Source organism: Massilia sp. ZL223 (genome assembly GCF_018119395.1).
In the GTDB taxonomy this organism is placed as follows: domain Bacteria; phylum Pseudomonadota; class Gammaproteobacteria; order Burkholderiales; family Burkholderiaceae_D; genus Telluria.
The window spans coordinates 1-98,713 of record NZ_JAGPWD010000018.1; the positions used below are offsets into that span (position 1 = coordinate 1).

General features: G+C 65.7%; 80 protein-coding genes and 1 riboswitch. Of the genes, 53 read left to right on the forward strand and 27 right to left on the reverse strand.

Annotation, left to right across the window (positions count from 1 at the left end; genetic code table 11):
• Positions 1 to 369, forward strand: a 369-nt coding sequence (locus KBW95_RS12685) for a response regulator (protein ID WP_211528394.1), incomplete at its 5' end; no start/stop codon positions are given.
• Between the two features lie 6 nt (positions 370 to 375).
• On the opposite strand, the gene KBW95_RS12690 is transcribed toward KBW95_RS12685, so the two are convergent.
• The 4 genes from KBW95_RS12690 to KBW95_RS12705 all read right to left on the reverse strand — a co-directional run bounded on the left by KBW95_RS12690 (position 376) and on the right by KBW95_RS12705 (position 4,684).
• Positions 376 to 1,590 carry a pyridoxal phosphate-dependent aminotransferase gene (locus KBW95_RS12690; RefSeq protein ID WP_211528395.1) on the reverse strand — a complete coding sequence of 405 codons (1,215 nt, stop codon included), beginning with the start codon at positions 1,588 to 1,590 and terminating at the stop codon, positions 376 to 378.
• Between the two features lie 96 nt (positions 1,591 to 1,686).
• A complete protein-coding gene (locus KBW95_RS12695; RefSeq protein ID WP_211528396.1) occupies positions 1,687 to 3,201 on the reverse strand; it encodes a peptide MFS transporter in 1,515 nt (504 codons plus the stop codon).
• 324 nt (positions 3,202 to 3,525) lie between these two features.
• Positions 3,526 to 4,080, reverse strand: coding sequence for a hypothetical protein (locus KBW95_RS12700; RefSeq protein WP_211528397.1), 555 nt, complete (start codon positions 4,078 to 4,080; stop codon positions 3,526 to 3,528).
• Positions 4,081 to 4,195: 115 nt separating this feature from the next.
• Positions 4,196 to 4,684, reverse strand: coding sequence for a hypothetical protein (locus KBW95_RS12705; RefSeq protein WP_211528398.1), 489 nt, complete (start codon positions 4,682 to 4,684; stop codon positions 4,196 to 4,198).
• A 223-nt stretch (positions 4,685 to 4,907) separates the two neighbouring features.
• Between KBW95_RS12705 and KBW95_RS12710 the strand changes: the two genes are divergently transcribed.
• The 3 genes from KBW95_RS12710 to KBW95_RS12720 all read left to right on the forward strand — a co-directional run bounded on the left by KBW95_RS12710 (position 4,908) and on the right by KBW95_RS12720 (position 11,355).
• Positions 4,908 to 7,631, forward strand: coding sequence for an EAL domain-containing protein (locus KBW95_RS12710; RefSeq protein WP_211528399.1), 2,724 nt, complete (start codon positions 4,908 to 4,910; stop codon positions 7,629 to 7,631).
• 178 nt (positions 7,632 to 7,809) lie between these two features.
• Positions 7,810 to 10,209 carry a TIM-barrel domain-containing protein gene (locus KBW95_RS12715; protein WP_211528400.1) on the forward strand — a complete coding sequence of 800 codons (2,400 nt, stop codon included), beginning with the start codon at positions 7,810 to 7,812 and terminating at the stop codon, positions 10,207 to 10,209.
• Between the two features lie 66 nt (positions 10,210 to 10,275).
• A complete protein-coding gene (locus tag KBW95_RS12720; RefSeq protein ID WP_211528401.1) occupies positions 10,276 to 11,355 on the forward strand; it encodes a catalase family protein in 1,080 nt (359 codons plus the stop codon).
• Positions 11,356 to 11,415: 60 nt separating this feature from the next.
• On the opposite strand, the gene KBW95_RS12725 is transcribed toward KBW95_RS12720, so the two are convergent.
• Together KBW95_RS12725 and xth are read right to left on the reverse strand one after the other, a co-directional pair.
• Positions 11,416 to 12,045 carry a LysE family translocator gene (locus tag KBW95_RS12725; RefSeq protein ID WP_211528402.1) on the reverse strand — a complete coding sequence of 210 codons (630 nt, stop codon included), beginning with the start codon at positions 12,043 to 12,045 and terminating at the stop codon, positions 11,416 to 11,418.
• 71 nt (positions 12,046 to 12,116) lie between these two features.
• A complete protein-coding gene (gene xth / locus KBW95_RS12730; RefSeq protein WP_211528403.1) occupies positions 12,117 to 12,902 on the reverse strand; it encodes an exodeoxyribonuclease III in 786 nt (261 codons plus the stop codon).
• A gap of 188 nt (positions 12,903 to 13,090) precedes the next feature.
• Here xth and KBW95_RS12735 point away from each other — a divergent pair, with 188 nt between their 5' ends.
• Genes KBW95_RS12735 through KBW95_RS12750 form a run of 4 tightly spaced genes read left to right on the forward strand, consistent with a single transcriptional unit; the run spans position 13,091 to position 16,070 of the window.
• Entirely contained in the window at positions 13,091 to 13,918 is an 828-nt protein-coding gene (locus tag KBW95_RS12735) for an ABC transporter substrate-binding protein (RefSeq protein WP_211524993.1), read from the forward strand.
• Positions 13,919 to 13,921: 3 nt separating this feature from the next.
• Positions 13,922 to 14,617, forward strand: coding sequence for an amino acid ABC transporter permease (locus KBW95_RS12740; RefSeq protein WP_211524994.1), 696 nt, complete (start codon positions 13,922 to 13,924; stop codon positions 14,615 to 14,617).
• A 19-nt stretch (positions 14,618 to 14,636) separates the two neighbouring features.
• Positions 14,637 to 15,329, forward strand: a complete 693-nt coding sequence (locus KBW95_RS12745) for an amino acid ABC transporter permease (RefSeq protein ID WP_211524995.1) — start codon at positions 14,637 to 14,639, stop codon at positions 15,327 to 15,329.
• 15 nt (positions 15,330 to 15,344) lie between these two features.
• Positions 15,345 to 16,070: an amino acid ABC transporter ATP-binding protein gene (locus KBW95_RS12750; protein WP_211528404.1), complete on the forward strand. Its 726-nt coding sequence runs from the start codon at positions 15,345 to 15,347 to the stop codon at positions 16,068 to 16,070.
• 41 nt (positions 16,071 to 16,111) lie between these two features.
• Here the strand turns inward: KBW95_RS12750 and KBW95_RS12755 are convergent, their stop codons facing one another.
• The gene (locus KBW95_RS12755; protein ID WP_211528405.1) at positions 16,112 to 17,476 is read right to left on the reverse strand and encodes a family 43 glycosylhydrolase; all 1,365 of its coding nucleotides are present in this window, start codon (positions 17,474 to 17,476) and stop codon (positions 16,112 to 16,114) included.
• 341 nt (positions 17,477 to 17,817) lie between these two features.
• A riboswitch (cyclic di-GMP riboswitch) is annotated at positions 17,818 to 17,906 on the forward strand.
• Positions 17,907 to 17,997: 91 nt separating this feature from the next.
• On the opposite strand from KBW95_RS12755, the gene KBW95_RS12760 reads away from it, so the two are divergent.
• Positions 17,998 to 19,788, forward strand: a complete 1,791-nt coding sequence (locus tag KBW95_RS12760) for a S8 family serine peptidase (RefSeq protein WP_211528406.1) — start codon at positions 17,998 to 18,000, stop codon at positions 19,786 to 19,788.
• 68 nt (positions 19,789 to 19,856) lie between these two features.
• On the opposite strand, the gene KBW95_RS12765 is transcribed toward KBW95_RS12760, so the two are convergent.
• The 4 genes from KBW95_RS12765 to map all read right to left on the reverse strand — a co-directional run bounded on the left by KBW95_RS12765 (position 19,857) and on the right by map (position 25,220).
• The gene (locus tag KBW95_RS12765; RefSeq protein WP_211528407.1) at positions 19,857 to 20,948 is read right to left on the reverse strand and encodes a glycoside hydrolase family 43 protein; all 1,092 of its coding nucleotides are present in this window, start codon (positions 20,946 to 20,948) and stop codon (positions 19,857 to 19,859) included.
• Positions 20,949 to 21,024: 76 nt separating this feature from the next.
• Entirely contained in the window at positions 21,025 to 21,771 is a 747-nt protein-coding gene (locus KBW95_RS12770; protein WP_211525000.1) for a pseudouridine synthase, read from the reverse strand.
• A gap of 20 nt (positions 21,772 to 21,791) precedes the next feature.
• On the reverse strand, positions 21,792 to 24,374 hold the full coding sequence (locus tag KBW95_RS12775) for a [protein-PII] uridylyltransferase (protein ID WP_211528408.1): 2,583 nt from the start codon (positions 24,372 to 24,374) through the stop codon (positions 21,792 to 21,794).
• Between the two features lie 9 nt (positions 24,375 to 24,383).
• The gene (map, locus tag KBW95_RS12780) at positions 24,384 to 25,220 is read right to left on the reverse strand and encodes a type I methionyl aminopeptidase (RefSeq protein WP_211525002.1); all 837 of its coding nucleotides are present in this window, start codon (positions 25,218 to 25,220) and stop codon (positions 24,384 to 24,386) included.
• Between the two features lie 307 nt (positions 25,221 to 25,527).
• On the opposite strand from map, the gene rpsB reads away from it, so the two are divergent.
• The 17 genes from rpsB (at position 25,528) to KBW95_RS12865 (ending at position 42,517) form a co-directional block, all read left to right on the forward strand.
• Positions 25,528 to 26,277 carry a 30S ribosomal protein S2 gene (gene rpsB, locus KBW95_RS12785; RefSeq protein WP_211525003.1) on the forward strand — a complete coding sequence of 250 codons (750 nt, stop codon included), beginning with the start codon at positions 25,528 to 25,530 and terminating at the stop codon, positions 26,275 to 26,277.
• Between the two features lie 151 nt (positions 26,278 to 26,428).
• Positions 26,429 to 27,337, forward strand: a complete 909-nt coding sequence (tsf, locus tag KBW95_RS12790; RefSeq protein WP_211525004.1) for a translation elongation factor Ts — start codon at positions 26,429 to 26,431, stop codon at positions 27,335 to 27,337.
• Between the two features lie 315 nt (positions 27,338 to 27,652).
• A complete protein-coding gene (pyrH, locus tag KBW95_RS12795; protein ID WP_211525005.1) occupies positions 27,653 to 28,369 on the forward strand; it encodes a UMP kinase in 717 nt (238 codons plus the stop codon).
• Between the two features lie 40 nt (positions 28,370 to 28,409).
• Positions 28,410 to 28,970, forward strand: coding sequence for a ribosome recycling factor (gene frr / locus KBW95_RS12800; protein ID WP_211525006.1), 561 nt, complete (start codon positions 28,410 to 28,412; stop codon positions 28,968 to 28,970).
• A gap of 125 nt (positions 28,971 to 29,095) precedes the next feature.
• Positions 29,096 to 29,848 (forward strand): polyprenyl diphosphate synthase, encoded by a 753-nt coding sequence (gene uppS, locus KBW95_RS12805; RefSeq protein WP_211525007.1) that lies wholly within the window; start codon positions 29,096 to 29,098, stop codon positions 29,846 to 29,848.
• Complete coding sequence (locus KBW95_RS12810) at positions 29,848 to 30,681, forward strand: phosphatidate cytidylyltransferase (protein WP_211525008.1); 834 nt, start codon at positions 29,848 to 29,850, stop codon at positions 30,679 to 30,681. The genes uppS and KBW95_RS12810 overlap by 1 nt, the downstream gene beginning before the upstream one ends.
• 13 nt (positions 30,682 to 30,694) lie before the next feature.
• On the forward strand, positions 30,695 to 31,867 hold the full coding sequence (ispC, locus tag KBW95_RS12815) for a 1-deoxy-D-xylulose-5-phosphate reductoisomerase (protein ID WP_211528409.1): 1,173 nt from the start codon (positions 30,695 to 30,697) through the stop codon (positions 31,865 to 31,867).
• A 3-nt stretch (positions 31,868 to 31,870) separates the two neighbouring features.
• Positions 31,871 to 33,208, forward strand: a complete 1,338-nt coding sequence (gene rseP, locus KBW95_RS12820; protein WP_211528410.1) for an RIP metalloprotease RseP — start codon at positions 31,871 to 31,873, stop codon at positions 33,206 to 33,208.
• A 143-nt stretch (positions 33,209 to 33,351) separates the two neighbouring features.
• Entirely contained in the window at positions 33,352 to 35,688 is a 2,337-nt protein-coding gene (bamA, locus tag KBW95_RS12825; protein ID WP_211528411.1) for an outer membrane protein assembly factor BamA, read from the forward strand.
• A 46-nt stretch (positions 35,689 to 35,734) separates the two neighbouring features.
• Positions 35,735 to 36,274, forward strand: coding sequence for an OmpH family outer membrane protein (locus KBW95_RS12830; protein WP_229429724.1), 540 nt, complete (start codon positions 35,735 to 35,737; stop codon positions 36,272 to 36,274).
• 53 nt (positions 36,275 to 36,327) lie between these two features.
• Positions 36,328 to 37,377: a UDP-3-O-(3-hydroxymyristoyl)glucosamine N-acyltransferase gene (gene lpxD, locus KBW95_RS12835; RefSeq protein ID WP_211525013.1), complete on the forward strand. Its 1,050-nt coding sequence runs from the start codon at positions 36,328 to 36,330 to the stop codon at positions 37,375 to 37,377.
• On the forward strand, positions 37,374 to 37,844 hold the full coding sequence (gene fabZ / locus KBW95_RS12840; protein ID WP_211525014.1) for a 3-hydroxyacyl-ACP dehydratase FabZ: 471 nt from the start codon (positions 37,374 to 37,376) through the stop codon (positions 37,842 to 37,844). The genes lpxD and fabZ overlap by 4 nt, the downstream gene beginning before the upstream one ends.
• A 1-nt stretch (position 37,845) precedes the next feature.
• The gene (gene lpxA / locus KBW95_RS12845) at positions 37,846 to 38,634 is read left to right on the forward strand and encodes an acyl-ACP--UDP-N-acetylglucosamine O-acyltransferase (RefSeq protein WP_211525015.1); all 789 of its coding nucleotides are present in this window, start codon (positions 37,846 to 37,848) and stop codon (positions 38,632 to 38,634) included.
• Positions 38,618 to 39,775: a lipid-A-disaccharide synthase gene (lpxB, locus tag KBW95_RS12850; RefSeq protein WP_211528412.1), complete on the forward strand. Its 1,158-nt coding sequence runs from the start codon at positions 38,618 to 38,620 to the stop codon at positions 39,773 to 39,775. Before lpxA ends, lpxB begins: the two co-directional genes overlap by 17 nt.
• Positions 39,776 to 39,799: 24 nt before the next feature.
• Entirely contained in the window at positions 39,800 to 40,462 is a 663-nt protein-coding gene (gene rnhB / locus KBW95_RS12855; RefSeq protein WP_211528413.1) for a ribonuclease HII, read from the forward strand.
• Complete coding sequence (locus tag KBW95_RS12860) at positions 40,459 to 41,256, forward strand: RNA methyltransferase (protein ID WP_211528414.1); 798 nt, start codon at positions 40,459 to 40,461, stop codon at positions 41,254 to 41,256. The genes rnhB and KBW95_RS12860 overlap by 4 nt, the downstream gene beginning before the upstream one ends.
• Positions 41,257 to 41,320: 64 nt before the next feature.
• The gene (locus KBW95_RS12865; RefSeq protein WP_211528415.1) at positions 41,321 to 42,517 is read left to right on the forward strand and encodes an EAL domain-containing protein; all 1,197 of its coding nucleotides are present in this window, start codon (positions 41,321 to 41,323) and stop codon (positions 42,515 to 42,517) included.
• A gap of 441 nt (positions 42,518 to 42,958) precedes the next feature.
• Here the strand turns inward: KBW95_RS12865 and KBW95_RS12870 are convergent, their stop codons facing one another.
• The 3 genes from KBW95_RS12870 to KBW95_RS12880 all read right to left on the reverse strand — a co-directional run bounded on the left by KBW95_RS12870 (position 42,959) and on the right by KBW95_RS12880 (position 46,525).
• Positions 42,959 to 44,989 carry a bifunctional diguanylate cyclase/phosphodiesterase gene (locus tag KBW95_RS12870; protein ID WP_211525020.1) on the reverse strand — a complete coding sequence of 677 codons (2,031 nt, stop codon included), beginning with the start codon at positions 44,987 to 44,989 and terminating at the stop codon, positions 42,959 to 42,961.
• An 8-nt stretch (positions 44,990 to 44,997) separates the two neighbouring features.
• Positions 44,998 to 45,537 carry a heme NO-binding domain-containing protein gene (locus KBW95_RS12875; RefSeq protein ID WP_211528416.1) on the reverse strand — a complete coding sequence of 180 codons (540 nt, stop codon included), beginning with the start codon at positions 45,535 to 45,537 and terminating at the stop codon, positions 44,998 to 45,000.
• A 139-nt stretch (positions 45,538 to 45,676) separates the two neighbouring features.
• Positions 45,677 to 46,525 (reverse strand): pyruvate, water dikinase regulatory protein, encoded by an 849-nt coding sequence (locus KBW95_RS12880; RefSeq protein WP_211525022.1) that lies wholly within the window; start codon positions 46,523 to 46,525, stop codon positions 45,677 to 45,679.
• Between the two features lie 198 nt (positions 46,526 to 46,723).
• Here KBW95_RS12880 and ppsA point away from each other — a divergent pair, with 198 nt between their 5' ends.
• The 4 genes from ppsA to KBW95_RS12900 all read left to right on the forward strand — a co-directional run bounded on the left by ppsA (position 46,724) and on the right by KBW95_RS12900 (position 51,564).
• A complete protein-coding gene (ppsA, locus tag KBW95_RS12885) occupies positions 46,724 to 49,168 on the forward strand; it encodes a phosphoenolpyruvate synthase (protein WP_211528417.1) in 2,445 nt (814 codons plus the stop codon).
• 204 nt (positions 49,169 to 49,372) lie between these two features.
• Positions 49,373 to 49,801, forward strand: a complete 429-nt coding sequence (locus KBW95_RS12890; protein WP_211525024.1) for an NfeD family protein — start codon at positions 49,373 to 49,375, stop codon at positions 49,799 to 49,801.
• A gap of 45 nt (positions 49,802 to 49,846) precedes the next feature.
• Positions 49,847 to 50,758: an SPFH domain-containing protein gene (locus tag KBW95_RS12895; RefSeq protein ID WP_373888796.1), complete on the forward strand. Its 912-nt coding sequence runs from the start codon at positions 49,847 to 49,849 to the stop codon at positions 50,756 to 50,758.
• Positions 50,755 to 51,564 carry an SDR family oxidoreductase gene (locus KBW95_RS12900; protein ID WP_211528418.1) on the forward strand — a complete coding sequence of 270 codons (810 nt, stop codon included), beginning with the start codon at positions 50,755 to 50,757 and terminating at the stop codon, positions 51,562 to 51,564. The genes KBW95_RS12895 and KBW95_RS12900 overlap by 4 nt, the downstream gene beginning before the upstream one ends.
• 16 nt (positions 51,565 to 51,580) lie before the next feature.
• Here the strand turns inward: KBW95_RS12900 and KBW95_RS12905 are convergent, their stop codons facing one another.
• Complete coding sequence (locus tag KBW95_RS12905; protein WP_211528419.1) at positions 51,581 to 53,752, reverse strand: TonB-dependent siderophore receptor; 2,172 nt, start codon at positions 53,750 to 53,752, stop codon at positions 51,581 to 51,583.
• A 107-nt stretch (positions 53,753 to 53,859) separates the two neighbouring features.
• Here KBW95_RS12905 and KBW95_RS12910 point away from each other — a divergent pair, with 107 nt between their 5' ends.
• The 4 genes from KBW95_RS12910 (at position 53,860) to KBW95_RS12925 (ending at position 57,913) form a co-directional block, all read left to right on the forward strand.
• Positions 53,860 to 55,026: a PepSY domain-containing protein gene (locus KBW95_RS12910; protein WP_211528420.1), complete on the forward strand. Its 1,167-nt coding sequence runs from the start codon at positions 53,860 to 53,862 to the stop codon at positions 55,024 to 55,026.
• Positions 55,023 to 55,205 carry a hypothetical protein gene (locus tag KBW95_RS12915; protein WP_211528421.1) on the forward strand — a complete coding sequence of 61 codons (183 nt, stop codon included), beginning with the start codon at positions 55,023 to 55,025 and terminating at the stop codon, positions 55,203 to 55,205. The genes KBW95_RS12910 and KBW95_RS12915 overlap by 4 nt, the downstream gene beginning before the upstream one ends.
• Before the next feature lie 112 nt (positions 55,206 to 55,317).
• Positions 55,318 to 56,766: a Ppx/GppA phosphatase family protein gene (locus KBW95_RS12920; RefSeq protein ID WP_211528422.1), complete on the forward strand. Its 1,449-nt coding sequence runs from the start codon at positions 55,318 to 55,320 to the stop codon at positions 56,764 to 56,766.
• A 19-nt stretch (positions 56,767 to 56,785) separates the two neighbouring features.
• On the forward strand, positions 56,786 to 57,913 hold the full coding sequence (locus KBW95_RS12925; protein WP_211528423.1) for a serine hydrolase: 1,128 nt from the start codon (positions 56,786 to 56,788) through the stop codon (positions 57,911 to 57,913).
• A gap of 136 nt (positions 57,914 to 58,049) precedes the next feature.
• On the opposite strand, the gene KBW95_RS12930 is transcribed toward KBW95_RS12925, so the two are convergent.
• Positions 58,050 to 58,517: a histidine phosphatase family protein gene (locus tag KBW95_RS12930; protein ID WP_211528424.1), complete on the reverse strand. Its 468-nt coding sequence runs from the start codon at positions 58,515 to 58,517 to the stop codon at positions 58,050 to 58,052.
• A complete protein-coding gene (gene ppk1 / locus KBW95_RS12935) occupies positions 58,489 to 60,639 on the reverse strand; it encodes a polyphosphate kinase 1 (protein WP_211528425.1) in 2,151 nt (716 codons plus the stop codon). The genes KBW95_RS12930 and ppk1 overlap by 29 nt, the downstream gene beginning before the upstream one ends.
• Positions 60,640 to 60,813: 174 nt before the next feature.
• Here ppk1 and lepB point away from each other — a divergent pair, with 174 nt between their 5' ends.
• Positions 60,814 to 61,500 carry a signal peptidase I gene (gene lepB, locus KBW95_RS12940; protein ID WP_211525034.1) on the forward strand — a complete coding sequence of 229 codons (687 nt, stop codon included), beginning with the start codon at positions 60,814 to 60,816 and terminating at the stop codon, positions 61,498 to 61,500.
• A 79-nt stretch (positions 61,501 to 61,579) separates the two neighbouring features.
• Positions 61,580 to 62,761, forward strand: a complete 1,182-nt coding sequence (locus tag KBW95_RS12945) for a multidrug effflux MFS transporter (RefSeq protein ID WP_211528426.1) — start codon at positions 61,580 to 61,582, stop codon at positions 62,759 to 62,761.
• A 40-nt stretch (positions 62,762 to 62,801) separates the two neighbouring features.
• Here KBW95_RS12945 and smpB read toward each other — a convergent pair whose 3' ends face one another.
• Positions 62,802 to 63,251, reverse strand: a complete 450-nt coding sequence (gene smpB, locus KBW95_RS12950) for an SsrA-binding protein SmpB (RefSeq protein WP_211525036.1) — start codon at positions 63,249 to 63,251, stop codon at positions 62,802 to 62,804.
• A gap of 97 nt (positions 63,252 to 63,348) precedes the next feature.
• Here smpB and KBW95_RS12955 point away from each other — a divergent pair, with 97 nt between their 5' ends.
• Together KBW95_RS12955 and KBW95_RS12960 are read left to right on the forward strand one after the other, a co-directional pair.
• A complete protein-coding gene (locus tag KBW95_RS12955) occupies positions 63,349 to 63,780 on the forward strand; it encodes a type II toxin-antitoxin system RatA family toxin (protein ID WP_211525037.1) in 432 nt (143 codons plus the stop codon).
• A gap of 1 nt (position 63,781) precedes the next feature.
• Positions 63,782 to 64,090, forward strand: coding sequence for an RnfH family protein (locus tag KBW95_RS12960; protein WP_211528447.1), 309 nt, complete (start codon positions 63,782 to 63,784; stop codon positions 64,088 to 64,090).
• On the opposite strand, the gene KBW95_RS12965 is transcribed toward KBW95_RS12960, so the two are convergent.
• Positions 64,087 to 64,605, reverse strand: coding sequence for a DUF4124 domain-containing protein (locus tag KBW95_RS12965; protein WP_211528427.1), 519 nt, complete (start codon positions 64,603 to 64,605; stop codon positions 64,087 to 64,089). The two genes, KBW95_RS12960 and KBW95_RS12965, sit on opposite strands and share 4 nt — an antisense overlap.
• Positions 64,606 to 64,754: 149 nt before the next feature.
• Between KBW95_RS12965 and guaB the strand changes: the two genes are divergently transcribed.
• From guaB to KBW95_RS12980, 3 genes are all read left to right on the forward strand, one after another.
• The gene (gene guaB, locus KBW95_RS12970) at positions 64,755 to 66,215 is read left to right on the forward strand and encodes an IMP dehydrogenase (RefSeq protein ID WP_211525040.1); all 1,461 of its coding nucleotides are present in this window, start codon (positions 64,755 to 64,757) and stop codon (positions 66,213 to 66,215) included.
• Between the two features lie 124 nt (positions 66,216 to 66,339).
• Entirely contained in the window at positions 66,340 to 67,950 is a 1,611-nt protein-coding gene (guaA, locus tag KBW95_RS12975; protein WP_211525041.1) for a glutamine-hydrolyzing GMP synthase, read from the forward strand.
• A gap of 103 nt (positions 67,951 to 68,053) precedes the next feature.
• Complete coding sequence (locus tag KBW95_RS12980) at positions 68,054 to 68,635, forward strand: hypothetical protein (protein ID WP_229429725.1); 582 nt, start codon at positions 68,054 to 68,056, stop codon at positions 68,633 to 68,635.
• On the opposite strand, the gene ftsZ is transcribed toward KBW95_RS12980, so the two are convergent.
• Entirely contained in the window at positions 68,626 to 69,702 is a 1,077-nt protein-coding gene (gene ftsZ / locus KBW95_RS12985; RefSeq protein ID WP_373888793.1) for a cell division protein FtsZ, read from the reverse strand. The two genes, KBW95_RS12980 and ftsZ, sit on opposite strands and share 10 nt — an antisense overlap.
• Before the next feature lie 355 nt (positions 69,703 to 70,057).
• Between ftsZ and KBW95_RS12990 the strand changes: the two genes are divergently transcribed.
• From KBW95_RS12990 to KBW95_RS13000, 3 genes are all read left to right on the forward strand, one after another.
• The gene (locus tag KBW95_RS12990; RefSeq protein ID WP_211528428.1) at positions 70,058 to 71,959 is read left to right on the forward strand and encodes an MFS transporter; all 1,902 of its coding nucleotides are present in this window, start codon (positions 70,058 to 70,060) and stop codon (positions 71,957 to 71,959) included.
• 16 nt (positions 71,960 to 71,975) lie between these two features.
• Complete coding sequence (locus KBW95_RS12995; protein ID WP_373888794.1) at positions 71,976 to 74,588, forward strand: family 20 glycosylhydrolase; 2,613 nt, start codon at positions 71,976 to 71,978, stop codon at positions 74,586 to 74,588.
• A gap of 176 nt (positions 74,589 to 74,764) precedes the next feature.
• On the forward strand, positions 74,765 to 76,969 hold the full coding sequence (locus tag KBW95_RS13000) for an OsmC domain/YcaO domain-containing protein (protein WP_211528429.1): 2,205 nt from the start codon (positions 74,765 to 74,767) through the stop codon (positions 76,967 to 76,969).
• A 201-nt stretch (positions 76,970 to 77,170) separates the two neighbouring features.
• Here the strand turns inward: KBW95_RS13000 and KBW95_RS13005 are convergent, their stop codons facing one another.
• The 7 genes from KBW95_RS13005 to KBW95_RS13035 are packed head-to-tail and all read right to left on the reverse strand — an operon-like array spanning position 77,171 to position 88,747.
• Positions 77,171 to 77,707 carry a DNA/RNA non-specific endonuclease gene (locus KBW95_RS13005; protein WP_211528430.1) on the reverse strand — a complete coding sequence of 179 codons (537 nt, stop codon included), beginning with the start codon at positions 77,705 to 77,707 and terminating at the stop codon, positions 77,171 to 77,173.
• Between the two features lie 20 nt (positions 77,708 to 77,727).
• Positions 77,728 to 79,782 carry a serine/threonine protein kinase gene (locus tag KBW95_RS13010; RefSeq protein WP_373888795.1) on the reverse strand — a complete coding sequence of 685 codons (2,055 nt, stop codon included), beginning with the start codon at positions 79,780 to 79,782 and terminating at the stop codon, positions 77,728 to 77,730.
• 32 nt (positions 79,783 to 79,814) lie between these two features.
• Positions 79,815 to 80,828 (reverse strand): porin, encoded by a 1,014-nt coding sequence (locus tag KBW95_RS13015; RefSeq protein WP_211528432.1) that lies wholly within the window; start codon positions 80,826 to 80,828, stop codon positions 79,815 to 79,817.
• Between the two features lie 41 nt (positions 80,829 to 80,869).
• Entirely contained in the window at positions 80,870 to 81,301 is a 432-nt protein-coding gene (mrtJ, locus tag KBW95_RS13020) for a JDVT-CTERM system glutamic-type intramembrane protease (protein ID WP_211528433.1), read from the reverse strand.
• Positions 81,298 to 85,050 (reverse strand): choice-of-anchor D domain-containing protein, encoded by a 3,753-nt coding sequence (locus KBW95_RS13025; protein ID WP_211528434.1) that lies wholly within the window; start codon positions 85,048 to 85,050, stop codon positions 81,298 to 81,300. The genes mrtJ and KBW95_RS13025 overlap by 4 nt, the downstream gene beginning before the upstream one ends.
• Before the next feature lie 60 nt (positions 85,051 to 85,110).
• On the reverse strand, positions 85,111 to 86,439 hold the full coding sequence (locus tag KBW95_RS13030; RefSeq protein WP_211528435.1) for an OmpA family protein: 1,329 nt from the start codon (positions 86,437 to 86,439) through the stop codon (positions 85,111 to 85,113).
• A 28-nt stretch (positions 86,440 to 86,467) separates the two neighbouring features.
• Complete coding sequence (locus KBW95_RS13035) at positions 86,468 to 88,747, reverse strand: hypothetical protein (RefSeq protein ID WP_211528436.1); 2,280 nt, start codon at positions 88,745 to 88,747, stop codon at positions 86,468 to 86,470.
• Positions 88,748 to 89,629: 882 nt separating this feature from the next.
• Here KBW95_RS13035 and tssA point away from each other — a divergent pair.
• The 9 genes from tssA to KBW95_RS13080 form a co-directional block, all read left to right on the forward strand.
• On the forward strand, positions 89,630 to 90,691 hold the full coding sequence (gene tssA / locus KBW95_RS13040) for a type VI secretion system protein TssA (RefSeq protein WP_211528437.1): 1,062 nt from the start codon (positions 89,630 to 89,632) through the stop codon (positions 90,689 to 90,691).
• A gap of 79 nt (positions 90,692 to 90,770) precedes the next feature.
• The gene (gene tssB, locus KBW95_RS13045) at positions 90,771 to 91,310 is read left to right on the forward strand and encodes a type VI secretion system contractile sheath small subunit (RefSeq protein WP_211528438.1); all 540 of its coding nucleotides are present in this window, start codon (positions 90,771 to 90,773) and stop codon (positions 91,308 to 91,310) included.
• On the forward strand, positions 91,303 to 92,790 hold the full coding sequence (tssC, locus tag KBW95_RS13050) for a type VI secretion system contractile sheath large subunit (RefSeq protein WP_211528439.1): 1,488 nt from the start codon (positions 91,303 to 91,305) through the stop codon (positions 92,788 to 92,790). The genes tssB and tssC overlap by 8 nt, the downstream gene beginning before the upstream one ends.
• 99 nt (positions 92,791 to 92,889) lie before the next feature.
• A complete protein-coding gene (locus KBW95_RS13055; RefSeq protein ID WP_211528440.1) occupies positions 92,890 to 93,378 on the forward strand; it encodes a type VI secretion system tube protein Hcp in 489 nt (162 codons plus the stop codon).
• A 106-nt stretch (positions 93,379 to 93,484) separates the two neighbouring features.
• Complete coding sequence (locus KBW95_RS13060) at positions 93,485 to 94,306, forward strand: type VI secretion system accessory protein TagJ (protein WP_211528441.1); 822 nt, start codon at positions 93,485 to 93,487, stop codon at positions 94,304 to 94,306.
• A complete protein-coding gene (gene tssE / locus KBW95_RS13065; RefSeq protein WP_211528442.1) occupies positions 94,299 to 94,811 on the forward strand; it encodes a type VI secretion system baseplate subunit TssE in 513 nt (170 codons plus the stop codon). Before KBW95_RS13060 ends, tssE begins: the two co-directional genes overlap by 8 nt.
• Positions 94,808 to 96,676, forward strand: coding sequence for a type VI secretion system baseplate subunit TssF (gene tssF / locus KBW95_RS13070; protein WP_211528443.1), 1,869 nt, complete (start codon positions 94,808 to 94,810; stop codon positions 96,674 to 96,676). The genes tssE and tssF overlap by 4 nt, the downstream gene beginning before the upstream one ends.
• Positions 96,661 to 97,677 (forward strand): type VI secretion system baseplate subunit TssG, encoded by a 1,017-nt coding sequence (gene tssG / locus KBW95_RS13075; RefSeq protein ID WP_211528444.1) that lies wholly within the window; start codon positions 96,661 to 96,663, stop codon positions 97,675 to 97,677. Before tssF ends, tssG begins: the two co-directional genes overlap by 16 nt.
• A gap of 12 nt (positions 97,678 to 97,689) precedes the next feature.
• Positions 97,690 to 98,713 (forward strand): AAA family ATPase (locus KBW95_RS13080; protein WP_211528445.1); only part of this gene is annotated, 1,024 nt, incomplete at its 3' end.

The window sequence follows — 98,713 nt, forward strand, 5'->3', positions numbered from 1 at the left end:
CAGGCCGGCGGCCAGCGCATCCTGGTGGTGGAGGACAACGCAGACGCCTGTGAAGTGCTGCGCATGCTGCTCGACATCGAAGGCCACCAGGTCGACGTCGCCGCCGACGGCCATGCCGGCCTGGCGCTGGCGCTGGCGGGTAACTACGACGCCATCGTATGCGATATCGGCTTGCCGGGCATCGACGGCTACGAGCTGATCGCGCGCCTGCGCGAGGGCAGCGCGGGGGCCGCGCCGCTGGCGGTGGCGCTGTCCGGCTACGGGCACGCCAGCGACCGCGAACGGGCCATCGCGGCCGGTTTCGACCGCTACCTGGTCAAGCCGGTGGGGCCGGCGGCGCTGCTGGAGGCGCTCGGCGCCAGGCAGTGATCTTCCTCAGGCGTGGCCGAGCTGGCGCTCGAGGCGCGCCAGCGCTTCCTCGATGCGTTCGTACTTGGTCGCATACGAAAAACGCACATGGCGCGCCGGCGCCGCGAAGCCGAAGTCGTCGCCCGGCACGATGGCCACATGGGCGTCGCGCAGCAGCGCCATGCTGAAGGCGGCACTGTCGGCGCGGTCGCGGTGCGCCACTTCGTGGATGTCCGCATACACGTAGAAGGCGCCGTCCGGCATCACCGGCACCTGGAAGCCCAGCTCGCGCAGGCTCGGCACCAGGAAGTCGCGGCGGCGCTGGAACTCGCGCCGGCGTTCCTCGAAAATGGCCAGCGCCTCCGGGTGGAAGCACGCCAGGGCCGCATGCTGGGCCACGGTAGGCGCGCAGATGAACAGGTTCTGGGCCAGCTTTTCGAAGACCGGCACCAGTTCGTCCGGGACCACCAGCCAGCCCAGGCGCCAGCCCGTCATGTTGAAGTACTTGGAGAAGCTGTTGACGGTGATGACCTGGTCGCTCACGGCCAGCGCGCTGAGCGGCTTGTGGTCGTAGCTCAGGCCCTGGTAGATCTCGTCGACGATGGCGAAGCCGCCGCGTGCCTGCACCGCGGCCAGCATGTCGCGCAGCTGCTGCGGCGTCATCGAGGTCCCGGTCGGGTTCGAGGGCGAGGCCACCAGCACGCCGCGCGTGCGCGCGTTCCAGCGCTCGGCCACGTGCCGGGCGCTGAGCTGGTAGCGGTCTTCGCTCGGGGAGGGCACCAGCACCGGGGTGCCGCCGAAGCTCGAGACGAAGTGGCGGTTGCACGGGTAGCAAGGATCGGGCATCAGCACTTCGTCGCCTTCGGCCACCAGGGCGGCGCAGGCCAGCAGCAGGCCGGCCGAGGCGCCGGCCGTGACGACGATGCGGCGCGGATCGATGTCCAGGCCCTGGACCGCCGCGTAATGGCCGGAGATCGCCTCGCGCAGCTCGCGCAGGCCGAGCGAATCGGTGTACTGGGTAACGCCGCCGCGGATCGCTTCCATGGCGGCGGACGCCACGATGTCGGGCGCGGTGAAGTCGGGCTCGCCCACGCTCATGCTGATGACGTCGGCGCCGCCGCGTTTGAGTTCGCCGGCGGCCTTGACCATTTCCATGACGCGGAAGGGTTCGATGGCGTGGACGCGCTGGGCGACCTGGAGGGCGCGCGCGGCCTGGGAGTCGGGGGAAGTGGTGAATGACATGCTGGTGGATTGCGTGTTGGCGAATCCAGCCATCTTACAAGAATGTGGGCAGGTCCGTTCGCACGGGCCTGCCCACGGGGATGCTTACTGATGAGCTTATTGATGTGAATTATGGGTAGCCGTCAGCCTGCGCATCAGCGGCAGGGCCGCCAGCGCAATGAGTGTACAAGCAATAGCCGCGATGCCCAGCTTGTTGAACAGGCTGGTGTACACCGGCAGGGTCTGGACCGGATCGACCATGTCGCTCGGCACGGCCGCCAGGTTGGCCACCACGCCGCCCAGGTATTGCGAGATGCCCACGCCTACGTAGTAGGCGCCCATCATGAAGCCGCCCATGCGCGCCGGCACGTAGCGCGCGATCATGGCCAGGCCCAGGCCGCTCACCAGCAGTTCGCCCAGCGAATACAGGCCGTAGCCCGCGATCATGATCCAGGACGAGGTCAGGCCGTTGACGGCGAACTGGCCGGCGACGCCATAGGTGAAGAAGCCGGCGGCGACCACGGTGAAGCCGAGCGCGAACTTGGCGGCGATCGACAAGTCCTTGCCGCTCTTGCCGGCGCGGGTGTAGATCCAGGCCAGCACCGGGCTCAGGACCATGATCCAGATCGCGTTCAGCGCCTGGAACTGGGCCGGCGACCAGGTCCACAGGTGCATGCCGAACAGGGTGAACTCCAGGTCGACGTTACGCAGCGCGAACAGCGACAGCGAGGTCGACATCTGCTGGTAGAAGATGAAGAAGAACACCGTTTGCAGGGTGAGTACCAGCGCCGCCACCAGGCCGGCGCGCTCGCTCGGCTGGCTGGAACGGATCAGGTGGAAGAAGATGCCCAGCACCACGAGGCCCGCCACATAGACGAAGGCGCGCGCCAGCGCCTGGTATTCCAGGATCACGGCGGAGGCGCCGACGGCCACCACGGCGCCGGCCAGCACGGCCATCAGCTTGCCCATGTGCAGGGGCTGGGCGTCCGGCGGCGAGCCGATGTGGTTGACGGTATGGCGCAGCACGGTGATGGTCATCAGGCCGATCATCATGCCCACGCTGCACACGCCGAAGGCGACGTGCCAGCCGAGCTGGTTGCCGTAGGTGGCGTTGACGTAGTCCTTGATCCACGGGGTGGCCAGCATCGAGATGGTGGAGCCGACGTTCACCGCCATGTAGTAGATGGTAAAGGCGCTGTCGATCTTGGAATCGTCGCCTTCGTAGATCTTGCGCACCAGGTTGGCGTTATTCGGCTTGAACAGGCCGTTGCCGACCACGATCACGCCCAGCGCGGAGAAGGTGAACCAGGTATTCGTGGTGGGGACGGCCATCAACGCATAGCCCAGGCCGAGGATGGCGCCGCCCAGCAGCACGCTGCGGCGGGTGCCCAGCACCTTGTCGCCGATCCAGCCGCCGATGGCCGGCGCCACGTAGATCAGCGCGGCGGCCGCGCCCCATACCAGGTTGGCGCGGCTGTCCTCGAAGCCGATCCGCTGCACCATGAAATACACGATCAGCGCCTGCATGCCGTAGTAGCCGAAGCGCTCCCACAGCTCGATCAGCGCGAGCGTGAGGAAGGATCGGGTCTGGCTGGGGCCCTGGCCGACCGTTGGCGGAAGATGCCTGTCCATATGTCTCCTGAAGATGTTAGCCCGGGGTAACCCGGCAATAAAGCGGCGATCCTACGCGCCTTGCCGGCAACAATCAATCTTGACAAATGGTGCGCTGCGGCAGCGTGTTGCGAGAATGCGCAACTTCCTGTCCTCCGGACAGCTCAGCAGCAGGAGGTATTGCGGAGCACGGCCATCTCGAATCCCCGGCCGACGTTCGAGATCATGTAGCCGCCCGCACCGGGCTTGGCATAGATGCGCAAGGGGTAGCGTCGTGCGCCCAACTCGATCTCATGGTCGAGCCAGGCGCCGACCTGGCGCCATTATGATGGACCGGCGTCACGGCTACTGCTCGAACACGCAGTGCATATAGCCGTTGACGATCGCCGCCATGCGCTCCGTATTCCCGATCTGCCCGGGGTAGCGCTGCGCGACCTGGGCCTGGCACCGCTCGTCCCGTTCGTGGATGCGGGTCCGGCATTCCTGTGCGCCGAGCCGGTACTTGTTGCGCCCACAGCTTTCTTCGAGGCGGTCCGGCAGGGTGCGCAGCACGGTGGCGTCCACCTCGGACATCTTCAGCACCGCATCGGCGAAGGCCACACCGGCGCCGTCGCCGGACCGGGGCTGCTCGGCCACGGCCACGGCCTCTTCGGGTTCGGCGTTCTGCCTGCGCTGGATGGCGTAGTTCAGCCCCCAGCCCAGCACCACCAGCAGGACGATCTTGAACAGCATGCCCAGGTCCCAGCTGTGCCTGGCGCCCGCTCCAGGTTCGCGCGCAGGCCTTTGCGGTTCGGTGGGAGGGGCGCCGAATTTGGCGTAGCAGATGCCGCAGGCGGGACATTGCCAATCCGGGTTGGCCGCATCGGCGGGCCGTACGTGGCTGCACTTTGGACAAATCACCGGCATTGCCTGGGGCTCCCTGCTGTCAAAACCGCAAGTGTAGCGGCATTTGCCTAGGGGAAATTCCGCGCATTGTCACGCGGGCCCGGCTGGGCAAAGGCCCGGTATGTCGCGACTAGGTCCCGAAAACGCAGTCCTGGTAGGCGTGGACGATCACCGCCATGCGATCGAACCCCCCGGCTTCCCGTGGGTAGGCCTGCGCGACATGCGCGACGCACGCGCCGCCCCGTTCATGCAGGCGGGCACGGCATTCCTGCTGGCTGAACGCGTCCTTGGTGCGCTCGCAGGCTGCTTCGAGGCGGTCCGGCATGCTGCGCAGCAGGTGCGCCTCCTGCTGGGGCATGTGCAGCATCGCGGCGGGCGGGGCGCTGGCCTCCTGGGAAGCGAGGATCTGCCTGTGCTTGATGGCCTGATTCAGGCCCCATGCCAGCGCCGCCAGCACAACGATCTTGAACACCGTGCCCGGCGCCGGGCCGCGCCGCAGGCCAGCCAGCAAATGGCGAGCGGGATGCGATGGAGCGGCGGCACGGCGCTCGAACCCGGCGTAGCGGACGACGCAGGCGGGACATTGGCAATCCGGAATGACCGCGTCGAGTGAGCGCATATGGCTGCATTTCGGATATCTCACGGCCATTGCTGTTGCTCCCTGCTTTCAAAAACAGCGAGTGTAGCCGCATTTGTTATGTGGAAATTTCGTCAATTTGTCACGAGCTGTAACAACATTGTCGAGTTGTTTATGCGAATCGGCTGCCGTGCCCGCCTCTGTGTCTGTAGTCAGCGCGTTATACTGGACTCGCCGCTTTCATGACCCATCCCTGCAGGAATGCATGAACCAGCAACCCGACAAGGCAATGTCGGCCGGCGCCCGGATCGGCAGCGGGGCGCTCGGCCACCTGCGTCCCTTCCTGGCCTTCCTGCGCCAGCGCTTGTCGCTGCTGCTCGTGTGGCCGGCGCTCGCGCTGGCGGCCGCCATTGTCCTGTGGGGCTATGTGTTGTTCGACCTCGAGCATGAACGGATCGACCGCCAGGCCGAGCTGGAGCAGCAGGTCGACGCCTACGCGCGCAGCTACGTCATCCGCACGCGGCGCTCGATCGGCGATACCGACCGGCTGTTGCTGCTGCTGCGCCACCAGTGGGCGAGCTCGGGACACCGGATGGACCTGGCCGGCACCATCGAGACGGGGATATTTTCCAGGCAGTATATTGCCGCGGTCGCCCTGATCGACCGCTTTGGCGGCATCGTCACCAGCACCCATCCGCAGGCGGTCGGCATGTATGTCGGCGACCAGGCCTATTTCGTCGAACAGCAGCGCGCCGCCGGCGACAAGCTGTACCTGAGCGGACCGCTGGACGGGCGGCTGTCGAAGCGCGAAGTCATCGCTTTCTCGCGTCCGCTGCTGGCGCCGGACGGCCAGTTCGAAGGCGTCGTACTGATTTCCGTATCCCCGTCGTTCTTCACCCAGCACTACGCCGAACCGATCCTGCGCGAGTTCGGCATGGTCGGCCTGACGCGGATCGATGGCGCGGTGGTGGCGACCCGCAGTGGCAATGCGGTGCATTCCTTCCGCGCGCCTTTCCTGCGCACGGCCATGCCGGCCGAGGCCGCGGGCGTCCGCCGCGTCGGCGGCCAGGACTGGTTTGCCGACGGGCGCAGCCGCGTGCTGGGCTGGCGGAGCTTTCCCGACCTGGGTCTGGTCGGCATCGTCGGCGTCGACGAATACTCGGCCATGGCGCCCTACCGGGAGCACCGCCAAAGCGCCATCGGCGGCGCATGGTGGAATACCGCATGGATCGTGCTGGTCACGCTGCTGGTCACCAGCTTCTATGTGCACGCCAAGTGGAGGCGCTACCAGATGGAGGCGATCCGCTCCACCTACCGTCTCGCGACCGAGGAGGCGGGAGAAGGATTCTTCATCAACCGCCCGGTGCGCGACGCTCAAGGGGTGGTCCGGGATTTCGAGATCGCCGACTGCAATCATTTTGGGGCCGACATGTTCGGGAAGCGCCCGCAGGAACTGATCGGGCACCGGCTGTCCGAGTTCTACCAGGGCGAGCTGTTCGACGCGGCCTGCGCGCGCCTGTGCCAGGCGCTCGACACCGGCATGTACGACCGCGAGCTCGAGGTGCACGCCGGCCCGGACCAGCTCCTGCGGGCGCGCTGGATCCGCTACAAGGCGGTGCGGGCCGGCGGCGACCTGGCGGTCACGATCCGCGACATCAGCGAGAGCAAGGCCCACCTGACCGAGCTGGAACGGCGCAGCAACGCGGATGAGCTCACCGGCCTGCCGAACCGCTACTGGATCCAGCAGTTCCTGCCCAAGGCGATCGAGCGTGCGCAGGCGGCCGGGCAGGGACTGGCGGTGCTGTTCATCGACCTGGACGGCTTCAAGACCGTCAACGACGCGCTCGGGCACGCGGCAGGCGACGAACTGCTGCGCACCGTCGGCAAGCGCCTCAAGACCGCGGTGCGCCCGCGCGACCACGTGGTGCGCCTGGGCGGCGACGAGTTCGTGGTGGTGCTGGAGCAGACCGGCGGCCCGGCCGACGTGGAGCAGGTGGCCGGCCGGGTGCTGGGCGCCTTCCGCGATGGCTTCCACCTGCAGCGCAGCACCCATGTGCTCAACGCCTCGATCGGGATCAGCCTGTTCCCGGAACATGGCGGCGATGCGGAAACCCTGCTCAAGCATGCGGACATCGCGATGTATTCGGTCAAGACCGAGGGCAAGGGACAGTACCGCTTCTTCCAGTCGCGCTTCTACGAGGCGATCCGCACCCGCCTGGAGACCGAGATGGAGATGCGGCGCGCGCTCGACCAGCACCAGTTCGTGGTGCACTACCAGCCGCGCGTGGACCTGAGCGCGGGGACGGCGTCGAGCATGGAGGCGCTGGTGCGCTGGGAGCGTCCGGGCAAGGAACTGATCGGGCCGGACCGCTTCATCCCCCTGGCGGAAGAGACCGGCCTGATCGTGCGGCTGGGCGAGCAGGTGGTCGACAGCGTGTGCCGCCAGCTGGCCCACTGGGCCCGCAATGGCGCGGTGCTGGTGCCGGTGTCGGTCAACGTCTCGCCGCGCCAGTTCAGCCAGTGCGACATCCTGGCGCTGTTCCGCGATGCGATCGCGCGCCACGGCATCGATCCGGCGCTGCTGGAGATCGAACTCACCGAGTCGTCGATGATGCAGGAGGGGATCGGAGAGTCTGAGGTGTTCGGCGCGCTGCGCGAGCTGGGCATCAAGCTGTGCATCGACGATTTCGGCACCGGCTATTCCTCGCTGTCCCAGCTCCAGCGGCTGCGCTTCGACGTGCTCAAGATCGACCGCGCCTTCGTGCTGCGCATCGAGCATCCGGAGGGCGACACCCTGATCGCGTCGATGATCGCGATGGCGCATGCGCTGGGCATGCGCGTGGTGGCGGAGGGCGTGGAGAACCAGAGGCAGATGCAGCTGCTCCAGACCCTGGGCTGCGACGAAGGCCAGGGCTACTTCTTCTCGCGGCCGGTGCCGCCCGGGGAGACCCAGCCGGTGGGAAGGCGCGCCTTCCAGCCAGCACGATAGGATCGGTGTCCATGTTACCGGATTACAGCTGTATGGACGCTGAGCCTTGCCGCACTAGCCGGTATGCGCGCTCCGATGAAACAAAACTACATCGCGTGCCTGGTTTTGTGTCATGCTCTCACTTGCGGCCGGGTAGCCCGCCGCCTGTTCACGACAACCAGAACAACGACTACAACCCATGACAACGACCACGCTAGCCCGCCTGGCGCTGTGCCTGATGGCCAGCCCGCTTGCCTTCGCCCAGAATGCCGACCGCCACCTGGAAGGCGTCACGCGCAACCAGAACACGCTCGAGATCGCGACCAACGACGGCCGCTACCTGATCCGTCCGTATGCCGCCAACATCGTCGAGACCACCTTCGTGCCGAAGGGCGAACGCGCCGATTCTGCCTCGCATGCGGTCGTGCTGGCCCCGGCGCCCATCGCCGCGACCCTGAAGGACGAGGGCGGCCGCATCACCTACGCCACCGAGGGCATCAGCGTCACCGTGGACAAGCAGCCCTTCCGCATCAGCTATGCCTACAAGGGCAAGCCGCTGGTGGCGGAAAAGCGCGGCTACGCGCGCATGAAGGAAGAAGCGCTGGAATCGATCGAGTTCGCGCTGGACGGCGGCGAAGCCCTGTACGGCGCCGGCGCGCGCGCGGTCGGCATGAACCGCCGCGGCAACCGCTTCCGCCTGTATAACCGCGCCGACTACGGCTACGGCAAGACCTCGCAGCTGCTGAACTACACGATTCCGGTCGCGCTGTCCTCGAAGCTGTATGCGATCCACTTCGACAACCCGCAGACCGGCTGGCTCGATTTCGACAGCCGCCGCGACGGCACCCTGCGCTACGAAGTGGGCGGTGGCCGCAAGACCTACCAGGTGGTCGCGGGCGACAACTGGGACCAGGTGATGGCCGGCTACACCAGCCTGACCGGCCGCCAGCCGCTGCCGCCGCGCTGGGCCTTCGGCAACTTCGCCAGCCGCTTCGGCTACAAGAGCGAAGCCGAAACCCGCGCCGTGGTCGACAGGTTCGCCGCCGAGAAGATTCCGCTCGACGCCGTTGTGCTCGACCTGTACTGGTTCGGCAAGACCGTCAAGGGCACCATGGGCAACCTGGACTGGGACCGCGACACCTTCCCGAACGCCGAGAAGATGATGGCGGACTTCGCGAAGAAGGGCGTCAAGACCATCCTCATTACCGAGCCCTTCATCCTGACCACCTCCAAGCGCTGGCAAGAGGCGGTCGACCGCAAGGTCTTGGCCACGGACGCCGCCGGCAAGCCCTTCGTGTACGACTTCTACTTCGGGAACACCGGCCTGGTCGACCTGTACAAGCCGGAAGGGCGCGAGTGGTTCTGGAATATCTACAAGGGCCTGAAGCAGGGCGGCGCGGGCGGCTGGTGGGGCGACCTGGGTGAACCCGAGGTGCATCCGAGTGCGCTGCTGCACGCGGCCGGCAGCGCCGACCAGGTGCACAACATCTACGGCCATGACTGGGCGCGCCTGATCGCGGAAGGCTACCAGAAGGACTACCCGAACGAGCGCCCTTTCATCCTGATGCGCGCGGGCTACTCGGGCTCGCAGCGCTTCGGCATGATCCCGTGGTCGGGAGACGTCAGCCGCAGCTGGGGCGGCCTGCAGTCGCAGATGGAGATCTCGCTGCAGATGGGCATGCAGGGCCTGGCCTATATGCACTCGGATCTGGGCGGCTTCGCCGGGGCGGTGCTGGACGACGAGCTGTATGTGCGCTGGCTGCAGTACGGCGTGTTCCAGCCGGTGTTCCGTCCGCATGCCCAGGACGCCGTGCCGTCCGAGCCGGTGTTCCGCAGCGAGCGCGCCAAGGTGCTGGCGCGCGAAGCGGTATGGCTGCGCTACGCGATGCTGCCGTATAACTACACCATCGCCTTCGACAACAACCAGACCGGCATGCCGCTGATGCGTCCGCTGATGTTCGTCGAGCCCGATCCGGACAAGCCTGCCGACCGCTCGACCACCTATATGTGGGGCCCGGACTTCCTGGTGGCGCCGGTGGTGGAGCCTGGCGCGACGCGCACCGAAGTCGTGTTCCCGACCTCGAGCAAGCTGTGGTTCGACTTCCATACCGGTTCCGCCCACAATGGCGGCGTGATCGAGGTGGTCAAGCCGGAAGAGGCGCACATCCCCGTGTATGTGCGCGCCGGCGCCTTCATCCCGATGGCCAAGGTGGCGCAGACCACGCGCGACTACGACAGCCGCCGGATCGATCTGCACTACTACCATGACGCCTCGGTTGCCGCCTCCAGCGGCAAACTGTACGACGACGACGGCGAGACTGCGCAGGCCTACGAAAAGGGCCAGTACGAGATCGTGCGCTTCGCCAGCAAGTACGCGAGCGGCAAGCTGGAAGTGGCCTTCGAGACCGAGACCGGCAAGGCCTACCAGGCGGCCGAGCGCGGCTTCGCGCTGAAGGTGCACAACGTGCAGGCCTCGCCGCGCGCGGTGACCGTCGATGGCCGTGCGGCACGCTTCAATTGGAACGCCAAGCACAAGCTGCTGGAAGTGGCCGTCCCGGCGCGCAAGCAGCAGTCGAGCGAGGTCGTCATCACCCTGTAAGACCAGGCGAACGTCGCCACCAGGCGAATTTCGCTAGAGTGGGAAGCTCCTTTGACGGAGCTTCCCATGACCGCTTTCGAACCCCTGCGCTACCAGCCCGGCTACGAGCATATTGCCGTGGACGAGGCTGAAGCCATCCATTCCCTGCAAAACGTCTTCGCCGGCATGGCCCATAAGGTGGCCGAGGCCGAAGGGCATGCGCACCGCGCCGTCCACGCCAAGGGGCACGCGCTGCTGCGCGGCAGGCTCACGGTCATCGGCGATCTGCCGCCGCCCTTTGCGCAAGGTCTGTTCTCCGCAGCCGGCGCCTATGAGGTGCTGCTGCGCTGGTCCTCGCCGCCGGCTGAGCAGCTGCCCGACAGCGTTTCCACGCCGCGCGCGGTGGCGCTCAAGGTCCTGGATGTGCCGGGGGAACGGCTGGATAGCGGAAAGGAGGGCAGCTCGCAGGACTTCCTGATGGTGAACGGCCCGGCCTTCGCGCGCCCCGACCCGCAGGCTTTCCTGCCGGACGTCAAACCGCTGGCCGCCACCACCAACCGCACGCCGGCCGGCAAGTCCGCCATCTCGGCGGTGATGCGCACGGCGGAAGCGGCGGTCGAGGCGCTGGGCGGCAAGAGCGGCAAGATCAAGGGGATGGGCGGAGAGCCCCAGCATCACCCGCTGGGCGAGACCTATTTCACGCAGACGCCTTTCCTGTATGGCGACTACATGGCGAAGTTCTCGCTGGCGCCGGTGTCGCCAGGGCTGCTTGCGCTCGATGGTTCAAGCCTGCCGAACGATGCGGATGCACAGCGCGACGCCATTGCGGCGCACTTCCTGCGCGATGGCGGGGAGTGGGAACTGCGGGTGCAGCTGTGCACGGATCTGGAGAAGATGCCGGTCGAGGATGCGTCGGTGGCGTGGCCGGAGGAGCTGAGTCCTTATGTGGCGGTGGCGCGCTTGCGCGTGGAGCCGCAGGCCAGCTGGGACGAGGCTGCGTCGCCGCGCCAGGAGGATGGGATGGCCTTCGATCCGTGGAACTGCCTGCGCGCGCATCGGCCGCTTGGAGCGATCAATCGGGCGCGCAAGGAGGTGATGGCGACGTCGAGGCAGTTGCGGTCGGAGTTTAATCGGTGCCCGATCCACGAGCCGGCTGCGCGCAGCTAGCTAACGTTCATCCGGCCACCGAGTCCCGGAACGACGGGCTGATGATAGTGGGGAAAGGAATTACCGCGACACGATCAGCCGAAGTCCCAACCCGATAAAGATCGCCCCCGCCACCCGATCCAGCCACATTCCCGCCGTCGGCGTGCGATTCAGCCACTGCCCGATCGCCCCCGAAAAATACCCCAGCATCCCGAACAGCAGTGCCGCCTGCAAGGTGAAGGTCACCCCCAGCGCCGCCGTCTGCCAGTTCGCATCGCCGCGCGAGGCCACCACGAACTGCGGCAGGAAAGACAGGAAGAACAGTACCACCTTCGGATTGATCGAGTTCGCAACCAGCCCTTTCACGAACAGCTTGCCCGGCGTCTCGTCCGCACCTGCACCGGCCGCACCGACCTTCGCGCCCCCTCGGCTGCGAATCGCCTGCCACCCCATCCAGATCAGGTACAAGCCGCCCGCGACCTTGAGCGCCGTGAACGCTGCCGGCGAGGCCGCGATCAGGGCGCTCACGCCAATGACTGCGAGGATCGTGTGATTGAGGCAGCCGAGCGCGCAGCCCAGACCAAAGGCGATGCCGCGCGCGCGGCCCTTGGCGATGCCGAGGCTCAGCACCATCAGATTGTCGGGACCCGGGGACAGGGTGATCAGGACGGCGGCGGCCAGGAAGCCGGCAAATTGTTCAGGCGACAGCATCGGGCAGGGAAAATAACAAAAGGGCAAACAGGATAACGCAGCTTTGCCTTTCCGTGCACTCCCGGCCTTGCTCAGGAGATCGCATCCAGGTCGAGCTCGACCCAGGTCGGCGCGTGGTCGCTGGGCTTCTCGCGCGCCCGCACGAACTTGTCGACCCCGGCCGCCTTGAGGGCCGGCGCGAGCGCGGGGCTGAGCAGCAGGTGGTCGATGCGCAGCCCGGCGTTGCGCCCGAAGGCGTCGCGGAAGTAGTCCCAGAAGGTATAGATCGTTTCGCCCGGATGCAGTTCGCGCAGAGAGTCGGTCCAGCCTTGGGCCACCAGCCGGTGGAAGGCTTCGCGGGTCTCGGGACGGAACAGGGCGTCGGTCAGCCAGCGTTCCGGCTTGTAGACGTCCAGTTCGGTGGGCATGACGTTGTAGTCGCCCGCCAGCACCACCGGCACGCCGGTATCCAGCAGGCCCTGGGCGCGCTGGATCAGGCGCTCGAACCAGGCCAGCTTGTAGTCGAACTTGGGGCCCGGCGCCGGGTTCCCGTTCGGCAGGTACAGGCAACCAACCAGGATGCCTTGGTAGGCGGCCTCCAGGTAGCGGCTCTGCTCGTCCGCCGGATCTCCCGGCAGGCCGCGCTGCACTTCCTGGGCCGGGCCGTCGCGCGTGAGGATGGCCACGCCGTTCCAGCTTTTCTGGCCGATCCAGAGCGCGTGGTAGCCGGCGTCCCGGATTGCCGTCTCTGGAAACTTTTCGTGCACGGCCTTCAGTTCCTGCAGGCAGACAACGTCTGGCTGGCGTTCTTCCAAGTACTGGAGCAGGGCGGATAGGCGGCTGGAGATGCCGTTGACGTTGTAGGTGACGACGAGCATGGTGTCTTCCGGAAGAGTGGTTGAGTTGGATTTTGCCTGTGCCGCGCCGCTTTCGTCGCACGCATTGCCGAGTGAAACACGGCCTTTATAGCGAAACGAGCATTTTCTTATGGTTATTTATTCGTTTTGGCATATATGCGTTTGTCATATACTGCTGGGATCGAATATTTTTAGCTTTGGAGTAACCCATGCTCAGCCGCCGTCATTTTGTCATCAGCGCCACCGCCTTGTCTCTGCTGCTAAGCGGCGCCGCCCAGGCCGACCAGCTGGCGGACATCAAAAAGAAGGGCGAGATCGTCTTCGGCGTGCTCGGCACCGACGAGCCGAACAGCTTCATCGAACCGAAGACCCGCCAGCTGGTGGGCTACGAGATCGACCTGGCCACCGCCGTCGCCAGGAAGCTGGGCGTCAAGCCGGTGTTCAAGCAGATGGCCGTCTCGGCCCGCATCCCCGAACTGCAGCAAGGCCACGTGGACATCCTGGCCGCCACGCTCACCCACAACAAGGAACGCGAATCGCAGGTCGATTTCGCCCTGACCCATTTCGTCACCGGCTCCAAGGTGATGGTGCGCGCCGCCAGCGGCATCAATCAGCTGGGCCAGCTGGCCGGCAAGAAGGTCGTCACCGTGCGCGGCGGCACCCAGGAAACCAATATCCGCAAGGCCGTCCCGACCGCCGACGTGGTCACCTTCGAGAACACCCAGCAAGCCTTCCAGGCACTGCGCCAGGGTAAAGGCGTTGCCTACGTCAACGACGAATCCTCGCTGCTGGCCGACTACGGCAAGCTGGGCCCGGCCGCCAAGGGCTTCTCGATCCTGCCGACCTCGATCGGCAACGAGTCGATCGCGATGGGCCTGCGCAAGGGCGAGAAGAGCCTGAAGGCGGTGGTCGACCAGACCCTGCGCGAGCTGGAAGCCAGCGGCGCGGCCGAACAGCTGTTCAACAAGTGGTACGGTCCGGGCACCCGCGCCAACATCGCCAAGCGCCAGTTCAAGATCGCCACCGACAAGATTTAAATCTTGCAGTTCTTCGATCCATCCATCCTGCAATCCGGCCAGTACCATGACTGGCTGGTGCAGGGCCTGGTCCTGTCGCTCCAGCTGACCGTGATCAGCTTCGCCTTTGCGCTGCCCCTTGGTGCGCTGGTGGCCGTGATGCGCACGTCCTCGTTCGCGCTGGCGCGCGCCGCGGGCGCGGCCATTGTCGAGGGCATCCGCAACGTGCCGCTGCTGGCCCACCTGCTGTTCTGGTACTTCGCCTTTCCCGAGCTGCTGCCGGAAGCCGCGCGCGACTTCCTGTATGCGCACAATCCGGAAGCGGTGTGCGCCGTGATCGCGCTCTCGCTGTACAGCGGCGTGCACATGGCCGAGGACATCCGCAGCGGCATCCGCTCGGTGCCGCCGACCCAGCTGGAGGCGGCGCGTTCGCTCGGCCTGGGCCGGGTGGCCGCGGTGCGCCTGGTCCTGCTGCCGCAGGCGCTGCGCGCTTCGGTGCCGCCGCTGCTGTCGCAGACCGTCAACCTGTGGAAGGACACCAGCGTGGCCACCGTGATCGGCGCCGCCGAGATGATGTACCAGGCTGCGCGCGTGGAAACCGCGAGTTTCCGCAGCGTCGAGGCCTTCACCTTCGCGACCCTGGCCTACCTGAGCGTGTCGCTGCTGATCTCGCTGGCGGCCCACCTCTACCAGCGCCGCTATCCGGTCCGTCCGGCTTGAGCTACATGGAAGCTTCGCGATGCTCGAACTGATCGATACCTACTGGCTGTACTTCCTGGTCGGCCAATACCCCGACGGCCCGCTGGGCGGCCTGGCGCTCACCGTGCTGCTGTCCGGCGCGGCCCTGGTGCTGGCAATGCCGCTCGGCCTGTTGCTGGGCATCGCGCGCGTCAGCCCCTATGGCGCGCTGCGCTGGCCGGTGGCCGCCCTGGTGCAGCTGGTGCGCGGCGTGCCGCTGCTGCTGGTCGTGTTCTGGGTCTACTTCTTCCTGCCTGCCGTCACCGGGGTGAAGACCGGCCAGGCCACCACCATGCTGATGGTGCTGGTGCTCTTCGACGGCATCTACCTGGCCGAGATCGTGGCGGCGGGCATCCGTGCGCTGCCCAAGGGCCAGCTGGAAAGCGCCCGCTCGCTGGGCCTGGGCTATGGCCAGGCGCTGCGCCACGTGGTGCTGCCCCAGACCGTGCGCAACGGCCTGCCGTCCCTGGTGAGCCAGCTGGTGTCGACCATCAAGGCGACCTCGCTCGGCTACATCATCGGCCTGTCGGAAGTGTCCTTCATCGCCACCCAGGTCAACACCCTGGTGTTCACCCAGGCGGTCGAGGTCTACCTGATCCTGGCGCTGACGTATTTCGTACTCTGTTTCGGCCTGTCGCGGCTGGCCTTCCTGCTCGAGCGGCGCCTGCAGCGCCGGCCGTTGCGGGTTTTGTAAAAGGATGTGTGAACGATGATCGTTCTCGATAAAGTCAACAAGTGGTACGGCGACTATCACGCCCTGGTCGACGTGAGCGAAAGGGTCGAGAGGAACGAGGTGGTGGTCGTGTGCGGCCCCTCGGGTTCGGGCAAGTCGACCCTGATCCGCACCCTCAACCGGCTCGAGGAAATCGACGGCGGCCGCATCGAGATCGACGGGCGCGACATCCATGCGCGCGGCCTGGACGTCAACAGCCTGCGCGCAGGGATCGGCTTCGTGTTCCAGCACTTCAACCTGTTCCCGCACCTGACGGTGCTGGAGAACTGCACCCTGGCGCCGGTGCAGCTCAAGCGCGCCACCGCGAAGGAAGCGCGCGAGTACGCCATGCAGCTGCTGGACCAGGTGGGGCTGGCGCACAAGCACGGCGCCTACCCGAACGAATTGTCCGGCGGCCAGCAGCAGCGCGTGGCGATCGCCCGGGCGCTGGCCATGCGTCCGCCGATCATGCTGTTCGACGAGCCGACCAGCGCGCTCGATCCGGAGATGGTGGGCGAGGTGCTGCAGGTGATGCGTTCGCTCGCCAGGCAGGGCATGACCATGGTGTGCGTCACCCACGAGATGGGTTTTGCGCGCGAGGTGTCGGACCGCGTGTGGTTCATGAGCGAGGGGAAGCTCCTCGAGCAGGCCAAGCCGGAGGAGTTCTTCACCAACCCGCGGCATCCGCGCGCGCAGCAGTTCCTGGCTGACGTTCTCCGTTAAACAGCATCGTCGTTCCGGGACTCGGCGTCGGGTCGCAGGCCCTATTTGACCACCAGCGACCACTGCTGGTTACTGCCGTTATTCACTGGCCACTGGATGATCTGCGCGTTCTCCGCCGTGCTCTTGTTCTGCACGTCCAGCACCATCCCGCTTAGCTGGTTCGCCACCGTGAAATACCCGGCCGCCGGGCTGGCGAAGCGCCAGCGCTGGCCTGCGCCCGCCCAGTAGCCCCATTGGGCGATATTCGTTCCCGCCGTCGTCGAATTCCCATAGTTGTCCAGGCTGCGCAGGCTGTTGGCGTTGATGACGCTGTAGTAACCGTCACCCTGGCCAATCAGGTACCACTGCTGGTGCCTGCCGTTGGCGTCGCTGGCCTGCTGCACCAGCGCCCCATCCGCCGTCGAGGCGCCCGCCACGCCCAGGACCTTGCCGCTCAGGCGCGACCTGAAGGCGTACAGGCCATCGCTGATGCCGCCGCAGCCGGCGAAGTTGCTGAAATTACGCGTCAGGGTCGGCCAGCCGTTCGCATAGCTCATGCGTAGAATGTCCAGCTTGGCATTGCCGCCGTCGTTCAGGTCGTAGTAATGGGTCGACACGAAGTGGCAGCCGTCCTGCTTCAGCACGCCCACGTGGCCCGGCCCGCGGTATTTGCCATCGGTGACCGGCAGCACCGTGCGCGTGCCGGAATAGGGTCCGCGGATGTTGGTGGCGCGCTGGACTTCGACGTAATACGTGCTGTCGGCGCCCTTGCAGCAGCTGCCGCGGTTGACGAAGAGGTAATAGTCGTTGCCGTTGCGGGTGATATAGGGCGCCTCGATGTCGCGGTGGCCGCCGCCCCATATCGTGCTGACGCTGCCGGCGAGCTTGCCGGTGGCCTGGTTGATCTCGGCCAGTCCGATCCCGCCGAAGAAGGAACCCCAGGACATGTAGACCTTGCCGTCGTGGTCGCGGAACAGGGCGGGGTCGATGGCGTTGATCTCGCCGCTGCCGCCAAACGACTCGACTACGATGCCGAGGTCGGTCCAGGCGGGATTCTTGAGCGAAGCGCTGCGCGCCACCCCGATGGCCGAGTTCGAGCTGCCGAAGGTCGATACCGAATAGTACAGATAGTAGTAGCCGTTCATCCTGATCAGGTCCGGCGCCCAGAACGAGCCGCTGAAGTTCGGAATCTTGTTCTTGATCCAGGCGGGATAGGTGGTGAACACCGGTCCCGGTCCGCCGCTCCAGGTCACCAGATCCTTCGAGGTCGAATACCAGATGCCGGTACCGGTCGTGAAGTTGAAATAGGTGTCGCCGTCCTTGGTGATCGTCCCCGGGTCGTGGGCGTTCTTGAGCCCAGCCAGCTCGATGCTCGACGCGGAAGCGGCGCAGACCAGCAGGCACAGGGTCGCCAGCAGGTTTTTCATAGAGGTCTCCGTTCTTGTGGTTGTGTATGTACTGCCCAGCCAGGGTAGGCGCGGGCAGGGTGCGCCACCAATGAAATTAATCGCGTGTGCGATGCACTTTTCGGTATCCCGGTCTATGCAATCCGCATGTCAATGAGTTAACCAATAGTAACTGCCGGTCAAGAGCATTTCCATTATTGAACTACCCATGATCGAATCGACAAGCTTGCTGATGAGCTCACCAGCTCTAGAGTGAGGGAGACATCTTTGTCCCAAGGAAAAGCAAAAAATCGCCGATCCGCAACAACATTTGTTTGAAACCGATTGTCACTGGGAAAAAACGTGCTTATACTCGGGTCAGTGTCTGAAAAGGGCAAACTCCGCGAAAGCGGAGGACGCAAAGTCAACGGTCTAATGAGCCTTCGGGCTCGATGACGGCAGGACTGCCAGTGTCGATCCGTGCAACCCGTGAACCCTCCGGTTCACATGCACTTCGCTTGCTAGCAATCCTGGATGTCGCCAACTTACAGGATTAGCTAGTCATGCAATTTACCTCCGCCACCTTCCGCAAGACCTCCATCGCTTTCGCAGCGGGCCTCGTTTCCCTGATCGGCGCGTCGAACGCCCACGCCGCACCGAAGGGTGAATTCGCGCGCGGCCGCATCATCGTCGAAACCCGCGCCGGCGTGTCGGCAGGCGAGCTCGACAAAGCTGTCAAGGCGCACGGCGGCAAGTCGGCTGAAAAGCTGGGCCAGAGCAACCTGCACGTGGTCATGCTGCCGCCGGGCCTGTCGGAAGAAGACGCCGTCGAGAAGTTCTCGCGCCGTCCGGAATTCAAGTTCGCCGAACTCGACTATAAAGCCACGGTCGCCCTGGCGGTCACCGATCCGTACATCGGCAGCGCCTGGCACATCGGCAAGATCGGCGCCACGTCCGCCTGGGACAGCTCCCAGGGCACGGGCGTGACCATTGCGATCCTGGACACCGGTGTCGCCGTCACTCACCCTGACCTGAAGGACCGCATGGTCGCCGGTTACAACGCCGTCAACGGCGGCACCGACGTCACCGACCTGTGCGGCCACGGTACGGCCGCCGCCGGCGCCGCCGCCGCGACCACCAACAACGGCCTGGGCGTTGCCGGTATCGCAGGCGCGGCCCGCATCATGCCGATCCAGATCTCCTACAAGGACAGCACCGGCTGCCACGCCTACGCCAGCACCATCGCCAAGGGCATCACCTGGGCCGCCGACCACGGCGCGCGCGTCGCCAACGTCAGCTTCGTCGGCATCGCCAACAGCTCGTCGGTGCGCAGCGCGTCGAACTACATGAAGAACAAGGGCGGCCTGGTGTTCATCTCGGCGGGTAACAACAACCGCGACGAGGGCGTGGCTCCGGACACCGGCTACATCATCGTGTCGGCGACCGACAACTACGACAACCGCGCAAGCTTCTCGAGCTGGGGCAGCTTCGTTTCGCTGGCGGCGCCGGGCACCGGCATCTGGACCACCACCAGCACCCTGGGCTACACCACCAAGAGCGGCACCTCGTTCTCCAGCCCGATCAGCGCCGGCGTGGCCGGCCTGCTGATGGCTGCCCGTCCGGACCTGAGCAGCGCCCAGATCGAATCGCTGATCTTCAAGACCGCGGTCGACCTCGGCGCCGCCGGCCGCGATCCGATCTTCGGCTACGGCCGTGTGAACGCCGCCGCCGCCATGACCGCCGCTCGCGGCTACGCATCGGCTGTCGACAGCACCGCACCGAGCGCCGCCATCTCGGCGCCGCTGGGCAGCAGCTCGGTGACTGGCCTGGTGCCGGTCAACGTCAGCGCCAGCGACAACGTGGGCGTGGCCCGCGTCGACCTGAAGGTGAACGGCACCGTGGTCGCCAGCGACAACGCGGCTCCGTACAGCTTCAGCTGGAACTCGGCCGGCGTGGCCAACGGCATGGCCAGCCTGGTCGCCGTCGCCTACGACGCCGCCGGCAACGCCGGCAGCTCGGCGCCTGTGTCGGTCAACGTTGCCAACAGCACCACGACCACCACCACGACCACCGACACCACTGCCCCGACCCTGGCCATCAACAACCCGGTCAACGGCGGCAGCGTGAGCGGCTCGGTGACGGTGAGCGTCAGCGCCGCGGACAACGCCGGCGCGGCTGGCATCACCAACAGCATCGCCATCGACGGCGCCGTCAAGGCGACCGGCACCGGCGGTTCGCTGGCCTACAGCTGGAACAGCAAGAAGTCGGGCAAGGGCACCCACAGCATCACCGCCACCTCGCGTGACCGTGCCGGCAACACCACCACCCGCACCATCAGCGTGACCGTGCGCTGATCGTCAAGGCAGCAGCAACAAGCATGGCGCCCTTCGGGGCGCCATTTTTTCTTTGCGTGCAGCTTCGCTTATGGAGCGGCCGGGCGAGTCGCGCCGCCTTGGGGCAGGGGGCGCCGCGCCACACCTTCCTTCGTCATGACGACGGGCCGGATGCTGCCGTCGTCGTTGAAGTACAGGTGTTCGATCGCCATCTCGCGGTGATGGCCGTTGTCGGTGCCGACAGGGCGGCGGTGGTAGGCGATATACCAGTCGTCGGTGCCCGGGATGTTGATCACCGAGTGATGGCCCGCGCCCTTCGCCACCGTGCGGTCCTGAGCCAGGATCGTTCCGGCCCGCTTGAAAGGACCCGTTGGGGACTTTCCCATGGCGTAGGCGACGCGGTAATCCGGTCCGGTCCATCCGCCTTCCGACCACATGAGGTAGTACACGCCCTTGCGCTTGACCATGAACGAGCCTTCCACGTACTCGGGATCGGGCGTGATTTCCTTGAAGGTGACGCCGTCCGGGAAAGGGACGAGGCTCAGCAGGTCGGGAGCGAGCTTGACGACATTGGCGTGCTTCCAGCCGCCGTAATACAGGTAGACCTGGCCATCGTCGTCCTTGAAGACCATCTGGTCAATCGGCTGGGCGCCGTGGTGGATCTTGTCGATCAAGGGACGCCCGAGGGCATCCTTGAACGGCCCCTGGGGCCGGTCGCTGACCGCCACGCCGATGCCGCCGGTCTGTCCGTCGCTCTTGATGTCGTTGGCCCCGAAGAACAGGTAGTACTTGCCGTTGTGCTCGATGCTGGAGGGCGCCCAGACCGCATACGCTGCCCAGCTGACGTTCTCGACATCGAGCACGTGCTCGTGCTTGGTCCAGTTCACCAGGTCCGGGGAGGAAAACGCGTTGATGAAGGTTTGCTTCAGATAGGGTTCCCAGATCAGCTTCGATTGCGCGCGCATCCGCATCTGCTCGGGTGTGAAGGATCTGGACTGGTCCGGCTTGCCGAAATGGTCCGAGTAGGTCGGGTAGACCCAGTAAGTCTTGCCGTAGATGCGGATCTCTGGATCGGCGTACCAGCCCGGAACGATGGGATTGGCTGCATGCACGGCCATGGCCGGAGCGATTGACGCGGCGAGCACCAGCGATCGCGTTATCAGGCGAGACATTCTTTTCATTGGCGAAGCTCCACGAGGTTCGGCTCTGGCCGATATTGACCTGGAAAATGAATTCTGCGCGCTCCCGGCGACAGCCTTAGAACTGCTCGTCCGGCCGCAAGTAGCGCCACTGCCCCTGAGGCAAGTCGCCCAGCTTGACCTTGCCGATCCGCACCCGCTTCAGGCCGATGACCTTCAGCCCGACCATGTCGCACATGCGGCGGATCTGGCGCTTGCGGCCTTCCTTCAGGGTAAAGCTGAGCTGGTCATCGTTCTGCCAGCGCACCTTGGCCGGCAGCAGCGGTTTCCCGTCCATCCACAGGCCATGGTTCAGTTTCTTGAGATCGGCGTCCGGCAGCTTGCCCGGCCTGGTGTACTGCACCCGCACCAGGTATTCCTTCTCGATCGAGGTGTCCTGGCCGATCAGCTGCTTGGCGATGCGGCCGTCCTGGGTCAGCACCAGCAGGCCGACCGAGTCGATGTCCAGGCGTCCGGCCGGCACCAGGCTGCGCAGCTGGGTGGGGTGGAATTGTTCGGTCGACGGATCGTCGGCCCAGCGGTTCTCCGGCTTGATCAGGGTGACCGCCGGCTGGTAGCCGTCTTCGGCCTGGCCGCTGACGTAGCCGACCGGCTTGTTGATCAGGACCGTGACGCGTTTCGATTGCTCGGCCGCGGCCTGGCGCTCGACCGTGATGCGCTGGGTGGGCAGCACCTTGCTTCCCAGTTCGGAAACCACCTTGCCGTCCACCCGCACCCAGCCTTTGGCGATCCATTCATCGGCTTCGCGGCGCGAGCACAGGCCGAGTTCGGACATACGTTTGGAGAGGCGGAGCGGTTCGGTCATCGGTAAAAACAGGGAAAAAGTCAGATTTTAAGGGCGTCCAGCAGGTCGGTCTCGAGCTGGACCTGGACGCGCGGGTTGTTCAGGGCGGCGCCGTCGATCAGGAACACGTCCTCGACACGCTCGCCCAGGGTCATGATCTTGGCCGTGTGCAGGTTGATGCGGTAGCGCTGCAGCACGCTGGCGATCGCGTACAGCAGGCCGACGCGGTCGTTGGCGGCCACCGACAGCACGTGGAACTGGCCGCGTTCGTCGGGGCGCACGTCCACGGTGGGCGTGATCGGGAAGCTGCGCGACATGCGCGACAGGCGGCCGCGCATCGGCGGCGGCAGCGGTTCCTGCGACAGCAGCAGGGCGCACAGCTCGTGTTCGATCAGGCTGATGATGTCGCGGTAGCTGCCTTCGAAGCCTTCGGCCGTGATCAGGAAGCTGTCCAGCGCATAGCCGTGGCGCGTGGTGTGGATCTTGGCGTCCAGGATGCTGAAGTTCTTGCGGTCGAAGTAGCTGCAGATGCGCGCGAACAGGTCGGGGTGGTCCTTCAGGTACACCGCCACCTGCAGGCCTTCGCCGATCGGCGCCAGGCGCGCCCGCACTACGGGCTTTGCGCTGTCGACCTTGTCGTGCAGGGCGCGGGTCTGCCAGGCGATGTCGGACGCGTCGTGGCGCAGGAAGTAGGCGACGTCCAGCTGCTGCCACAAGGGCTCGTGCGCATCCTGGGGCAGGCCGAACAGGCGCAGGGTCGCCAGCGCCTCCTTCTGGCGCGTGCGCAGCTCGCGGTCGGCGGAATGCGGTTCGCCGCCCAGCACGCGCAGGGTCACGCGGTACAGGTCTTCCAGCAGCTTGCCCTTCCAGGCGTTCCACACCTTGGGGCTGGTGCCGCGGATGTCGGCCACCGTCAGCAGGTAGAGCGCAGTCAGGTGGCGCTCGTCGCGTACCTGGACCGCGAAGGACGCGATCACGTCCGGGTCGGACAGGTCCTGCTTCTGGGCGACCGTGGACATGCTCAGGTGCTGCTCGACCAGGAACACCACCAGCTCGGTGTCTTCCTCCGACAACCCGTGTTCGCGGCAGAAGTGGCGGGCGTCATCCATGCCGAGCTTGGAATGGTCGCCGCCGCGGCCCTTGGCGATGTCGTGGAAGAGGGCGGCCACGTACAGCAGCCAGCGGTCGCGGAAGTCGGCGATCAGCTGGCTGCAGAAGGGGTATTCGTGGGCGTGCTCCGGCATGGTGAAGCGGCGCAGGTTGCGCACCACCATCATGATGTGCTGGTCCACCGTGTAGACGTGGAACAGGTCGTGCTGCATCTGGCCGACAATCTTGCGGAAGGCCGGCAGGTAGCGGCCCAGGATGCCGAATTCGTTCATGCGGCGCAGGGCGTGCACCAGGCCCACGGGCGCCTGCAGGATGCGCAGGAACAGGGCCTTGTTGGGCGGATCCGCGCGGAAGCCCGTGTCGATGCGGGTGCGCGCGTGCCAGAGGGCGCGCGTCGTGCGCGCCGTCATGCCCTTGATGTCGGGGCGCTCGGTCATGGCCACGAAGATCTCGAGCACGCTCGAGGGCGTGCGCTCGAAGGTGTCGTCGGCGGCGATGTCGATCAGCCCGCCCACCTCGTTGAAGCGGGCGTTGATCGGCACGGCGGCCACCGGGTGCGGGAACAGCTGGGCCTCGATGTCCTGCAGCAGGATGGTGTTGAGCTGGGTGACCGTCTTGGCCGCCCAGTAGTAGCGCTGCATCAGGTATTCGCTGGCCCGGCGCGCGTTGGGGCCGTCGCCGTTCGAGGACAGGCCGAAGGTCTTGGCGATCGCGGTCTGGACATCGAACACCAGGCGGTCTTCGCGCCGCCTGGTGTGCAGGTGCAGGCGGATGCGGATGTCCTTGAAGGCGCGTTCCTTTTCCATCAGCTGGCGCGCTTCCATGCGCGTGATCAGGCCGCGCGTGGCCAGCTGGCCCCAGGATTCGGCCAGTCCCGCCGCCTTGGCCACCCACAGGATCACCTGCAGGTCGCGCAGCGCGCCCGGGCTCTCCTTGACGTTCGGCTCGAGCGCGAAGGCGGTGAATTCGTACTTGGCGTGGCGCAGGCGCATCTCGGCCGTCTTGGCCTGGAAGAAGGCTTGCGGGTCCATGGTCTCGCGGTAGCGCCGCTGCAGTTCCCCGAACAGCGCTTCGTCGCCGCACACCAGGCGCGCTTCCAGCAGGCTGGTCTGCACCGTGATGTCGGCGGCGGACTCCACCAGGCACTCGTCCACGGTGCGGATGCTGTGGCCGATCTCCAGGCCCAGGTCCCACAGCAGCTGGACCAGGGACTCCAGGCGCGCCTGGGTGATGGCGTCCGGCGGGTCCGCCAGGAGGATCAGCAGGTCGACATCCGAATACGGGAAAAGCTCGCCGCGCCCGTAGCCGCCCACGCCCACCAGGGCGGTATGGGCCGGCAGGCCGGCCGCGCGCCAGGCGTCGGCCAGCACGCCGTCCACGCACTGGCGCAGGTTGCGCAGCAGTTTTTCGGGCTTGCCGTCTTCATGGAAGGCCTGGAACACCTCCTGGCGTTCGGCCTTGAGGCGCTGGCGCAGCGCGCTGCGCGCGGAGTCCAGGAGGGCGGCCTGTCCCATGGGCGATCCTCAGGCGGCGGCCGGGGCGGCGGCCTGCTCCAGCAGCGGCAGCACGATGCCTGGCGGCGGCGGGGTGCCGGCCGACTGGGTCAGGATCTCGAAGCCGGTCTCGGTGACCAGGATGGTGTGCTCCCACTGGGCCGACAGGCTGCGGTCCTTGGTCTTGATGGTCCAGCCGTCCTGCATTTCCTTGATCTCGCGGCGGCCGGCGTTGATCATCGGCTCGATAGTGAAGATCATGCCCGCTTCCAGCTTGTCCAGGGTGCCCGGACGGCCGTAGTGCAGCACCTGCGGCTCTTCGTGGAACACGCGGCCGATGCCGTGGCCGCAGAACTCGCGCACCACGCTGTAGCCGTGCTTTTCGGCGTGCTGCTGGATCACGTGGCCGATGTCGCCCAGGTGGGCGCCCGGCCTGACCTTGGCGATGCCCAGCCACATGCATTCATAGGTCACTTCCGACAGGCGGCGCGCCAGGATCGACGGTTCGCCCACGTAGAACATGCGGCTGTTGTCGCCGTGGAAGCCATCCTTGATGACGGTGACGTCGATGTTCAGCACGTCGCCGTTCTTGAGCACCTTGTCGCCCGGGATGCCGTGGCAGATCACGTCGTTGACCGAGGTGCAGATCGACTTCGGGAACGGGGTATAGCCCGGCGGGGCGTAGTTCAGCGGGGCCGGGGTGGTGCCCTGGACGTTGAGCATGTATTCGTGGGCCAGGCGGTCCAGCTCGCCGGTGCTCACGCCCGGCTTGACGAAGGGGGTGAGGTAGTCCAGCACTTCGGCGCCGAGGCGGCCGGCCAGGCGCATGCCTTCGATCTCTTCCGGGGTCTTGATGGAAATGGACATAAATAGGGGTGTCGTACTCTGAAAACGGTGAAGCCCGGAACGTGTCCAGGCGATATCGTTCCATTATAAAGGATGTCGCCGAGCCCCGTGGCATGGCCTCCAGGGGGCGGCGGACGGGAGGGGAGGCGTGCACGCTTGAAAAATGGGCCGAATCCCGCTAGAATCTCGGGTTGCTCGTGTTCGCATCGAGCAATGTTGTGAAAACAGTCTCGTTTTTACTGAATTTTTATAGAAATCGCGAGTGTGGCCGCCAAAGGGTGCCGATAAGGTGACTGGCCGCATTCAAGACCCAACCCTGGAGAATTACATGTCCGTTACTATGCGCGAAATGCTGGAAGCCGGTGTTCACTTCGGCCACCAGACCCGTTTCTGGAACCCGAAAATGGCTCCGTTCATCTTCGGTCACCGCAACAAGATCCACATCATCAACCTGGAAAAGACCATGGGTATGTACCAGGACGCGATGAAGACGATCAAGCAGATCGCCGCCAACCGCGGCACCATCCTGATGGTGGGCACCAAGCGCCAGGCGCGCGACATCATCGCCGCTGAAGCCCAGCGCGCAGGCGTGCCTTACGTCGACCAGCGCTGGCTGGGCGGCATGCTGACCAACTTCAAGACCATCAAGACCTCGATCAAGCGCCTGAAGGACATGGAAGCCGCGATCGAAGACGGTTCGGTCGAGAAGATGTCGAAGAAAGAAGCGCTGATGTTCTCGCGCGAACTGGTCAAGCTGCAGAAGTCGATCGGCGGCATCAAGGATCTGGGCGGCGTGCCGGACGCGATCTTCGTCGTCGACGTCGGCTACCACAAGGGCACCGTGACCGAAGCCGGCAAGCTGGGCATCCCGGTCATCGGCGTGGTCGACACCAATCACTCGCCGGAAGGCGTTACCCACATCATCCCGGGTAACGACGACTCGTCGAAGGCCATCACCCTGTACGCGCGCGGCGTCGCCGATGCGATCCTGGAAGGCCGCGCCAACGCCACCAACGAAGTCGTTGAGATGGTCAAGGCCGGCGGCGACGACTTCGTCGAAGTTTCCGAGCAGGCATAATTTGACGGCAGGCCGCACGGCCTGCCTGCAGTAGAAAGGGGGAGCCGTACCACGTGCCCCCCTTTTTTTAAGCACAAGATTTAGCAGAAATATATCGTTCGACTGTCCGCCGGACAGCCGGGCACCTGAACCAACATTTAGGAGAATACACATGGCAGCGATTACTGCAGCGATGGTGGGCGAACTGCGCTCCAAGACCGACGCACCGATGATGGAATGCAAGAAAGCACTGACCGAGGCCGATGGCGACATGGGTCGCGCGGAAGAGATCCTGCGCGTCAAGCTGGGCGGCAAGGCGTCGAAGGCGGCTTCGCGCATCACCGCCGAAGGCGTGGTGGCGGCTTACATCGCCGGCAACGTCGGCGCGCTGGTCGAGATCAACAGCGAAACCGACTTCGTCGCCAAGAACGACGACTTCCTGGCCATGGCCAACCTGGCTGCACGCCTGGTCGCCGAAAAGAACCCGCTTGATGTCGACGCCCTGGCGAAGATCGAACACGAAGGCAAGACCTTCGACGACGTGCGTACGGCACTGATCGGTAAAATCGGCGAGAATATGACCGTTCGCCGCTTCCAGCGTTTCGAAACCACCGGCAAGCTGGCTTCCTACCTGCACGGCGCGCGCATCGGCGTGATGGTCGAGTTCGAAGGCGGCGACGAGCAAGTCGGCAAGGACGTGGCGATGCACATCGCTGCCATGAAGCCGGTCGCACTGTCGTCGGAGCAAGTGCCTGCTGAACTGATCGAAAAAGAGCGTTCGGTTGCCCAGCTGAAAGCCCAGGAAGACGCCGACAAGGCCGTCGCCGAAGGCAAGCAGCCGCAGTCGGCCGAGATCGTCGCCAAGCGTATCGACGGTTCGGTGCAGAAGTACCTGAAAGAAGTGTCGCTGCTGAACCAGGCGTTCGTGAAGAACGACAAGCAGTCGATCGAGCAGATGCTGAAGGCCGCCAACACCACCGTGAAGGCGTTCACCATGTACGTCGTGGGCGAAGGCATCGAGAAGAAGGTTGACGACTTCGCAGCTGAAGTTGCAGCACAGATGGCTGCTAGCAAGCAGTAATTGAAAAGCGGGCCGCAAGGCCCGTTTTTTTAAGGGGAAAGGTTTGTTGCGTGGCCGTGGTTGGGTTAGTGGCTGCGCTGGCAAACTTGGGTCCCGGCCTGCGCCGGGACGACGGCGCAGGAGATAACAGTGACCTCAAACAACGTCGTTCCGGCGAAGGCCGGAACCCAAGTTCGCGGCAACCCGGCAGCGCCTCACGCGCAGCGCCCCGTGAGCAGCACCCCATCTGGCAACAAGCGCAGATGAGACCGCAGCCCACGAGGCCGCGCGTCAGAACCGAATTCGTAAGAAACATCACATAGGAGCCGCTTCATCATGACAAAACCAGCCTACCAACGAGTCCTTCTGAAACTGTCTGGCGAAGCGCTGATGGGCGACGATGCGTTCGGCATCAACCGTGCGACCATCGACCGCATGGTGGCCGACGTGGCGGAAGTGGCGAATCTGGGCGTGCAGGTGGCGGTCGTGATCGGCGGCGGCAACATCTTCCGCGGCGTGGCCCCGGGCGCCCAGGGCATGGACCGCGCCACCGCGGACTACATGGGCATGCTCGCCACCGTCATGAACGCCCTGGCCCTGGCCGACGCCATGCGCCATGTCGGCATCACCGCGCGCGTCATGTCCGCGATCAGCATCGAACAGGTGGTCGAGCCCTACGTGCGCCCGAAAGCCCTGCAGTACCTGGAAGAGGGCAAGGTCGTCGTGTTCGCCGCCGGCACCGGCAACCCCTTCTTCACCACCGACACCGCCGCCGCCCTGCGCGGCTCGGAAATCTCGGCCGAGATCGTCCTCAAGGCCACCAAGGTCGACGGCGTCTACAGCGCCGACCCCAAGAAGGATCCGCACGCCACCCGCTACGAGTCGATTTCCTTCGACGAAGCGATCGCCAAGCACCTGCAGGTGATGGACGCCACCGCCTTCGCGCTGTGCCGCGACCAGAAGCTGCCGATCAAGGTGTTTTCCATCGTCAAGCCGGGCGCGCTGAAAGCCGTGATCATGGGCGAAGACGAAGGTACACTGGTACACGTTTAAGTTTTAGTTGAACAATCCGAAAGAAGAACAGGAGAGCAGCATGTCCTTAGCTGACGTCAAAAAGAACGCCCAGGATCGCATGACCAAGTCCATCGAGACCCTGAAGGCCAACCTCGCCAAGGTCCGTACCGGCCGCGCCCACGCCGGCATCCTCGACTCCGTCATGGTCGAATACTACGGCTCGCCGACCCCGCTGTCGCAGGTGGCGAACCTGACCCTGATCGACGCGCGCACCATCGGCGTGACCCCGTTCGAAAAGAAGATGGCCAGCACCATCGAGAAGGCGATCCGCGACTCCGACCTGGGCCTCAATCCCTCGAGCCAGGGCGACACCATCCGCGTGCCGACCCCGCCGCTGACCGAAGAGCGCCGCAAGGAAATGGTCAAGCTGACCAAGACCGAAGGCGAAGACGCCAAGATCGCCGTGCGCAACATCCGCCGCGACGCCAACGAAGCGCTGAAGAAGATGGTCAAGGACAAGACCGCTTCGGAAGACGAAGAGCGCCGCGCATCGGACGAAGTCCAGAAGCTGACCGACAAGTTCGTCGCCGAGATCGACAAACTGCTGGCGGAAAAAGAGAAGGACATCATGACCGTGTAAATACGGCTTGATGGTAGTTCTCGCGGACCGGCCCCGGCAGCTTGCCGCGGCCGGTCCGTGTACCTTATGATTGACCATTTTCCTTGCCGGCGACATGTGTTGCCGGCCGCAGCCCACTGGAAGTCATGATATTCAAAAGTTCGACCACCGCTGTCCCCGAAACGCCTAGTGTGCCGCGCCACATCGCGATCATCATGGACGGCAACGGCCGCTGGGCCACCAAGCGCTTCCTGCCGCGCGTCGCCGGCCACGTCAAGGGCGTGGAAGCCGTGCGCGGCGTCGTCGAGCGCTGCGTCGAACTCGGCGTCGAGTACGTCACCCTGTTCGCCTTCTCGTCCGAGAACTGGCGCCGTCCGGCCGAGGAAGTCTCGCTGCTGATGCGCCTGTTCGTGACCGCCCTCGAGCGCGAAGTCTCGAAGATGCACGCCAACAATATTCGCCTGAAAGTCGTGGGCGACCTGAGCCGTTTCGACCCCAAGCTGCAGGAGATGATCGCCGCCGCCGAGCGCCGCACCGCCAACAACACCCGCCTCACGGTCAGCGTGTGCGCCAACTATGGCGGACGCTGGGATATCATGCAGGCAACGAGCAAGATGGTGCAGGCCAACCCTGGGGTGACCGAATTCACCGAAGACATGCTGGCCCCGCACCTGGCCATGGCCTATGCCCCCGAGCCCGACCTCTTCATCCGCACCGGCGGCGAGGAGCGCATCTCGAATTTCCTGCTCTGGCAGCTCGCGTATTCCGAGCTGTACTTTACCCAGACCTTCTGGCCCGATTTCTCGCCTGAAGCGCTGGACGAGGCGATCGCATCCTTCCAGAAGCGCGAGCGCCGCTTCGGCCAGACCGGCGACCAAGTAGCGAAGAAGACCAACTGATGCTGAAAACCCGGATCCTCACCGCGCTCGTCCTGCTGGCAGTCCTGCTGCCGGTACTGTATTCCAACAATTTCACGGCGTTCGCGGTGGTGGCTTCGCTGTTCTTCGGGGCGGCGATCTGGGAATCCTTCCGCCTGTTCAATCCGGGCTCCGGCCGCGCGCTGCCGATCGCGCTGTTCTGGACCGCAGCTTTCGCCTACGCCTTCTTCCTGGCGCCCTCGACCGGTGCCTCGACCTTCTGGTTCGCCATCGGCGTGCTGCTGTGGGCTCTGCGCTTCGCGCCCTCGCTGAAGCTGGGCCTGCCGCCGCTCGAGAGCACGGCCAACACCATGCTCAGCCTGATCTACGCGATCTCGGTGGTGTCCTGCTTCGCCGCCATCGTCACCATGTTCCAGCACTCGGCGCTCTACCTGCTGTCGGTGATGGCCATCGTCTGGGCCGCCGACGTCTTCGCCTACTTCTCCGGCAAGGCCTTCGGCAAGCGCAAGCTGGCGCCGTCCATCTCGCCCGGCAAGTCCTGGGAAGGGGCGATCGGCGGCTGCATCGCCGTCCTGATCATCGCCGCGCTCACCGTGCTGTTCGGCGGGGAAGCCTTGGCCAATACTTTCGCGGTGCGCGTGCAGGCCGGCCTCGGCTGGCTCGGCATGTTCGCCGTACTCATCCTCATCGTCGCCGCCAGCATCGTCGGCGACCTGTTCGAATCCCAGCTCAAGCGCCGCGCCGGCATGAAGGACAGCAGCAACCTGCTGCCTGGCCACGGCGGCGTACTGGACCGGATCGACGCGCTCGTCCCGGTCCTGCCACTGGCTGCCCTGATCGGCGCCTGGCTCTAGAAGGAAGCAGATCATGCAACGCATTACCATCCTGGGCGCCACCGGCTCGATCGGCGCCTCGACCCTCGACGTGCTCGCCCGCCATCCGGAGCGCTACCGTGTCTACGCCCTCAGCGCGCACAGCCGCGTCGAGGAACTGGCGCAGGCCTGCCGCGTCCACCGCCCGCAGCGCGCCGTGGTCGGCACGCCGGAAGCGGCGGCCCGGCTGTCGGCACTGGTCGCGGACCTCGGCATCGCGGTCGAACACGGCGAACAGGCCCTGTGCGACATCGCTTCCAGCGACGACACCGACACCGTGATGGCCGCCATCGTCGGCGCCGCCGGCCTGGCGCCCACGCTGGCCGCCGCGCGCGCGGGCAAGAAGGTCCTGCTGGCCAACAAGGAAGCCCTGGTCATGTCGGGCCAGCTGTTCATGGACGCGGTCAAGGAGCACAAGGCGACCCTGCTGCCGATCGACAGCGAACACAACGCCATCTTCCAGTCGCTGCCGCAGCACTACGCGCGCGCGCCGGGCGCCGCGGGCGTGGCCAAGATCCTGCTGACCGCCTCGGGCGGCCCCTTCCTGAATCGCGCCGTCGAGACCCTCGGCGGCGTGACCCCGGAAGAGGCCTGCAAGCACCCGAACTGGGTCATGGGCCGCAAGATCTCGGTCGACTCGGCCACCATGATGAACAAGGGCCTGGAAGTGATCGAGGCCCACTGGCTGTTCGGCGCGCCGGCCGACCTGATCGAGGTCGTGATCCATCCGCAGAGCGTGATCCATTCGATGGTCTCCTACGTCGACGGTTCGGTGCTGGCCCAGCTGGGCAATCCGGACATGCGCACGCCGATCGCGCACGCGCTGGCCTTCCCGGAGCGGATCGCATCCGGCGTGGCCCAGCTCGACCTGACCACGATGGCGGCACTGCAGTTCCACAAGCCGGACTTCGAGCGCTTCCCCTGCCTGGCCCTTGCGTTCGACGCCCTGCGTGCGGGCGGCACCGCGCCGGCCCTGCTGAACGCCGCCAACGAAGTGGCGGTGCAAGCCTTCCTCGACCGCGCCATCGGCTTCCGCGACATCGACCGCGTCATCCGCCAGGTGATGGACGAGGTGGAGCACGGCCCGGCGCCCTCGATCGAGGCGGTGCTGGACCAGGACACGCGCGCCCGCGCGGCCGCCGCCGCCATTGCTCGCCTGCGGGGATAAGCCATGAACCTGCTGTGGACGGTGCTGGCCTTCGTGCTGGCCCTCGGCCCGCTCATCATCATCCATGAGCTGGGCCACTACCTGGTCGCGCGCTGGTGCGGCGTCAAGGTGCTGCGCTTCTCGGTCGGCATGGGCAAGGTGGTGTGGTCGCGCCGCTTCGGCCGCGACCAGACCGAATGGGCGGTGTCGGCGCTGCCGCTGGGCGGCTACGTCAAGATGCTCGACAGCCGCGATCCCGAGACCGCGCCCAAGGACGAAACCGAATGGGACCGCGAGTTCACGCGCCAGAGCGTGTGGCGCCGCATCGCCATCGTCGCCGCCGGACCGATCGCCAACTTCCTGCTCGCCATCGGCCTGATGGCGGTGCTGTTCATGTACGGCGTCGAGGAACCCTCGGCGCGCCTGCGCGCGCTGCCGGAGAATTCGGTCGCCTACCAGGCGGGCGTGCGCGGCGGCGATACGGTGGTCGCGGTGAATGGTTCTCAGGTCGGCTCCTGGCCCGACCTGCGCTGGCAGGTGCTGCAGGCCGCCATCGAGAAACGCGAAGCGCGCCTGGAAATGCGCGGCAAGCATGGCGGCGCCTACAGCGCCACCATCCCGAAGGAGGCCGTGGCCAGGCTCGACGTCGAAGGCGACGTGCTGGGCGGCCTGGGCCTGGACCTGTGGCGCCCGCAGCCGCGCGTCGACAAGGTGCTGCCTGGCGGGGCAGGGGAGCGCGCCGGCCTGCTGGCGGGCGACCTGGTCCTGCGCGCCGACGGCAAGGCCATGGACGACGGCATCGCCTTCATCGAAGCGGTGCGCGCCGCGCCCGGCCGCGCGCTGCAGCTGGAAGTCCAGCGCGGGTCCGGCGTTGTGAAGCTCGCGCTCACGCCGGAACGCGGCCCCGACGGCCGCGGCATGATCAAGGTCATGGTGGCCCAGGCGCCCGAGATGGTGACGGTGTCCTCCGGTCCCTTCGAGGCCGTGGCCAAGGGCGCCGAGCGCACCTGGGAGACCAGCGTCATGACCCTCAAGATGATCGGCAAGATGATCACGGGCGAAGCCTCGTGGAAGAACGTGACCGGGCCGATCACCATTGCCGACTATGCGGGACAGACCGCGCGCATCGGCCTGGTGAGCTATTTGCAGTTCATTGCATTTATTAGTATCAGCTTAGGAGTAATGAATTTGTTACCAATTCCAGTTCTGGATGGTGGCCATTTACTGTATTATTCGCTGGAAGTTTTGACCGGGCGTCCCCTTCCAGCGCGAGTCGGCGAGTTCGCACAGCGCGCCGGGGTCGGCCTGCTGCTCATGCTGATGGCGCTCGCCGTCTTCAATGACCTGGTGCGGCTGTTCTAGCGAAGCTCCCATGCACGCTGAATCCACCGGCAAAATAAAGAATGCTGTTACCGCGGTATTCGCAGGGTGGCCGGCCTAGCCGTTCACCCCGCGCTTACTGCGCCAAGGAATATGTATTAATGACTGACCCTTTGATCCAGCCAATGAAATCACAACCAGATCGTTTTGCCCTGCCGTTCATCCGTCGCAGCCTGATCGGCGCAGCCGTGCTGGCCCTGTGCGCCGGTAACGCGCTGGCCGTCAACCCGTTCGTCGTCAAGGACATCCGGGTCGAAGGCATCCAGCGTACGGAAGCGGGCACCGTGTTCAGCTACCTGCCGGTGCGCGTGGGCGAGACCTTCGACGACGGCAAGGCGACCGCGGCGATCAAGGCCCTGTATGCGACCGGCTTCTTCAAGGACATCCGCCTGGAAGAAGAGAACGGCGTGCTGGTGGTGCTGGTCGAGGAACGTCCGGCGATCTCCACCGTCGATTTCACCGGCACCAAGGAATTCGAAAAGGACATGCTGGTCAAGGCGCTGAAGGAAATCGGCGTCGGCGAGACCAAGATCTTCGACAAGGCGTCGGTCGACCGCGCCGAGCAGGAGCTCAAGCGCCAGTACCTGTCGCACGGCCTGTACGGCGTCAAGATCACCACCACCGTCACCCCGATCGAACGCAACCGCGTGACGATCATGTTTAACGTCGACGAGGGCGACGTCGCCAAGATCAAGGGCATCAACATCGTCGGCAACAAGGCCTTCAGCGACAAGGAACTGCGCGAACAGCTGGAGCTGCGCACCTCGGGCTGGTTCACCTGGTACTCCAAGGCCGACCAGTACTCCAAGCAGAAGCTGACCGGCGACCTCGAGACCATCAAGTCCTACTACTTGAACCGCGGCTACCTGGAAGCCAACGTGGAATCGACCCAGGTGTCGATCACCCCGGACAAGAAGGACATCTACCTCACCATCAACATCACCGAAGGCGAGAAGTACACCGTCAAGAGCGTGAAGCTGGAAGGCGAGATGTTTGGCCGCGAGGAAGAGCTCAAGCAGCTGATCCTGCTCCAGCCGGGCAAGACCTATTCGGGCGACCTGCAGGAAGCCACCAACAAGCTGATCGCCGACCGCCTCGGCACCTTCGGCTACGCCTTCGCCAACGTGACGGCCAATCCGGAGATCGACCGCGAGAAGCGCGAAGTGGCCTTCACCTTCTTCGTCGATCCGGGCAAGCGCGCCTATGTGCGCCACATGAACATTTCGGGCAACACCGTGACCCGCGACGAAGTGATCCGCCGCGAGTTCCGCCAGTTTGAAAGCTCGTGGTACGACGCCAACCGCGTCAAGCTCTCGCGCGACCGCGTCGACCGCCTCGGCTACTTCAAGGAAGTGAAGGTCGAGACGCCGGAGTCGCCGGGCACCTCGGACCAGGTGGACGTCAACATCGTGGTCGAAGAAAAGCCGACCGGTAACTTCATGATCGGCGGCGCGTTCTCGCAGGCCGAGAAGTTCACCTTCACGGCCTCGATCTCGCAGGCCAACTTCGCGGGTTCGGGCAACACCGTCGGCCTGGAACTGAACACCAGCAAGTACAACCGCACGATCGCGTTCTCGCAGACCAATCCGTACTTCACCGACGACGGCATCTCGCGCGCCTTCCAGCTCTACCTGCGCACCTCGCGTCCGCCGGCGCTGAACATCGGCTCCTACACCGTGCGCCAGACCGGCGGCAACCTGACCTTCGGCGTGCCGTTCTCGGAATCGGACACCGTCTACTTCGGCGCGGGCCTGGAGCGCACCCAGATCGAGACCGACGGCACCTCGCCGGTCCTGTACCGCACCTTCGTGTCCCAGAACGGCGGCCCGTCGACCGGTATCGGCAAGGCCACCACCAACGCGATCCCGCTGACCGCCGCCTGGGGTCGCGACACCCGCGACAGCGCGGTGACCCCGACCCGCGGCCGCTTCCAGCGCGCCAACCTCGAGATCGACGCCCTGGGCGACGCCAAGTACTACAGGATGGTCTATGAGCATCAGTGGTACCGTCCGCTCACACGATGGATGACCCTGGCCCTGCGCGGCGAGTTCGACTACGGCAAGGGCATCGGCGGCAACAGCTACCCGGTCTTCAAGAACTTCTATGCCGGCGGCATCGGTTCGGTGCGCGGCTACGAGAGCTCGTCGCTGGGCGTGGTCGACCCGAGCTTCTACGACGCGGTCGGCGGCTCCAAGCGCGTGATCGGCAATGCGGAACTGCAGTTCCCGTTCCCGGGCAGCGGCACCGACCGCAGCCTGCGCTGGTTCACTTTCCTCGACGGCGGCCAGGTGTTCCAGGAAGAGGCCAAGATCCGCCCATCGGAATTCCGCTACTCGGCCGGTATCGGCCTGTCCTGGATTTCCCCGGTGGGCCCGCTCAAGTTGAGTTATGCTAAGCCTTTGAACGCCCTGCCGGGCGACCGCCTGGAACGCTTCCAGTTCCAGATGGGCACCGGCTTCTGACCAAGAGGCGCAAGGGCGTACCGAAAACCAGGATTGCGAGAGACTTATGCTGAAAAATCTGATTGCCTCGCTGTCGCGCGGACTCGTGATCGCCGCGCTGTGCGCCGCGCCGCTGGTCCAGGCGCAGGCCCAGGGCCAGGCCTACGGTTCCACCGGCCGCATCGGCTTCGTGTTCACCGAGCGCCTGATGACGGAATCGAAGATGGCCAAGGCCGCCGACGCCAAGCTGGCCGCCGAGTTCTCCAGCCGCCAGAAGACGGTCGAGGAAGCGGCGGAGCGCTTCAATGCGGCGCGCAAAAAGTTCGAGTCCGAGGCCAATAACCTGAGCGAGGGCGAACGCAACCGCCGCACGCGCGACCTGATCAACATGGAAGCCGACTGGAAGCGGATGCACAACCTGTTCCAGGAAGACCTCATGCAGCGCAAGAACGAAGAGCGCGCGGCGATCGCCCAAAAGGCTTACAAGCTGCTGGAGCAGGTCGCGGCCGAGGAAAGGCTGGACGCCGTGCTGGCCGAGGCGGCGTGGGTCAGCCCGCGCATCGACATCACGGACAAGATCCTCAAGCTGCTCGACGCTTCGAAGTGATGCCGGGCTGCGCACCGATTTGAATTTGTTTGACTAAGACAGGAAAGACCGAGATGGGCATTCGACTAGGCGATTTGGTCGAGCGCTTCGGCGGACAACTGGCGGGCGACCCGAACCTCGAGGTTCAAGCGATCGCTCCCCTGGACAGCGCCGGCGCTTCGCACATCAGCTTCCTCAGCAACAGCAAGCTGCGCGCACTGGCCGCGCAGAGCCAGGCGGCGGCCCTGATCCTGTCGCCGCTGGACGACCCGGCCGTGGCCGCGACCTATGAAGGCGCGCGCATCGTCACCACCAACCCCTACGCCTACTTCGCGCGCACCGCGCAGTACTTCGTCTCGCTGAGCGAAGCCGCACCAAGCCCGGGCGTGCATCCGAGCGCCGTGGTGGCTCCGGGCGCCGTGGTCGATCCCACGGCCCATGTCGGCGCCAACGTGACGATCGAGGAGGGCGCTGTGATCGGCGCCCATGCGGTGATCGACGCCGGCTGCTACATCGGGCGCGAAGCCGCGATCGGTGAGGGCACCCACTTCTTCGCCAACGTGACTTTCCATGCGCACTGCCGCATCGGCAAGCGCGGCATCGTGCATTCGGGCGCCGTGATCGGCACGGACGGCTTCGGCTTCGCCGTCGAAGGCGGCGTCTACATCAAGATCCCGCAGACCGGGCGCGTGCTGATCGGCGACGACGTCGACATCGGCGCCAATACCTGCATCGACCGCGGCGCGCTGGCCGACACCATCATCGAAGACGGCGTCAAGCTCGACAACCAGATCCAGATCGGCCACAACTGCCACATCGGCGCGCATACCGCGATGGCGGGCTGCGTGGGCGTGGCCGGCAGCGCGAAGATCGGCAAGCACTGCACCTTCGGCGGCGCCGCCATGGTGCTCGGCCACCTTGAGATCGTGGACAACGTCCATATCTCCTCGGGCAGCATGGTGTCGCGCTCGGTGCTCGAACCTGGCCAGTACACCGGCTTCTACCCGCTGGCCAAGAACGCGGAATGGGAACGCAGCGCCGCCATCGTGCGCAACCTGGGCGCGATGCGCGAGAAAATCCGTTCGCTTGAAAAAACAATCAAAACCCTGACAGAACAAAAATGACGACTGAATCCAAAATCCTCGACATCACCCAGATCAAGGAATACCTGCCGCACCGCTATCCGCTGCTGCTGGTCGACCGTGTCGTGGACTACGAACTGGGCAAGACCATCACCGCCATCAAGAACGTGACCGTCAACGAAGAATTCTTCAACGGCCACTTCCCGCACAAGCCGGTGATGCCGGGCGTGCTGATGGTCGAGGCGCTGGCCCAGACCGCGGCGATCCTGTCCTTCATGACCATGGGCGTGAAGCCGGACGAGAATTCGGTGGTCTACTTCGTCGGCATCGACGGCGTGCGCTTCAAGCGTCCGGTCGAGCCGGGCGACCAGCTCAAGATGGACGTCGAGATCCTGCGCACCTCGCGCGGCATCTGGAAGTACAAGGCGGTGGCCAGCGTCGACGGCAAGGTGGCCGTGGAAGCGGAACTGATGTGCACCATCCGCGCCAACGAATCTGCAGGACAGTAAGATGAGCAAGATCCATCCAAGCGCGATCGTCGATCCCAAGGCCGAGCTGGACAGCTCGGTCGAGGTCGGCCCGTATTCGATCATCGGCCCCAATGTGCGCATCGGCGCAGGCACGGTGGTGGGCCCGCACGTGGTCATCGAAGGCCACACGACGGTCGGCAAGGACAACAAGTTCTTCCAGTTCTGCTCCATCGGCGGCGCGCCGCAGGACAAGAAGTGGAAGGGCGAGCCGACCCGCCTGGAAATCGGCGACGGCAACACCATCCGCGAATTCGTCACCATGAACCTGGGCACCGCCCAGGATGAAGGCGTGACCCGCCTGGGCGACGACAACTGGATCTCGGCCTATGTCCACCTGGCGCACGACTGCCAGGTCGGCAGCCACACGATCTTCTCGAACAACGCCCAGCTGGCCGGCCACGTGCACGTGGGCGACCACGCCATCCTGTCGGGCTATGCGGGCGTGCACCAGTTCTGCAAGATCGGCGCCCACGCTTTCGTCGGCATGTACACCAGCCTGACCCAGGACGTGCCGCCCTTCGTGCTGGTCTCGGGCAATCCGGCCGGCGCGCGCGGCGTCAATATCGAAGGCCTGAAGCGCCGCGGCTTCACCCGCGAGCAGATCGACGGCATCCGCACCTCCTACAAGCTGATTTATCGTTCCAACCTGACCCTGGAAGAAGCCAAGGCCGCGCTGCTCGCCGAAGAATCGGCGGCAACCGGCGCCGCCGGCGACATCCGCGCCATGCGCGAATTCCTCGACACCGCTACCCGTGGCATCGTCCGCTAACTGTTCGCTGGCCCTGGTCGCCGGCGAGGCTTCCGGCGACATGCTGGCGGCGCGCCTGCTGGCCGGCCTGCGTCCGCACCTGCCGAACGCCCGTTTCCAGGGCATCGGCGGGCCGCGCATGATCGAGCAGGGAATGGTGAGCGACGTGCCGATGGAGACCCTGACGGTGCGCGGCCTGTTCGAGGTGATTCCGCGCTATCGCGAACTCAAGCGCATCCAGAACACCCTGCGCGACCGCCTGCTGGCGGAGCCGCCGGCCGCCTTCATCGGCGCCGACTATCCGGGCTTTAACCTCGGCCTGGAAGAGCAGCTGCGCGCGGGCGGCATCCCGACCATCCACTTCATCAGTCCCCAGATCTGGGCCTGGCGCGGCGGGCGGATCAAGAAGATCAAGCGCGCGGTCTCGCACATGCTCCTGATCTTCCCCTTCGAGGAAGCGATCTACCGCCAGGCCGGGGTGCCGGCCACCTACATCGGCCATCCGCTGGCCGAGATGATCCCCTTGAAGCCGGATGTCGCGGCGGCGCGCCGCCAGCTCGGGATCGCCGAGGATGCGCGCGTGGTCACCGTCATGCCGGGCAGCCGCATGGCCGAGCTGAAGTACCTGGCCGAGCCTTTCGTGCGCGCGGCCGGGCTGCTGCACGCGCGCGACCCCAAGCTGGTCTTTGTCGTCCCGATGGCGGGCGAGCGCCAGCGCGCCTATTTCACCGAGATCGTGAACAAGGCCGGGCTGGGCGATGTGCCGCTGCAACTCGTCGACGGCGAGTCGCACGCGGCGATTGCGGCCGGCGATGCGGTGCTGGTAGCATCGGGGACAGCGACCCTGGAAGTGGCGCTGTTCAAGAAGCCGATGGTGATTGCCTACAAGGTCATGCGCGCCTCGTGGGAAATCATGCGGCACATGGGCTACCAGCCCTGGATCGGCCTGCCGAACATCCTGGCGCGCGAATTCGTGGTGCCGGAATACCTGCAGCACGCCGCCACGCCGGAAGCGCTGGCCGACGCCGTCTGGCGCCAGCTCGACGACCCGGCGGGCTGCGAGCGGCTGGCGCGGCGCTTTACCGACATGCACCACAGCCTGCTGCGCAACAGTGCGCAGGAGAGTGCGGAAGCGGTGCTCCGGGTGATCGGCATGCGCTGAGCGCAAGACGCTGAGTAGAAAGCGATGAGTAGAAAGAAAGTCAACCTGTATCCCGGCCTGCCGCCGCGGCTGCGTCCCTTCACCGACGCGGACATCGTCTGCGGCGTGGACGAGGCCGGGCGCGGCCCGCTGGCCGGCCCCGTGTATGCGGCCGCGGTCATTCTCGACCCCAGGCGCCCGATCGACGGCCTGCGCGACTCCAAGAAGCTGACCGAGGCGCGCCGCGACGAGCTCGCGCCCCTGATCAAGGAGCATGCGCTGGCCTGGGCGATCGCCGAGTGCTCGTGCGAAGAGATCGACAGCCTGAACATCCTGCACGCGACCATGCTGGCGATGCGCCGCGCGGTGGAAGCGCTGCGGACCCTGCCGACCATCGCCCTGATCGACGGCAACCGCTGTCCGACAATGGATGTGCGCGCGCACGCGGTGGTGGAAGGCGACGACAAAGTGCACGCCATCTCGGCCGCCTCGATCCTGGCCAAGACCGCGCGCGACGCCGAGCTGGTGCGCCTGCATGCGCTGTATCCGCAGTACGGCTTCGACCAGCACAAGGGCTACTCGACCCCGCTGCACCTGCAGCAGCTGCGCGCCCATGGTCCGTCGCCGGTGCACCGCCGCTCGTTTGCGCCGGTGCGCTCCCTGCTGCAGGCGGATTTCTTCGCCGAGCCCGAAGGCTTTCCTGCATGAAGACGATCACTTCGCGCGACAACGCCTTCTACAAGGACCTCAAGCAGCTCGCCACCAGCTCCCAGGCCCGCCGCAAGGTCGGCCAGAGCCTGCTGGACGGCGTGCACCTGTGCCAGACCTGGCTCGACCTGCGGGGCGCACCCGACCACTGCGTGGTCTCGGAAGCCGCGCTGGGCAACCCGGAAGTGGCCGCTATCGTGGCCCGCTGCGACGACCTGCGCGCGCCGGTGACGGCGCTGCCGGACGCGCTGTTCAAAGCGGTCAGCCAGGTGGAGCACGGCGTGCACCTGGTGTTCGTGGTCGCCACCCCGCGCCCGTCCAAGCCGGCCGGCCTTGTGGACGCCAGCGTGCTGCTGGACGGCGTGCAGGATCCCGGCAATGTCGGCTCGATCCTGCGCAGCGCGGCGGCGAGCGGCATCAAGCAGGTGTACTGCAGCCCCGGCACGGCCTTCTGCTGGTCGCCCAAGGTGCTGCGCGCGGCCATGGGCGCCCACTTCGTGCTCGACATCTTCGAGAACGCCGAGCTCGCGGCGCTGGTGAAGGAGGCGAAGGTACCGGTGCTGGCCACCAGCGGCTACGCCAGCGAATCGCTGTACACGATGGACCTCGCGGCGCCGGTGGCCTGGGTGCTGGGGCATGAAGGGCAGGGCGTCTCGGGCGAGCTGCTGGAGCTGGCCACGCACCGGGTCGCCATTCCGCACGACGGCCAGGTTGAATCGCTGAACGTGGCCGCCTGCGCCGCGGTGTGCTTCTTCGAGCAGCTGCGGCAGCGCCGGCACGGCAGACAGGCATAGACGGCGGCGCGCGCTCGGGGTAATGTTGCACCTGAGGGTGGAACCGAGCTGAACTGGAGTAAGGATGGACATCGCGCATTTGCATTTTCTGGTGGCGGAAGCCGACACGGCGCAGCGCCGGACGCTGGTGGAGCTGCTCGGGCAGCTGGGGGCCAGCCAGGTGACGGACGTGCCCGACGGGCACATCGCCATGCAGAGCCTGGATCCGGCCCTGGGCCCGGCGGTGCACATCGCCGTCGTCGACCTGGCCTTGCCCGGGATGGATGGGCTGGAGCTGATCCGCAACCTGGGCACGGTCGGCTCGCCGGTGCGCCTGGTCGTCACCGGGGCCCAGCCGGCCGGCCTGCTGTTCTCGGTGGAGACCCTGGCCCAGGCCTATGGCGTGGACCTGCTGGGCACGATCTCCAAGCCGGTCACGGCGGCCAAGCTCAAGCCCCTGCTCGACAACTACGCGCCGCTGCCGAAGCACGATGCGCGCGCCGAAGGGCCGCGTTTTTCCTTCCAGGAGATCGGCATCGGCCTGCAGAAGCGCCAGTTCGAACCCTTCTTCCAGCCCAAGATCGAGCTCGCCACCGGCCAGGTGAAAGGCCTGGAAGCCTTTGCGCGCTGGCGCCATCCCGAGCACGGCGTGCTGGGGCCGACTTCCTTCATCGACGCGCTGGTCGAAAGCGGGCGGGTGGACTTCCTGGACTGGAGCATGATCGAGATGTCGGTGCAGCAGTGCCGCGTGTTCCACGACAAGGGCATCCCGATCTCGATCTCGCTGAACATTGCCCCCGAGACGCTGGGCCATCCCAACTTCGTGCGCCAGATCACGGGTTGCCTGAGCCGTCACAAGGTGATGCCGGACTACGTGACTTTCGAGATGAGCGAATCCTCGGTGCTGAACACCGACCCGCACTTCATCGAGCGCCTGGTGCGTCTGCGGATGATGGGTTTCGGCCTGGCGATCGACGACTACGGCACGGGCCGTTCCAACCTGCAGCTGTTGGCGCGCATCCCCTTCTCGGAATTGAAGATCGACCGCAGCTTCGTCGACGGCGCCTCCAAGCGCCGCCCGCTGGGTACGGTCCTGCGCTCCTGCCTGGGCCTGGCGCACAGCCTGGACCGCATGTCGGTCGCGGTCGGCGTCGAGACGCGCCAGGACTGGGACTTCCTGCAAGACCTGGGCTGCACCTACGCCCAGGGCTACCACATCGCCAACCCCATGGAAGCCGCCGCCTTCCCCGGCTGGCTCGAAGACTGGCGCCACTTCTTCTAAATAGGGTCAGAGTCGAATTGTTGGGAAATTCTCCAGAATTGCCAAACAATCCGACTCCGACCCCATTTGCCCATACTCCATTACCCCGACAATAAATCAGGGTCAGAGTCGAATTAAATGACAACATTGGGGAATTTCCCAACAATTCGACTCTGACCCTATTTATTTTTGCCGCATTAAAGCAGTCTCGTCAGGCTGGAAAATTCCTAGCCGGAATATAAGCCAAGCTCAAGGGCGCTTATCGCGCTAAGACCAGCCGAAATAAATTAGGGTCAGAGTCGAATTATTGGGAAATTTCTCAGAATTGCCAAAGAATTCGACTCCGACCCTCTTTGTTCAGACTTCGCTTTTCTCATCAACAAGCAGGGTCGGAGTCGAATTGTTTGGCAACTTCGGGTAATTGCTCAACAATTCGACTCTGACCCCGGTGTTCCCCGCTGTTCAGGCGCGGAGCGGCTGGGGAGGGAGTTGCTGGGAGAGGGCGAGGCTCGCGGCTTCGTGGTCGAGGGGGCGGAAGAAGTAGTAGCCTTGCACGAAGTCGCTCCCCATCTCGCGCAGGATGTCGACCTCGGCGTTCGTTTCGACGCCTTCCGCCACCACGTCCAGCCCCAGCGCGCGCGCCAGCATGACCACCACGCCGGCGATCTCGCGCTTGTCGGCGTGGCTGTCCATCGCGCTCACGAAGGAACGGTCGATCTTCAGGGTGTCGATCGGCAGGCGCCGCAAATGGCTCAGCGACGAATAGCCGGTGCCGAAGTCGTCCAGGCTCAGGCGCACGCCCAGGGCCTTCAGCTGCTGGAAGATGGCCAGCGCATGCTCCGGGTCGGCCATCACCGCGCTTTCCGTCAGCTCCAGTTTCAGGCTGCCATGCGCAATGCCGGTGTCGGCCAGCACGCGCGTGACCATGTCCACCAGTTCGCCGTCGGTCAGCTGGATCGCGGACACGTTCACGCTCATGCTCAGCGAGCTTGAACCGGCGTCCTGCCAGGCGCGCAGCTGGCGGCAGGCCTGCTCCAGCACCCAGCCGCCGATCTGGCCGATCAGGCCCACTTCCTCGGCCACCGGAATGAATTCGACCGGCGAGATCATGCCCAGCACCGGATGGCGCCAGCGCAGCAGCGCTTCGAAGCCGCGGATCATGCCATCCTGCGGCGAGACGATCGGCTGGTACTGCAGGAAGAACTGCTGGCCCGGCAGCGCCAGGCGCAGTTCCGCCTCCAGGGTCAGGCGCCGCAGCGCGCCTTCCTGCATGGTCTGGTCGAACATCATCCAGCGCGCGCGCCCGTTCTGCTTGGCGTGGTACATCGCGATGTCGGCGTCGCGCAGCATCACCTGCACGTCGCTGTAGCCGCTCGAACTCATGGCGATGCCGATGCTGGCCGTCACATACACCTGGTGCTGCCCGATCTGCAGCGGCGCCGCCAGGGCCTTCAGGAGGCGCTCGGCGATGCGGATCGGCGTGGCGGCGTCGCTGACGCTGTCGATCAGGATGGTGAATTCGTCGCCGCCCAGGCGCGACACGACGTGGTGGTCGCCGCCAAGCGCGTCGCGCATCACCATGTCGCGCATGACCATATCCGTCTCGCGCAGGCAGGCCGTCAGGCGCCGCGCCGTGGCGACGATCACCTGGTCGCCCGCGCTGTGCCCCAGGCCGTCGTTGATCGCCTTGAACCGGTCCAGGTCCACGAACAGTACGGCGAACTGGTACTCGGGCATGCGTTTGGAGCGCATCAGGAAGTGCTCGAGCCGGTCGAGGAAGAGCTTGCGGTTGCCCAGCTCCGTCAGCGGATCGTGCAGGGCGTCGTGCAGCAGGCGTTCCTGGGCGCGCCGCCGTTCGATCACGCGTCCCAGCTGGGTGCCTACCTGGGCCATCAGGCGCAGCATGCCATCCGCCGGCGTCTGGCGCTCGAGCCCGAAGAATTCGAGCACGGCCACCACCTCGGTCCCGATCACCACCGGGAAGGCGAACAGCGAGGCCATGCCGACGTTCACCAGCACCGGCAGGCGCGGCAGGTCGGCGAGCGTCGCTTCGCCGACGTTGACCGTGGCCGGCGCCGCCGTGGCCAGCACCTTGCCCGGCAAACCGACCCCGCTCGTGAAGACACTGGCTTCGGTCTCCGCGCGCAAGCGGTCGAAACGTCCGCCGCCGTCGTCGTGCCAGACGGCCGTCGAATCGAGCGCCGCGTCGTGGGTGGTCACCAGCAGCAGGTGCCCCAGCGGCCAGCCGGTATAGCGGCACACCGCCTCCAGCGCGTGGCGCATCGCGTCTTCCACGCTGGCGGCTTCGTTGGATGCGACCGCGATGCTCTCCAGCAGGGCGATCTCCTGCTGGCGCTGGAACAGGTCGCGCAGGCCGCGCTCGGCGATGGCTTCCGCTTCCTGGCGCGCCGCGACCTCGCGCTTCAGGCGCCGCTGCAGGCGCGCGATCTCGGCGGCCGCGTCGACCTCGGATGCGCCGCCGGCGCCGGACATGGCTGCGTTCACTTGGCGAAGCGCACGTGGAACACGCACTTGTCGGCGTGTTCGTGCATGCACTGGGACTGGTGCACGTCGGCCTGCTCGCCGAAGTGCGAAGCCGCGCCCTGCATGAAGCCCTCGGCCAGCGCGCACAGCTTGCGCTGCGAGTTGTAGCCGATGACCAGGGTCTCGTTGCTGCTGGTGTCGAAGTCGAATACCGGCGGCGTGGCGCCCGGATAGAGCTTGCGCACTTCCGGGTGGATCAGGTTGTTGAGGGTCAGCAGGAAGCTGCGCGCGCTGGTGTGCGGCGCGAAGAAGCCCGGATAGCGCTGCACCAGGATGGGCATGGCGCGCCGTCCGAACCAGCGCAGCACGTCCTGGGGCGGAATGTTCAGCGCCGCCGAGGCCACTTCGACCAGGCGGAACACCTCGGCGTCGTCGTAGCTGCCGAGCGATGTATACGCGCCACCGAGCCCGGCGTCGTCGAGCAGGCGATCCCAGGTGGCCTCGCCGAACTCGGTCGTGACCGCTTCCTCGAGGAGATTGAAAACGATGCCTTTCATGGGATGCCTCTAAATCAATACGTGCACGAATTTTACACGTAGATTGCTTTTATATCTCAGAGGCAACACCAATTCGGCGAACCGGCACAGGTTCAAAACCGCAACACGTGGCATTCCGACCACACCTGTTGTCAATCGATCAGTATTCCCGGCGGTCGGGCTTGATCTCTTGCAGGATCGTGGTGGCGATTTCCTCGATCGACTTGGTGGTCGAGGACAGCCAGCGGATGCCTTCGCGCTTCATCATCGCTTCGGCCTCGTTGACCTCGTAGCGGCAGTTCTCGATCGACGCATATTTGCTGCCGGCGCGGCGCTCGTTCCGGATCTGCGACAGGCGCTCGGGCGTGATGGTCAGCCCGAACAGCTTGCTCTTGAACGGCGGCAGCGAGGAAGGCAGCTTGCCGCGTTCGAAGTCGTCCGGAATCAGGGGATAGTTGGCCGCCTTCAGGCCGTACTGCATCGCCAGATAGAGGCTGGTCGGGGTCTTGCCCGAGCGCGACACGCCCACCAGGATCACGTCAGCCTCGGCCAGGTTCTTGTGCGACTGGCCGTCGTCGTGCGCCAGCGAGAAGTTGATCGCCTCGATGCGGTTCTTGTATTCCTCGGTATCCACCGCGTTGTGGATACGCCCGATGGTATGGGTCGACTTGACGCCCAGTTCCTGCTCGAGCGGCGAGACGAAGGTCTGGAACAGGTCCATGTGCATGCCGTTCGCGGCCCGGATCACGCTCGACAGGTCGTGCTTCACCAGGGTCGAGAACACGATCGGCCGCTGGCCGTCGCGCGCGAAGCTTTCGTTGATGCGGCGCGCTGCGTCGTAGGCCTTGTCGATCGAGTCGATGAAGGGAATGCGGATCTGGCGGAAACGCATCTCGAACTGGCTCAGCACGGCATGGCCGAAGGTCTCCGCCGTGATGCCGGTGCCGTCGGAGACGAAGAACACGGTGCGCGACGAAGGGGTCAGGGAGGAGCGGATTTCTTCGGTCATGGGTCGGAACGCAGGTGGAAATGACTAACCAGGTGACAAGCATATAAGCTTATGTGCTGTACATCATCCGGTCACAGGTTAAAATGCTTGGCAACGGACATGCATTGTGCTGCACGGCGGACAGAATAACAAGAACACATCTCCGCTGCCCCGCACTTGCGCCAACAGGTTTCTATCATCAAGTAAGGGTGTTTTACCATGACTAACCTAGCAACTGGAGTGTTGAAGGAGCCTGACCAGGCGGGCCGCGCGGACAAGGTCTACGTGGCGTCGTTCGAGAACCTGCGCATGACCGACGTCGAGTCGGTCGGCGGCAAGAACGCCTCGCTCGGCGAGATGATCAGCCAGCTGGCCGGCGCCGGCGTGCGCGTGCCGGGCGGCTTCGCCACCACGGCGGACGCCTTCCGCGACTTCCTCAGCCATAGCGTCAATGGCGGACCGTCGCTCGCTGACCGCATCGCCACCCGCCTCGAAACGCTCGACGTCGACGACGTGCGCGCGCTGGCCGCAGCCGGCGCCGAGATCCGCCAGTGGATCATCGACACCCCGTTCCAGCCGCGCCTGGAGCAGGAGATCCGCGCCTTCTACGAGCGCCTGGTGGCCGGTTCGAGTACCGAAGTCTCGTTCGCCGTGCGTTCCTCGGCGACCGCCGAAGACCTGCCGGACGCCTCGTTCGCAGGCCAGCAGGAGAGCTTCCTGAACGTGGTCGGCATCGACAACGTGCTGGAAGCGATGAAGCACGTCTTCGCCTCGCTGTACAACGACCGCGCGATCTCCTACCGCGTGCACAAGGGCTTCACCCACGCCGAAGTCGCGCTGTCGGCCGGCGTGCAGCGCATGGTCCGTTCGGACCTGGGCTCATCGGGCGTGATGTTCACCATCGACACCGAATCGGGCTTCAAGGACGTGGTATTCGTGACCTCGAGCTACGGCCTGGGCGAGACCGTGGTGCAGGGCGCCGTCAATCCGGACGAATTCTACGTGCACAAGCCGATGCTCGCGCAGGGCAAGTCGCCGGTCATCCGCCGCAACATCGGCTCCAAGCTGATCAAGATGGAGTTCACCAGCGAGGCCAAGGCCGGCCGCTCGGTCAAGACCGTGGACGTACCGATCGAACTGCGCAACCGCTACTCGCTGCTCGACTCCGATGTCGTCGAGCTGGCGAAGTACGCCGTCATCATCGAGAACCACTACGGCCGTCCGATGGACATCGAGTGGGGCAAGGACGGCCGCGACGGCCAGCTGTACATCCTGCAGGCGCGTCCGGAAACCGTGAAGTCGCAGGAAAAGGCGAGCGACGCCCAGCAGCGTTTCAAGCTCAAGGGCTCGGGCACCGTGCTGACTTCCGGCCGCGCGATCGGCCAGAAGATCGGCGCCGGCCCGGTGCGCGTCATCACCGACCCGTCGGAGATGGAACGCGTGCAGCCGGGCGACGTGCTGGTGGCCGACATGACCGACCCGAACTGGGAACCGGTCATGAAGCGCGCCGCCGCCATCGTCACCAACCGCGGCGGACGTACCTGCCACGCGGCGATCATCGCCCGTGAACTGGGCGTGCCGGCGGTCGTGGGCTGCGGCGACGCCACCGAGGCGCTGAAGGACGGCACCTTCGTGACCGTGTCCTGCGCCGAAGGCGACGAAGGCCGCATCTACGACGGCATCCTCGAAACCGAAGTGACCGAAGTCTCGCGCGGCGCGCTGCCGCCGCTCAAGACCAAGATCATGCTCAACGTCGGCAATCCGCAGCTGGCCTTCGACTTCCAGTCGGTGCCGAACGGCGGCGTCGGCCTGGCGCGCCTTGAGTTCATCATCAACAACAACATCGGCGTGCACCCGAAGGCCATCCTCGAGTACCCGAACATCGACGCCGACCTGAAGAAGGCGGTGGAGTCGGTGGCCCGCGGCCACGCTTCGCCGCGCGCCTTCTACGTCGACAAGCTGGCTGAAGGCGTGGCGACCATCGCCGCCGCCTTCTGGCCGAAGCCGGTCATCGTGCGTCTGTCGGACTTCAAGTCGAACGAGTACAAGAAGCTGATCGGCGGTTCGCGCTACGAGCCGGACGAAGAAAACCCGATGCTGGGCTTCCGCGGCGCCGCGCGCTACCTGGCCGAGGACTTCGCCGAGTCCTTCGAGATGGAATGCATGGCCATGAAGCGCGTGCGCGAAGAGATGGGCCTGACCAACGTCGAACTGATGGTCCCGTTCGTGCGTACCCTGGGCCAGGCCGAGGCGGTCGTGAACCTGCTGGCCAAGTACGGCCTGAAGCGCGGCGAGAACGGCCTGCGCCTGATCATGATGTGCGAGGTGCCGTCCAACGCCATCCTGGCCGAGCAGTTCCTGCAGTACTTCGACGGCTTCTCGATCGGCTCGAACGACCTGACCCAGCTGACCCTGGGCCTGGACCGCGACTCGGGCATGGAACTGCTGGCCAAGGACTTCGACGAGCGCGATCCGGCCGTGAAAGCCATGCTGTCGATGGCGATCAAGGCTTGCCGGGAGCAAGGCAAGTACATCGGCATCTGCGGCCAGGGCCCTTCGGACAATCCGGACTTCGCGGTCTGGCTGATGGAGCAGGGCATCGAGTCGATGTCGCTGAACCCGGACTCGGTGATCGATACCTGGCAGAAGCTGGCGTCGATGTAATCGAGGCCGTGCGATCGCAGGTGTATTGCTTCTAAGTAAGGCAAGTCTTCCCCAGTCGTGGCTGCAGGTGCTACACTGGGGAGAATGATTTCGTTGCCGCTTAGACCACTATCAAAACGACTCGCACGAATTCGCAAAACCCTCGCTACCCGTTTCGGGTGACGGGGGTTTTTTCATTTACAGCCCTGGAACGAGGAGACGCACATGTCCGACTGGACGATCTGGCTGATTGGCGCCGGCATCCTGGTGATTGCCGAGCTTTTCACCGGGACCTTCTACCTGCTCATGATCGCGCTGGGCCTGTGCGCCGGCGCGCTGGCGGCGCTGGCCGGCCTGAGCGGTCCGTTGCAGACGCTGGTTGCGGCCGCCGTCGGCGTCGCGGCCACCCTGGTGCTGCGCCGCAGCCGCTTCGGCAAGGCCGCACGCAAGGGGGACCAGGCAGCCAATGACCCCAACATGAACCTCGACATCGGCCAGCGCGTCAGCGTGCCGCAGTGGCAGGGAAGGCGCGCGCGCGTGATGTACCGCGGCGCGCTGTGGGACGTCGAGCTGCGCCCCGGCGCCTCGGACCAGCCGGGCGACTTCCGCATCGTCGAGGTGCACGGTAACCGCCTGATCGTCGCGGACGCATAAGACGAGCGAATACATCACACACAACAATAAGGGATGCCAATGGAAATGTTCAGCATGGTTGCGCTGGTGGTCTTCGGGATCGCCCTGGTCTTCGTCTTCAAGACGATCAACGTCGTGCCCCAGCAGCACGCTTGGGTGGTGGAACGCCTGGGCAAGTACCACGCCACCCTGGCGCCGGGCCTGAATATCGTCGTGCCCTTCATCGACCGCATCGCCTACAAGCACAGCCTGAAGGAGATTCCGCTCGACGTGCCGCCCCAGGTCTGCATCACGCGCGACAACACCCAGCTGCAGGTCGATGGCATCCTGTACTTCCAGGTGACCGACGCCATGCGCGCCTCCTACGGTTCCTCGAACTACATCCAGGCCATCACCCAGCTGGCCCAGACCACCTTGCGTTCGGTGATCGGCAAGATGGAGCTGGACAAGACCTTCGAGGAGCGCGACCACATCAACACCACCATCGTCAACGCGATCGACGAATCGGCCGCCAACTGGGGCGTGAAGGTCCTGCGCTACGAGATCAAGGACCTGACCCCGCCGGCCGAGATCCTGCACGCGATGCAGCGCCAGATCACGGCCGAACGCGAGAAGCGCGCCCTGATCGCGGCGTCGGAAGGACGCCGCCAGGAGCAGATCAACATCGCCAGCGGCGAGCGCGAGGCGGCCATTGCCCGTTCGGAAGGCGAGCGCCAGGCCGCCATCAACCGCGCCCAGGGCGATGCCAGCGCCATCGTCGCGCTGGCGGAGGCGAGCGCCTCGGCGCTGCGCCAGGTGGGCGCGGCGATCCGCGAGCCGGGCGGCATGGACGCCGTCAGCCTGCGCGTGGCCGAGCACTACGTCGACGCCTTCGGCAATCTGGCCAAGACCAACAACTCGCTGATCGTGCCGGCCAATATGGGCGACATGAGCAGCGTGATCGCCAGCGCCCTGCAGATCGTGAAGGCGCAAAAATGACGCGCGTGGTCGTCATCACCGGGGCTTCCGACGGCATCGGCGCCGAGATGGCGCGCCAGCTGGCGGCGAAGGAGGGCGCGGGCCTGGCCCTGGTGCTGGCGGCGCGCGGTGCGGCGCAGTTGGAGACCGTGGCCGGGCAATGCCAGGCGCTCGGCGCCCAGACGCTGGCGGTGCCGGCCGACGTGGGCCGGCAGGAAGACTGCCGTGCCCTGGTCGAACAGGCCGTGGCCCGCTTCGGCCGTATCGACGTCCTGGTCAATAACGCGGGCCGCTCGGCGCACGCCTTGTTCGAGCAGGTCGAGGACCTGGGCTGGTACGAGGACCTGATGCGCGTGAACCTGTGGGGCAGCGTGTGGTGCACGCAGGCGGCGCTGCCGCACCTGAAGGCGGCGCGCGGCAGCATCGTGGCCGTGTCCTCGCTGGCGGGCCTGGTCGGCGTGCCGGGACGCACGGCCTACAGCGCGTCCAAATTTGCGATGACCGGCTTCTTCGAAGCGCTGCGCCTGGAACTCAAGGGCGCCTGTGTGAGCGTCACGACCGCCTATCCGGGCGTGGTGGCGACGCAGATTCGCTATCGCGGCTACAACGCCAAGGGAGAGGCGGCCGGTGTCAGCGGCCTGAAAGAGGAAGACGCCATGCCGGTGGAAGAGTGTGCGCGCCTGATCATCGACGGCATGGAAGGCCGCCGGCGCGAGGTCGTGATGACCACGAAAGGCAAGCTGGGGCGCCTACTCAAGCTGCTGGCCCCGGGCCTGGTCGAAAAAATGGCGCTGGCCGCCGTGAAAGACGAACAGCGCCCGCACTGATGCGGCAAACGCTAACTCAGAAGTCGACCGATCCCGACACCACGACGCTGCGCGGCGCGCCCAACACCAGGTAGCCGTAGCCCGGGTAGCCGCCTGCCGACGCCCAGTAGTTCTTGTCGGTGACGTTGTCGACACGCGCACGCAGGGTGACGTCGCGATCGAACAGGCGAGCGGTATAGTTGGCGCCGATGTCGAGGCGGGCCCAGGACGGCAGCTTCTGGGTGTTCGCCGCATCCGCATACTGGCCCGAGGTATAGACCGTGCGCGCATTCAGCGCCAGGCCCTGCATGCCAGGCACGTCCCAATCCACGCCCAGGTTCAGCTGGGTCTTCGGCACGCCGATCGCATCCTTGCCCTCGTTGACGCCGCCGGCGGTGCGGCGCTGTTCCGCGTCCAGCAGGGTCAGGCCGCCCAGCAGGCGCAGGCCGCGCAGCGGGCTGCCGAACACCGACACTTCCAGGCCGCGGTTGCGCTGCTCGCCATACACGCCGAAGCGGCGGTTCTCGATGTAGGCCGAAGGCTGGCTGGTGCTGAACAGGGCCGCGCTCAGGCCCAGGCGGCCGCCGTCGTATTTGACCCCGACTTCCTTCTGGCGCGAGACGAAGGGCGCGAACACTTCACCGACGTTGACGATGTCGATGCCCGAGGCCACCGGCCCCTTTTGCAGCGCCTCGCTGTAGTTCGCGTACAGCGACAGGTTCTTGGCCGGCTTGAAGACCAGGCCCGCCAGCGGCGTGTTCTCGCTCGCCTCGTAGGCCGAATACTGGACGCCGCTGTTGTAGTCGTAGCCGAAGTCCTTGATCTTCTGGTGGCGCAGGCCCACGCTCAGCAGCACGGTGTCGCCCGCGAAGGACAGCGTATCGGCCAGCGCGTAGCTCGACAGGATGGTCTTGGCGGTCAGCAGCGGATTGCCCATGTCGCCGCCGGTGAAGAAGCGCGAGGAGGGCGGCGCGGCGTCGGTGGGGCGATAAATGTTGGCGGCGAAGCCCGCGAAGTCGCTCATGCCATAGGCGTTCTTCGATTCCGAATGGAAGCCGGATGCGGCCGCGCTCAGGCTGTGCTTGATGCCGCCGGTGCGCAGCTCTGCGCGCACGCCGGCCTCGCCGGTGCGCACCTTGTCTTCGCGTACGTTGTCGAAGCGGCTCATGGTGCCGCTGCCGTCGGCGGCGGAGACGGTCGGCGAGGAGATGACGTTGAATTCGTCGCCCTTGCGCATGCCGAAGGCCGCCCAGGCGGTCGCGCCGCCCGGCAGGTCGACTTCGCCGCGCACGGTGCCGAAGGTGTCGCGCTCCTCGGAGGTGGTCCAGGGCTGCGCGAAGTTGCGGTCGGCCTCGGGCGCCGCGATCATCGGCACACCCGCTGCCAGGGTCACGCTGGGGCGTGCGGCGGTGAGGGTATGGTCCTGGTGGCCGACGTCGGCCGACAGGCGGTAGCCGCGGCCACGGTAATCCATCCCGATCGAGTACACGCTCAGCTCGCGGTTCTCGCGGTCGACCGCGGTGTCGCCGTCGCGGCGCACGGCGTTGACGCGGATGCCGGCACGGTTCTCCGCGCCGAAACGGCGCGCCACGTCGGCGGCCACATAGCCCTGGCCGCCGCTTTCCACGCCCGCCGTGACGCGCGACAGCGGCGCGTTGGGTGCGCGCTTGGGCAGCAGGTTGATCGCGCCGCCGATGCCGCCGCCGCCCGGCGCGGCGCCGTTGATGAAGCTGTTCGCGCCGCGCAGCACTTCCACGCGCTCGAGCAGCTCGGAAGCCACGAACTGGCGCGGCAACAGGCCGAACAGGCCGTTATAGGCCAGGTCGTCCGAGTTCACCTGGAAGCCGCGGATCATGTACAGCTCCTGGTAGTTGCCGAAGCCGCGCGCCACGCGCACCGAAGGATCGTTCTGCAGCACGTCGGCCACGCCGCGCGCCTGCTGGTCCTGGATCAGCGCCTGGGTGTAGTTGGTGGCGTTGAACGGCGCGTCCATGATGTCCACGTTGCCCAGCAGGCCGAGGCGGCCGCCGCGCGCCACCTGGCCGCCTGCGTAGGCGGAGGGCAAGCCCTGGGCCGAGGCATCGGCCGAGGCGCTCACCACTACGGTGGCGATCGGCTGGTCGGTGGATTCCTGGGCATGCGCGGTGGAGATGGCGAGGAGGGCGGCGGCGAATGCCACCGGAGTGAGGCTGAGGCGGTGCGAACGCATGAGTGTTGCTCTTTTTCTAAATGAGAATGCTTATCATTTTAGCGCTAACGCTTGCTTCTGTAAATGAGAACCATTATTATTTGTCGACCTCATCCGACCGAAACCTCATGTCCCCCGTTTCCCTGCGCCGCTGGAGCTGGATCCACAAGTGGAGCAGCCTGGTTTGCACCGTATTCATGCTGCTGCTGTGCCTTACCGGCCTGCCACTGATCTATCACCACGAAATCGGCCACCTGCTCGGCACCGACGTCGAAGCCCCGGCCATGCCGGCGGACACCCCGCGCGGCAACATCGACGCGGTGCTCGCCTCGGCCAAGGAGCTTTATCCCAACAAGATCGCGATGTACATGTCGCAGGAAGCCGACGAGCCCGCGATCTGGAACGTCACGCTGGGCGACCACCCGAACGACGAGCACTACAAGCCGATCGCGGTGGACGCGCGCACCACGAAGGTGATCACCGAGCCGGCCTTCGAGGGCGGCGCCTTCATGTCGACCATGTTCCGCCTGCATGTGGACCTGTTCGCCGGCCTGTACGGCAAGCTGTTCCTGGGTTTCATGGGCCTGCTCCTGCTGGTGGCCATCGTGAGCGGCGCGGTGCTGTATTCGCCCTTCATGCGCAAGCTCGAGTTCGGCGATGTGCGGCGCGGGCGCACCCCGCGCCTCAAGTGGCTGGACATCCACAACCTGCTCGGCATCGTGACCCTGGTCTGGGCCTTCGTGGTCGGCGCGACCGGCATGGTCAACACCTGGGCCGACGTGCTGCTCAAGGTCTGGCAGACCACCGAGATCGCCGAGATGCTCAAACCCTACGAGGGCAGCCCGCCGCCCGCCAGGATGGCGTCGATCCACGACGCCATCCAGCGCGCCGAGGCGGCCGAGCCGGGCATGAAGGTCGGCTTCGTGGCGTTCCCGGGGACGCCCTTCACCAGCCCGCACCATTACGGCATCTACATGCGCGGCGACGAGGCCTTCAGCTCGCGCCTGTACAAGCCGGTGCTGATCGATGCCGAGACCGGCGAGATCACCGACCGCCGCGAGCTGCCGTGGTACCTGACCGCGCTGCTGCTGTCGCAGCCCCTGCATTTCGGCGACTACGGCGGCCAGTGGATGAAATTCTTCTGGGCGATGCTCGACATCGCCACCATCGTCATCCTCGTCACGGGCCTGTACCTGTGGCTCAAGCGGGGCCGCGCCGCCAAAGCGGCCGTCCGCCAACTAGTCAAGGCGCCGGAACGCGAGGTGCCCGCGCTCGTACGCAAGGAGGCTTCATGACCCGCAGCACCATGCAGATCTGGGGCGCGCCGCTGCTGCTGGCCGTCCTCACCGTCGTCGGCCTGATCGCGGCCCTGCTCGGCGACGGCGTTTGGGACCTCGTGTCGGCCCTTACGCTTGGCGCGCCGGTCGCGGTCGGCGCCTGGTACAGCCTGCGCCGCCCACGTTCCCGCCCGTAAACCGGAACCCGCGCCGGAGCGTGCGCACCTTGGCCGGGGTCCCTGCTAAGCGGTATACTCGGCCCGGCAGGGCGCGCACCGGGTTGCGCCCGAACTCATCCGAAAGGGCGCCATGTTCGCAGCAGTCGATCTCGGCTCCAACAGCTTCCGCCTGCATATCGGCGAGCCGGCGGGCGGCCGCATGCACATCGTGCGCACGGCGCGCGATCCGATCCGCCTGGCGGCGGGCCTCGACAGCGACAACATGCTGAGCGAGGCGGCCATGCGCACCGCCATCCGCTGCCTGGAAGACTTCCGCAAGATCCTCGGCGAATACCACCTGGACGCCGTGCGCGTGGTCGCCACCAACACCATGCGCGTGGCGCGCAACGCCGACGTGCTGCTGCCGCTGGCCGAGCAGGCCATCGGCTATCCGATCGAGATCATCTCCGGCGAGGAAGAGGGCCGCCTGATCTACATGGGCGTGTCGCGCGCCATCGACAAGCCGGACGAGCGCCGCATCGTGGTGGACATCGGCGGCGGCTCCACCGAAGTCATTACCGGCACCGGCGCCGAGATCACCCTGGTCGAGTCCTTCGGCATCGGCACCCATCCCCAGACGGCGGCCTATTTCGCCGACGGCCGCATCAACGCGCGCGCGTTCGATGCCGCCGTCACGGCCGCGCGGGCCCGCTTCGAGGACGCCGCCGCCCAGTACCACGCCCAGGGCTGGGACGCCGCCTACGGCTCCTCCGGCACCATGCGCGCGATCTCCGAGGTCATCGCCCGCAACACCATCGGCGATGGGACGGTGTCGCAGGCCAGCCTGCATGCGCTGCGCGACATCCTGCTGGAACTGGGCCACGTCGACGCCTTCAGCCTGCCGGGCGTAAAAAAAGAACGGGTGCCCGTCATGGTCGGCGGACTGACGGTGCTGATCGGCGTGATGCAGGAACTGAAGATTCCGCGCCTGACGGCCATCAACGCCGGACTGCGCCTGGGCGTGCTGTCCGACCTGGAGCTGCGCGCCAACCACCGCGACCGGCGCGACGCCGCCATCCGCGCCTGCCTGCGCCGCTTCGACGTCGATCCCCAGCGCGCGATGCGCACCGCCGGCATCGCTGCGGCGATGTACGAACGGCTGCAGCCGCAGGGCGACAACTTGCATCACTACCTGGCCTGGAGCAGCATGCTGCATGAGGTGGGCCTGGCCGTGTCGATGACCGGGGCGCACAAGCATGGCGCCTACATCGTCGAGAACGCGGACCTGGCGGGCTTCACCACCCGCGAACAGCGCCTGATGAGCACCCTGGTGCTGGGGCAGAAGGGCAACCTGCGCAAGATCCGCGAATCGCTCGGCGAACCCGACCTGGCCAAGGCGGTGCTGGCGCTGCGCCTGGCCGTGGTGTTCATGCATGCGCGCGCGGACGAGGACCTGGCGGGCCTGAGGCTGCGGCTGAAGGGGCGGGTCGAGATCGAGCTGCCGCCGGACCTGCTGGCGAAGCATCCGACCCTGGCGCCCTGGTTCGAGAAGGAAGAGGGGTTCTGGAACGAGATCGGCTTGCCGTTCCAGGTGCGGTGAGCAGGGCGAGGAGGCAGCCATGAAATGGATCGCAGCCTTCCTCGTTTCCCTTGCGCTGGGCGGCTGCGCGTCGGCGCCGGCGGTTTCGGACGACGCGGTAGCGGCCCTGATGCGGCGCGAACAGATCCAGGGTCTCGCGCTAGCCGTCATCGAGGACGGCAAGGTCGTCAAGCTCGCCAGCTACGGCAAGCGCAATGTCGAACGCAATCTGCCGCTCGAAAGCAACACGATCATGTACGGCGCCTCGCTCACCAAGACTGCGTTCGCCTACATGGTGCTGCAGCTGGTCGACGAGGGACGGCTGGACCTCGACACGCCGGTCACCCGGCTGCTGCCGAAACCTTTGCCCGAGTACCGCAACCAGCGCACCGACTACGCGCCCCTCGCCGGCGACGAACGCTGGCGCAAGCTCACGCCGCGCATCCTGCTCACCCACAGCGGCGGCTTCGCCAACTTCAGCTGGCTCGAGCCCGACGAGAAGATCCGCATCCATTTTGACCCGGGCAGCCGCTATGCCTATTCGGGCGAGGGCATCTATCTGCTCCAGTACATCCTCGAGCAGGGGCTCGGGCTGGACGTGGCGCAGGAGATGCAGAGACGGATTTTTGACCGCTTCGGCATGCTTAATACCAGCATGCGCTGGCGGCCGGACTTCGCGGCGAACCTGGCGGATGGCTACACGATCGACGGCAAGATGGAGCCGCACGACGAGCGCAGCAAGGTGAGCGCGGCGGGGTCGATGGACACGACGATCGCGGACCAGGCGCGCTTCTGGGCGGCCGTCCAGCGTGGCGAAGGCTTGAGCGCGCGTATGCGGGCGGAGCTGGTGCGGCCGCAGCTGCCTATCCGGTCGCGCAGCCAGTTTCCGACCCTGGTCCCGGAAGCGGGGGCGCCGCAGGAGGGGATCGCTGCGGGACTGGGGCTGGTGAGCTTCCAGGACCGCAGCGGGCTGGGGTGGTTCAAGGGCGGGCACAATGACAGTACCGGGAATATGGTGGTGTGCCTGGACGCGCGCAGGCGTTGCGTGGTGCTGCTGGCGAATGATGTGCGGGCCGAGCGTATCTTTCCGGAGTTGGTGCGCATGGTGCTGGGTGAGAACGACATGCCGTGGCGTTGGGAGTACGGCGACAAGGCGCCTCAGCGCTGAAAGCGCTCAGTTAGCCCATGCCCGTCGTTCCGGCGAAGGCCGGAACCCAAGTTCTGCAAGTGCTGTCGAGACGCTTAACTTGGATTCCGGCCTTCGCCGGAATGACGTGCTGAAGTTAACTCACCTGGGTAACGCGCTAGCGAAGCTTGCCGATCAGGTCCGGTCCGACCACCAGCCGGATGTACGGAATGCCATCACTGCCTTTGTGCTCGATCCAGAACACACCCGCCTTGCGAATCCGCCAGTCCTGCTTGCGCCCGGACAGCACCGAGGACGCCACTTCGCCCAGCAGCGGCTGATGCCCGACCACCAGCGCCGGCTGCCGGTTCCCCGGCCAGCCCGCCGCCTGGATGATCGCCTCCGCACTCGAATCCGTACCCAGTGCCTCGACCACTTCGTAGCGCCGCCCAAGCGCCTTGACGGTCTGGACGCAGCGCTTGGCCGGACTGGTAAGGATGCGGCAGTCATCCGGCAGGGTGCGCTCGAGCCATGCCCCCACGCGCGCAGCGTGGCGTTTTCCCTTGGAGGTCAGCGCACGCGCATTGTCGTCTCCATCCGGCGCCCCCGGCTCAGCCTCAGCGTGGCGCCACAGGATCAGTTCCATGCTCGTTCTCCTTGGCGGGGTGGTTGGCGCCACCCAGCATGTCCATCAAGGTCTGCTGGGCGCTCAGGGGTTTCTGCTTGCCGCGCGGCTTGCGGCGGCGGTAGCGGCCGTCGCTGGCCAGCTCCCAGGCATTGACGTTGTCCTTCAGGTAGGGATGCAGGCCTTCGCGCATCACGCGGCGCTTCAGCGCCGGCGAGCGGATCGGGAAAGCGATCTCCACGCGCCGGAACAGGTTGCGGTTCATCCAGTCCGCGCTGCTGAGCCAGATGTCGTGCTTGAGATTGTTCCGGAAATAGAAGACCCGCGTGTGCTCCAGGAAGCGTCCGACGATCGAACGCACCTTGATGTTCTCCGACAAGCCGGGCACGCCGGGGCGCAGCGAGCAGGCGCCGCGCACGACCAAGTCGATGCGCACGCCGGCCTCGGAGGCCTCGTACAAAGCCTTGATCACCGATTCGTCCGTGAGCGAATTCATCTTCGCCACGATGCGTCCCGGCTTGCCGTGGCGCGCCAGCTCGGCTTCGTTGCGGATCGCCCGCACCAGCTCCTTCTGCAGCGAGAAGGGCGCCAGCCAGATGCTGGTGAGCTGCTTGGGGCGGGTCATGCTGGTGAGGTGGATGAACACCTCGTTGACGTCGGCCGTCAGGTCGGCATCGGCCGTGAGCAGGCCGAAGTCGGTGTAGAACTTGGCCGTGGTCGGGTTGTAGTTGCCGGTGCCGAGGTGGGCGTAGCGGCGCAGGCCCTGCGGCTCGCGGCGCAGTACCAGCGCCATCTTGGCGTGGGTCTTCAGGCCCACCACGCCGTATACCACCTGGGCGCCGGCCTGTTCGAGCTTCTCGGCCCAGTTGATGTTGGCTTCCTCGTCGAAGCGCGCCATCAGTTCGACGATGACCGTCACTTCCTTGCCGCGCCGCGCGGCGGCGATCAGGGCTTCCATCAGTTCCGAGTTCATTCCGGCGCGGTAGATGGTCTGCTTGATCGCCACCACGCAGGGGTCGTTCGCCGCGCACTGGATGAAATCGATGACCGGCTGGAAGGTCTCGTAGGGATGGTGCAGCAGCACGTCGTGCTTGCGCAGGGTGGCGAAGATGTCCGGCGCTGCCAGCCTGGGCGGATAGCCCGCGACGAAAGGCGGGAACTTGAGTTCCGGCTGGTTGTTGGTGTTGACCACTTCCAGCAGGCGCCCCAGGTTGACCGGGCCGTCGACCGTGAACAGGCGCGAGCGGTCGATGTTGAACTGGTCGAGCAGGAAGGCCGACAGGTGTTCGGGACAGGCGCGGCCGACTTCGAGGCGCACCGCGAAGCCGTAGTTGCGGCTATGGAGTTCGCTCTGGAGGGCCTGACGCAGGTTCTTGACCTCTTCCTCGTCCACCCACAGGTCGCTGTTGCGCGTGACCCGGAACTGGGAATAGGACACCACCTCGCGGCCGGTGAACAAGTCCGCCATGTGGGCCTGGATCACCGAGGACAGCAGGCAGTAGGATGCGCCCTTTTTGTCCGACAGTTCGTCAGGCAGGCGGATCACGCGCGGCAGCACCCGCGGCGCCTTCATGATGGCGATGGCGGTGCCGCGCCCGAAGGCGTCCTTGCCTTCCAGTTCGACGATGAAGTTCAGGCTCTTGTTGATCACGCGCGGGAAGGGGTGGGCCGGGTCCAGGCCGATCGGCGTCAGGAGCGGGCGCACTTCGCGGTCGAAGAACTGCTTGACCCAGGCGCGCTGGGCGGCATTGCGGTCGCCCCGGCGCAGCAGGTGGATGCCGTTTTCCGCCAGCTGGGGATGAATCTCGTTGTTGAACAGGCTGTACTGGCGCGCGATCAGGTGGCGGCATTCGGCGCTGGCGCGTTCCAGGGTGGCCGCAAGGTGGTCGGGCAGGCCGCCCTGGGCGCGATCGAACTGGTGCTGGGCGAGCAGGCTGGCGACCCGCACCTCGAAGAACTCATCCAGGTTGCTGCACACGATGCACAGGAAGCGCAGGCGTTCGAGCAAGGGAATCGAAGGATCCTCCGCCTGGGCCAGCACCCGGCGGTTGAATTCCAGCAGCGACAGCTCGCGGTTGAGGAAGGCCCCGCCGTCCGGAAGCTGTTTGAGCTCGGCCTCGATGGCCTTGGTTTTCATGTCCATATGTCTGCGTCGAAGTAGTCGCGCAGGCAGTGTAGATGGATAATATGACAACTTGGTGACATCCACGTTCGACTCGGCTCCAGGCGGGTGTGTTAACCCTCAGTTGACACTTAAGCATCGTTAAAGAATGCCGGCGTATAAAGACAGCTCTACCATGACTACCAGGGGCCGACCGTGAAAGACCTGCTGCGCGCCAACAAAGGCTTCATTCTTTTCCTGTGCCTGTTCGGCGTGTTCCGCACCGCGGTCGCCGACTGGAATCCGATTCCATCGGCATCGATGCGGCCCAACCTGCTGGAGGGCGACGTGGTCTTCGTCAACCGGCTGGCCTTCGACCTCAAGATACCATTGACCGATGTGATCGTGGCGCGCCTTGGCGAACCGAGCCGGGGAGACGTGGTCACCTTCACCTCGCCGCAGCCGGACGGCACCCGCCTGATCAAGCGCGTGCTGGCGCTGCCGGGCGACGTGATCGAGATGCGCGACGAGCGCCTGGTCGTCAACGGCGTGCCGGCCCGGTACCAGGTGTCGGAGGTCACCCGCGAGCGTTCCCACGGGACTGAACAGCAGGCCATCCGCATGGAGGAAACCGTCGGCGGCGCCCGCCAGCGCATCCAGGTGCTGCCGCAAAAGCTGGCGCTGCGCAACTTCGGCCCGGTGCGCATTCCCGCCGACCATTACCTGATGCTGGGCGATAACCGCGACGACAGCGGCGACTCGCGCGTCATTGGCCTGGTCCCGCGCAAAAAGCTGATCGGCCGCGCCGAGCGCATCCTGGTATCGGCCGACTACCAGGGCAACTGGATGCCGCGCACCAGCCGCTTCGGCATGTCGCTGCGGAACGAGGGCGCGGAAAATTAATTCTGTGAAATAAAGTAAAATCCCGTCCCCGGGATGTCTGCATGGTGCAGTGCCGGATTTGTTTGGAAAGGCATGGCACATGCAGCGACTCATGACCGTCATCCTCGCCTGCCTCGGCATGATCGGGGCGCTGGCGATCGACACCTATCTGCCCTCGATGCCCGCGATCGGCGTCGAATTCGGCGTCGGCCCGGTGGCGGTGCAGCAGACCCTGAGCGTCTTCCTGTTCTGCTTCGCCTTCATGATGCTGTTCTACGGCACCCTGTCCGATTCCTTCGGACGCCGGCCGGTGATCCTGGCCGCGCTCACGGTGTACACCCTGGCGTCGATCGGCGCCGCCTTTGCGCCGACCTTCGGCGCGCTGCTGGCCTGCCGCGCGCTGCAGGGCCTTTCGGCCGGCGCCGGCTCGGTGATCGGCCAGGCCATCGTCCAGGACCGCTTCGCCGGTCCGCAGGCGCAGAAGATCATGTCCCACATCATGATGGTGTTCGGCCTGGCGCCGGCCATTGCGCCGGTGCTGGGCGGCTGGCTGCACGTGAGCTTCGGCTGGCGCTCCACCTTCATCTTCCTGGCGATCTTCGGCACGGCCATGATCCTGCTCTGCCTGCGCCTGCTGCCCGAGAGCCTGCCGCGCGAGAAGCGCCAGGTCTTCCACCCGGTGACCATCGGCCGCAACTACCTGATGGTGCTGCGCCGTCCGCAATTCGTGCTGCTGTCGCTGGCGGTGGGCATGGCCTTCGGCGGCCTCTCGCTCTATATCGGCTCGGCAGCCAATTTCGTCATGGAGATCCTGGGCCTGCCGGAGACGGCCTTCGCCTGGATGTTCATCCCGCTGATCGGCGGCATGGTGATCGGTTCGGCCTGGGGCGGCAAGCGCGCGTCCAGGCTGCCGCCGGCGCGCCTGATGTGGATCGGCTATGCAGTGATGGGCCTGGCGGCCGTGCTGAACGTCGGCTACAACGCGCTGTTCCCGGCGGTAGTGCCCTGGGCTGTGTTGCCGCTGTTCATCTACACCTTCGGCCTGGCGGTGGCGATGCCGGCGATCCAGCTGACGGCCATGGGCCTGTTCCCGGACAACCGCGGGCTGGCCGCCTCGATGGTGGGCTTCATCCAGATGATGTCCTTCGCCCTGGTGTCGGGCCTGGTGGCGCCGCTGCTGTTCGGGAGCGCGTTCAAGCTGGCGCTGGGCGTGGCGGTGGGGTTGGTGCTGAGCTTTATCGCATGGCGCGCGTCGGTGCGCGCCGCCACGCCGGCCGTATAAGTTTCGCGCGGCCGGCGGCGGGGCTGCCGGCCGTCCGGAATCAGCGGCGGTGCTGCTTCATCGCCGACGCGACTTCGCGCTTGGCGTCGCGGTCCTTCTCGGTGTTGCGCTTGTCGTGCTGCTTCTTGCCCTTGGCAAGGCCGATCTCGCACTTCACGCGTCCCTTCTTGAAATGCAGGTTGAGCGGCACGAGCGTGTAGCCCGAACGCTCGACCTTGCCGATCAGCTTGTCGATTTCGGCGCGGTGCAGCAGCAGCTTGCGGGTGCGCAGGGCTTCCGGATGGCTCCAGGCCGAGGCCGTCGGGAGCGAACTCACGTGGGCGCCGAACAGGAACAGTTCGCCATTGCGCACCATCACATAGGCTTCCTTGATCTGCACCCGGCCTTCGCGGATGGCCTTGACTTCCCAACCTTCCAGCACCAGGCCGGCTTCGTAGCGGTCCTCGATGAAGTAGTCGAAAAATGCTTTTTTATTGTCAGCGATACTCATGAAATAGCGAAAATTCGCGTGTCGGTTAAACTACTGCTTATCGCGCTTCTACGGCGCAACATGCAACTTATCTAACATCATAACAAACGGTTGACCAATGGCAGTAGTACACAAATCAGTTTTCCTCGGGTATAGCGCAGAACAGATGTTCGATCTGGTGGCGAAGGTGGAAGATTATCCGAAGTTTCTTCCCTGGTGCGGAGGTGTCAACATCCTCGAACGCACCGATGAGAAACTGGTGGCTTCGCTGTCGATCAACTTCCACGGCGTGAAGCAGAGCTTCACCACGTCCAACCACAACCAGCGCCCGACCCAGATGAAGATGCACCTGGTCGACGGCCCGTTCAAGATGCTCGAAGGCACCTGGACCTTCAAGGCCCTGCGCGCCGATGCCTGCAAGATCGACTTCGACATGCATTACGAATTCTCCAGCATTATCCTCGAGCAGATCGTGGGGCCGGTGTTCGGGATGATCGCCAACAGCATGGTCGACTCCTTCTGCAAGCGGGCGGAGGCCCTGTATGACTGAAATGACCGAGCTGGTGCAGGTCTATGTCTGCTACGCCCATGCGAAGCAGGAATGGATACGCCCGATGCAGGTAAAGCCGGGCACGACCATCGGCGAAGCCATCGAGCAGAGCGGGGTGCTGCAGGATTTCCCCGAGATTAACCTGGCTACCCAGCCGGTCGGCATCTATGCCAAGAAAAAAACGCTGGACACCGTGCTGCGCGAGCGCGACCGCATCGAGATCTACCGTCCGCTGGTGGCGGACCCGAAGGATTCGCGCCGCAAGCGGGCGGCCAAGAAGGAAGCCGCCGCGACGGGCGGCGCTGGCTAGCGGCAGTCCTTCAAGACGCGATTCACCTGGGCCGCTTTCGCGGCCTTTTCTTCATCCGACATATAGCTGCGCTCGCCGTCCTTGTCGAAACGGGCGATGCGGATGCCCGAGGCCAGTTGCGCCTGGGCGTCGCGCGCGGCTTCGCAGCGCTCGGCCAGTTCGCGCCGGCGTTCCGCCTCAGTTGCCTCCTTGCGTTCCTGCTCGGCTCGCTCCTTGGCGCGCTCGCGGAAGGCTTGCTCGCGTTCGGCCAGCGTCGGCGGTCCTTTTGGAACGGCTGGCTTGGCAGCCGGCGCTACGGGTGCGGCGGCGTCGATGCTGGCTTCCGGTGTTGGAGCGGTGGCGAGACGGCCCGGTGCTTTCAGGATCTTGTGCGGCGGCGTGCCCGGCGGCGGCGGGCGGTCCGAATATTGCCGCGTGCCGTTCGCATCGATCCACACGTATTGCGCATGGGCGAGCTGGGCGGCGAGGAAGAGCAGGGTAGCGCCAAGGAGGCGGAAAGAAGTGCTGGTAGGCATGGTTTGTTTCCTGAATGAGCTATCGATTTCGCCATGATGCAAAGAGGATGTCAATTCCAAAACGCACCGTCGAGAGAAATTTTTGGGCTGCCCTGCGACGAAATTTGCAGCTTTCTGTATAATTCACTTTTGCGCCTATAGGAAATACTATGCGTCTCCTCCAAAAAGCACTCACCTTCGATGACGTGCTGCTCGTCCCGGCCTACTCCAACGTTCTTCCGGCCCAAACCTCCCTCCGCACCAAGCTGACCCGGAATATCACGCTGAACATTCCGTTGCTGTCGGCAGCCATGGACACCGTCACCGAATCGCGTCTCGCGATCGCGATGGCCCAGGAAGGCGGTATCGGCATCATCCACAAGAACCTGCGCCCGGCCGACCAGGCCCGCGAAGTAGCCCGCGTCAAGCGTTTCGAGGCAGGCGTCCTGCGCGACCCGATCACGATCCCGCCGACCATGAAGATCCGCGAAGTGCTGGCGCTGTCGCAACAGCACGGCATCAGCGGCTTCCCTGTGGTCGAGGGCAACCAGGTGGTGGGCATCATCACCAACCGGGACCTGCGTTTCGAAGAGGACCTGGAAGCGGAAGCGCGCGCCAAGATGACCCCGCGCGAGAAGCTGGTGACCGTCAAGGAGGACGCGGACACCGCCGAAGCCAAGCGCCTGATGAACAAGCACCGCCTGGAGCGCGTGCTGGTGGTCAACGACAACTTCGAGCTGCGCGGCCTGATCACCGTGAAGGACATCCAGAAGTCGCACGAGCACCCGCTGGCATCGAAGGATTCGCAGGGCAAGCTGCTGGTCGGCGCGGCCGTGGGCGTGGGCCAGCGCGACGAGGAGCGCATCGAACTGCTGGTCGCGGCTGGCGTGGACGTGCTGGTGGTCGACACCGCCCACGGCCACTCGCAAGGCATCCTGGACCGCGTGAAATGGATCAAGGAACGCTATCCGCACGTTGACGTCATCGGCGGCAACATCGCCACCGCGGCGGCCGCCAAGGCGCTGGTCGAGCACGGCGCGGATGCGGTCAAGGTCGGCATCGGCCCTGGCTCGATCTGCACCACCCGTATCGTGGCCGGCGTGGGCGTGCCGCAGATCACCGCGATCTCGAATGTGGCCGAAGCCCTGAAGGGCACCGGCGTGCCTTGCATCGCCGACGGCGGCATCCGCTTCTCGGGCGACATCTCGAAGGCGCTGGCAGCGGGCGCGCACACCGTCATGATGGGCAGCATGTTCGCCGGCACCGAGGAAGCGCCGGGCGAAGTGATCCTGTACCAGGGCCGCAGCTACAAATCCTACCGCGGCATGGGAAGCCTGGGCGCGATGGCCGAAGGTTCGGCCGACCGCTACTTCCAGGAAGCCTCGGCCAAGGCCGACAAGTTCGTGCCGGAAGGCATCGAAGGCCGCGTCGCTTACAAGGGCAGCGTGCTCGCGATCATCTTCCAGCTGATCGGCGGCGTGCGCCAGTCGATGGGCTACTGCGGCTGCGCCACCATCGACGAACTGCGCGAGCGCGCCGAGTTCGTCGAGATCACCTCGGCGGGCATGCGCGAATCGCACGTGCACGACGTGCAGATCACCAAGGAAGCTCCGAACTACCGTTCCGAGTAACCGGCTGACGAGGCGGCGCTGTGGCGCCGCTTTTCGTAGGGTGGACGGCTGTGCCGTCCACGCGTGACGCCTGCATCCCGTTGCAGGCTTTGTATCACCGAATTCCTATTACAAGACGCATTCCATGCATTCCAAAATCCTCATTCTCGACTTCGGTTCCCAGGTTACCCAGCTGATCGCGCGCCGCGTGCGCGATGCCGGCGTGTTCTCCGAAGTCTTCCCCTACGACGTCAGCGACGAGTTCGTGCGCAACTACGGCGCCTCGGGCATCATCCTCTCGGGCAGCCATAACTCCACCCTGGAAGGCGACTCGCCGCGCGCGCCGCAGGCCGCCTTCGAGGCCGGCGTGCCGGTGCTCGGCATCTGCTACGGCATGCAGACCATGGCGGCCCAGCTGGGCGGCAAGGTCGAGAACGGCAAGGTGCGCGAATTCGGCTACGCCGAAGTGCGCGCCCGCGGCCATACGGCCCTGCTGAACGGCATCAACGACTTCGTGACAAGCGAAGGCCACGGCATGCTGAAGGTGTGGATGAGCCACGGCGACAAGGTGCTGGACATGCCGCCGGGCTTCAAGCTGATGGGTTCGACCGACAGCTGCCCGATCGCCGCCATGGCCGACGAAGAGCGCCGCTTCTACGCGCTGCAGTTCCACCCGGAAGTGACTCACACCACGCAGGGCGAGGCCATCATCGGCCGCTTCGTGCACGAGATCTGCGGCTGCAAGTCGGACTGGAACATGCCGGACTACATCGGCGAAGCCGTCGCCAAGATCCGTGAGCAGGTCGGCACCGACGAGGTGATCCTGGGCCTGTCCGGCGGCGTCGATTCGAGCGTGGCGGCGGCCCTGATCCACCGCGCCATTGGCGACCAGCTGACCTGTGTGTTCGTCGACCACGGCCTGCTGCGCAAGGACGAAGGCAAGATGGTCATGGACATGTTCGCCAAGAACCTGGGCGTGAAGGTGCTGCGCATCGACGCGGAAGCCCAGTTCATGGGCCACCTGGCCGGCGTGAGCGACCCTGAGCAGAAGCGCAAGATCATCGGCCGCGAGTTCGTGGAAGTGTTCCAGGAACAGGCCAAGCAGCTGACCAGCGCGCGCTGGCTGGCACAGGGCACCATCTATCCGGACGTGATCGAATCGGCTGGCAAGGGCAAGAAGGGCCAGACCATCAAGAGCCACCACAACGTGGGCGGCCTGCCGGAGACCCTGAACCTGAAGCTGCTGGAGCCGCTGCGCGAGCTCTTCAAGGACGAGGTGCGCAAGCTGGGCGTTGCGCTCGGCCTGCCGCACGACATGGTCTACCGTCACCCGTTCCCGGGTCCGGGCCTGGGTGTGCGCATCCTGGGCGAAGTCAAGAAAGAGTTCGCCGACCTGCTGCGCGAAGCGGATGCCATCTTCATCGAAGAGCTGCGCAACACCCCGTTCGAAGTGCCGCACGTGCCGGGTATCGACGCGGGCAAGGCGCCGGTGAACTGGTATGAAGCGACCAGCCAGGCCTTCGCCGTGTTCCTGCCGGTGAAGTCGGTGGGCGTGATGGGCGACGGCCGTACCTACGAATACGTGGTGGCGCTGCGCGCGGTGCAGACCCTGGACTTCATGACGGCGCAGTGGGCGCACCTGCCGCACTCGCTGCTGGGCAAGGTGTCGAACCGTATCATCAATGAAGTGCGCGGCATCAACCGCGTGGTGTACGACATTTCGGGCAAGCCGCCGGCGACGATCGAGTGGGAATGACTTGAGTAAAACAGCTAACTGATTTGTACAGAAAATCAGGCAAGCCGCCGATCGTTCTCCGCGAACGGTCGGCGGCGTTTTTATGTGCCGCGGAGTTCGCCATATGATTCCCTTCACCTTCAACGACATCGAGATAGGCGCGCGCCTGGCCGAAGCCCTGGTTCGTCAGGCGGCCGCCCTGCGCGGCATGCCGATCACCTACGGCGACCTGCTTACGCTGGCGCGTTCCCTGCATCCGAAGGACGAGGTCCTCGGCCGCGCGGTAACGGTGGGCATCGGCCCCAAGCTGCTGTTCGTGGAAGCCTTCTGCGCCCAGCACGGCTATCCCAATCTGGCATGCCTTGCGGTGAGCAAGGAGATACTGCGGCCCCGGCTTGGCTACCAGGGCGACTGGGAAGCCGACCGGCGCGCCGTCGCCGGCTTCGATTGGAGCGCGGCCGATACGCAACTGGCAGCCTACGTGGATACAATGCGCGCCAGGGTGCCGGCCCGGTTCAAGCCGCGCAAGGAACGGCCGGCGGACGTGGCCTGGTACGCTTACTTCTGCTCGCACCGGTCCGCCTGCGAAAGCTTGAACGCCGAGGACAAGCAGGAGATCATCAACCAGATGATGGCCGGCCTGGACCCCGAGACGGCCCTCGCACGCGTGCTCGCTGCAAAGCAGGACCTTGGCGCTCAGCCCTGAGGCGGAGCTTGGGCCGGCGCTGGCCTGAGCAAGCCCGCAGCGCCACCCTGGCGCAGGATGGGCTGCACGTGCGCCGCGGCGCGCGTCCCCGGCGTTCGCCTTCCGACGCCAAAGTCGCTGGGGCGGTTCAGGCCGGTGGCCACCACCGTGACGCGCATGGCGTCGCCCAGGCTGTCGTCGAACACCGCGCCGAACTTGATGATGGCCTCGTCGCTGGTCTGTGCGCAGATCGTGTTCATCACCAGCTTGGTTTCGCGCAGCCGGAGGGTCTCTTCGGAAGCGGCGATGTTGACCAGGACCCCGCGCGCGGCGCGCAGGTTGGAGCCGTCGAGCAGCGGACAGGCGATCGCCTCCTCGGCCGCCTTGACCGCGCGGTCCTCGCCGGCGTGCTGGGCCGACCCCATCATCGCCATGCCGGTCTGGCGCGTCACGGTGCGCACGTCCTCGAAATCGACGTTGACCATGCCGGGCACGGTGATGATTTCCGCGATGCCGGTGACCGCCTTGCTCAATACCTCGTCGGCGGCGGCGAACGCGCGCTTTTGCGTGATGTCTTCGCCCAGCACTTCCTCGAGACGGCTGTTGAGGACGATGACCAGCGAATCCACGCAGCGCGCCAGGGCCGCGATGCCTTCTTCGGCAACGCGCATGCGCCGCGGTCCTTCGAACTCGAAGGGTTTCGACACGATGCCGACGGTCAGGATGCCGAGCTCGCGCGCCACTTCGGCGACCACCGGCGCCGCACCGGTACCGGTGCCGCCGCCCATGCCGGCGGTGAGGAAGACCATGTCGGCGCCCTTGAGCGCATCGGCGATGGCGGCGCGCTCGCGCAGCGCGCTTTCGCGTCCGACGACCGGATCGCTGCCGGCGCCAAGGCCGCCCTCGCCGAGCTGGATGCGCTTTTCGGTCTTGGTGTTCGACAGCGCCTGGGCATCGGTGTTGGCGCAGATGAATTCGAAGTCGGCCAGTCCAGCCGACGCCATGTGGCTGACGGCATTGCCGCCTGCGCCGCCCACACCGATCACCTTGATGACCGTTGTCGGTTGGGAAAATATTGATTCGGACAAGGAACACTCCGTTTGGAAAAGATGACTGCCGGCGTGCGGCGCCGTGGCCGCATTCCAGCCGCAACAAGCGCCGGCAACTGTCGAGCCCATAAGACTAAAGGCAAGGCCGCGCACGAGAAAGTGAGAAATCGTTTCAAACGCAAGCATTTGTAATAGTTCGTGCAGGCGCCAGGAATCCTTGTCCTACCACTGCCGATGATCGATTTCATGAGGACAGGTGAGGGCCGTTTGCGCGCCCTCCACGAAACTGCGCCTCCGGAAAGGCAAAACCGTCTCCAGGCTGACTATTGCGATTAAGATACGAGCCGATCATCCCGGCCCAGATGACGGCCAACCTGCGCTTCCGAGACGAGCAATGTCGACACACAACCAGCAACGCATCCACCTGCTGTTCCTGACCGCGATCTGCGGCCTGGGCGGACTCCTGTACGGGATCGATATCGGCATCATCGATCCCGCCTTACCCTACCTGCACCGCGCCACAAGTCTCACCGAAGGACAGTTGTCGCTCGTAGTGGCGGCCGTGATGGCCGGTTCGATCCTTGGCTCGGTCGTGGCTGGCATGCTGGCCGACTGGCTGGGCCGCCGGCCGATGATGATCGTCAGTGCGCTGCTGTTCGTCGGCAGCGTCGCCGTGATCTACCTGTCGCAGTCCTTCGTCCCCTTGCTGCTGGGGCGCCTGCTGCAGGGCCTGAGCGGCGGGGTGATCGCCGTCGTGGTGCCGCTTTACCTGGCCGAATGCCTGCCCGCCAACCTCCGCGGACGCGGCACTGCCTTGTTCCAGTTCGCGCTCACGGTCGGCATCGTGCTGGCCGCCTTCATCGGCAACTATTACCTGAGCAACGCCGAACTGGCGATCCAGGCCGCCGGCAGCGATACCGCAGCAAGCACCGCCGCGGCCGACACCGCCTGGCGCGGCATGTTCCTGACGGTGCTGTATCCGGGCGCCTTGTTCCTGCTCGGTTGCCTGTTCGTGAGCGAATCGCCGCGCTGGCTGATGCGCAAGGGACGTGCCGAGCAAGCCGCGGGCGTGCTGGCGCGCCTGCGCCCGGCGGCGCAATGCGAAGCCGAGGTAGCCGAGATCGGCGCCGCGCTGGCCGAGGAGAGGGCGCGTCCCAAGCTGAGCCGCGGAGCGGCGCTGGCGGAGATGCTGACCGAGCGGCGCTATGTGCTGCCCTTCGTGCTGGCCTGCGTGATCCTGGGCTGCACCCAGGTCACCGGCATCAACTCGGTGCTGCAATTCATGTCGACCATCCTGCAGCACGCCGGGCTCGATCCGGTGAGCACGGCCAGCTATGGCACGGCGATCAAGATTCTGAATTCGGTGATGACGGTCGCCGCCATCATGCTGGTCGAGCGCAAGGGCAGGGTGTTCCTGCTGAAGATCGGCACCGCCGGCATCATGGTTTCGCTCTGCCTGCTTGCGCTGCTGTTCCACCGCTTCGAATCGCAGCGCGTCGACGTGCGCACCGAGGTGGCAGCGCTGGTCCGCGGCAATGCGCTCGACCTGAATCTGCTGGATGCCCGCTTCGCCCAGTCCGCAGCCGGGCCGGTGCAACTGACTGTCCTGTACCAGTACGGCGACAAGGAGCAGGTGGCCGAAGCCTACACCCCGACGCCAGAGGCGCAGGCCGTGCTGGCGCGCGAGCAGGCGCTGGTGCGCACGCTGCCGGACGATCAGCGTGCGCTGCTGGCCCAGGCGCAGGCCGCGTGGAGCGGGCGCGCCGAGGAGGTGCCGGAAGCTGCGCAGCAGCTGATCGCAAGCCTGGCGCCGGAAGCGCGCGCGGCCATCGACGCCGCCCGCCGCGTCCACATGGCCCAGCGCATCGCCATCCGCTCCGACAATGGCGCCCCGCTCGAGATCGTGCGCGCCAGCGTCGGACCGATCCCGGACAAGGACAGCGGCCTGCTGGCGGCGCTCTGCATCGCCGGCTTTATCGCCGCGTATTCGATCGGTCCGGGCGTGTGCGTCTGGCTGGCGCTGTCCGAACTGATGCCGACACGAATCCGTTCGGTCGGGATGGGCGTGGCGCTCCTGATCAACCAGGGCACCGGCACCTTGATCGCCGGCGCCTTCCTGCCGATTGTCGGCAACTACGGCTTCCACATGATGTTCCTGTTCTGGGCCGGATGCACCGCCGTGTATTTCATTACGGCGGCCTTCTTCCTGCCCGAGACCAAGGGCAAGTCCTTGGAAGAGATCGAGCGCTTGTTCGCCCGCTCGGGTGGTCCGGTGGGGCGGCAGGTGGCAGAGTAAAGGCAGGGGGAAACACGTGAGCAAGAAGATGTGGACTGGTGGCGCTGCGATCGCGCTGGCCTTGCTGGCAGCGCCGGCGGCTTTGGCTGACCTGGCGGAACCGGCCGTCCCGGCTGTCGTATCCCCGGCCAACGGCGCCCGCATGCAACTGCGCTGGGAAATGCAACGCAAGCCGGCGGACCAGCAACTGCCGCAGGGCGGCAGCCCGGCGCGCTTCATCCTCACCAATAGCGACCGCCAGCCCCTTCCGGCGGCCGGCTGGTCGCTGTACTTCACCGGCATCGACCGCATGCCGGTCGGCGTCCGGTCGAACGGGCTGGTGCTGGAGCAGGTGGCCGGCGGCCTGTTCCGCCTGCGCCCTGCCGCGGAGTTCAAGGGCCTGGCGCCGGGACAGACCCTGGAATTCGCCTACCGCCACCGCGATGCGGTGTTCATGCCGTCGCGATCGCCGAGCGGACCCTACCTCGTGTACGACGCCGTGCCGGATGCCGGCGTACCGCTACCGTACACGGTCGCCACGTTGACCGAGCCTGCCCAGCGCGGCAAGACCGGCAGCCCGCATTCGGAGGTGACGCCGGAAGACACTTACTGGCGCAATGCGCGTGCCGAGCTGCTGCCGGCGGCCAAGCTGCCGCCAGTCCTGCCGACGCCACTGCGCCTGGAGCCCGGCGCCGGCCGGCTGCCATTGGCGGGCCGTCCCACCATCAACGCCTCGGCGGCGCTGGCCAGCGAGGCCGCGCTGGCGCGCTCGCTGTTCCCTGCGACGCTGGCTGCCGGCGGTGGGCCGCAGCTGCGCCTGCGCGTGGGAGCGGTCGAAGGCCAGGCCTCGCTCGAGGCCTACCGCCTGGCGATCAGCACCTCGGGCGGCATCGACATCGTCGGCAACAGCGCAGCCGGCGTTGCTTACGGGTTGCAGACCCTGCGCGACCTGATGCCGCTGCCCGGCGCCGTGGCGCCGGACTTGCCCGAGCTGACGATCGTCGACGCACCGCGCTTCGGCTACCGGGGCTTCATGCTGGACGTGGCGCGCAATTTCCACGGCAAGGAAACGGTGTTCAAGTGGCTCGACCTGATGGCGCGCTTCAAGCTGAACAAATTCCATTTCCACCTGACCGACGACGAGGGCTGGCGCATCGAGATCGCAGGCCTGCCGGAACTGACCACGATCGGCGCCGTGCGCGGCCACAGCGCCAAGCCCGGCGTGCGCCTGGATCCTGCCTATGGCTCCGGCCCCGATCCGCGCGACCCCCACGGCAGCGGCCATTACACCCGCGAGGACTACATGGAAATCGTGCGCTATGCGCAGGCGCGCCACATCGAGGTGATTCCCGAGATCGAGATGCCGGGCCACGCGCGCGCCGCCGTGCAGGCGATGGAGGCGCGCTATCGACGCCTGAAGGCGGCCGGCAGCCGCGACGCCGCGCGCTACCTGCTCAACGACCTGGATGACCGCTCCGAGTATGTGTCGGCCCAGCTGTTCAACGACAATGTGATCAACCCGGGCCTCGAGTCCAGCTACACCTTTATCGAGCGCGTGGTGAAGGAGATCGCGGCCCTGCACCGCGAGGCCGGCGCGCCCTTGAAGACCATCCACATGGGCGGCGACGAGCTGGCCAACGGGGCCTGGGAACAGTCGCCCGCCAGCCATGCCATGATGCGCAGGCACGGGCTCGAGACCAGCGCCGACCTCTGGGACTACTTTTATGATCGCGTCGACGCCATCGTGCGCAAGCATGGCATGGTCACTTCGGGCTGGGAAGAACTGGCCGCGCGCAAGACGACCCTCGATGGCGGATCGAAGCTGATCCCGAATCCCCGCTTTACCCGCAACGGTTTCATCGCCTACGTATGGAACAACACGGTGGGCGCCGAAGACCTGGCCTACCGCCTGGCCAACGCCGGCTACGACATCGTGCTCACGCCGGTGACCCGCATGTACTTCGACATGGCGCGCAATGCCAACCCCGAAGAGCACGGCGTCAACTGGGGCGGCTACGTCGAACTGGACACGGTGTACGACTTCATCCCCTTCGACATCATGAAGGATGCGCCGGAGGCTGCACGGGTCGGGAAGGACCGCCTGACCGACTACGGCAAGCGCCGTGTGCGCGGCATCCAGGCCAACCTGTTCTCGGAGACGGCGCGCGATCCCGCCCGCATCGATTACCTGGTGATGCCGCGCCTTGCGGCCCTGGCCGAGCGTGCCTGGGCGGCCGATCCGGAATGGGCTGGCGCCGCCGATCCGGTCAAGGCGGCGGTCCTGCACCGCAGCGCATGGTCGGGCTTCGTCAACGCACTTGGCCAGCGGGTACTGCCGCGTCTCGACCTGGAAGGGGGCGTTCTGGCTTACCGCATTGCTCCACCGGGGTTGGTGCTCGACAGCGGCAAGGTCCTCGCGAACCACGTGTTGCCGGGGATGATGCTGCGCTATACCAGCGACGGCAGCGAGCCGACCGCGGCGAGCACGCCGGTGACGGGGCCGATCGCGGAGCGCGGCACGATCCGCGTCGCGGCCTTCGATCGGACCGGCAGGAGAGGGCCGGTCGCCAGCATCGAATCTCGCTTAGAGGCGTTCTCGTTTGCACCACAGCAGGAAGGCGATTGCCGCCATCGAAGGGCCAGTCCGTGATACAGTGCTGGCGCGCGGCATCGTGCGCGCGCACCATATGCAATCGTCAGTTCCTCCGTTCGTCACCGGATCGGCGCCTAACGCCCCCGCCTAGATAGTTCTAGCTGTAACTGATGCACACATAGAGCCCTGTTCCGACAGGGCTTTATATTTTGAATATAGATTCGGGATTCCCCATGGAAATTAAGGTCAACTTCCTCGACAAGCTGCGTCTTGAAGCCAAATTCGACGACTTCACGGTCATTGCCGACCAGCCTATTCGCTACAAAGGCGACGGTTCGGCGCCCGGTCCCTTCGATTATTTCCTGGCTTCGTCGGCCTTGTGCGCGGCTTACTTCGTGAAGTTGTACTGCAATACGCGCGATATCCCGACGGAAAATATCCGCCTCTCGCAAAACAACATCGTCGACCCGGAAAACCGCTACAAGCAGATCTTCAAGATCCAGGTCGAGCTGCCAACGGATATCTCCGACAAGGACCGCCAGGGCATCCTGCGCTCGATCGAGCGCTGCACCGTGAAGAAAGTGGTGCAGGAAGGACCCGAGTTCGTCATCGAAGAGGTGGACAACCTGGACGCGGATGCCCAGGCCTTGCTGAGCTTGCAGCCGGGCGCCGAATCGCGCACCTATATTCCCGGCAAGGACCTGCCGCTGGAACAGACCATCGCCAACATGTCCAGCATGCTGGCAAGCTGGGGCATCAAGATCGAGATCGCTTCGTGGCGCAATATCGTTCCCAACGTGTGGTCGCTGCATATCCGCGATGCGCACTCGCCGATGTGCTTCACCAACGGCAAGGGATCGACCAAGGAAAGCGCGCTGGCATCGGCCCTGGGCGAGTACATCGAACGCCTGAATTGCAACCACTTCTATGCCGGCGCCTACTGGGGCGAGGACATCGCCAATGCGGACTTTGTCCATTACCCGAACGAGCGCTGGTTCCAGCCCGGCCCCGACGATGCGCTGCCGGCGGGGATTCTCGACGAGTATTGCGTGGAGATCTATGATCCAGATGGTGAATTGCGCGCCTCGCACCTGATCGACACCAACTCCGGCAATGTGGAGCGCGGCATCGTTTCGCTGCCCTTCGTGCGCCATTCGGATGGCGAGGTGGTGTATTTCCCGTCCAACCTGGTCGAAAACCTGTACGCCAGTAACGGCATGAGTGCCGGTAATACGCTGGCCGAGGCACAGGTACAGTGCTTGTCGGAGATATTCGAGCGCGCGGTCAAGCGCGAGATCCTGGAAGGCGAGCTGGCCTTGCCGGACGTGCCGCAGGAAGTGCTGGACAAGTACCCGCGCATCGTGGCCGGCATCAAGGGGCTGGAAGAGCAGGGCTTCCCGGTACTGGTCAAGGACGCCTCGCTGGGCGGGACCTATCCGGTGATGTGCGTCACCCTGATGAACCCGCGCACCGGCGGTGTCTTCGCCTCGTTCGGCGCGCACCCGAGTTTCGAAGTGGCGCTGGAACGGAGCCTGACCGAATTGCTGCAGGGACGTAGTTTCGAAGGCTTGAACGACCTGCCGCCGCCCACCTTCGCCAGCCATGCCGTGACCGAGCCGAATAATTTCGTCGAGCACTTTATAGATTCGAGCGGCGTGGTGTCGTGGCGCTTCTTCAGCGCCAAGGCGGATGCCGAGTTCGTCGAGTGGGATTTCACCGCGGAGGGCAAGAATTCCAATGCCGAGGAAGCCGCGACCCTGCTCGGCATTCTCGAAGACATGGGCAAGCAGGTCTACATGGCGGAGTATGACCAGCTCGGTTCGGTCGCCTGCCGGATCCTGGTGCCGGGGTATTCCGAAATCTATCCGGTGGAAGACCTGGTCTGGGATAACACCAACAAGTCGCTGTTGTTCCGCGAAGACATCCTCAATCTGCATCGCCTGGATGAGGACAGCCTGGCGGCGCTGCTCGATCGCCTGGAAAACAATGAGCTGGACGAGTATTCCGACATCGCGACCCTGATCGGCATCGAGTTCGACGAAAACACCGATTGGGGCCAGCTGACGGTGCTCGAGCTGAAATTGCTGATCAACCTCGCCCTGCGGGAGTTCGAGGCGGCCCACGAGCTGGTCGGCGCCTTCCTCCAGTACAACGACAATACCGTCGAGCGCCGCCTGTTCTACCAGGCGATGGACGCGGTGCTGTCGGTCGTGCTCGATGACGAACTGGAACTGGACGACTACGTGGTCAATTTCCGCCGCATGTACGGCAATCCGCGCATGGATGCGGTACTGGGCTCGGTGGACGGCAGCGTGCGCTTCCACGGCTTGACCCCGACCAGCATGAAGCTGGAAGGCCTCGACCGGCACCATCGCCTGATCGACAGCTACCGGAAACTGCACGCGGTGCGGGCGAAGTTCGCATCCACGTCGCGCTGACCAGGCAGTGAAAACACGATAGCAAGCCGCCGACCTTGAACGCCAGTCGGCCCGTTACTGAAATCAGTAACGGGCCTTTTTGCGTGTTCACCACGAAACCGAGCCGCCGATCCGCCTCGCGGCCTTCGACCGCTAGGGAAGGCGAGGGCCGGGGCCAGCATCGATACCCGCTGAGTGATACCACGGCCGCCGAGCACCAGCTCAGTTGCGAAAGACCATGACGTCCGGCGCGTGACCCGCCACCAGCAGGCCTTGTTCCACCGCTGCCGGCTTCTGGCTCAGGTCCTCATAGAGCCAGTGGGTGAAGTACAAGGAGCCGGGCTGCGCAACGAATTGCCGCTCCAGAGCACGGAAGTGGCCGACATTCAACGATCCGAGCTGGGGAACGAGGTTGATGTCGGTGGGCCCGCCTCCCGAGTGGGGAATCGCATGGCCGCGGTGATAGCGCTTGCCGAAGCCCAGCGGATGGCTGCGCATGCGTGCCGCATCGCGCTTGTCGTGATGCTGTCCGGTACTGGTCGCCCACGCGGCAATCAGGCGCCCGTGCGCGACATCGAACAGATAGTGGCACCCGGCCTGTCCGGTCTCGACCACATCGCTCGACTGTACGCGGCCCCAATAGACGTCCAGCCAGGTCTCGATCAGGTAGGGAACGGCGGCGGCTTCGAGTGAGTGCACGGAAGCGTGCCTGGTAATCGTTGGAAGCAAGGGATAATTGGCTGCGGTATGCCTGTCCATGCATTTCTCCTGCTGGGCCCTTAGTTGCACTTCAAGGTCTTCATCCGATCGATCAGTTGCGGGTCCGATTCACCGAGCGATAGGCGCACCAGGATTTTCTCGCATTCCGGATCGACCGCCTTGCTGCCGGCCTCCGGTTTGGCGCGGGCCGTCTCCGAGTGCGTCGCCCGCGCTGGCTCCTCAGTCTTGCGGCCAGGCTTTGCCCTCTCGGCGGCGGCAGGCTTGGTCTCGGCAGCCGGCGGTGCGGCGACGTCCATCCCGAAGGCGGCGGCTCCGTAGGACGCTTCGCATGGCGGGTCCGTCGGCGCACATGCCGGCAGTTCCCATGGGAGTGCGGGGGGATCGGACGCCGGACCCGTTCCGAAGCGGCGTTTCCAGGCATTGTCCTCGACAACCCATCCATAGGCCCGCAGGTCGATGGCCTCGCGCGCCACAACGAGCACGAACTTCCATGTCCCGGGCGTCAGGGCGCCGCCCGGAAGGTCCAGTTTGCCGTTCTTCCCGGCTCGGACAGGCGCTGTCCCTGGACGGGGCGAGATGATCTCGAGCGCTTCATCCGGGCTGGAACGCAGGCCAATGAGATAGAGGTGGCCCGGCTGGCTCGCGGTATACCTGAGCGACTGGGCAGCCCTGCCGGCTTGCAGCCTTGACCTGGCCGGGTCGACCTCGACGCCGATGCCGGCGGCTTTCCTCGCCAGGATCAGGTCGAGTGCTTCGGCGGCGCTCTGGGGAACGGATGCCGGCCTTGTTTCCACAGGCGCAGGCGCAGGAGCTGCCGGCACGGGCGAAGGCGGGGTGGTGTCCGCATGTACGGTCGGCGCTGCGGCCGGTGGTGCATCCTTTCCTTCCTTGAACAGCCAGATTCCGGCCCCGGCGGCGACCACGAGCGCCGCGGCGCCGAGGATGGCCGCCATGGGCAACGAGCGCCGGCGGGCTGGCTCGGGCGCGAGCCTGGTCAGCTCGCCGGAACCGGCAGCGGGCGCATGCGGGAGGGGCATGTCCGCCGTCATCGCGGGCACCTGCATCTCGCGCTGGCCGGGTTTCGCCACCACCACGGTGGCCTCGTCGTCCGACCACTTCGTAGGTGGCGGCCTGCGTTCGGTGGCCGGTAGCAGCCCGAGTTCGCGACGGAAGACCTCGATCGATGCCGTCCGGGCGTCCGGCATCACGGCCAGCGCCCGGTCGATCGCGGCGATGAAGCCCTGGCTGTAGTCGGGCGGCGCACGCTCCGCAAGCGGAACGTAGCTGTCGCGGATCATGCGGCCCGTTGCCTGCGGCGGGGTCTCGCCGGTGATTGCCCAGTACACCACCGAGGCGAGCGCATAGACATCGGTCCACGGCCCTTGCTGCATGCCCGGGAACTCGCCGTATTGCTCGATCGGTGCGTAGCCGCCTTTCAGGATGACGGTCAGCGCGTGCGCCTGGCCCGCGATCACGCGGCGGGCGGCGCCGAAGTCGAGCAGGATAGGGGCGCCGGAGTCGCTCAGGATCAGGATGTTGTCCGGCGCCACGTCGCGGTGATAACACTGCACTGCGTGCAGGACCAGGAGCGCATCCGTCAGCGGCATCAAGAGATCCTTGAGCCAGGTTTCGCTCGGCGGTCCGGGCAGCGACCTGACGGTTTCCCCGAGCGTCCGTCCCCGGTAGTACGGCATGGCCATATAGGCCGTCCCGTTGGATTCCCAAAACCGGTAGACCTCGACCAGCGAAGGACTATGGAAGCGCGCCAGCAGCCTCGCCTCGTTGACGAAACTGTTCAGGCCCACCTGGAAGGTTTCGCGATGCCGCTCCGACAGCGGGCTGACCTCGGTCCGGTTCCTGCGCGAGGCGAAGGAGGTCGGCATGTATTCCTTGAGCGCCACGACCCGTTCCAGCGAGTGGTCCCAGGCCAGGTAGACGATGCCGAAGCCTCCCTTGCCTATGATGCCGGTAATCTCGAATTCGCCGACCCGGCTGCCGAGGGGCAGGGCGCGCTCGTCCCATTCCTGCCCGGTTGCCGAGGGGCCCTCGCCGGCGTCGGGATTGGGCCTGGTGGGCGCATGGGTGTCGGCCGCTGTTTTCTTGGGATCGGTCACGTCGGGCACACCCAGCGCAAGGCCTGCCAGGTTCAAAACCGGAAGCGCACGCCGGCGGCGGCGGAGATGCCCTTGGTCTGGCCCCGCACCCGGTCGTCCATGCCGGCCACGTAGATATCGGTCCTGCTGTCGTACGGGTAGACATAGGCCGCACTGACCGAAGTATGCTTGCGGTCGACCGCCGGGCCGACCGCCTTGGCGCGTCCGACCTGCGTCTGCAGCGTGCCCGGTCCGATGGCGACCGTCACGCCGGCTGTATTCAGCTTGCTGCGCACGTCGAGCCCGCGGTCGCGGGTCTGGGTATGCAGGCCGAAGACCTTGACGGTCCCGAAGTTGTAGGATGCGCCGGCCTGCCAGGTATTCTCGATGACCGGATCGGCGATGCCGTCGTTGCGGTGCACCCGCTGGGCCGAGAGCGTGGCGCCGAACAGTCCCCGCGACAGGATCACGCTGACCGCGGAGCGGTCGCCGCGCGCTTCGCTCGGGCCCTGGCTGTACATCAGGTTGCCGGTGACGCCGCCGAGGCTGGGAGTGCTGTAGCTGACGGCCCGGTTCCAGTAGAAGTCGCCCTGCACGCCCTCCAGGTTGCCGGAGCCGAAGATATGGCGGATCGCGGGAGAGAACACCGGCGAGTTGCCGAGGGCGTTGAAGCGCGCGGTGGTATCGAACAGGAAGGTCTGCAGGCGTCCGACCCGCAGCGTGCCGTATTTGTTGTTCGTCAAGAAGAGGAAGGCGTTGCGTGACAGGTGGGGATCGTTGCGGTTGCGCCCGGTGCTCAGGTCCTGGAAGCGCAAGAAGGTTTCGAGCGTCACGCCGGGCGTCCAGCCGTTCTCCAGCCCATACTTGGCCGTTACGCCGACGAAACTCGCGCTCAGCGAATTGCTGTTGAAGCGGTGTTCCCGGATGGCTCCACTCGGCTCGAAACGCCCATACGAGAAGTCCAGCACGCCATTGAAGGCGTAGTCCGCCTGCGCGTGGGCACCCATCGAGACGAGGGCGAGCAGGCCTGGGACCACGCAGCGCCGAAACCTGAGTGTGTGCATCATGAACGATCCTCTCTGTCGAATACTTGTTTGACCGGGCACTGCTAGCGGATACCTGGGAACCACGAAACTGCGGCCGTGTAGCCCATCCAGGCGGCATTCATGGCGGCATGCAGCGCGATGCAATAGCGCAGCCGGCCGGTGCGCTGGTACACGGCCCCGATCAGCAGGGCCGGCAGCGCGACGGCGAACGCGGCGGCGTCGGCGCGCACCAGGGCATGGGCGGCCCCGAAGGCCAGCGCAGTCCCGGCGATGGCTAGCCGGGGCGCGGCCGGCCAGCGGCGCCGCAGGACTTCCTGTACGCCGGCGCGGAACACCGTTTCCTCGAGCAGGGGCGACAGCACCAGCAGGACCGCCAAGTGCTGGACGTCCTGGCCGGCTGCTGCGAGCCCCAGCCCTGCCGCGAGCAGGCCCGCCGCAGCGAGCGGCATGCCCGCCGCGGCCGGCGCCGCCGTCCGTGACGCGCCGTTCTTCACGGCTGACGCCGGCGCGCTGCGCGCGCGCGATGCCGGTAGAGCAGGGCGGCAAATGCCATACCGACCAGGGTCAACAGCGTCGGATCGAATGGGGCGTCGCCGGAGACCAGCGAGCAGCCGCCGCTGGAAACCTCGGCGCTCTGCGCGCCGCTGCCTGTCAGCGGTACCGTCACGGCGCCGGCGTCGGTGCTGACGCGCAGGGAAGCCGTAGCTACGTCGGCATTGGTGGGCGTGAAGGTGACGGTCACCGTGCAGTCGCCGCCGCGCGGCAGCGTGAACGGAGGGGCGGGACAGGTCTTCGGCTGCACGGTGAAGGGACCGCCGGCTTCGATCGCGGTCACCTGCACCACCCCGTCGCCGCCACTGGAGAGCCGCACCTCGGCTGGCTCCGAGCGTGCGCCGACGCGCACCGAGCCCATTGCGAGGTTGGCGGCCGAGGCGGCGAGGAAGGCCGAGGAGCCGCCGACGCCGCGTCCGGTCACCGTGATCAGCGGAGGCGCCACGCTGCGTGAGGAAAGGACCTCCAGCTGGGCACGCTTGAGGCCGCCGCTGCCCGGGACGAAGCGCACGCTGATGGTGCAGGAATCGCCTTCCTGCAGGGTGGCCTGGCAACCGCTCGCGCTGAAGCTGGAGGCGTCCGCGCCCACCATGCGGATCGTCTCGATGGTGGCCGCGCCCGGGCCGGCGTTGCGCAGGGGGACCGACAGGGGTTGCTGGGACTGCTGGCCGGCCATGACGACGCTGGTGAACTCGATCTGCGCCGGCGTGCCCGGCGTCTGCAGGACTGGCGGCGTCGCCACCGTGCCGGCGACCGCCGCCAGGGTGACGGTGCGCCGGGGCGTGCTACGGTCGTTGCTGTCGATCTGGATCGAAGCGCTGTACGGCGTCTCCGGCCGGGTCGGATCGGGGGTGAACTGAACCTGCACGGTGCAGCTGGCGCCAGGGGCCAGCGTCCGTCCGGCGCATGGCGTCTGCGAGCTGCCGGAATCTGGCAGCAATGCGAAGCCTGTACCGCTCAGGCGCACGTCATTGATCTGCAGGTTGTCTGTGGCGCCGACACCGTTGCTGATCACCAGCGGACGCGGCGGATAGGAGGCGCTGATGAACCGGCGGCCGAAGTCGATGGCGTCGGCCGACAGGGCGAGCGTGGCGCTGGGCGCCGCGACGCCGGTGCCGCAGACCTGGCGGCTCTGCGCGCCATTGCTGCTCACCGCGGCGCGGATCGTGATCGTGGTGCAGCGTTGGCCGACGGCACCGGGCGTGAAGCGCAAGCCGACCGTGCAGCTTGGCTCGGTACCGGCGCTCAGCCGTGCCAGCGGGGATGCGTTCACGCAGTTCTCTGTGAGCGCGAATTCCTGGGCATTGCTGTTGGCAAGCTCGGTAAGGTCGAGGCCATCGGCATCCCCGCTGTTGAAGACCTGGAACTCGTTCCACTGGGCGCTGGCCGAGCTGACGGGCTGCGAGGCGAAGGCCGGCGGCGACACGTGGCCGCTAGCGTCCGCGCCGGGGTTCGTGAACAGCCCGATGGCCGGCTGCGGCGCGGCCGTCACGTTGCCGCTCATGGGGACGTCGACCACGGTACCCGATGGGGCGTTGTGGGTGACGCGCAAAGTGGCGGTCCGGACGCCGATGCCGCCGGCCGCGCCGAGCTTGGCCGGGTTGAAGCGCAGCGCCAGGGTGCAGGCGGAATCGGAGGCCGGCTGCAGGGTCGTCGTGCCGGAAACCGGGCTGCCGGCCGCATTCGTGAGGCAGGCGCGGGGCGTCGCGGGGCAGCTGGTGCTGTCGCCCAATTCGAAATAGTTCGAGAAGTCGGCGCTGCTGCCGCCGGCCTGGACCGCCGCGACGCTGAGCGTCAGGGGCGCCGTGCCGCTGTTCTGGATCGTGGGGCACAGCGTCTGCGAGCTGTTGGCGGCCGCGGCGAACCGTACCAGGGCGTCGAAGCCGGACGGCGAGTAGATCGGGGCGGGGACCACCGGGGTCGGGGTTACCTCGATGTCGGCGAAGGTCGTGGAGACGTTGCCGCCGGCCGTCGGCTGCACGGCCAGCGTGACGCGATAGGTGCCAACTGTCGCGAAGGTGACGTTTTGCGTGGCGGCGGTGCCGCCGGTGGTCGTCACGTTGGCCGGATTACGTACCGACCACTGGTAGGTGACCTGGTTGGCCGGGGTGCTTGTCGTACCACTCAATGTGAGGGTAGTGCCGACCACGACGCTCGTGGGGGGGCTGGTGATGATCGCCTGCGCGACGACCGGAGGGGGGGCGCTGACGTTGATGTCGACGGATGCGGATGCGGGCGCTCCCCCCGCGGTCGGGGTGACGGTGAGCGTCACACGATACGTTCCCGCTGTCGAGAATGTGACGTTCTGGGTCGCCGCCGTGCCTGCCACGGAAGTGGCGCCGGCCGGATTGCGCACAGACCACTGGTAGCTGAGGCCGGTCGATGGTGTGCTGCCACTGCCGTCGAGCGTCAGTGTGGTGCCGGCGACCACGCTGGTGGCAGGGGCAGCGATGTTCGCCTGGGTAGCGGCAGTGACTGCGACGTCGATGAACGTCGAGTCGGTCGCGCTGATGCCGGTTGGTTGAACGGCGAGCGTGATCCGGTACATGCCCACAGCCGAGAAGGTCACATCCTGGGTCGCAGCCGTTCCCCCTGCCACGGTGGTATTGTCCGGGCGGCGTATCGACCATTGATAAGCGAGACCGCCGGACGGTGTGCTCGCGCTACCGCTGATCGTGAGGGTAGTACCGGCCACGACGCTGGTGGCTGGGCTGCTGATGACCGCTTGCGGCGGCGCAACCACGGTGATGTCGACGAACTCGGTATCGGTGGCGGAGAGACCAGTCGGCTTCACCGCAAGGCTGATGCGATAGGTCCCCACCGTTGAGAAAGTCACGGCCTGGGCGGAGCTTGTTCCCAAGTTCGTCGTGGCGTTGGCCGGATCGCGCACCGACCACTGGTAGGTGATGTCGCCGGCAGGGGTGCTATTGTTGCCGCTGATCGTGAGGGTGGTGCCAATCAGCACTTTGGACGTCGGCGAGGTGATGACGGCATTCGGCGGCGGAGATACGGTGATGTCGACCGATTCCGAATCAGCAGTGCCGCCTGTTGGGGTCACGACGAGCGTGACGCGGTATGTCCCTGCAGTCGGAAAGCTTACGCTTTGCGTCGCGTTCGCGTCCAAGACCGTGGTTACATTACCTGGATTGCGCACCGACCACTGGTAGGTCACGCCGGTGCCAGGGGTACTGGCGCTGCCGTCGAACGTAAGGTTAGTGTTGACAAGGACCTTGGTGGCTGGACTGGTGATCTTGGCATCTGCGACGATCACAGGGTTTCGCAGGTTGCGCTCGGAAATCAAGTAGGCGTAGATGTCGGCCGATTCGTCCCGGGCAGTGGAATCTCCTGAGTTGGCGGCTTGCCCGAGCGTGTGCATCGGGTGTCCGCTTCCTTGCAGGACTAGCCGATTGCGGAAGTTCGATAAGGAGTTGGCCCACCAATCCGGTGCGCTGGTCGGGCTGAAGAAGCGCAGCTGGTAGCTGCCGCCCGTCATGCCCGATGAGGTCGATGTCCCACCATGACAGCTGATGCACGTCGATCCGGAATACGCCTTCGTTTGGTACAGGAACCTCCCGTTCGTCGCGTCAGGCGTGGCCTCTGTCGCCCACGATACCTGGCTGCCTCCGGCAAGCACGAGCACCAGCAGCACGTGCAGGATCCGGACAATCCCTCTTTGCCAAAACGCCATCATTGCGCTCTCCATATGTCGCATGCAATTGAGTCAAAGCCAAAGCAGCGTCGCAAGCATGGTTCAGATACAGTCCACTACCCTGAATTCGACGCGCCGGTCGAGCGCATCGCGCTGGTCGTCGGTTCCCAGCCCCACGAGCGCCTCTTTCGATCCGACACCCGCCGCCGTCAACCGCGTGCTCAGGCTGCGATTGCGCTGGACAAGCATCTGCTGCACCGCCTCCGCGCGCTGGCGCGACAGGTTTTCGTTGACGCGCGCACTGCCGGTGCGGCTGGTGTGGCCGACGATACGGACGCATGCGGCCTTTTTACCGGTTCCCTGGGCCAATGAGCTAAGCCAGATCTGGTACTGCTGTGGCAGGTCGCCGACCTGATTGAAGGTGGTCTTGCCAGGCTGGAACAGCATCTTGACCGGTAGGCGCTTGGCCTCGAGCCCGGAGTCGACCAGCTTGGCGAACGCTTCCCGGGCAGCCTCGCGCTGGCCCAGCTGCCAGCTGGTCAAATAAAGGCCGTTCAACACCCGCAGGTCGCCCGGCTCGGCCAGGGATTCGGCCTCCTTGTAGAGCGTGTTGGCGAGCGGGATTTTCCCCTCGCCGTAGGCAATAATGGCTTCGTTGACGACCGCAGCACCTGGGAGGCGGGCAAGGTAATCGGGGTCCGCAGGGTCGCCGATCTTGGTGTTGACCTGGCACGAATTGATGTAGCCGGACACGGTCTTATCCTTGTGCCAGGTAGGGCTGTCGCGGTAGAAGGGGAGGGGTTCCGGATTGACCGAGTCGACCGTGGCGCGGTCGATCTGCTTGGCTACCACCTTGCCGGTGCGCAGGTCAATCAGCGTGAGCCAGACCCGGAACGCGTCCGGGACCTTGTCGACCGAACGCTCGACGGTCACGGGCGTCAGCGTGCCGATCAGCAGTAGCGGCTTCTCGGCGAGGGCCTGCCGGGTAAGTGGTTTGACCGACCAGGTGTCATGCGCTTGATTGATGATCGACTCGAGCTGGGCGCCCATGCGGGCGGTACTGACCGTCTGGCCGCCGGTATTAGCGTCGATTAGCGGGTCTACAACCAGCGCGCGCGGCTCGTCGCCCAGCTGGGCGCGGGCTTGCGCGAACAGATCCTGCCCGGCGCGCGCGACCGCGCCCTCGAAAGGAATCGGGGGCGGCGCGACGAAAGTGTTGTTCGGGACGGGTCGCGACGGCGCATTCGCCAGCGTCTTCTGTACCGGTTCAGCTGCCTGGGTTGCCGTGGCGGGCGCACTCTCGCTGGCCTGCGGGATGGTCGTTGCGGCGGACGGTGTGGCCGGGCTCGAGCATCCTGCGAGTAGCGCCATGGCGGCTGCGGCCGGGCGCCAGTCGGGACGGCAAAGCGCGAGCGAGATACTCAGATTCATGATCGGTGTCCTTTCGTCCGGCGATTGGTTAGCGTTTGGGATAGACAGGATCGGGTAGCGGCGTATCGCATCCGAAGAAAGTCCGCATCAATCCGGCCAGTGCCGGATCGGCCTTGACTCGTGCCGCCATGTTGTTGCGGGTCACCAACGCATTCGGCATGCTCGCGTTCCTGGCGAGGTCATGGGTTCCGCCGCACACGTGCGTCGCGGAGAGGCTCCGCATCGCCAATGGACCGCGCTTGTCCCAGTCGAAGTTGTCGCCCAGGGCCGTGTGGCAGGTGCGGCACGAGGTACCGATGACTTCATGGTAGAACTTCGAAGCACCCGCCGTGGCGGACTGCGTTTCATCGACACGCCAGGCCGGGGGCAGGTAGCCCTTGTCGAGCGTCTTGCCGCTGGCGTACCAGCCGTCGATGAGGCGGGTGGTTGCAGAATCGGGCGCTTGGGCGCCGGTCCTCTCGGTGGCGCGCACCATCTGGTTGAGCAAGTACAGTGCGTCGCTCTGGGCCTGCTCCGTCAGCGCAGCGCTGGAGCCGAACAGGTAGTTGCCGGTGTCGAATGGCAAGAAGCGGGAGCCGAGGAAAGGCGAGGGGTTGCCTTTCTCCGGGAACCTGCCGTTGTACTGGGTGCCACCGTGGCAAGCGACGCAGGCGCCCGGCATGTACTTCTCGCCGCGGCCGTCGAGGTTGATCGAGGGCAGGAGCGAGCCATTCGGGGCAAAAGTCAGGAACTTGGTGAATGGGACGCCGTTGTTGACGCCGGGGCTGCTGGTCCATTCCATCGCGACGCAGGCGACCTGGTTTTCGCCCTTCAGTCCCGTGTCGAGCACCTGGTCGATCTCGATCTGGCTGCTGCCATCAGGCCCCGGATGATTGCACACATAGAAGGCCATCGAATCCGGCGAGTTGCTGGTCGCGACCATCCGGCGGACCAGGTTCAGGTCCCACCGGTTGATGTAATTCGCCCTGACTTCGGTATTGCTGCCACCGAAGGGCGCGAAGCGATGCTTGCGCTTCCAGTCGTCGAACGAGATCGCATCGGTCATGTTTCCTTGCGCGTCGCAGCCGCTGGCCGCTCCGATCGAGCGGTAGTACATGCAGGCGCTCAGACGCGTATCCCGTCCCTTGTAGGTGAGGAAATGATCAGCGTCCGGCATTTCCCGCGATTGCGCCCCGGCCAGTTCCAGCTCCACCATCTGTCCACGTACGTTGCCGTCCTGCCCGTTGGCGACCAGCTTCGCCACCCGCGGGCGGCTGTTCGGTATCTGGTGCGAGAGTTCGACTGGAGCGTCGCTAAGATATCCGGTAGAGGGCGGCGCCGGGACGTCGAGCGTTGCGGTGTACCCCTCGCATTGCACCCGGAGCTTGAGCCGGGCTTGCGTGGCGACGGCGGCGTCGAGCGCATAGTCCCCGAAGCGGTTCACCCGCAGTGCGGGTCCATAGGGCGTGCCGTCCGCCTCGAGCAACTGCACCGTCGCTGAACGCTGCATGCCGAAGAAGTCGTTCTCCGTTCCGCAGGCACCCCCATCGGACAAGGCAATGTGGCCGAACAGGCGCAAGTTGCGACCAGCCGTCAGCGGCGGCTCGATCTGCAAAACGGTCGCGGTAGTGGGCGGGGCGAAGCCGGGAAGGCAGTTTGCGAGGACGACGCCCTGCGTGGTGGTGCACTGGATGTCGTACACCTGACCCGCATCGAGCTTGGGCAAACTGACTTCGCCCCTCAGGTCCGACGTGCCGCTAAACACCACCGCGCTTCCGGAGACCACTTGGACCTGCACGTCGGGCAGGTAGACCGTGCGTCGCGCTGCGGCGCCGCCGGACGCCGCGAAGCTGGTCGTGCCCGGTGCTACAAAGCGAAGCCGGATGGGCGCACCTGAAAAATCGCTGACAACGGGTTCCGCCAGCGTGAGCGGCGACCGGGCGGGCGCCTTGGTCTCAAGCGGATCGGTGGAGACTGCGTACTGCCGTTCCACATAGCCGCCCTTGCCATCAGAGATCATGACGTACGCGAAATGCAGTCCCGGTCCATCGGGCATGGTCCACACGGTCTCGCGCGCGTTGCGGTTCTCGATCGTTCCCCCGGTGACCCGCCATTCGTAGCGCAGATCGTCGCCATCGGCATCCGAGGCTTCGACGCGCAGGGCAGTCCTTGACGGGCCGCTGTCCGCCATGCTTCCGGTGCTGCCCGTCGTGCTGCTCCCGCCGCCGCTTCCGCCGCAGGCTGCGAGCACCGCAGCCGTCAACAGCGCAAGTACCGTTGTTGGACCGGCTGCCTTGCGACGGCAGTTCCAGGGATGACAAGCGTTCATCGGATCACCTCTCCCCTAACTCGGCTCTAGCCCTGCATGGGCCTTGGTCGTCTTCGTGCGCTGCCTCGACGTCTGCAGCACGTCCACGGCGTTGTAACTGGCGGTATATGCCGTCCTCCGGAAATCCGGCTGGCTCGCTGCAAGGACCATATGGCGCAGCCGAGCGACTAGCCGATTCCAAACAGCAACATTCGCCTTCTTCACCGAACAGATGCAATATTAGCAACGTAGGAAGAATACTACGCTATGTAACCGAAAGAGATAGAAAATTTTTTACCTGTGGTGCTCAAACAACCTCAGCAGTAAGAGACGGTCGAGGCAGCTCAGGAATGTTGCCTCAGGTGAAATGCCGAATTCAGACAGGCTCCCGGATATGGGATTGTGGTCGTATTGCTACAAATGTGAGGGAATTGGGTAGAAAACTCGCAGTGCGACGGGCAAAAAAGTGTCGGTTTGACAGCTTTTCGGCAGTTTTGTCTGTGCTGTCTTAGAGCACGTCGAACACATCAATAGCCAGATGTTTTGCCCTGCGAAACCAATACGCGACTGTAAAGCATGAGCGACACATAGGCGCGGAGCTTGGTAAGAGGCCCTCTCCGGGCATGAATTTGTGAGACGACTCCTACTTGGATGGTTAAGACGAAACGACTGGGTCCGGTTTCGGTTGTGTCTAAAAAACCAACTCTACGCCGGCAGAAAAGATAATATTTCTGCACTATTTGTTGATTCTTGGTTTAATATTTGTCCTGTCCAAGATCTCCCGGCGAAGCTTCAAAGTCAGGCTGGGCGCCATCCAGACGGCGCGCACATGTTCACCGTGCGCGTGTGCGGCTACGCCGTTTCGGCCATGGTTTGCAAACGCAACATGATTCGGAGCATGGGATGAGTACACTCGACGTCGATGCCTTGCTGCTGGAAGTCGATTCAGGGGCGCCCTGCGGGCCGAACCTGGAATACGATCCGGCATTCAAGGCGCTGACGCGCGAAACCCTTGGCAAACCGGAGGTGCAGTACGGCGGCACGATCACTCCTGCGGTCCCGCCGGACTGGAAGGCTGTGCGCCGCCAGGCCGTCGAACTGCTGCACCGCAGCCGCGATCTGCGCCTCGCCATCCACTTGGCGCGCGCCAACCTGGCCCTGCAGGGCGTCCCCGGCCTCGCCGATCCTATCTCGCTGATCGAGCGCCTGCTCGACGCACGCTGGGAAAGCGTGCACCCCATGCTCGACGCCAGCGATAACGACGATCCGACGCAGCGCATCAATTCCCTTGCGATCCTGTCGGATACCGCAACCCTGGTGCGCGAGCTGAAGGAAGCGACGCTAGTGACGCTGCCGGGCCTCGGCCCGCTCACGATCAAGTCGCTGGAGGTCGCCACCGGCGAACTGCCGCCACCGGACGGACAAGCGAAAATCGGGATCGAGTCCTTCGAACGCGCGATCGCCGATCTCGCCCAGGACGAGATAGCGGCCGCAGTCGATGCGCTTGGCCGGACGCTGAGTGCCGTAGTGAACATCGAGCAGATCCTGGTGCGCCAGGTTGGCCGCGCCCGGGCGCTGAATCTGGAGGGGTTGACCCGGCCGCTGCGCAAGGCCCACGAGTTCCTCGCGCGCCAGCAGAAAACCGCGCCCGCCGCGGCGCCGGCCGACGGCTTGGCCGCCGCGGGCACCGGGGCTTCCGCTGCCGACGCCGCGCCGCGCACCGCCCAGACGGCCGGGGGCGCAACGATCACCAGCCGCGACGACGTACTGCGCATGCTCGACCGCCTGGTGCAGTACTACCACTGCAACGAACCATCGAGTCCCATTCCGATCCTGCTCGAGCGGGCCAAGCGGCTGGTGCCGATGGATTTTTTCCAGATCATGCAAGACCTGGCGCCGGACGGCGTCGCGCAGCTGGCGGTGATTCGCGGTCCGGACATGTCGAAGCAGGACAGCGATGCTTAGAAGTATATAGCGGTGAAGCCCGGGGGATGGAAGTTCATCCGGCCTGCAACCGGACCAACCTGTCGTTCATTCATGGGGGATGTCAATCGTGGCCAAAGAGAGTAGCCAGAAGTTCGTCGCACGCAATCGCGCGCCGCGCGTGCAGATCGAGTACGACGTCGAAGTCTACGGTGCGCAAAAGAAGATCCAGCTGCCGTTCGTGATGGGCGTCATGGCCGACCTGTCCGGGCAGCCGGCAAGTCCGCTGCCGCCGGTCGCCGATCGCAAGTTCCTGGAGATCGACATCGACAATTTCGACGATCGCATGAAGGCGATGAAACCGCGCGTCGCGATGCAGGTGCCGAACACACTGACCAAGGAGGGCAATCTCGCGGTCGAGATGGTCTTCGAGAGCATGGAGGACTTCACGCCGGCAGCCATCGCAAAGAAGGTCGGAGCGCTCAACCAGCTGCTCGAGGCGCGCACCCAGCTGTCCAACCTGCTCACCTACATGGACGGCAAATCCGGCGCCGAAGACCTGATTGCCAAGCTGCTCGCCGACCGTGGCCTCATGCAGGCCCTGGCCTCGGCGCCAAAGCCCCAGGACGCCGACGAACAGAGTGGAGAACACCATGGCTGAACTACAGGAACGTACCGAACAACAAGGCGGCGCGCTCGAACTGAGCGATTTCGGCAGCCTGCTGCAGAAGGAATTCAAGCCGCAGTCGGACAAGGCCAAGGACTCGGTCGAGAAGGCCATCCGCACGCTTGCGGAGCAGGCTCTCCACGATACCAAGCTGATTCCTGGAGATGTCCTCGTGACGATCGAGAAAATGATCGCCGCGCTAGATGAAAAACTGAGCGAGCAGATCAACGTGATCCTGCACGCTCCCGAGTTCCAGGCCCTCGAGTCCGCGTGGCGCGGCCTGCACTACCTCGTCAACAACACCGAGACGGACGAGATGCTGAAGATCCGTGTCCTGAACATCTCGAAGAAGGAACTGGGCAAGACACTCAAGAAATACGAAGGGAAGGCCTGGGACCAGAGCCCGATCTTCAAGAAGATCTACGAAGAGGAGTTCGGCCAGTTCGGCGGGAAGCCCTACGGCGCGATCGTGGGGGACTATTATTTCGACAACAGCGCCCCTGACGTCGAGCTCCTGGCGTCGATGGCCCAGGTCGCGGCCGCCGCCCATGCGCCATTCATCGCGGGGGCCGCGCCTTCCGTGATGCTGATGGAGTCGTGGCAGGAACTGGCCAACCCGCGCGACCTCACCAAGCTGTTCCAGACCCCGGAGCACGCCGACTGGAATGCCTTCCGGGAGTCGGAGGATTCGCGCTATGTTGCCCTGGCCATGCCGCGCTTCCTGGCGCGCCGGCCCTACGGCGCCAAGACCGACCCGGTCGAAGCCTTCGATTTCGAGGAGAACACCTCCGCTGCCGGCAGCAAGAACTACACCTGGGCCAACGCCGCCTACGCCATGGCGGCCAACATCAACCGCTCGTTCAAGGAGTATGGCTGGTGTTCGCGCATCCGCGGCATCGAATCGGGCGGCGCCGTCGAAGGCCTGCCGGTCCATACCTTCCCGACCGACGACGGCGGCGTCGACATGCAGTGCCCGACCGAGATCGCGATCTCCGACCGGCGCGAGGCGGAACTGGCCGCCAATGGCTTCATGCCGCTCGTGCACAAGAAGAACACCAACTTCGGCGCCTTCATCGGCGCCCAGTCGGTGCACAAGCCGGCCGAGTACGAGGATCCGGACGCCACCGCGAACGCCAACCTGGCGGCGCGCCTGCCTTACCTGTTCGCCACCACCCGCTTCGCGCACTACCTGAAATGCATCGTGCGCGACAAACTCGGCTCGTTCAAGGAAAAGGACGACATGCAGCGCTGGCTGACCAAATGGATCATGCAGTACGTCGACGGCGACCCGGCCACCTCGAGCGAATCCGTCAAGGCGAAGAAGCCGCTGGCGGCCGCCGAGGTCGTTCTCGATGAGGTCGAGGGCAATCCCGGCTATTACACGTCCAAGTTCTTCCTGCGGCCGCACTACCAGCTGGAAGGATTGACCGTGTCGTTGCGCCTCGTGTCCAGGCTGCCGTCGGCGAAGGCCTGAGGCCAGTATCCATATGCCGAGCGGGCGGGCGGGCCGTTCGCGAGCGGGGATGTACAACCATGCCGGGCCGATCGGCCGCGGCGATAACAGGAGAGTGACATGGCATTAGATATGTTCATCGACATGGGCGCCATCAAGGGCGAGTCGCGCGACAAGGAAAACAAGGAAAAGATCGACATCCTTGCGTGGAGCTGGGGCATGAGCCAGTCGGGGACCACCCACACCGGCGGCGGCGGCGGCGCCGGCAAGGCCAACTTCCAGGACCTGTCCTTCACCAAGTACATCGACAGTTCGTCGAACGCCTTGATGAACGCCCTGGCCAAGGGCAGCCACCTGCCCAAGGTCACGCTCATGGTGCGCAAGGCCGGGGAGGGGCAGCAGAAGTACATCGGCATCACCATGGAAGAGGTGCTGGTGACCTCGATCTCCACCGGGGGCAGCGGCGGCGAGGACCGGCTGACCGAGAACGTCACCCTCAATTTCGCGAAAGTGACGTTCGGCTACACGCCACAGGACAGCAAGGGGACGGTCGCCGGGGAGAAGTCCTTTACCTGGAATATCGCTGAGAACCACGGCAACGTGGCCTGAGTCCGGCAGCTTGCCGGCGCCAGCCTCTCCGTCTGCGGGAGGGCCGGTGCCGGCAAGCTGCCGGAGGCATCCATCCATACGCCGCCACGCGGCGGGGAGCACTTGAATGCTTGCGCAACAGCTCGTTCGTGAAGGGAAGCTTGAGGCAGCACTGGCTGCGCTGCAGGAGGCGGTGCGCAAGGATGCGGCCGACGCCAGGCTGCGCATCTTCCTGTTCCAGTTGCTGGCCGTCATGGGCCAGTGGAGCAGGGCCTTGACCCAGCTGAACGTGGTGGCCGAGCTCGATGTGGCGGCCCTGCCCATGGTGCAGACCTACCGCCCGGCGATCCAGTGCGAAGCCTTGCGCGCCGAGATCTTCGCGGGCAAGCGCGCGCCGGTCATCTTCGGCGAGCCGCAGCCGTGGCTGGCCCAGCTGATCGACGCCCTCAGCTATGAAGCTGCGCAGCCGGAGCGGGCGGCACAGGCGCGCGAGCAGGCACTGGCCGCAGCCCCGGCATCGCCCGGCAGCATCGACGGCCAGCCGTTCACCTGGCTGGCCGACGCCGACATGCGCCTGGGCCCGGTGCTGGAAGCGATCGTCAACGGCCGCTATTTCTGGATTCCCTTGTGCCGGATCGCCAGTGTCGAGCTCGAGCCGCCGTCTGACTTGCGCGATATCGTCTGGACCGCGGCCACCTTTACCTGGACCAACGGGGCCACCACCGTGGGCCTGATCCCGACCCGCTACAGCGTCACCCCGGCCGTCGCCGACGGCGAACTGCTGATGGCGCGGCGCACCGATTGGGTGGACGAGGTGCCGCGCGGCCAGCGCTTGCTGGTGAGCGATGCCGGCGACCATCCTTTGATGGACACCCGCCGGATCGTGCTGGACGCGGTGCCGGGCGCCGAACTTCCCGCCGGCGGCGGCGACGCGGTGAACAATGGCTGACCTGGCGCCCTGCGAGCGGCTCCAGCCCTCGCTGCTCGACCGCCTGACCGACGACGAGCCGGACAGCGAGTCGGAATCGCGTGAACGCCGGGTGCTGTCCCTGCGCGCGCTGCGCAACTGCGTCTTGCGCGACCTGGCCTGGCTGTTCAACACGACTTGCCTGCTGTTGGCAGCCGACGCTCCGAGGCTCCCGCACGTCGCCAGCTCGGTGCTGAATTACGGACTGCCCGACCTGTCCGGCAACTCGATCGCGAACCTCAACCTGTCCCGGCTCGAGCGTGCGATCCGCCAGGCGATCTGGGACTTCGAGCCGCGCCTGATCCGTTCGACGGTGTCGGTCCGGGCCCTGCCCGCGGACAGCGCCGGGCATAACAAGATCAGCTTCGAGATCGAAGCGGACATGTGGGCCCAGCCTTATCCCGAACGCCTGTACCTCAGGACGGAACTCGACCTGGAGCACGGCAGCGTCACCCTGGCCGAGACCGGCGCCAGGAGCCTGGCATGAACCCGCGCTTCCTGCGCTACTACAGCCAGGAGCTCCAGCACCTGCGCGAGATGGGCGGCGAATTCGCCCAGGACTATCCCAAGATCGCCGGCAGGCTGGGACTCGGCAGCTTCGAATGCGCGGATCCCTACGTCGAGCGCTTGCTGGAGGGCTTCAGTTTCCTTGCCGCGCGGGTCCAGATGAAGATCGACGCCGAATTCCCGCGCTTTACCCAGCACCTGACGGAGCTGGTGTATCCCCAAATCCTGGCGCCGACGCCGTCGATGGCGGTGGCGCAGCTGCAGCCGGACTTGAGCAATCCGGCGCTCCAGAAGGGCTTCGTCATCGAGCGCGGCAGCGCCATGCGCAGCGTCCTCGGCAAGGACGACAACACCGCCTGCGAGTACCGCAGCGCTCACTCGCTGACGCTCTGGCCGGTCGAGCTGGCGGAAGCCAGGTTCTTCACCATCGGCGGCGCGCAGGCCGGCCTTGCCCTGCCGCCTGCGGTCAAGGCCGGCATCCGGCTGCGCCTGCGCACCACGGCCGCGGCCTTCCGCGACCTGCCGCTGGACCGGCTCTGTCTCTACCTGCGCGGCGCCGACGCGCTGCCGCTCAGGCTCTACGAAATCCTGTTGGGCAGCGTCGAAGGCGTGCTGGTGACCCCGGTGGGGCGCCCCATCGGCTGGCACGCCATGTTGCCGCGCGACGCGCTGCGGGCGCGCGGCTTCGCCCAGGAGGATGCGCTGCTACCTGCCGATGGCCGCAGTTTCTCGGGCTACCGGCTGCTGCAGGAGTATTTCGCCTTCCCGCAGCGCTTCCAGTTCGTCGACCTGTGCGGACTGCAGGCGGGGCTGCGCCACTGCCCGGACAAGGAGATCGAGATCACGATCCTCCTTAACCGCGGCGATCCTCAGCTTGAGAAAACCGTCGATACCGTGCACTTCGCGCTGCACTGCACCCCGGTCGTCAACCTGTTCGAGCGCCGGGCGGACCGCATCAACCTGTCCGGCGACCAGCTCGAGTACCACGTGCTGGTCGACCGCACCCGGCCGATGGACTATGAGGTCTTCCAGGTATCCTCGGTCACCGGCTACGGCAGCGGTCCGGGCGCCGAGCAGGCCTTCCGGCCTTTCTACACGGCCCGCGATCTCGGGGTCCCCGACCGGGACCAGGCCTACTACCAGATCCGGCGCGAGCCGAGGCTGCTGTCGCAACGCCAGCGCCAGGCCGGGCCGCGTTCGAGCTATGTAGGCAGCGAAACCTTCATTTCCATCGTCGACGCGGCCAACGCGCCGCACAGCACGGAGCTGCGCCAGCTGGGACTGACGGTATGGTGCACCAACCGCGACCTTCCGTTGACCATGCCGACCGGCGCCGGCAAGACCGACTTCCTGCTCGAGGCCGGGGCGCCGGTCAGTGCGGTGCGCTGCGTCGCCGGGCCCAGTGCGCCGCGTCCTTCGTTCGCGGAAGGCGCCGTCGCCTGGCGCCTGCTGAACCACCTTTCGCTGAACTACCTGTCGCTGCTCGACACCGATCCGCAACAGGGCGCCGCAGCCATGCGCGAAATGCTGGCGCTGTATTGCCATCCTGGCGATGTGTACGCCCAGCGCCAGGTGGAGGGCTTGCGGTCGATCTCGTCGAAGGCGGTCACGCGGCGCATGCCGTCGCCGGGGCCGATCACCTTCGGACGCGGCATCGAAGTCAGCGTCTTGCTCGACGACGCCGCCTTCGAGGGCGCGGGGGCATTCCTGCTGGGAGCCGTGCTGGCGGAGTTCCTTGCGGAGTACGTGTCGTTCAACTCGTTCACCGAAACGGTGATCAATACGCTCGGGCGCGGCGCGATCATGCGTTGGCCAGCCAGGGGAGGTACATGCGCGATCCTGTAGCGCTCGACGCCGAGCTGGAGCGGCGGGTGGCCGACATGGACTTCTTCCAAGTGCTGCGGCTGATCGAGAACGCCCGCCCGGACTTGCCGCGCATCGGCGCTTCCTTGCGGCCGCGCGAGGATGCCGTGCGGCTCGGACAGGATCCCGGTCTGGCTTTCCACCCGGCCGCCTTGGGCGGATACCGGCGTGCCGGTGGGAAGAGCCGCGCGCGCCTGGCGGTGAACTTCCTCGGCCTGCTCGGCGCGAACGGACCCTTGCCCCGCCATCTCACCGAATACGTGCGCGACAGGCTGCGCCATGCGGGCGATCCCACCCTGCAGGCCTTCCTCGATGTCTTCCACCACAGGATGCTGTGCCTGTTCTACCGCGCGCGCGCCAGCGCGGAGCCGGTCATCAGCCTCGACCGGCAAGACGGCGACCGCTATTCCGTCTTTGTCGGGAGCCTGTTCGGCATTGGTTCTCCCGGCCTGCGCGATCGCGACGAGATCGGGGACTTCGCCAAGCTGCACTTCGCCGGCCTGCTGGCCAACCGGGCGCGCCCGGCCTCGGGCCTGGCCAGCATCCTGCGCGAATACTTCCGGCTTCCCGTTCGCATCGAACAGTTCGCCGGGCACTGGATGAGGCTTCCGGACACCATCCTGAGCCGCATCGGCGCCTCCGAACGGGACAACCGCCTGGGACGCTCGATGGTGCTGGGCTGCCGGGCCTGGGATTGCCAGAACCGGTTCAGGATCGTGATCGGCCCGCTCGGCTACCAGGACTACCAGCGCTTCCTGCCCGGCGGAAGCAGCCTGAAACGGCTGCTGGCCTGGATCCGGATGTATTGCGGGCTGGCGCTCGACTGGGAGGTTCAGCTGGTCCTGAAGAAGACCGAGGTACCGCCGCTGCGCTTGGGCGGGCCGGCCAGGCTTGGATGGAGCACCTGGGTGGCCGGCGCCGCGCCGCTGCGCGACCCCGACCAGTTGCGGATCAGCCGCAGCGTCATCGAATCCCAACCTTGAGGAAGGACGATCATGGCCGACATCAGCCGTGTTGCGTTGTTTGGAAAGCTGAACAGCCTGTGCTACCGGGCGATCGAGAGCGCCACCGTATTCTGCAAGCTGCGCGGCAACCCCTATGTCGAGGTGGCGCACTGGCTGCACCAGCTGCTGCAACTGCCCGATTCCGACCTGGGCCGAATCGTGAAACAGTACGATCTGGATGCCGCAGCCCTGGCGCGCGACCTGGTGGCGGCGCTCGATCGCTTGCCGCGCGGCGCCGCTTCGGTCAGCGACCTGTCCTCGCAGCTGGAGGAAACGGTCGAGCGCGCCTGGGTGTACGGCACGCTGATGTTCGGGGAAACACAGATCCGCTCGGGCCACCTGGTGGTCGGGATGCTCAAATCGACCGGCCTGCGCAATGCCTTGTACGGGATCTCGAAGCAGTTCGAGCACATCAGGCTGGAAGACCTGTGCGAAAACTTCGCCAGGCTGCTGGGCGCGTCGCCCGAGGCGCAGATGGCGGCCACGGACGGCTACACCGGAGGCGGGGCGGCGCCCGGCGAGGCCAGCGGGGCCATCGCGCCGGCCGCGATGGGGAAGCAGGAGGCATTGAAGAAATTCACGGTCGACCTGACCGAGCAGGCCAGGAGCGGCAAGATGGACCCGATCGTCGGGCGCGACGACGAGATCCGCCAGATGGTGGACATCCTGATGCGGCGGCGCCAGAACAATCCGATCATGATCGGCGAGGCGGGCGTCGGCAAGACCGCCGTGGTCGAAGGATTCGCCCAGCGCATCGCGCGCGGCGACGTGCCGCCAATGCTCAAGGACGTCGAGCTGCGCGCGCTCGACGTCGGCCTGCTGCAGGCCGGGGCCAGCATGAAGGGCGAATTCGAGCAGCGCCTGCGCTCCGTCATCGACGAGGTGCAGGCCAGCAGCCGGCCGGTCATCCTGTTCATCGACGAGACCCACACCCTGGTCGGCGCCCGCGGGGCCCCCCCCCCCCCGCGCCCCCCCCCGCCCTGGGCGGGGGGGGGGGGGGGGACCGGGGGCGCGG

Coding starts and splice junctions, on each gene's coding strand:
- KBW95_RS12690 (WP_211528395.1), bottom strand. CDS start 1,590: ATGTCATTCACCACTTCCCCCGACTCCCAGGCCGCGCGCGCCCTCCAG.
- KBW95_RS12695 (WP_211528396.1), bottom strand. CDS start 3,201: ATGGACAGGCATCTTCCGCCAACGGTCGGCCAGGGCCCCAGCCAGACC.
- KBW95_RS12705 (WP_211528398.1), bottom strand. CDS start 4,684: ATGCGCTCACTCGACGCGGTCATTCCGGATTGCCAATGTCCCGCCTGC.
- KBW95_RS12710 (WP_211528399.1), top strand. CDS start 4,908: ATGAACCAGCAACCCGACAAGGCAATGTCGGCCGGCGCCCGGATCGGC.
- KBW95_RS12715 (WP_211528400.1), top strand. CDS start 7,810: ATGACAACGACCACGCTAGCCCGCCTGGCGCTGTGCCTGATGGCCAGC.
- KBW95_RS12720 (WP_211528401.1), top strand. CDS start 10,276: ATGACCGCTTTCGAACCCCTGCGCTACCAGCCCGGCTACGAGCATATT.
- KBW95_RS12725 (WP_211528402.1), bottom strand. CDS start 12,045: ATGCTGTCGCCTGAACAATTTGCCGGCTTCCTGGCCGCCGCCGTCCTG.
- xth (WP_211528403.1), bottom strand. CDS start 12,902: ATGCTCGTCGTCACCTACAACGTCAACGGCATCTCCAGCCGCCTATCC.
- KBW95_RS12735 (WP_211524993.1), top strand. CDS start 13,091: ATGCTCAGCCGCCGTCATTTTGTCATCAGCGCCACCGCCTTGTCTCTG.
- KBW95_RS12745 (WP_211524995.1), top strand. CDS start 14,637: ATGCTCGAACTGATCGATACCTACTGGCTGTACTTCCTGGTCGGCCAA.
- KBW95_RS12750 (WP_211528404.1), top strand. CDS start 15,345: ATGATCGTTCTCGATAAAGTCAACAAGTGGTACGGCGACTATCACGCC.
- KBW95_RS12755 (WP_211528405.1), bottom strand. CDS start 17,476: ATGAAAAACCTGCTGGCGACCCTGTGCCTGCTGGTCTGCGCCGCTTCC.
- KBW95_RS12760 (WP_211528406.1), top strand. CDS start 17,998: ATGCAATTTACCTCCGCCACCTTCCGCAAGACCTCCATCGCTTTCGCA.
- KBW95_RS12765 (WP_211528407.1), bottom strand. CDS start 20,948: ATGAAAAGAATGTCTCGCCTGATAACGCGATCGCTGGTGCTCGCCGCG.
- KBW95_RS12770 (WP_211525000.1), bottom strand. CDS start 21,771: ATGACCGAACCGCTCCGCCTCTCCAAACGTATGTCCGAACTCGGCCTG.
- KBW95_RS12775 (WP_211528408.1), bottom strand. CDS start 24,374: ATGGGACAGGCCGCCCTCCTGGACTCCGCGCGCAGCGCGCTGCGCCAG.
- map (WP_211525002.1), bottom strand. CDS start 25,220: ATGTCCATTTCCATCAAGACCCCGGAAGAGATCGAAGGCATGCGCCTG.
- rpsB (WP_211525003.1), top strand. CDS start 25,528: ATGTCCGTTACTATGCGCGAAATGCTGGAAGCCGGTGTTCACTTCGGC.
- tsf (WP_211525004.1), top strand. CDS start 26,429: ATGGCAGCGATTACTGCAGCGATGGTGGGCGAACTGCGCTCCAAGACC.
- pyrH (WP_211525005.1), top strand. CDS start 27,653: ATGACAAAACCAGCCTACCAACGAGTCCTTCTGAAACTGTCTGGCGAA.
- frr (WP_211525006.1), top strand. CDS start 28,410: ATGTCCTTAGCTGACGTCAAAAAGAACGCCCAGGATCGCATGACCAAG.
- uppS (WP_211525007.1), top strand. CDS start 29,096: ATGATATTCAAAAGTTCGACCACCGCTGTCCCCGAAACGCCTAGTGTG.
- KBW95_RS12810 (WP_211525008.1), top strand. CDS start 29,848: ATGCTGAAAACCCGGATCCTCACCGCGCTCGTCCTGCTGGCAGTCCTG.
- ispC (WP_211528409.1), top strand. CDS start 30,695: ATGCAACGCATTACCATCCTGGGCGCCACCGGCTCGATCGGCGCCTCG.
- rseP (WP_211528410.1), top strand. CDS start 31,871: ATGAACCTGCTGTGGACGGTGCTGGCCTTCGTGCTGGCCCTCGGCCCG.
- bamA (WP_211528411.1), top strand. CDS start 33,352: ATGAAATCACAACCAGATCGTTTTGCCCTGCCGTTCATCCGTCGCAGC.
- KBW95_RS12830 (WP_229429724.1), top strand. CDS start 35,735: ATGCTGAAAAATCTGATTGCCTCGCTGTCGCGCGGACTCGTGATCGCC.
- lpxD (WP_211525013.1), top strand. CDS start 36,328: ATGGGCATTCGACTAGGCGATTTGGTCGAGCGCTTCGGCGGACAACTG.
- fabZ (WP_211525014.1), top strand. CDS start 37,374: ATGACGACTGAATCCAAAATCCTCGACATCACCCAGATCAAGGAATAC.
- lpxA (WP_211525015.1), top strand. CDS start 37,846: ATGAGCAAGATCCATCCAAGCGCGATCGTCGATCCCAAGGCCGAGCTG.
- rnhB (WP_211528413.1), top strand. CDS start 39,800: ATGAGTAGAAAGAAAGTCAACCTGTATCCCGGCCTGCCGCCGCGGCTG.
- KBW95_RS12860 (WP_211528414.1), top strand. CDS start 40,459: ATGAAGACGATCACTTCGCGCGACAACGCCTTCTACAAGGACCTCAAG.
- KBW95_RS12865 (WP_211528415.1), top strand. CDS start 41,321: ATGGACATCGCGCATTTGCATTTTCTGGTGGCGGAAGCCGACACGGCG.
- KBW95_RS12870 (WP_211525020.1), bottom strand. CDS start 44,989: ATGTCCGGCGCCGGCGGCGCATCCGAGGTCGACGCGGCCGCCGAGATC.
- KBW95_RS12875 (WP_211528416.1), bottom strand. CDS start 45,537: ATGAAAGGCATCGTTTTCAATCTCCTCGAGGAAGCGGTCACGACCGAG.
- KBW95_RS12880 (WP_211525022.1), bottom strand. CDS start 46,525: ATGACCGAAGAAATCCGCTCCTCCCTGACCCCTTCGTCGCGCACCGTG.
- ppsA (WP_211528417.1), top strand. CDS start 46,724: ATGACTAACCTAGCAACTGGAGTGTTGAAGGAGCCTGACCAGGCGGGC.
- KBW95_RS12890 (WP_211525024.1), top strand. CDS start 49,373: ATGTCCGACTGGACGATCTGGCTGATTGGCGCCGGCATCCTGGTGATT.
- KBW95_RS12895 (WP_373888796.1), top strand. CDS start 49,847: ATGTTCAGCATGGTTGCGCTGGTGGTCTTCGGGATCGCCCTGGTCTTC.
- KBW95_RS12900 (WP_211528418.1), top strand. CDS start 50,755: ATGACGCGCGTGGTCGTCATCACCGGGGCTTCCGACGGCATCGGCGCC.
- KBW95_RS12905 (WP_211528419.1), bottom strand. CDS start 53,752: ATGCGTTCGCACCGCCTCAGCCTCACTCCGGTGGCATTCGCCGCCGCC.
- KBW95_RS12910 (WP_211528420.1), top strand. CDS start 53,860: ATGTCCCCCGTTTCCCTGCGCCGCTGGAGCTGGATCCACAAGTGGAGC.
- KBW95_RS12915 (WP_211528421.1), top strand. CDS start 55,023: ATGACCCGCAGCACCATGCAGATCTGGGGCGCGCCGCTGCTGCTGGCC.
- KBW95_RS12920 (WP_211528422.1), top strand. CDS start 55,318: ATGTTCGCAGCAGTCGATCTCGGCTCCAACAGCTTCCGCCTGCATATC.
- KBW95_RS12925 (WP_211528423.1), top strand. CDS start 56,786: ATGAAATGGATCGCAGCCTTCCTCGTTTCCCTTGCGCTGGGCGGCTGC.
- KBW95_RS12930 (WP_211528424.1), bottom strand. CDS start 58,517: ATGGAACTGATCCTGTGGCGCCACGCTGAGGCTGAGCCGGGGGCGCCG.
- ppk1 (WP_211528425.1), bottom strand. CDS start 60,639: ATGGACATGAAAACCAAGGCCATCGAGGCCGAGCTCAAACAGCTTCCG.
- KBW95_RS12945 (WP_211528426.1), top strand. CDS start 61,580: ATGCAGCGACTCATGACCGTCATCCTCGCCTGCCTCGGCATGATCGGG.
- smpB (WP_211525036.1), bottom strand. CDS start 63,251: ATGAGTATCGCTGACAATAAAAAAGCATTTTTCGACTACTTCATCGAG.
- KBW95_RS12955 (WP_211525037.1), top strand. CDS start 63,349: ATGGCAGTAGTACACAAATCAGTTTTCCTCGGGTATAGCGCAGAACAG.
- KBW95_RS12960 (WP_211528447.1), top strand. CDS start 63,782: ATGACCGAGCTGGTGCAGGTCTATGTCTGCTACGCCCATGCGAAGCAG.
- KBW95_RS12965 (WP_211528427.1), bottom strand. CDS start 64,605: ATGCCTACCAGCACTTCTTTCCGCCTCCTTGGCGCTACCCTGCTCTTC.
- guaB (WP_211525040.1), top strand. CDS start 64,755: ATGCGTCTCCTCCAAAAAGCACTCACCTTCGATGACGTGCTGCTCGTC.
- guaA (WP_211525041.1), top strand. CDS start 66,340: ATGCATTCCAAAATCCTCATTCTCGACTTCGGTTCCCAGGTTACCCAG.
- KBW95_RS12980 (WP_229429725.1), top strand. CDS start 68,054: ATGATTCCCTTCACCTTCAACGACATCGAGATAGGCGCGCGCCTGGCC.
- KBW95_RS12990 (WP_211528428.1), top strand. CDS start 70,058: ATGTCGACACACAACCAGCAACGCATCCACCTGCTGTTCCTGACCGCG.
- KBW95_RS13000 (WP_211528429.1), top strand. CDS start 74,765: ATGGAAATTAAGGTCAACTTCCTCGACAAGCTGCGTCTTGAAGCCAAA.
- KBW95_RS13005 (WP_211528430.1), bottom strand. CDS start 77,707: ATGGACAGGCATACCGCAGCCAATTATCCCTTGCTTCCAACGATTACC.
- KBW95_RS13015 (WP_211528432.1), bottom strand. CDS start 80,828: ATGATGCACACACTCAGGTTTCGGCGCTGCGTGGTCCCAGGCCTGCTC.
- KBW95_RS13025 (WP_211528434.1), bottom strand. CDS start 85,050: ATGATGGCGTTTTGGCAAAGAGGGATTGTCCGGATCCTGCACGTGCTG.
- KBW95_RS13030 (WP_211528435.1), bottom strand. CDS start 86,439: ATGAATCTGAGTATCTCGCTCGCGCTTTGCCGTCCCGACTGGCGCCCG.
- KBW95_RS13035 (WP_211528436.1), bottom strand. CDS start 88,747: ATGAACGCTTGTCATCCCTGGAACTGCCGTCGCAAGGCAGCCGGTCCA.
- tssA (WP_211528437.1), top strand. CDS start 89,630: ATGAGTACACTCGACGTCGATGCCTTGCTGCTGGAAGTCGATTCAGGG.
- tssB (WP_211528438.1), top strand. CDS start 90,771: ATGTCAATCGTGGCCAAAGAGAGTAGCCAGAAGTTCGTCGCACGCAAT.
- tssC (WP_211528439.1), top strand. CDS start 91,303: ATGGCTGAACTACAGGAACGTACCGAACAACAAGGCGGCGCGCTCGAA.
- KBW95_RS13055 (WP_211528440.1), top strand. CDS start 92,890: ATGGCATTAGATATGTTCATCGACATGGGCGCCATCAAGGGCGAGTCG.
- KBW95_RS13060 (WP_211528441.1), top strand. CDS start 93,485: ATGCTTGCGCAACAGCTCGTTCGTGAAGGGAAGCTTGAGGCAGCACTG.
- tssE (WP_211528442.1), top strand. CDS start 94,299: ATGGCTGACCTGGCGCCCTGCGAGCGGCTCCAGCCCTCGCTGCTCGAC.
- tssF (WP_211528443.1), top strand. CDS start 94,808: ATGAACCCGCGCTTCCTGCGCTACTACAGCCAGGAGCTCCAGCACCTG.
- tssG (WP_211528444.1), top strand. CDS start 96,661: ATGCGCGATCCTGTAGCGCTCGACGCCGAGCTGGAGCGGCGGGTGGCC.